The sequence below is a fragment of the Pseudoalteromonas sp. H105 genome (assembly GCF_001469215.1).
GTDB lineage: Bacteria > Pseudomonadota > Gammaproteobacteria > Enterobacterales > Alteromonadaceae > Pseudoalteromonas.
The window spans coordinates 1-115,343 of the sequence record NZ_LOFH01000011.1; the positions used below are offsets into that span (position 1 = coordinate 1).

The window sequence follows — 115,343 nt, forward strand, 5'->3', positions numbered from 1 at the left end:
CTCATTTAATTTTGCTTTACATAAAACCGCAGTTGAAGTGTTGGAAAAGGAAAATTTTAAATTAACTATTTCAGATTTATATAAACAAAACTTCAACCCTGTTGCAGGGAGAAATGATACGACTCACTTTCCAGCCCACGATTTATTCCAATTAGCAAAAGCGCAAAGGTTAGCACTTTTGCATAATTCTTTTGAAAAGAGCATTAGCCAAGAGCAACAAAAATTAGCGTCATCTGATCTATTAATTTTTCAGTTTCCTCTATGGTGGTGGTCTTTTCCCAGTATATTGAAAGGGTGGATTGACCGTGTTTTATCCTCAGGTTTTGCTTATGGCAAAGATGCCACTCTTGCGCCTAAAAAGATTATGTATTCAATTACTACGGGGGGGGACTAGCTCTGAAGAATAGTTGGCGTACTATCAGCGTAAAATTGATGGATTATATCAAGATATATTTGGATTTATTGGGTGGCAGGTATTACCTGCTTTTATCGCCCATGGCGTACAACAAAAAACAGACGATGAACGGCAATTGCTACTCCAAAGTTACAAAGCGCATCTAGTTAAAAACGTTATTGCTTAAAGGGTAGTACTATCAATTATCTAGCAGAAAATAAGTGAGTGTTATAAACAGCAGGGGGTCGTTTTTCAACCTTTAATTTAGAGAGGTATTTAGTTTTGCATTGGGTATATTCGTTACCGTATTTATCGCTGTATAGTTAAGATCGTTCTGTGTATTTTATTCGTTTGATTAGAGGCATTGGGTGAACACTTTCGCTCTAAATACTTCACTGTATGGATAATGAATGGAAGGCTTTTTGGCGCTGCTTCAGCAATATGGCACTTTTGTGTATGTGTTACTTTTTGCCTATTGTGCTCTAAAAAGTGGCTGGTTACCTTTATTTGCAGGGTATGCTGCACATACCGGTGCACTTGACGTTAGTTTTGTTGCCTTATCCTCTTTTTTAGGGGGGTATTTAGGTGACGAATTACGTTTTGCTGCTGCTAAAAGGTATGGTGTTCGTTGGCTTGAAAAGCCAACAAAGATGGGCTTGTTATTTAAGAGAGCAAGTGAGCTTGCTAACCGCCATGGCACTACGTACATGTTTTTATATCGTTACCCTAAAGGGCTGAGAACAATCGGTGCGCTGCCTGTTGGTTTAACGGGTATTTCTTGGCGGCGTTTTAGCGCACTAAATATGTGCTCTGCTGCGTTGTGGACCCTTATTTTAGTGGGAGCCGGTTATACGTTTGGTGCTACATTTGATGCCTTTGGTGTTGAAAACTTAACGGCAATTAGTCTTTTATTTTTATGTGTTTTTTTAGTGTCGTTATATCGGGTCTGGAATCAAAGTATGGCCGTTCACAACCATAATAAAAGCTGAACAGAGTGGTTTTATAAAAATGAGGTGTTTTTCAAATTACAATGATCAACGTACTCTTTTCATCTTTCTTTTCTATCACTTATCATCAAACTGATTGGTAACTATAGTTGAAGTGGGCTTTTCCAGTTCAGGGAGCTTCTGTTTTTTGATTTTATATTTAAACTTCCCCAAGTAATTTAGTTGCTTAAGTATTTAGTATTAACCTAGTCGTTAACGTTAATTGCTTTAATTGTCCCTAAATGTGAAATTATACTTGTCGTTAAAACGGGTTTAATGCTTAATTTTAGTTGTAAAGTATTGCTTTTTTATATTGGGTAGTTCTTAGGTGTGGTTTTTAGTTGTTTTTTATTAAAAAAATTGCAACAGTTTTTGTGTGGTCTAGTCTTATATTGACCTAGTAATTTAACAACAGTGAACAGCATTAATACTTATCTTTATATACCAAGTATTTGCATTATTGGCGAAGGAAGTGTGGTGTTAGTGACTTTGCTTGGAAGGTAAAAAATGAAAACTAACCTCAAATCTATTTTTGCGATGGCAGTGATTGCAGCTTGTTTTACAGCTAGCGCATATTCAAACACGGTATACACGAGTGATGCAACAGTCACTGCTTGGGACCCTATATATCCAGCTTATGCTGACGGTAATTGGCCAACGAGTGTATGTAAAGTCCAACCAGACGTAAACTTAGACTCAAATTGGCAGAACCCTCATCAGGCATCTTCATTTGGGCCGTATGCACACCCATGGCAGGGGTCTGTAGGCAATTTTGCTAGTTGGATTAATGCCTGGGGAAGTTTATCTTCTCAGGGACCTGGAGGGCATAGTTGGACAAAGTATGCATTAGATGTAAGCGGCGAAGGTGATTTTGTATTGAAGCTGCTAGCAGATAATTGCTCGTGGGTTTATATAGACGGAAATTTAGTTGGTTATCAGTCGGCGTATTGGAACGCTAACAATATAACTTATCCAGTGAGTTTAAATGGCGACCATACACTTGAGTTTTTAATATACGATGGTGGTGGTTTGGCTGGCGGAATGTTTCGGTTAGAAACAAATACGGGCGTTACTTTTTCTGATTCAGATGCTGATGGGTTAACAGATCCTGAAGAAGTACTGAATCAAACAGACCCGTTTAACCCAGACAGTGATGGTGATGGTATTAATGATGGTGATGAAGTTGCGGCCGGATCAGATCCGAATGATGAAAATGATACGCCAGTGGTTGATGATGATGGCGATGGCATTATAAATGGCGATGATGTATGTCCAGATACGCAAGCGGGGGCTGTAATCGACCAATATGGGTGTTCAGGCCAGCAAAATGTAGCAACTGCATGTCGTTGTGAAGGGCCAGCTCAAGATACGCTGTGGAAAAATCATGGTCAGTACGTAAGCTGTGTTGCGCATGCTAAAAATGCGCAAATTAATATCGGTCTCTTAACTGAAGATGAAGGGTCTGCTTTAATGTCGACTGCAGGGCAAAGTAGTTGCGGTAAGAAAGAAAAAAGTAAAGGTAAGAAATAACACCTTTGCTTACATGATGAATAAATAAAGGAGCCATCGGCTCCTTTATTTTTGGGCCTGACATTGAAATTTCACCCTGTATTGTTGTTTATTCATTATAAGCTCAAAGCAACGAAACAAATGGTTAAAAACATGCCTGCAGATTAACCAACAGTTATATGTTATTAAATTACTTTGGTGGTGTTCTTTCTCGTTACTTATTCCATAAAATCAAAGCAACCATAATTTATAAAGCGGTCATTGGAACTCTTTTATTTAAGTATCAGTGAGAGTTCTTTATAAAGCGAGAGGTCTTTGGTCAGTAAGTGCTTAGTATCAATCGCAGCCATTGCTGACTTAGCGAGTTTGAGTTGTTTTTTTTGAGTAGAAATTTGGGCAATACGTAAATTAGTTAAACTTTGGTAAGACGCTTCATTTATCTTTTTAGCTTGTAGGATGACATCTTGGAATAAAGGCAAAGCTTCATCCAAACGGCCCATAAAATGCAATGCGCGTGCAATGTTATAGTGCGCCATCACTAGGTAGTGAATGTCGTCATCCTTTTTTGCATTTTCTAATGCCATTTGTAAATAAGAGAGTGTCTCGTCCAGCTTATTTTGTTTATGGGTCAAGTAGCCCAGTATTGTGTAAATTTGTTTTTTTATATGGCTATTAGGATGACTTTTAAATTTTTCTTCTAATGCGAGCAATAACGATGTGCCTTTTTTATAATCACCCGTATAAAGTTGAAAGGTCGCGTAATCAATAATACTTTGGGCATCCCATTGCGCCATATCTGAAAAAGCCTTATCGACAATACTAATATAATCACTGAGATCGGCTTTTTTGTCTTGGCTGGCCAGCTTAACTTTGTACATGTAGCCATGAATTTCAACGCGTTTAGGCAAGGAAGGCATAGTGAGTATTGCATCCACCTCAGTATGCAAACGCTTGTATTCCTGTGCTTTAAACAGCAAGTCCATTAATGTGAGTTTTTGATGAAACCAAAGGTGTGTTGCTGTAGGGGTATGCGCTAAATTAGTCGAAAGTTCAAAGATGCACTGTGCTAAATTTTTCTTACAGATATCGGCTTTAAGTTCGCTAGATGATGCGAATACAAGGCTGGAGCTCACTGTAAGAAAAAATATTGCCGCTCTTGTAATCATCTTTAATGTAATTTATTTCCATTTATTACCTTTTATTAAGATAAACTATTTTAGTAAAAAATATAAGTCATTATATTGTGTAAGCATAGATAGCCTAACTATGTTGCGTATTCAACACATGAATTAGCGTTAATAGATCGGCTGTTAAAAAGCAAAGACGGCAGTATTATTCTTATCGTTGCGTTATAAGTTACTGTATTGATTTAATGTTTTAAATTATGTGTAATGAAGTCTGTAAATTTAATGATGGCATGGCAGTAAACAGATCTATGAATATTTGGCTAATTATAGCGGGTGTATTAAGCGCGATTGCTGCATTTTTACATTTGGGTTGTATTTACTTTGGTGCTCAATGGTATCGCTTTTTTGGTGCTGGTGAGCACATGGCTATGCTTGCAGAGCAGGGTAGCATTGAGCCGGTACTAATCACTGCAGCAATAGCGTCAGTGCTTTTTACGTGGTCGTTGTATGCATTTTCTGCTGCGGGGCTGATAGTTAAGTTGCCACTTATTCGAACCGCACTTTTACTTATTACGCTTATTTATTTGGTAAGAGGCGCTGCCGGGTTTATGTTAATCCAACACCCTATGGGGCGTTCGCCAGACTTTTGGGTCTGGAGCTCGTTAATTTGTTTGAGCTTTGGTGTTGTTCATCTTATTGGCTTAAAAAAGCAATGGAAAAACCTTTAACCGCTTACTTTTACCTCTTCGTTTTAAGCCCGACCTTTTTATATGCTTACAGGCTGAGAGCTGATCATTAATTTATTAATAACCGCCGTGATAGCTTTATAGCGCTTTGGTAACTCTCTGTTTTTCTTTTTTACGGAATAAAGTGTTTCTATCACTGGTGTTACTGGCTCAAAAACAGTGAGTCGGTGTTGCTGTGCAAAGTTTTCAAGGGCACTTTTAGGTAATACCGTAAAGCCCACCCCCTTTGCGACAGGGTGAAGAATCTGACTAAGTTGATTAATGTAGCTCACAACGGGGATATCAGCGGGATTGAGCTCTGTTAGGCTGGACTCTCGGCACTGTTCAAAGTACATAGAAAGGTAGTGCTTAGCATCGGGGTGATCAACTAACCCCTGATTTTTAAGTGTGTCAGCTATTGTGTGAGTGGGTGTAACATTTTTAGGTAGCACTAAACACAGCGCTTCATCGCCGAGCTTATTTATATCAAATATGCGCTTATCAGGCATGTCGGTAACAATGCCCAAGTCAATGTTTCCTGATTGAATATCACTTAAAATTTGATGATTAGGCGCTGCTGTTAGTTTGATAACAAGAGACGGATAACTAATTTGTAAATCTAACAAAGCAGGGTACAGCAAAAGCGCCATTGAGCCTGAGCACGCGATGCTGCAGTCACCGACATGTGGGTTATCAAATGCTAATGCTTCAAGGAGTTTTTGCTCGTTCTGTGCAAGAGAAATTGCATAACGATAAACAAGGCGACCTTGCTCGGTTAACTCGAAGCTTTTTTTGCCTCTTTTAATTAGCGTAAAACCGCATGCTTGCTCAAGTTTACTTACATGTTGGCTCACACCTGGTTGAGTCATAAATAGTTTATCGGCTGTTTTAGTAAAGTGCCCTGTGTTAATTAGGGTTACAAATGTATTTAGCCAAATAGGATTCAGCATGCTTCACCATAACTTTAAATTATCAAGTTGATTATATTTGATAATTTAATTTAATCAACGCTTTCCTCTACACTCGCCTTGTTGGTTTAATTGTTAAACACATTTCTTTTGGAGCACACGATGAAAATGAATCATGTTGGCCTAATGGTCGGTGATATGGACAAAGCGGTTGAGTTTTATACTAAAGTGCTTGGTTTACGCGTAATAATGAATAACACCAAGGTGCAAGAAGAGCGTGAAACGGCTATTGGCAGGATGTGTATTGCTGTTTTTGGCGAAGGTTTTAAAGGGTTTAATATTGCACACTTGGTAACAACCGATGGTATCGGTGTTGAATTGTTTGAAATGAAAGTGCGCGATGAACGTCATCACGTTGATTTTTCACGGTTGGGAATTTTTCATTTTTGTTTACAAACTGACGATTTTGACGGAGTGATGAAAAAGACGGAGGAGTATGGTGGCAAAGTTAGAATGGATGTCATGCGATACCACCCTGAAGATGAAAATAGACCTGCCCAAATGGTGTATTTAGAAGACCCATTTGGTAATCTATTTGAGCTTTACTCACATACTTATGAAGAAACGTACTCTTCTGACTACGAATAAATAAACATAAAAAGAGTGACCAGTAAATCGCTCGTTTTACGTGCAGGGTTATTGCCTACTACCTTTTGGGTACGCTGTGGCAAGGTTCGTTGGGGTGTGCTATGTTAAACTATTCACACTATGTCGGCTTTTTATTTAGCTGTTGCTTCAAGGGGGATGAGTTTTGGAAGTATTGATTTTAGTTACTTTAGTCAGTGTTTGGGCATTACTCATGCTGCGCTCAGTGATGGCTGAATATGCTTATTATCAATCAGTAAAAACTCGTGAACCGCAGATATGGCAACAGCTAGGTGCCCCTCGGTTCCTTAAAGTCCCGATGGTGTTCGTGTCAAGCAAAGGTACTCAATTGCTGCAACAGGTAACTGATGCAACAGTGCGTGAAAATGCATTAAAGCACCACCGTGCTGGCAAACAATTTTTGTTTTACATCGTTGCTGTATTGGTACTAGGTATTGTTTATTTAAAACTAGCTTAATAGACTAGCGATACGTTTATAATTAAATAAGTATGTGTCTGTGAAGCCTTTTATTATTATTACCTTTCTATTCTGTGCGTTTACTGTTGATGCCGATACCACATTTAAAATACCCCGCAGTCATATTGTTGACATTAAAGACCCTTATTCTGGCCGCATTTATCCTCTTTTTATAAAATTACCGCGGTCTTATGTTGCCAATAATAATAAAGCTTATCCTGTTATTTATTTAACGGATGCGATGTACAGTTTTCAGGTTGTGTCTGGTGCCACCCGCTTTGCAATGAATAGTGAAAAAATGGATGAAGCCATTATTGTGGGTATTTCATATTCAAAGGGATCTCGGGGCCCGTCAAGCCGGGTGCGAGATTTTACCCATCAGGTCGCTACCAATTGGAAACTAGAAACGGGTAAAGCGGCAGCACATGCTCAGTTCATTAAAAAATCTGTTTTTGGTTACCTCAATACACACTACAGAGTGAATGGCTCGCGTACTTATGTGGGGAATTCACTTGGTGGCTTATTTGGGGCGTATATTCTTTTTACTGATCCAACCATGTTTGATAATTATGTGCTGGGCAGTCCTTCAACGTGGTACAAAAATAACGATATATTGAATGTTAAAATTACGCCAAGCTTGCACCCTCATAAGGTGTATATCGGTGTGGGAGAGTATGAAACGCCTGAATTTGACTCGCCAGATCATGATATGGTTTTAGGTGCCAAACAGTTACAGTTGAAGTTATCTGATCCGCTATTGCCACATACACAAGTGAGGCTCAATGTCATTTCAGGTGCAAACCATGAAACAGCGTTTCCAACAACCGCCACCCAAGGCCTCTATTGGTTATTTAAAAAACAATAAGACAAAGTTTGAGCAGCGTTTGAAACATTATTTGATTACGCGCAATTCAAAGTGTTTTATTTCAATTTACTTAGGGGCTTATGTACGTTTAATACTATATTTATATTAGTAGTACTTATGGTGAATAAGTAACGTGTTGACGTATTTTATCCACTTAATTGGTGCTAAATGCATCGCTTTGCGCGACGTTAAAAATCATGCCTTCTGGATGGAGTTTATCTTGAGAACAACAATAAACATTTTTCTTAGTTTAGTCTTTCTACTTATTGTGAGTTTTTCCTACAGAGTATGCGCTGAAACAATTGAACTTAATAGCGATACGGTGCTGGTGATTCATGATAAAAATTTGTGGAAAAGGCTACCGGATACGTTTGATCCACAAAACATCAAGGCGATGAGCCTGTGGTATGATAAGCAGCAAACAGTGGATTCCATTATTGGCCAATCAGGGCGTTTTGTTACCAAGTTAACGGTCTCTGCTAATAGCGCTGATCGTTGGTTTTTAGTGCCTAACACTAACTTTATTGATCACGGGCTCGCGTATTATTTTAACGCCAATGGTTTAAAGGAGGCTGCACAAGAGTTCTCCCAATTAGCGGATAATAAAACGCCTCAATTACTGCATTTTCAAGCATTTAATCTTACGATGGATAAAGGTGACAAGGGCGAACTTTGGGTTGTTATTTCAGCGCAAAAATACCCGTCATCAGTGTCTATTAAGTTATTAAATAGTGAAGCGTTTTACCGTTTTCAAAGTATCAATAATATGCTGTCGGTTGCGGCTATTTTTGCCATGTTATTGTTAGCCTTATTAACATTGTTTATTTATTTGGGTACTCGTAATCGTATTGCTATAACGTGTGCTGGGTACCTTGGATTTCATGGGATCGGGTGGGCGGCGGCATCAGGGTTGATTGATGATGTATTTAACCTCTCTATCAATACTGTTTATTTAGGGATGTATATTTTTCCATTGGCTATTGCCTTTGCTGCCCAATTTGTGTCGGATCTATTTGAATGTAAGCACAATCATCGTAAAACGTTTAAGTTCTTATATTGGTTGAGTGTTGCTAGTGCCGTGGCTGCGGGTGTGATTGCATTGACTTCTTTCTCTTTTGCATTTGCTGTTTCACATATGCTTGCAGTGTTATGGATTGCTGTGACGATTGTGATTGGCATTCATATGCTCAAACTAAAAGACTTTAGAGCAAAGTATTTCTTATTTGGTAATCTGCTTTATGGGTTGTCACTGATTTATTACATGCTATCTCACAGTGATACTTTTGGTGAGCTGGACTATGCTGAGTCGTTGGTTGTGTCTGCATTGGCCATTGATTGCATTTGTATTATGCTTTCCCTCACCGAGTGGTTTAAGATAAAACAGTCAGAATATAACCGTAATTTTTATTTATCGCGCTTAGATCCACTGACAAAGTTAGGTAATCGCTATGCATTGAATGAGGGGATCTCAAAGCTAGGATCCCACTATGTGGTGGTATACCTAGACATCGATGGCCTTAAAAAAACCAATGATAATCTAGGTCATGGTGAAGGCGATAAACTGATTACCTTCGCGGCTGAATATTTACTTGAAACTTTTTCTAGCCAAGGTAGTGTTTTTAGAACGGGTGGCGATGAATTTGTTATTCTATTGCCTCAGCTTAATTTAAACCAATTAAGCAATACGTTAAAGAGTACGCAAGCATTACTGGTTTTGTTACCCACAAAAATTCAAGAGAAGTGGGCGCAAGCGGGTATTAGCTTTGGTATCTGTGATAGTACTGAGCAAAACACGCCTTCGCAGTGTTTATCACAAGCAGATAAACGCATGTATCTACAAAAAGAACAACGTCGTGCTAAACATTCAGCATGAAAACAATAATAAAGGAACATACCATGTTTAAACAATTTCTATTGGTACTCGCACTTTTCGTGACACCTTTAGCCATGGCCGATAAAGGCCCATTTGTGGGCGAAATTTCTACGGCACGCTTACTGGCTGATTATGAAAAGTTTAATAATGAATACACGGCGTATACTCCTTCAAAGGATGAACTAACGAAAATAAGCACGCTGAATGATAAAGATATTGTTGTTCTGCTTGGCACCTGGTGCCACGATAGCGAACGTGAAGTACCTCGGTTGCTTAAACTCATTGCGCAGTCGAAGGTTGCACTTAAAAGTTTAACTTTGGTTGCAGTGGGGTACGATAAGCGTGACCCACAAGGTATTGCACAGCAATACAACTTAAGATATACCCCAACGATAATTGTGCTAGAGAACGGGAAAGAGATTACACGCATGATTGAAAAACCAAAGGTCTCATTAGCGAGCGACCTGGGTCAATTTAACTCATTGTAGTATGGTACACCCATTTCAAGTTAGGTTGGGTATGATTTTAAATAAGCATAAAGAGCGGTATCGTTAGTATGTTCGGTCAAGTAATAGAATTAATTGATGAAGCAAATAGCCACGATCCTAATAAAGAGCAGTATAAAAACGTGATGTGGCCAAAAGAGCGATTATATTCAGAGCGCATGACAAACATGCTAGATCGCTTTATGCCAAGCGCCGATGAGTTGATGTATATTGCTGTTCGTGGGCAGCACATTGAGCGATGGCAATCACCGCGCAGTGATTTTGCGCCAGGTAAACACGGTTACTATCAATGGCGCACCGCACTGTATGGTTTTCATGCAGGTCGCGTTGTTGAACTGATGCAACAAGTTGGGTTCGAGGACCACGCATGCCAGCGAGTTTATAACGCAGTGGCCAAAAAGCAGATAAAAGCCAACCCTGACAGCCAATTGGTCGAAGATATCGCAAGCCTCGTGTTTGTTGAACATTACATGCTGGCCTTCGCACAAACAAAGCCAGATTATGATGAACAAAAGTGGATAGGTATTTTACAACGTACGTGGCAAAAAATGTCATCAACAGCCCATGATTTTGTGTTAGCCGGTAATATTACATTGCCAACGCCTTTAGTGCCTTTGATTGAAAAGGCACTGTCAGATAACTAAATTAACCACTGTTCAGGCTAAACTATCAGTGTAAATAGGGGAATCTTCAAGGGTTGCAAAGCTGGCAATACGTTGGGTCCCCCTCGGTGTGTTTACTGGGCTCAGATAAGCTAAATTGACAGTGCTCACAGTGGCTTATATACGTTTTAATTTGTTTGGTTGGTAGTGTACATTGAGCACATAAAAGCCCTGGCAGCGCCTTTTTAATTACAAAGTTTGCTGTGCCACACTCAGGGCATTTAGCGTTAAGCCGCCTTATTAAATCTTTTGTAGCGTTGACAATCATTGCTTGTCGTTGCGGGCTATACATGGCTCTTAGATCGGGTGTGATCTGCCCTGTGAGAGGCTTATGATGATTCAATCGCGCTTGTAATTGAGTCAAATTAAGCCCTTTTTCCAACGCATTAGGCAAGGATAATATCCAGTGCTGATTTTTAAATTGCGAACACGTTTGTGCCACTGTTTCAGAGGTTGTGTGCTCATCAATAGTTAAACCGTGAGGAGCAAATGCGCCTGATGCTTGGGCATAAATAGCCGTGTTTGTACTTCGTTGATATAGGCATAATATTTCTGTGTTGTGAGTTATTAAGCCAAAATACGGGCCACTGGTAAAACTTCCTTCACTGCCAAGGCCAAATTCCGCATCACTGTTTTGGCATGCTTGTTTGGCTTTTATATATGCGGCTTGTTCTGGTGTGCATGTACGGGCGATTTCACCACTAAACGTACCTAGAGAGTCTGTATCAAAGGCATCAGTCTCGTCCACCTCATAACCCAAAGGGGCTAAAAGAGGGGCAATCAAGTGCCCTTTTTGGTGCTTTGTTGCAATAATGATTTGCGGCATGTTTACTCGGCTCCAGCTATTTGGCTACGCCATGTACTTTTGTACAAACGTTCAATTTCATTGTTATCTCCTCAGCGAAATAAAGTTAACCAATTATTATCTACGAGGTCTTTAATCATGTTGTGTTTTTGATAAATGGCAAAGATTGCATCACGCGGTGCAGCAATATAGACACTAAGTCGAAAGGGCTCATGCATCCATTGGGTGCCATTGTGAAGAGATTGCATGGCTAAGCCCATACGTAAGTCGCCATCATTGCCTCAAATATAGCTATATTACTGCCAATCGCATTATGTAACACTTTGTTCCCATTACCGTACTTAAAGTTATCAGTCACTGATACATTATATTGGGTGTTAATCCAATTTGTAACGATCATGGGAGGGGTCATGATCAATTCTAATAAACTAAACTCGTGTCATTTTGTCTTTGGTTGTCATGTAAAAAACTGCGGCCAGTCGTGCGCACGTTTTTGGTAAGCCAGATTGATTTGACTTGGTGATGCATGCGCTAAATCTGGGTCTATGTATTGCAAACACTCTTGTTGGGTGTTCGTAGCCATTGCGACATAGTCGGGTTGAGTGATGAATCATAAAGGGGGGGGGTCATCCGTTGTTATATTGTGTAAGGCAGCTACAAACTGGCAATCACTTGGCAATAGCAGCCTCGGCTTTGTAGTTGAATGCGTACTTTGGTTCGTTAAGTAATGACGCGAGTATACGCACATTTACTTCCACTATCTGTCCGCCACATGCACAGCAATCAAGTCCCGCAGCATGTAAGTTATTGGCACTTTGGCTACCGTGTCCTTCGAGTAGTATATTTTCTGCGTACTCAGTAAGCCCCATTGCATTAAGCACGGTCAGTTTTGTCATCAATACTCAGTTGGGTATTGCCTTTACTGAGTTGCCACTGAATGTTATGCGTGTGGTGATGCGGTGCCGTGATTGCTAAAAACGAGTTTTTTAATAGCTTAAGTGTATAGAGCCACCCTGTGGATTCGATCATTAAAATGCAGACGGGGCGGTTATTGACCAGTTTTGTCATGCTGCTCAATACTTATATTTATGGCCAGTGTTTGGGCTGCTTCCTGCAGATGTTTATCGGTTATACTGCGCTGTTAATATTTTTTTGAATTGTGCAGCAGCCGTATTCATGATTTTGACTCCATTATCGTCACTATTTTAGTGTTAGCTTGTTGCATTAATTGGCAGGCGAATAGGCCATAGTTTTAACGTGAATCGGGTAAACCATTCATCAAGGTATAATCCAGCAAATAAGAGGGTTGAGAGGGCTTTTGCCTCAGGATGTTGACTTTGCTTTTGTAGTGCGTAGATCAGTCCAACAAGCGTAACAAAAAGCAAGATGGTCTAATTATCAGCTAGGCTGACAGCGCCACTGTGATCACTGAGATACCAAGCTAACCCAACAAGCATTGAGTACACGCTAAATCCCACTAACCAATGTGCGGCAGTTGGTGTGTGATTTGGGGTATTGCGGCGGTTTATATTTTCGTTTACCGCAGTATCAGCGCATAACCGATGCTTATGAACTGTTTTATTCGATCACCGCCCAGTGGAAATTTGTTCCCGAGAGCTTAATGCGTCTATTAGCTAAAAGTGGCTAATTAACGAAGCGATTCATCCATACTGTGTCATTGCTTGATGTGACAGAAATAAACAGCCATTTACTCTTGTGTTAGTGGCTGTTCTTTTTTGTGCACTTTTGCCAAAGTTTGCTTATCTACTTTGATTGAAAATACCGGTTCTACATTTTGTAAGCTCGTTGCTATTTGTGCTTTTAGTTGTAATTCCTGTGTGGTGCTTAACGCTTTCATAGTTTGTGCGGTTTGTTGCTTTATCTGTTTGTCTAATGCGATATCAGTAGGGCTAAGTAGTAATAAAGTCAGTAATAATGTGTTCATTGTCATCTCCTTGTTTAGCTATAAATTAACTAACGTTGATGACAAAACGGTGTTTCTAATATGTCTACTTGGTTAAGCTTTCATGGTATTTCGATGAAGGGGTGGCGGTTCAGGCTTGGTATAGGCAAATTAACGTTCCTTCTATTGCTCTAACATACGCATAATGTTGCGTTTCTCTTAAGCTTGGCGGACAAAGTGGCTCAGCCCCAGCAAGGACTGCTCTATCGTAACTTTCATTCAGGTTTGTGCAGCTAAATTTAAGTTCAAAGCCTAGCGCAGGTTGCTTTGGGTGCGCGCGAATGTACCCCTGTTTAAAATGCGCTTGTGCATAGGGGTGTGTCGCAAACGCTATTTTTATATTGCCTGTAGAAAGTTCACCATATTCAGCATTTTCACTTAAAGAAAAAGTAACAAAACCAAATGCTTGGTAATAGAAATCTAAGGTTTCTTCAACGTCATCAACATAGATAACTTGGCTCATTAACTCCATATACTGCTCACTGGTATTCATTTATCTTCTAAATAAAGCACAGTTTTAGCGCATTTGCGAAAAATAAAATACTAAACTATTAATTTTATTCATAAAAAAACCTTGCGGGTTTACCCTGCAAGGTTTTTAAATTGCGCACGAAAGCGCTATTATTTGTTACGGTTTTCTTTACTAAACGCGCGGATCTTACGTTTTTGCGAAAGCGTCACTTTGTTTGTACGCCCAGCAAATGGGTTGTCGCCTTCTCTAAATTCAATTTTGATTGGCGTGCCCATAATTTTTAATGCTTTACGGTAGTAATTCATCAAATAGCGTTTGTAGCTATCAGGCAAATCGTGGACTTGGTTGCCGTGGATGACAATACGTGGTGGGTTGTAACCACCGGCATGGGCATACTTAAGTTTAACACGACGGCCACGTACAAGTGGTGGCTGGTGGTCTGCTTGTGCCATGTCCATAATACGACGCAACATAGCAGTACTAATACGCTTAGTCGCTGACTCGTACGCTTCATCAATAGATTCAAATAAATGACCAACACCCGTGCCATGTAACGCAGAAATAAAGTGGATACGTGCAAAGTCAATAAAACCTAAACGACGATCAAGCTCTGATTTGATGCGATCTTTGACGTAGTTATCTAAGCCATCCCACTTGTTTACAGCAATTACTAATGAACGGCCAGAATTCAGTGCAAAACCAAGTAAGCTTAAGTCTTGATCTGAAATACCTTCGCGTGCATCAACAACAACCAATACGACGTTTGAATCTTCGATTGCTTGCAGTGTTTTTATTACTGAAAACTTTTCAACGACATCGCTTACTTTTTTACGTTTACGAACACCGGCGGTATCAATTAACACGTACTCTTTATCATTACGCGTCATGGGAATGTAAATCGAGTCACGAGTCGTACCCGGCATATCATAAACGATAACACGTTCTTCACCGAGTATGCGGTTGGTTAGTGTTGATTTACCAACGTTAGGGCGACCAATTATCGCAAGCTTTACAGGCTTATCAGCAAACGCTTGTTGTTCTGCTTCACCGTCTTCTTCTGAATATAAATCAACGAGTTCGTCATCATTGTCTTCACCGTCGTCATTCTCAGCACTGAGCTGAGCGATTACTGGCTGTAATGTGTGCTCAAGCAGCAAGGTAATACCACGGCCATGAGCTGCAGCAATATGGTGCACTTCACCGAGTGATAATTGGTAGAATTCAGCACAATTTGAATCTGCATCAATACCGTCAGTTTTATTGGCAACAACAAAGCTTTTCTTTTCTTGCTTACGTAAGTGATTTGCAATGGCTTGATCGGCAACCGTCATACCAACGCGGGCATCAACTAAGAATAATACGATATCGGCTTCTTCGATCGCGAGTAACGACTGATCGGCCATTTCGGTTTCAATGCCTTCTTCAGAACCATCAATACCGCCCGTGTCTACCACGATAAATTCATAGCCATCATAGTTAGCTTGGCCATATTTTCTATCTCGTGTTAGGCCTGGAAAATCGGCTACGAGTGCATCACGAGTACGTGTTAAACGGTTAAATAATGTGGATTTGCCCACATTGGGTCGCCCAACTAGAGCGATCACGGGAAGCATAAACTACCTCTTTAAAAAACAACAAAAGGCTTCGCAGTGCGAAGCCTTATAAAAATACATGTAGATTAGTATGTTAGTTAGGTATGGTTACCGCACTAACTTCACCATCTCGGGTGTATAAAATCAGTTTATCGTCTACAACAATGGGCTCAATAAAAAAGCCTGAGCTGTCAAAGTCTTCACGCGATACAAGCTCGCCTGATTCTTTATTTAGCCAGTGTAAGTTACCTTCTTGGTCACCTAACGCTAAATAATTTCCTGCTACCGCAGGCCCTGTTAAATACCAACCACGAAGGGCTGGCTGACTCCAGCGTTCAATGCCAGAGGTTTTATCTAATGCGTATACAACGCCATCACTATCAACAACATAGATAGTTAATGCATCCATCGCTATTTCACGATAGCTACTGTATTCACGTTTCCACACTATATTACCAGAACGAATATCAACGGCTGCTAAGTTACCATTATAGGCGATAGCATAGGCGTATGGGCCGCTAATGAGTGGACGAGTGTCAACGTCAACAAGGCGTTCAAACTCAGATGAACCTTTTGGTGTTGCTATTTCAGCACTCCATGCAGAATAGCCACTTTCAGAAATAAGCACGCTTAATTTGCCAGTTTCAAGGCCAACAAGCACGCCCCCATTCGCTACAGTCGGTGAACTTTGGCCGCGAAGTGTCAGTGGGGGTACTTCTTGCTCGTGACTCCAACGCTCTTCACCGGTATCAGGGTGAAGCGCAAGTAGTTTGCCCGAACCTAAATTAACAAAAATTAAACCATCACCGGCAGCAGGAGCAGCAAGTATTTCACCAGGTACGTTTTTACGCCATACGACTTCACCGGTTTCTCGATCAAGCGCAATTAAATAACCATGCTCTGAACCTACAAATAATTTGCCGTATGCTTGTAGTATACCACCAGACAATTTAGCACTGATATCACTTTCCCACGGCCAAAACGTTGAATTATCACGAACGTCCGTATTCCAGATCGTGTCGCCAGTTTCCACTGAGAGTGCTTCAATATCACCGTCACGACTGGCAACAAAAACCTGATCTTTGTAGATTGCTGGTGTTAAGCGTGAAAAATAATGTCCTACGCCATCACCAATGCTTTCTTGCCACACAACGTTCGTTTCAAATTGATTAACGATTTCAGGCAATACAAGTTCTTCTTCCTCATCACTTGATGAGCAACCGACCAGGGTCGCCATACATAAAGCAATACTTGCCGCTGTTAACTTTTTCATTGTAACCCCTTATGCCGCTGGGCTAGATACTGCTAAGTCATCGAGCTTGATTTGCAATAATGGGTTGTTTTCAAGGCCACCTGCATCGGCTGCTGTTTGATAAGCAACGCGTGCTTGCTCAGCATTACCTTGTGCTAAATGGATGTCACCTTTAATTTCAGCAACAGCCGCTTTGTATGCCTCATTTTGTGCTTTGTCTAATGTGGCTAATGCTTCATCGTACTGCTTTTGTGCCACTTGTACTCGCGCTAAACGTGTTGTTGCCGTTGCTTTTAAGTCAGCATTGTCAACATTTGCAATAATCCAGCTTAACTTTTCGCTTGCTACGTCAAGTTGGCCTTGTTCTACCGCTTCTTTTGCAGCAACAAACGAGGCAAGCACACTGTAATTAGAGTCTTTATTTTCAGCAATAAATGTATCGGCAGCGCCCAGTACTTCACCATTTTCTACTAGTTTTGTGTAAGCATCAGATGCGCTTTCTGCAGTCGTAATTTGGTTTTGGTTATACGCTTTCCAGCCATATAAGCCACCTAGACCAATAACAATACCGAGCGCAAGTGATACGCCATTTTCGCGGAAAAATCGTTTAATTGCTTCTGCTTGTTGTTCTTCTGTTGAATAAATATCCATTATTACCTCTAGTGTTTTAGCTTTGTACTAGCTCAGCTAAAAGCGTTTTAACTTGTTCTAATTCTAAGGTGACTTGTTCTTTACGTTCACGTAAATATTTAACCGTCACTACGCCTTGTTCTAATTCATCTTCACCGATAATCAGTGCTACAACCGCATCACTTTTATCTGCGCGTTTAAGCTGTTTTTTAAAGTTACCACCGCCAGCGTGAACCATGACTCTTAGTCCTGGAACATCAGCACGCAATTGTGCAGCAATAAGTGGGGCTTGAATACTTGCTTTGTCACCCATTGCAGCCAAATATACATCAGCGTTGCGGCGAATGTCACCTACACACTCTAATGCTTGTAACAGTAATACCAGACGCTCAAGACCCATGGCAAAGCCAACAGCGGGTGATGCTTTACCACCTAGTTGCTCTACTAAGCCGTCATAACGACCGCCAGCACATACTGTGCCTTGCGCGCCTAGGCTGTCGGTAACCCATTCAAATACTGTGCGGTTGTAATAATCTAAACCACGCACCAGTCGTTCATTTACCGTGTATATGACGCCAGCGGCGTCTAAACGTTCACATAAATTTTCAAAATGTTCTTTTGATTCAGCATCTAAATGTTCAGACAGTTTTGGGGCATTAATTAAAATAGCTTGAACATCTGGGTTTTTGCTGTCTAACACACGCAATGGGTTAGAATGCATACGGCGCTTAGAATCTTCATCTAGTACGTCAACATGCTGTTCTAAATAGCTAATTAGTGCATCACGATACTGTGCACGAGCTTCATTTGAACCCAGTGAGTTAAGTTCTAAGCGAACATGTTCACTGATACCAAACTGTTTCCATAACTGTGCAGTGAGTAAGATGACTTCCGCATCGATGTCGGCTGTTGCAATACCGAAGGTTTCTAGACCAAATTGGTGAAATTGACGATAACGGCCTTTTTGAGGGCGTTCGTGTCGGAACATTGGGCCCATATACCATAAGCGCTGCTCTTGGTTATACAGTAAACCGTTTTGGTTACCTGCACGCACACATACAGCAGTGCCTTCTGGGCGAAGGGTAAGGCTGTCGCCATTGTTATCAGCGAAGGTATACATTTCTTTTTCTACGATATCGGTTACTTCACCAATAGAGCGTTTGAAAAGATCGGTTGACTCAACAATTGGAAAACGAATTTCTTGATAACCGAACGATGCGACTGTCTCGCGTAAGGTGCTTTCTACTTTCTGCCAAACTTGCGTGTCGCCCGGCAGACAATCATTCATTCCACGTATTGCCTGAATTTGTTTTGCCACTGATAAATCCTAAAAACTGTATTTGCGCACAGGGGTGCGACAACAAAAATGCTAAAAATTGACCCGCTATTATATACCCAAACCACCCCAAGATGCGAGCATCGTTGGAATTAAAAGCACTTTAGTCAAGGCGGTGATTGCAAACAATAGTGATTCTATTGCTAAAATTTAACCGCCTCGCTGTAAAGGTAAACGGCAAACAAGCGAATTTGCCGCTATATACGGTATTTATTCGACTATTTTAATGTCGATTGGTGTCTCTTTCTCTTTTTGCGCGATAAAATCACGCACGTAGCCTTCAAGCTGATCAACAATATTATTATTATCAATACGGGCTTTTTGGCGTTCGCCATTGATATATAAACCAGAGCGGCGGTTAGCACCGGCTAAGCCAATGTCGCTGATCAAAGCTTCGCCTGGTCCGTTAACAACACAGCCAATAACTGACACCGAGACTGGCTCAATGATATCTTCAAGGCGCTCTTCAAGTTGATTCATGGTGCTTACTACATCAAACTCTTGACGTGAACAGCTCGGGCAGGCGATAAAGTTGATACCACGAGAGCGAATGCGCAATGACTTTAAAATATCAAAACCGACTTTAATTTCTTGTACTGGATCTGCTGCGAGTGATACGCGTAATGTGTCACCAATGCCTTCGGCCAGTAACATGCCAAGACCTACCGCAGATTTTACTGAACCTGAACGCATACCGCCCGCTTCAGTAATCCCTAAGTGCAGTGGTTGGTCGATTTCTTTAGCCAGCAAACGGTATGCGCCTACGGCTAAAAATACATCGGATGCTTTAACGGAAATCTTAAATTGGTCAAAGTCTAAACGGCGCAGTATATCCACATGGCGCATAGCCGATTCAAGGAGTGCTTCAGGTGTTGGCTCACCATATTTTTCTTGTAAATCTCGCTCTAGAGAGCCGCCATTTACCCCAATACGAATAGGAATGTTGTGTTCGCGTGCGGAATCAACCACCGCTCGAATACGGTCTTCACTGCCGATATTACCGGGGTTAATACGCAAGCAATCAGCGCCATATTGCGCGACTTTTAATGCGATGCGGTAATCAAAGTGAATGTCGGTTACAAGTGGAATAGTCACTTGTTCTTTAATGCTTTTAAATGCTTCTGCCGCGGCCATTGTTGGTACGGATACACGAACAATATCGGCCCCTGCATCTTGTATAGCTTGAATTTGTGCAACCGTGGCATCAATATCCATGGTGTCCGTGTTGGTCATTGACTGCACGGCAATAGGTGCACCATCACCAATGGGGACATGACCGACATTGATACGAGTTGATTTTCTGCGTTTGATTGGAGATTCTGAAAACATAGCGACTACTCTGCTAAGGGTAAATTAAATTTGGCTAAACGATTTTTAGGAAAATTCGAAATATCGATGGCTTCACCATTGAGTGTGATTTCAACTACTTGGTGTTTCCCTAATACCACTGAAAAAGGAGGTGTGCCTGTTACGGTCATTTCATACCCTGCTTTTTTTACGCCAAAAGCGACTTTTTCGCCTTCACCGTCGTGTATTTCGACCCAGCTATCTTCATTAAACAACATTACGACCGTACTTAAGCCATTTTGTTCTTGTTGCACTGGCTCAGAGACAGGCTCTTCACGCATTTGTATTGGCTGTTCAGGGGTGTTTGTTTCAGGCTGAACGAGTTCGATTTGCTGGTCGTCAGTGTTAACGGGTTGCGACTGTGTTTGCGTTATGTCTTGTGTGCTTAAATCAATAACCGGTTTGGTTACGGTTTGTTGGTTTAATGGTGTTGAGTTTTGCCACCACCACAATGCAGAGGAGCCAATTGCAATCGCTAATATAATGTAACTAACCAGCATTAATCGACTGTCATGCGCTTCTTTTTCGGTGCGCTTGGAGAAGCTTTGCATTTTAGATTTTTTTACTGTTTCCTGATTCTCAGGAAACAGTGCCATGACAGTGTCATTATCTAAATTAAACTCGCGGCAGTAACACTTAGCATACCCTTTAACAAAGGTTGCTGGGCCTAATAAATGATGTTCATCATTTTCTAAATGCTGTAATTGCAACACCGATAGCTTTAAGGTTTTTGCCAGTTGTTCAAGGCTTACACCTGCCACTTCACGCCCTGTTTTTAATGTTTGGCCGAGGCTAGGCTGAGTTGATTCTGTATTTTCATCATTCATAATGCGTATGATTCGGGATCCACTAGTAAGAGTCTATGCCCAGGTTTGAGAGCAATATCTGGGCTTAATTTATTCCATCGCATTAACTGATCAATTAACAAGCGACGCTCTGTGGCAATACTATACAACGTATCACCTGCGTTTATTTTATAATAAATATTGGGGTCATTAAGGTAAATTTTAGTTCCATTGACCAGTCGATCAGATTCTCTTAACCCATTCCATTGGAGTAATTTTTGTAGTCTAACATTGTATCGTACTGAAATGCTAAATAGGTTTTCACCAGCCTGTAAAACATGAAATGGAATAGAAGGAGGCGATAACCGTGAGTTTAACAAAGGTGCTTCATCGACAGGCGCACTATTATTAAATTGCACTGTAGCTTGGCGACTATTTCGCGATGCAAATACTGCTGCATTTTTTACTGGTTGATAAAACTCAACTTGTTCACCTGCTGATTGATTACCATTTTGACTCGGCTGTGTTGCATTGACATTCGTTTTTGTACTTAGCATTTGTTCAGTTTTTGGTGCACCAAATGACACAATTTTAACCCCATCTTTTGGCTTCTCAGCTGTGCGCGTGGGTTGAAGTGTGGTTGGCTTAGTTGGTGATGCACTTGCAACACTTAATGTCTCAACTTTTGAAGTGAAAAAACCCTCTTTTGCGGGTACAGCCACTTGATTTTCATTGCGTGAATCAACCACCGACAACGCAGACAAAACAGCTTGGGCATTGTTATTTGCTTTTGTTGTAACGGGCTTGTTTGTCTGCAGAACCACATCGGTGGTTGTCGCTGCAGTTGTTAATGCGCCCAATACAGCGAGGGTATCAACGGGGGGGCTCTCGATATTAATATTAGCCGGCACGAACGTTGTTTTTACTACGGTGGCGTCGTTTGTTTGTGACGCTTTACTGGTTATATTTGCTTGTATGTTAGCATTTGAGGCCGTCATTTCTGCCGCAGGGCGTTCAAGGGCGCTATTTTGTGCTGTTTGTACAGGCTCAGTAATTTGCTTTTCTTTTGTTGATTTGAACCTAGGCGCTTTTTTCTTTTTTACAATACGTACTTGTGGGTTTGCGCTAACCATTCCAGATGAGGTTTCAGACTTAAATTCATCAAGTTTTGCTTGGCGATACTTAAATCGCAGAATTTCAAATTCACTTTGTTTAAAACGTTGCTCGCGAATTAGCACCGCTTCACTTGATACTGGGTAGGTTTGTAATATGGTTGCAGCAGTGGCTTCAGCTTTTTCAATATGACCCATGCGTTGCTCAATTAAATAGTTTAAAAGTAATGAACGTGGCGAAACTTGGCCTGATTTTTCATACCGAGTCAGTAATTCTTACGCCTTATGTAAATCACTTTTTGCATAGTACAATGCAGACAAGCTGATAATTGAAGATGCACGCATAGAGCTGTGCTTGATCGCCGAGCGAAAGTACTTTTCAGCTTGTTCAAAGTCATTGAATTCAATTGCACATAACGCCAAATTTTCATAACTTTCTGCAACGCGGATGTAACTTGGGATTTCAATGGCTTTAATAAATTGTTCTGTGGCACGATCGTATTCATTAATACCACATAAAAATACCCCATAGTTATTACGGGTATTTGGATCATTGGGGTTAATTTTTAGCGCTTTTTGATAGGCATTATCCGCGAGGGTGTCTTCACCGACTTGTTGATAATAATAAGCAAAGGAATAATGGACTTCAGGTAAGTCTGGTGCAAATGACGCTGCACGTTCTAGATTATACTTGGCCTGAGAGCTGTTGCCGGTATTGAGGTATTCTAATGCAAGTGCAATACGAGTGCGCGCTGCGCCAGTATTATTGATAGTGTTTTCGACAACGGGTTTATCATTGCCTTCATAACTGTTTTCAGTAACACACCCGCCGAGGGCAAGCAGACTAACAGTTAAAGCAAGTAAAGATCGCATTACCTTATCTCTTATTATTATCCATATCAGCCTATCTTACCGAAAAGCACTTGTGTTGCATCAACTTTTTCAAATTTTAATGCTTAAACACAAGTACTTTAGAGGTTAGTTCGCTTAAGCTTGCTGGATATTTACCGAAATTGCATTTTCATCACGCATTTTTTTCTTTGCCATACGTTTAGTACGGTCAACCACATCACCCGCTAATTGACCGCAAGCTGCATCGATATCGTCCCCTCGAGTACGGCGTACAATACACGTAATACCGCCAGCTTGTAACACCTTAGAAAAACGGTCTATTCGACTGTTGCTTGAACGGGTGTATTCATTACCTGGGAAAGGGTTGAATGGGATCAAGTTAACCTTAGATGGCGTGCCTTTAAGCGTTTTAACCAGCGCGTGTGCTTGATCGGTGCTGTCGTTCACACCATTGAGCATAACGTATTCAATAGTGACATCTTTGTTGGCTTTAGAGCCATCAATGTAACGACGACAGGCAGCTAAAAACTCTTCAATTGGGTACTTTTTATTGATAGGCACTAACACATCTCGTAATGCGTTATCTGGCGCATGCAATGAAATTGCTAAAGCAACGTCGATTTTTTCTTTTAATAAATCAAGTGCAGGTACTACGCCTGACGTGCTTAACGTTACGCGGCGTTTAGATAAACCAAAACCCCAATCGTCCATCATCAGTTCCATTGCAGGAACTACATTTTTAACGTTAAGTAGTGGCTCACCCATGCCCATCATTACCACGTTAGTCACTGGGCGTTTTTCACTGTTGCCATCAAGGCCGATGTCTTTGGCTACGCGCCATACTTGGCCAATGATTTCTGACACTTTTAGGTTACGGTTAAAGCCTTGTTGTGCTGTTGAGCAAAAAGTACATTCAAGAGCGCAGCCAACTTGTGATGATACACATAAGGTTGCTCGCTCTTTTTCTGGGATCCACACGGCTTCAACTTCTTGGCCGCCATCAAGCACTAGCGCATATTTAATAGTGCCGTCACTTGCTTGTTGGCGTACTGAAATTTCTGGCGCGACAATTTCACATTCGTTTTTTAGTTTTTCTTTTAGTTTTTTATTAACGTTGCTCATGTCGTCGAAGTTATCGACACCAAAATGATAAATCCATTTCATCACCTGATCGCCACGAAATGGCTTTTCACCGAATGACACAAACAACTCGCGCATTGCATCTCGGTTTAAATCTAATAAGTTAATCTTTTTTTGCTCGGTCATGAAACAACCTCAATCAGTGACGGTGGTGATAAAATTTACGGGGATGAATTGTACACAATTCGACCAGTTTAGTCATTAGGTAAACATTGTTAATTGCTTAGCTAATCACTAAAAAAAGGGCCCGAAAGCCCTTTTTATTTTGCTTAACGCGTTCAAATTAACGAGTACGTGGGCAAAGCTCTTCGTCAGCGAAGAAGTACGCGATTTCGCGAGCAGCAGATTCAACAGCGTCAGAACCGTGAACAGCGTTTTCGTCGATGCTATCAGCGTAGTCTGCACGTAAAGTACCAGCTAGTGCTTCAGCAGGGTTAGTAGCACCCATGATTTCGCGGTTTTTAAGAACAGCGTTTTCGCCTTCAAGAACGGTAACCATTACTGGGCCAGATGTCATGAAAGAAACTAAAGCACCAAAGAAAGGACGCTCGCTGTGCTCAGCATAGAAACCTTCAGCTTTCTCTTGTGAAAGGTGAACCATTTTAGCTGCAACGATTTTAAGGCCAGCAGTTTCGAAACGGTTGTAGATAGCGCCAATGTGGTTTTTAGCTACTGCATCAGGTTTTACGATTGAGAAAGTACGCTCTAAAGCCATCTTTATGCTCCAATAATTTTTAAGTAAAAGTGTGAATATTAACGGGCGCGAATTATACGCGTTTTATAGCAAAATGCCTAGCGTTATTAAATACTCGAAAAATGACAATTAGACCATCGAAAAAAAACAAGGGAAAGATTTTAGTTTTCTGGTTTGATTCTGATGGCGCTTTGTTAATTGTTGTTACCATTTGTGCTGACTTGTTAATTTAAAGCTTGGTTGTTGCTGGGGATGGAAGTGTGTTGTATACATAATAGCTCCATAGGAATTTTTTCCTATTAAACAAGGATTCAATTAAAATGAAAAAGTTATTAGTAATTGCACTGTTAGCCGGTTTAATTGCAGCGTGCGGTTCAGACAACGAGGCTACATTAGAATGCCCGCCTACACCGATAGCGATTGATATAAACGAAATTGAAGTAGCAGTTAACAATGGTGAATATCAAGCAAATACTTTGATTTCTTACGACAAGATTAACGTATCATTTGAGGCCACAGGGACCAATGTTTATAGTTCCGGTGACGAATTTGATGAAAATAAAACTTATGCTGAAAACTGCATAACTTTGCCTGTAGTAATCCCAGCAAATAATAAATTAACCCAGCTTAATATTTATTCGTCTGCTGACTTTAATACTGACTTAGCTGCAGGGAGCAGTTTAAACAATGTGTTTAGCGTCATTGAATTTAATATTGAGAACCGCCAAGAAGCTGTAACAATTGCAAAAGTGCGAGAATTATTGCCGATTATGATGCAAAGGTACTTTAATTTTACGCTAAATACTGCGCCCGAATTTGAAAGCAGCCATGTGTTTTATATTGAAATTAGCCTAGACAACGGAAAGCAGTTTTTAATAGAGACCCCCGAGATTTTGCTTTCTAACTAATTTATATGCCCAAACCACCTCAAGATGCGAGTTTCAGTTGGAATTAAAAGTGATTTAGGCAAGGCATTGATTGCAAGTAATAGTGGTTCTATTGTTAAAATCAATAACGCAGTATAAATCGCTTTTAAACCAACCGTTTGGACGTTTCAAAGGCACTGACTCTCATCGTTATTATTTCTTAAAAGGGACTACCATTCTCGCAAAGTAACATCTTGATATTAAGTCCCTGTGAAACGCTGAATTCTGCATATTGAGGTGATTTAGATATACACCTCACGGTATGGTTAACATCTGAGCTGCAAAGGCTCACTTGCTATTGCAGCTCAGATAATTAAAAAAAGAATAAGACGGGTTTGATTGATTCTGATCAACACAAAGCTACCTTAAAGGCCATAGACTCTGGCGCTTCATTAAATCTTACTTTTCATGCAACTGGCTTGACCCCAGTTCGATGTATGGAGCGCGAATGTCGTCTACTATCCCCTCAAATACGTTTGTACCAGAGTTACTTTCTCCTGCTGGTAGTTTAAAAAATATGCGCTATGCGTTTGCCTATGGTGCTGATGCTGTTTATGCAGGCCAACCACGTTATAGCCTAAGAGTACGTAATAATGAGTTTGATCTTGATACCCTTAAAGTTGGGATTGATGAAGCCCATGCATTAAATAAAAAGTTTTATGTGGTATCCAATATTGCACCGCATAACGCTAAAGTTAAGTCGTATTTACGAGATATAGAGCCGGTAATTGCGATGGGGCCAGATGCCTTGATCATGTCTGATCCAGGATTAATAATGTTGGTACGTGAAAAGTGGCCTGATATGCCCATTCATTTATCAGTGCAAGCCAATGCAGTCAATTACGCTAGCGTAAAATTTTGGGCTAAGCATGGTATTGAGCGGGTTATATTATCGCGCGAGTTATCACTTGAAGAAATAAGCGAAATTCGCACACTGTGCCCTGAAACCGAGCTTGAGGTATTTGTGCATGGCGCGTTATGCATGGCGTATTCTGGACGTTGCCTGCTTTCTGGTTACATTAATAAACGCGATCCGAACCAAGGTACATGTACTAATGCCTGTCGTTGGGAATACGACGTTAAACCTGGCACTGAAAACGAAACCGGTGAAATGGTGCACAAAATAGACCCCAAAGCAGTAATACCAACACTGGGTGAAGGCGCACCAAGCAATGATGTTTTTATGCTTGAAGAACAAGGCCGCCCAGGTGAATACATGCCCGCGTTTGAAGATGAGCACGGCACTTACATCATGAATTCAAAAGATTTACGTGCAGTGCAATATGTTGAGCAATTAACAAAAATGGGCGTACACAGCCTTAAAATAGAAGGCCGTACTAAGTCATTTTATTACGTAGCCCGTACTGCACAGGTTTATCGTAAAGCAATTGACGATGCCGTTGCAGGTAAGCCGTTTGATGCTGATCTATTTAAAACACTTGAAAGCCTCGCACACCGTGGTTACACGGAAGGTTTTTTAAAGCGCCACGCCCATCAAGATTATCAAAACTACGAATACGGTCATTCAGTTTCTGATAAACAACAGTTTGTTGGAGAAGTGCTCGGCCGAGATGAAGATGGGTTAGTGCAGATTGACGTAAAAAATAAGTTTTGCGTTGGCCATTCATTAGAGCTGATGACACCGCTTGGTAATTTTAACTTCACGCTACAAGCGATGAAAAACAAAAAAGGCGAGGAAATTACTGATGCAAAAGGGTCTGGCCACGTTGTAAAAATACCACTGCCAGAAAGTATTGATTTAGAACACGCCATCTTAATGCGTAATCTTGATGAAAACCAAGATACCCGCAATCCGTTTAAAAAAGCCGTGGTTAGTGTTTAGGTTATAGCATTGCGGTTAAAATTAAAACCTCGGCGCTAGTAAAGTAAACGTCGAGGTTTTATAGATAGCTTAATACTATTAGCGACCAGTTAAATGCTTATTTATGGCGTACGTATTATCAAGTTGTTGCTCTATTAAGTTAATCGTTTGCTTATTCACGTTTAGCGCTTTAGCAGTGTCTTTAAAGTTGAAAATAATCTCTGATATCTCAGATATGATCACCTGTACCTGCTTCCAATTTGCATAACCGGCGGCAGAGGCCAGCTTTTGAATCGCTTTTAGTGGCGGGTTTTTTCCAAATCCAGCAAACGAAGTCGCATGCTCGTTAAAGGGATGGGGGCTAAAAGTGACATCATAAAAAGGTGCTAAATCCCACTCACCAGAATCTTCTTGTAAAAAAGCCCAGTTTTTACTGTGGTCGTCTTGGTTACAGCTAAATAAATTAAAAATCGCTCGACGAAATTGTAATTGCCCTGCGGCCGGCGATTTACATAAAACACGGCTCGCTTTAATTAAGTCCTCATAATCTAATGAAGGTGTGCGAAAATCAGCATCTAGCAAGCCACATGCACTATGCATATGTTTGCAGCCTATTTTATCACCGATTAATTTAAACCTATCGAATCGTTTTAAGGCAAGCCATTGTTTTGCACCGGTCCCTTCTGGGGCGGGGACCAGTAATCTCTGAGGAGGGTTTAATCCCGCTTGTTCAGCTAAATCCAAATACACAGCTTCACATAAGCCTTCCTCATGCCCTAAAGCGAGGTTTTTGGATGTGAATTTGATTAACCAAGCATCATCACCTGTTTTAGGTTTTGTTCTACATTCTTGTATATTATTGTCAGGAAAATAAATTTGGGCTTTAGGGCGTGCACCGCCGGAGCTACCAGCAGCCACTAACGCAGAAAGTACTTCTTCTGTTTGTCCGTCAAATATTGCTTGGGCTTGTTGGCCTAATGTAGCAAGACCAGCTTCATCGTCATTTGTGCCATCATAATGAGTTTCAGGTGTAAACGATAATGCTCCCATAGCCGAATAGCCGACAAAAGATAAGCGGTCCATTGCGGTAACAAAATTCGGCATTATATTATTTTGCCTGAATACACGGTCCTGTAGTAGTAACCCCCACCCATCAGGTAAACAATCAGAAAAGACCCCATGCAATCCATTATGTGGGCTTTTAGGTGCTAATTGAACATCTCTATTGAAGGCGAGTGAGAATGGCGAAAGGTTACCGTATGTCTCTAAATAACTTTGGTCGAACTGAAAGTAAACACCTTGCCTATTTTGTGCAAGTACACCCACCATTAACTCTGTTGAGTCTGACAGTGTACGTTTTACTTCTAGCTTTTCTATGGGGTTAAAGGCCATTGTTTAATACCTGTTCAATAGACGTTGGCGCATTCTTGCCTTGAGTTGGCGCTTTTGTTAATTCATATAAACGAGTCAAATCGTCGAGTGTTTGCCACAAAAGTAATAGCTGCCTGAATGAAATAAGTCCTGTAACTTCAAACTTTTTTATTGTGGATGCAGGTACTGTGCTTTTTTTAGCTAACGCTTCGCGTGACATTTTTGCTTTTTTGCGACGTTCTTTTAGGTGCTCAGCAAAAGCCAGCTGCACATCACCTTCGCTTAACAATAAATAATTGATAATAAACTCACTCGAATTAATTTGGACATTACTGTAGCTAAAAAGTAATATTTTTTATGTTAATGGACATTATAGTGTCTATTGTTTGATTGTAAAGATAATGGTGGCGCGAATTACCTATCACAATTTTTTGTTTGAGATCAATAAAGCAACAGAGAATAAAGTGCATAATTCGCGGCTGTAATTTTATGCTAGCAATATGCAATGAGGTTAAATAGTGGCTTTACTCATAAACAGTAAATGCATTAACTGTGACATGTGCGATCCCGAGTGTCCTAATGAAGCGATTTACATGGGCGCTAAAATTTATCAAATAGACCCAGATAAATGCACCGAATGCGTTGGCCACTACGATAAACCAACGTGTGTAAGTGTATGCCCCATCGATTGCATAAAACCCGACCCAGATCATCGTGAGAGTATCGATGAACTGGCTGAAAAATATGTCAGGTTAACGGGCTAACTGTTAGCGCAGGGTGCAGAAGTTAATCAGCATTGTGCGCTTTTCAACATGGATTTATTACCAACAACTCACTCTTCGTAATCACGCTTTTTAGACATGCCGCCAATGCCTGCATTCAAGGTGTTGGTTGGGTCTAAATTACGGTAATTATCAGCCAGAGCGGGTTTTGCATGGTAATGATGCCCCACGTTGTGTTCCGCTGGATATTCAGCGCCGCGTTGCTCTAATAGCTCAAGCAGGGCGGTTTTAACTGCTGCGCTGTCTTCTCCTTTTTTTACTAAATAATCTTGATGGAATACGTGGCATAAAAAGTGGCCGTAATAGAGCTTACTTATCAGTTTGTTGGTAATATGTGATGGTAGCTTTTCAAACCAATTGGTGTCGTTACGTTTTAAGGCAATATCCAGCGCGAGTATATCTTCTACTTGGTGGTGATTTATTTTGGCGTATTGCACAGCAGCGCCTGCGGCTGCAAAACGTAATAAGTAGGCCGATTTGGTCTCTTTTTCTGTGCATTCAAACAAAGCGACATTATGCACTTTTTGCACCTTTTCAATTAACGCCAATGTAGGTTGATGGGCGTCGCCTTTAACCGTCAAAATCAACTGATGCTGGTACTGTTCGTTCCACTCTTTTAGTCTGCTTGGCGTTTGGCTTGGGAATAGCTTGCTAAGGCGGTAAACGAGCTTATCGACGCTATTTCTGGGTAACAAAGGCAGTTTTTGGCAAACAGTATCTAACTGGCGCTTTATATTAAAAAACTTGGGCAGCCATTGAGTGCCGAGATTTTTTATTAGCAATACGGTGTCGCGGCCATAGTCATCAGCAAGTTCAAACATATCACGATGTAAATACTCAGCATAAACTGGCAGGCTGGTGGCTTTCTCCAATAATATTTTGCGTACAGCTTGCAATGCGCTGCTTGAGTTAGTGCCCAAATAAAACGTATGTTCAAGCTCATTTTTAGCAAAGGTGTCCACACGCACTGCAAATACCGCGAGTTTACCCGCACACCCACTGGCTTGATGTAAGCGCCTAGGATCTGCGTTAAAGCGAGCAGGTGTATCTTGATCTGTTTTTCTAACCCAGTCGGCGTAGTCGCGGTCGGATGCGTGTTTTGAGGTGGTTTTGATATCAGACTGAGTATAATTTTTATTTTGTAAGTTAGTGAGTATTTGCTCGGGCTTGGTGCCAAGCTCAATATCAAGGTTGTTAACTAAGCTGACTGTTCCATCGGCGTTTATTTGTGCATACAAGGCCAGTTCTGTGTAGGCTGGACCTCGCTCTACTAGTGCGCCACCAGAGTTATTGCAGACGCCGCCAACAATTGATGCGCCAATGCATGATGAACCGATGACTGAATGTGGTACGCGTCCAAACGGCGCTAATGCTTTTTCTAATGAGAATAAGCTAGCGCCAGGCAAGGCTATAATCTGCTGTTGCCGAGGGAGTACGTGAATGTCGGTTATGCGGTTGGTGTTAATGATAACAGTACTGCGGTCGCAGTTTTCAGTGGGTGTGGAGCCACCTGTTAATCCTGTGTTTGCTGCTTGCATAATCACGATTACACCCGCATTCACACAGGCTTGTAGTGTATTCCATTGTTGCAATAATGTCGCAGGCTTTACAACCGCAAGTGCCGGGCCATGGCCTTCTCTAAAGCCTTTACGGTAAGGGGCTGTTGCGCGTTCAGAGGTTAGTACATACCGTGCGCCCACGATTTCTTTTAACGAGGCAATAAGTGATAAGTGTGACATGTATGTTCTCTGATCAGTTTATAGCGGGTTTTATAGGAGAGTCTTTAAAGCGTGTTTTGCGTAGTGTTGCTCGAAGTTGTTCCTGCTGTAAAACCTGTTTTGCATCGATATCGTTAAGAGCCGCTGTCTCCTCACGCGTTATATCGCCATCAGCCACCAGCGATAAATAACGTGAGCAACAAACCCGCAAGAACGACGTAAAGTTGCCAATATCATGGTCAGCATCAAGTGATTCAAGGTATAACTTAGTGATCATTTGATTAACGCTCATTTGGTCACGAAACGCCACTTCAGCTAAAATATCCCAAAAGAACTCTTCGAGACGAATAGAGGTGACTACGCAATCAATGCGTAAAGATTTGGTACGACATGTCCATAATCGACTGTCAGCATTGATGAAAAGTTGGCACATATAATTAATCCTTTGATGCTGTGATGTTGGCTGCAATAACAGTATTGCTTATAACAATGCCACAAATTGCTTTAACATGGCAGGGTGGGCAGGCCATGCAGGCGCAGTGACTAATTGGCCGTCGGTTATTGCGCCGTCCATAGGTAGTTCAACATATTCTGCACCGGCCATTTTTACTTCAGGTTGGCATGCAGGGTAAGCAGATACTTTTTTCCCTTCAATAACACCAGCAGCTGTTAATAATTGCGGGCCATGGCAAATAGAGGCGATTGGTTTGTCTGCCTTGGCAAAATATTGGATGATTTCAATCACAGCAGGGTTTAAACGTAAATATTCAGGGGCACGGCCACCAGGTAAATACAAAGCATCGTAATCAGCGGCATTTACATTGGCGAACGTCGCGTTGAGTGCAAAGTTGTGACCACGTTTTTTGTATACCCAAACCACCGCAAGATGCGAGTTTCAGTTGGAATTAAAAGTGATTTAGACAAGGCATTGATTGCAAATAATAGTGGTTCTATTGTTAAAATCAATAACGCAGAACAAATCGCTTTTAAACCAACCCCTTGGGCGTTTCACAGGAACTTACTCTCATCGTTGTTAATTCTTAAAAGGGACTACCATTCTTGCAAAGTAACGCCTTGATATTAAGCCCCTGTGAAACGCTGAATTCTGCATCTTGAGGTGGCTTGGGTATATAGGTTTGATCGCCCTCAAAGTCATGGATTGAGGTTGCTATAGTATCACCGGCTTTTTTATCAGGGCATACAGCATCAACATCATGTCCCATTGCTAATAACGCTTGAAAAGGCACCATGTTTTCATAGTCTTCTACAAAGTCACCCGTGATCATAAGTACTTTAGCCATTTTATGCTCCGTTTTTGTGTGTAAATAAGCGTAGGGAAAGTATCCGACGTATTGTCGATTTCTAGTAAAACATACACAAATCGGGAACGGGTAATATGTCAATACTACACGTTTCATTAATACCGTGTTGAAATGACCACAGTGTGGGGGAGGCGATAATGGTTACAGTATGTCTTGTTGCCAACGTTGGGTTAAAAAGTCAATAAATGCTCGAACCAAATTTTGTTGGTAGTTACGTGATAAATAAACTGCCCATAAATGGTTACCAGGGGTAGAGTAGGTTGGAATTACTTTAACCAGTTGTTTTGTCTTTAAATATTCTTGTGCTAAATCACAAGGTAAATTAGCAATTCCCATCCCTCTGATTGCTGCCTTGCGTAATACCGTCATATCATTGGCGTTAATATTACCCTTTACGGTGACTTTTTCATCTGAATTGTCACCTAGAAAGTGCCATGTTGAATTGCCACTATGCAATAAGCAGTTATGCTGTAATAAATCTTGTGGAGTGGTTATTTTATTTGTACTTGCTAAATAGTCTGGGGATGCGCAAACAACTGTATTTATAAACATTAATTTGCGAGCTATGAGCTGCTCATCAGGCTGATGAGTGTAACGCAGGGCGATGTCTACTCGCTCATCCACTAATTGCGATAAGCTATCAGAGAGCACCAGTTGAAATGTCGTATTCGGGTGCATAGCGACAAACGCTTCAATTGCTTCAAATAATAAGTTTTGCCCAAGACCAATAGGCGCTGCGATTCTAATTGTTCCCACTAGCTCGTTATTGTGGCTATGGGCTCTACTTTGCAAATCCGATACGGTGCTGAGTAATTGTTTACAGTAGGTAAGCGCCTCTTCGCCTTGATTGGTTAAACTGACTTTACGTGTGGTGCGATGAAATAACCGCAAACTAAGCCACTGCTCAATATCTTGTACATGGCGGGTAACTTGTAAACGGCTAAGGTTTAGGTTGTCAGCTGCTTTTGTAAAGCTGCTACATCGTGCAACTTCAACAAAGCTTTGAATTGCAGTTATTTTATCCATTAGTAACTTAATGTGAATCAATTTGTATCTATAAGGTTTATTTATCATCAATTAGTATGCAAGTAAACTTGTTTTCAACAGCTGAGAACACTCCTCAGGTGATAAATACTTTTTTAAGGATACAGATATGAATATTACTATTTTAGGGGCTACAGGTTGGATTGGTGGTCACATTATGTCGCAAGCGAAAGAAAACGGCCACAATGTAACAGCGGTAGTGCGTGATGCAGGAAAAGTAACAGATGGTACGGCAGTGAAAGAGTTTGACTTACATTCGCAAAGTGACATTGCAGAGGTATTAGTTGGTGCAGATGTGGTGATTGCTTCAGTTGGTGGGCGTGCTGCTGGTAACCATGAGATAGTTTCCCGTACTGCTGAGCGTTTATTAGCGGCACTTTCTGGAACGAACACGCGACTATTGTGGGTTGGTGGTGCGGGCAGCTTAGAAGTGTCACCAGGCGTTACTTTAGTATCATCCCCCGATTTTCCTGCTGAATATAAAGATGAAGCATTAGCGCAGGGTGAGGCATTAAAGGTTTTCAGATCAACAAGCACAGCAACACCATGGACGTTTGTAAGCCCTGCAGCCGTTATTTACCCGGGCAAAAGTGAAGGTGCATATCGTATAGGTGGTGATGCATTTTTTACCAATGAGCAAGGTGAAAGTAAAATTTCGGTCACCGATTATGCCATTGCGATGCTAGATGAAGCGCAAAATACCGCGCATGTTAATCAACGTATTAGTGTGGCTTATTAAGGATTTTTCCATGGGCACTTAAATGTTATTATTAATCAATATTTGATCATTGAATGATATTTATGAGCCTACTTCTCTCACTTGCTTTAGCAAGTTTACCTGCCTTACCTGAGCCTGTTGCAAACAATGCTGTGGCAAAAGTGACAGTAAATGAGCAGCCTTACTTTTTAAGCTTTATGGGCTTAGGTGCAAAAAAAGATCACCACAGCGTGCATAATAAAGTATGGGCATTAAAGCTGGGTGAGCAACAATGGCAGAATAAACGCCCTGTTCCCAGTAGTTTAAAACCGACAGGGCGATTAGCTAGCACAGCCATCGGTATGGGGGAATACGCGTATATATTTGGTGGCTATACAGTAAGTAGTGACCATACAGAAATCTCAAGTCCTGATGTATATCGGTATGATGTTAAAAACGACAGTTACACTCAACTTGCCTCTATGCCGGTGCCTGTTGATGATAGTGTTGCGCTTAAATATAAACAGCGTTACATATACCTCCTTAGTGGTTGGCATAATGATGGAAATGTAAACCTTGTGCAGGTTTACGATACGCAAACAGATACGTGGCGACAAGCCTCGCCATTTTTAGGGGTGCCGGTGTTTGGCCAAGCGGCTGCAATCAGTGAGAATACAATTGTGATTTGTGATGGCGTAAAAACACAAGCTAATCCAGACAAACGACGCTCATTTGCAGCAGTTGCTCAGTGTTTAAAAGGCACGATAGATCACACTAATCCGCTTAAAATTGACTGGCGAACACTGCCTCACCCCACAGGTACCGCCCATTACCGTATGGCGGCAACGCACTTTAATGGGTTTATTTATATGTTGGGTGGTTCACCCAACCCGTATAATTACAATGGGATGGGATATAACGGTAAGCCTGCGCCTGCAAGTGCGCATGTATGGCGTTTTGATATCAAGGGTAATCGTTGGGAGATACTCTCTCCAATGGACACTGCGAGTATGGATCATCGCGGCCTATTAGAACACCAAGGTGTGTTATACATCGTGGGGGGTATGAACAACACTCAACAGGTTATCAATTCTGTGTCAGCATATACCGTAAGGGATTCACAATGAATACACTGTATATTACAGGGGCAGGGGTGAGTGCAGCCAGTGGCATCCCGACCTTTCGTGGTGAAGATGGCTTTTGGACTATTGGTAGTAAAAATTATACGCCAATGGAAATGGCAACAAGAGCAATGTATCAAAGTAACCCACGTGAGTTTCTAGCGTGGTATTACCATCGTTTTGCGACTTATCGTAACCATGGCCCTAATGAGGTGCATCATTGGCTGAGTGATAAAAACTTAATTACCCAAAATATTGATGGTTTGGACGGAAAAGCTGGGAATAAAGATTACATTGCTATTCATGGGCGGCTTGATCAAATGACGTTGTTTCATCATCAGGGTGATGAGGTAATACAACAAACGACCCCTTGGGATAACGTAGATGAAAGCCGTTTGCATGATTCATTGCTTGAGTTGTTTAAAATTGAAAACCACCAGCCTGTGATCAACCAATCATTAAAACCCTATGTGTTATTATTTGATGAGTTCTACACGGAGCTTTATCGCATCAGTGAGGCGCAACAACGTATGCTTGATGCTGATAAAATCGTATTTATGGGGACGTCGTTTAGTGTCAACATAACCCAAATGGCATTGGACATTGCACGTAGTAATGATATACCGATAGACATCGTCGATCCTGAGCCTACTCATGTTATGCATCCAAATGTGAGTTACAAGTCAATGACTGCATTGGCATACATACAAAATAACGGATAGTACAGGGGTTTAACTGAACACGCCAAAGCACTCACTTTTATCAATATTGGAGTGCTCGAGCGCTACGTTAATGAAAAAGTAAGCATCTGAGAAGCCTGTAAGGGCCTACTTAAATAAAATCCCTGTGCGATGTCGCACTCAAGCGTGTTGAGTAAATCAAGCTGCTCTTTGGTTTCAACGCCTTCTGCCACGACCTTAATCTCTAGGCTATGTGACATGGCAATCGCGGCTTTTACTAAATTAAAATCAGCCTTATCGTCGGTGATAGCACTAATGAAGCTGCGATCAATTTTTAATACATCAAACGAGTATTGGCGCAAATAACTTAAAGATGAATACCCTGTGCCAAAGTCATCCATTGACAATTTTATACCTAGTTCATCAATTTTTGTTAGTGCGTCACGTATAGAGTCTTGGCCATTCATTAATACTCCCTCGGTGATTTCTAATTCTAAATGCTCGTTTTTAACCTCGTATTTATGCAATGCATGCATGATTGTATTGACCAGTTCAGGATCCCTAAATTGGCACGGTGATAAATTAACTGCCATGGTGTAGTTTTGTTTATTCATGGCCTGCCACTCGTTTAAAAACTTTAGAGCTTGTTCAATAACAAACATACCCATAGGTATGATCAAACCTGTTTGCTCAGCAATCGGTATAAATTCTTCAGGGGTGATCGTACCCAGCTTTTCGTTATGCCAACGCAGTAATGCTTCAGCACCAATAATTTTGTTTGTTTTTACATTTATTTGGGGCTGGTAATAGACTTCAAGCTCATTTTTTTTAAGTGCGCTGCGCATGTGCACTTCTATTTCAAAACGGCGCTGCATAGTGGCATTCATTTGCGCTGTAAAAAATGAGAATGTATTTCGACCTTGCGCTTTTGCTTGATACATCGCTGTATCAGAATTGCGCAATAACATGGAGGCTGTTGTTCCATCTTTTGGTGAAATAGCAATGCCGATACTGAGTGTGAGTATTAATTCTCTACCCTCTATTTTAAATGGCTTTCTAAATGCGTTTAATAGTCGCTCAGCAATAGCCAAAGCATCATTATCGTTTTTTAAATTAGGGATCAAGACAATAAACTCATCACCACCTAATCGGCCTACCGTGTCGTTTTGTTTTAGGGTTTGTTGTAATCTGTGTGCCGTTTCTATTAATATTTTATCACCCACTTCATGCCCTAAAGAGTCATTTACTTTTTTGAAGTCGTCTAAATCTAAAAACAAAACAGCTGCTTTTTCATGTTTTTTTTGAATAGCCCCCAGTAACTGTGACAACCGGTCAAGGGATAAAAAACGATTAGGCAATGCGGTTAAGTGGTCAAAGTGCGCTTGACGACGAATGAGCTCTGCTGAGCGGTGTGGCTGGGTAATATCACGAATGATCATCATTATTTGGTTTGTTTTGGGCAGCAAGCGTACCCTCGCTTCGTAATAATAAATCCCATCAGGCATGCTTAAATCATATTCAAAACTGACCATGTCTCCAAGTGTGATTGCTTTTTCGATATGCAGGTCAAACATTTGTGCTACTTTTTCAGGTAGTACCTCAGCCATTTTCTTGCCAATAAACTGCGCAGGTGACACGTACAGGTCATTTTTATCACTTGCGTGGTAGTCGGTAATTGTACCGTCGTGCTCTAAAACAAAAAATAAGTCAGGGATGGCTTCAAATAGTGTTTGTAACATGGTGGCATTAAATGTCGCTTCGGCTTGTGCTTTATGCACTTCAGACAAATCAATATCAATGCAATACATTTGTTTGGTGTTGTATTCATTTGTTAGCATGACATGGCTTGAAAATACCGCAACATCACTGCCATCTTTATGAGTTAAGGTGAGTTCTGCAGCAGGAATTTCAATCCCTAGATTAACCCAGTCACTGTGTGCTTTTATAACCGGTTCTTGCATAGGCGCTGGAATAATCAAATCTTCGAGCTTTTTGTCCATCGCTTCTTGGCAAGTAAACCCATACAGTATTTCGCTGCCTTTGTTCCAATATATAACACGGCGTTGCTCATCATAGCCTTGCACCGAGATAGAATCGATAGCATCAAAAAGTTGATGTAACGTGTCGTTAGTCACATACTGAACAGGTGGCAAATTTTGGGTATTATGCAGAGCCATTAAGTGATGTCCTATCATTAAACTTAGCTACTTTATAGCATAGACAAAAAAAAGTGATTTATCATAGTCAGTTGTTTATACAAAGAAGGATTATGGAGCTCTCAGCTGACTGAATAGGTTAAAAATAAACGCAATAAGCTAGAGGGGGAAGTCAGTAGACTCTATATATAACCTACCGACTTTTTATGTTTTAAATATGAGCGCTACAAGCATGCTTCAGCAACTGCAAAGTATTGAGTACTTTTATTGTAGGTCGCATTGTTTTGGTCATCCTATTTTAGTTAAGCTAATCGTGTTTAGTTTAATCAAAACCAGCCTCGTCTTTCATTCATGTAACTCGTCATTATCGATACAGTTGGAATGGGTACACTGAGCCTAGCTTTAATATTTGCGTTAGTTCATCGAGTGCTTGCCTGCTTTCCAGTAATAAATTTGGATCAGCGAAGTCGTCACTACTGAGTCTATCGCGGTAGTTGTCGTTGGCCCATGCACACAGCTGGTGGTATTTATCATCCGTTAAGATGACCGCAGGGTTAACTGCTGCGAGTTCTTGTTGATTAAGTGCTACACGTAAACGCAAGCATGCTGGTCCGCCTCCGTTTTGCATGCTTTGTTTTAAATCAAAAAAGTGCACTTGATTAATCGGGTTCTCAGCTAAAATCATTTCATTAATAAAGGCATTGACGGCGCTATTATTTTGGCATTCTTGGGGGGCAACCAGAAGCATACTGCCGTTATTTAAACTCACCAGTTGGCTGTTAAACAGATAACTTGAAACGGCATCTTGGATACTCACTTTCGCGGTAGGCACCTCAATAATATGCAGGGTTTTTTCGCCTAAATAAGCACGTTTTATTTGCTCAATAGCGTGCGGCTGATTGATAAACGCTTGTTCATGGCACAGCAGCACATTCGCATTGCCAACGGCAATAACATCATTGTGGAATACACCTTGATCAATGACATCAGGGTTTTGCTGTAACAAAATTTGGCTTGTTGGCTTTAGCTCATGTAAGCGGCAAATCGCTTGCGAGGCCTCAAGGGTTTGACGTGCTGGAAACTTAACGGGCTTTGGTAACGCGCTATTAAAGGCGCTGGCGCCATAGACAAACATTTCAAGCCCTGTGCTGCCATGATCATCCGCTAAACGAGTGTGGTTCGCCGCGCCTTCATCACCAAAAAAACCTTGCTCAGGAAGATGAGTATGATGACTAAAGTGGGTGTCATTGTTGAACATGGCTTTTAATAAGCGAGTCGTTGTTACGGGCTCTAAAGAACGGTGAAATTTATTATTTAAATTTGCGGCAGTAAAATGTACTTTCCCATTGAGAGTATCAGCGGAGGGAGAAACGGTTGCAGCATTTGCTGTCCACATGGCTGACGCTGAATAGCATGCACGTAACAAAATTGGGTCAGCCTTAAAGGCTTTGGCTATCACCTCTGTGTCACTGCCGCTAAAACCGAGGTGGCGTAAAACATCCACATCGGGCCTTGCATGAGGTGCGAACACACCTTGGGTTAAGCCTAAGTCATGCATGGCTTTCATTTTAGCGAGGCCTTGCAGTACCGCCTCTTTAGGATTGGAATAACTGGCCGCATTATTCAGTGATGCGACATTACCGTATGATAACCCTGCGTAATTGTGAGTCGGGCCTACAAGGCCATCGAAATTTACTTCTACTGCTTTAATCATAATGAGACAACATATTTAGGTTTTTATAACTATAGTGAAAGTTATACGTTTTTGATCAATTTAAATTAGCTAATTCGAGCTCTACCGTTTGCAATGTTTGCTGTAAACGCTTTTGAGTGGCTATTAAATACGCTTTTTGTTTCGTATTTTTAGCTTGATGTTGTCGCAGTGCTTTATAAATGACCCGCTTAGGTAAATCGTATTGCTCAGCCGCTTCTGTAATCGTTAGTTGATAACCACTCAGTTTTTGCAGCACTTCATCCAGATGAGGGGCGTTATTTAACATATCGACGCTCCTTTTCGGCCGTGGTATGCGTGTCGTTTGCCTCATGGACATGCCAAACGCTTATGTCTAAGCGCCATAATAGATACAGAGTGTGGTAAAAGTTAGTCATAGCTCGTGCTCCCTGTAGACGAGGTGTGTAATTTCGCATGTTATGTAGCTAGGTTATGTCATTGCCTAGCCAGCCACCTTTTAAAAGGCTTATCCAAACTAATGAAAGATCCATGCCATCCGCCAAAATATTATTATTGCTTTTAAATCAATTGCTTATTTTTTAATAATAAACCTTAAAACTACAAAAGCACTAAAACAGTGAAATGTTTTAAGTGGATGCACTTTGCTGGCGCAACAAAGGGGGGTTAAAAAATGCACTGTTGAATTAAGTGTCAAATTGGCAAACAAGCTCGGTTAGGGTATTGTTTTATAATTAATTATATAAGTATGGAGAGTGTGTTTTTATGGCCTTTGGTGCCCGCTCGTTTACCAACATGTGTTGGGTGAAACTGTTTATTGCATTATTTCCCTCATCGCTCTTTGCGGCAGATGTGTATGAGCAATTTCCCGACAAGATTAAAAGTTCTCAAAAATATGTATTTTATTCTCATGGCCTGATTGTTGAAGGCACGAATCCTACGCCTGTGAATGCGCGTTGGGGAACATATGAGTTTCCGAGGATAAAAAAAGCTTTGGCTGACGCGGATTATAATTTGATTGCCTACCACAGGGCTAAAAATACCAAGCCTAAAGCGTTTGCCCAAAAGCTAGCAAGCGATGTTCGTTTGCTCATTGCACATGGCGTTCCTGCGAGTAATATCTCACTAATTGGGTTTTCTCGTGGTGGCGCAATTACAATCGAGACATCCCATTTGTTAGCGAATGAAAACGTTAACTTCATCATTTTGGCGGCGTGCGGTCGCTATTTACATAATCGGCCCAGCTTAACCATGCACGGTCATATTTTATCAATTTACGAAACATCGGACGAGGTGGGCTCATGCCAGTTTTTAGCTGATCGGAGTCAGCATATTAGGCGCTTTAATGAAATTGCGATAAGCACCGCAAAGGAGCACGGGGCTTTTTATACCCCTTTACCGCAGTGGATTGATCCTGTTAAAAAGTGGCTAAAAGAAGCAAATTAAGGAGCTGTTTTGCACATTAGAAAGTTAAATTCATTGCGGGGACTCGCTGCAATGATCGTTTTTATTACCCACTTTAGTGATATTACTCAGTGGTTTGATGGGGCATTAGGCGGTGGCTCTGGTGCATACGGTGTGATGCTCTTTTTTATGTTAAGTGGCTTTTTAATGTCGCACCTTTACTTACAAAAAACATTTAATAAAGACACCATAAAACACTACTTTTTGGCTCGCGTCGCAAGGGTCGTACCGTTGTATTTAGTGGTGGTCTTTGGCTCGTATATATTCACTTTGTTGGATCACCCCCTTTTGTATACTATTCCTGACGTTAATGTGCTGATGGGGCATGTTTTATTTTTGTACGGTGAGAGTGTGTTGTGGTCTATTGCACCGGAGATGCAGTTTTATTTTATTTTTATTATTTTTTGGGCGTGTGCAAAAAACCGTGTTGGGTATATTTATGTGGGTATTATAGCGGTAATGATTTTGTTATTTTTGACTAATTTCCCAAGGTTAAGCGGTGAGATTAATGGGATCCCGTACAATGTTTTTAACACAATTAGAAGCTTGCCTTTCTTTTTTGTCGGTGTGATTTTTGGCCTTCATTATTCAACATTAACAATACCCCGTTATTTGAAAAGCCATGGTTTTTTATTAACACTTTGCTTAATTCCGTTACTGTACCCTGCTTTTACACCCGTCTCGAGTGATGCCAAATATCGAATGTGGCTCAGTTATGAAGTACTTTTGGTGATGGCGAGTGTGTTTTTTGCCGTTGTATTTTTAGTGCCTGAAACAAATCGGCTCGTAGCAAATAGGCTCGGTGATTTACTGGGTAAAATTTCTTACTCATTGTATTTATTGCATATGCCAATCATTCTATTGGTCAATAAATTGAGTGTATCGGTGGAGCTCAAGTTATTCATTTCTTTGGTTGCAAGTATTATGGTCGCCTTTGTGTCGTACACCTATTTTGAAAAACCAGTGGCAAATCTAATTAGAAAAGGGAAAACTAAAAAAGCAATTGGTTAAGTATACACTCAATGCCTCAGCAGTTGAGGCATTGTTCATTGTTCTCAAAAGGGTTTATTTAAAAGCCTTCGAGTACAAGTTTTCCACGGGACTGATGAGACTCTAAAATAGTGTGCGCTTTAAAGAGGTTGTCTGCGTTAATTTTCCCTAAATGTTGGCCAAGCGTTGTTCTAATTACACCCTGATCAACGAGGCTTGCTAATTCAGTGAGTAACTGATGCTGCGCTATCATGTCATCGGTTTGATACATAGAGCGGGTGTACATAAATTCCCAATGTAGTGAAATACTCTTGCGCTTTAATTTTAAAATATCAAAGCGTGCAGGGTCATCAATTAAGGCGAGCTTACCTTGCGGCTTAATGACGTCAATAATTTCATCAAGATGCTGATCTGTATGCGTTAAGCTAATAACGTAGTCAAACTCATCTATATTTCGCTGAGTGCGCTGTTCATTTAAACTTTGCGAGTGATTAAGCACCTCGTCTACGCCTAAATTATTGAGCCAAGCAACACTTTCAGCGCGTGATGCTGTTGCCACAACGGTTAAGTTTGTAAGCTGTTTTGCCAACTGTACTAAAATAGAGCCGACGCCGCCTGCAGCACCAATGACTAAAAGGGATGCCGGTTTTGCAGACTGATTTTTTGGAACTTGAAGGCGGTCAAATAGCAGTTCCCACGCAGTAATACTTGTCAAAGGGAGTGCCGCGGCTTCTGGGTTACTCAAGGTGGTAGGGGCGCGTCCAACAATGCGCTCATCAACAAGTTGTAACTCGGCATTACTGCCTGGTCGTGTTAAATCACCGGCGTAGTAAACACGATCGCCCACGTTAAATAGGGCCACGTTATCGCCAACGGCTTTAATCGTGCCCACAGCATCCCAACCAATTACTTTATAGCCTTGTTCAGGAGATACATTCGCACGAATTTTTGTATCAACAGGGTTCACAGATATTGCTGAAACTTCAACCAATAGATCATGGCCATGTGCCTCAGGGATAGGCAGCTCAATCGCTTGAAAAGACTCAGCGGTGAGCGTTTTAGTGGCGTGTGTATAACCAAATGCTTTCATGTGTGCTCCGATAAGGTGGGGTTATGGCGTTACTATAACGCAGTTTTTACATTTAAAAAGCCCTGCTTAACAGAATGACATTCAAATATTATTGGCTAATTAAATCATTGTTTAATTTATCGAGTAAGGTGATTAGTTGCGTAGCTTCTTGCTCACTAATCGACGGGAACTTGCAGCGAATTTGCGCAGGAATATCGACTGCCCTTTGCTGTAATTCATGGCCTGCTTGTTGCAGCTTTATCAACCTTTTTCGCTTATCTTGGTCATCTTTTATAATTTCAACCAGCTGTTTGTCGGTCATCTTTTTTAAAATTTGCGTCATAGCACCACCATCAATCGCCGTTTTTTCAAGCAGTTCATGAATGCTAATCCCCTCTTTTTCCCACAGCGCCATCATGACAACATATTGCGGGTAAGTAAGATCAAGCGCGAGTAACGCCTCACGGTAAGTGCGAACAATCCCATTTGACGCCATGTATAAGCGATGACAGATTTGATTATCTAATTTTAATGGTGAAAATTTCATACTAACTCAATGCTTAAAGCCATACCTGCATTTTAATTTGTGTGCAAAGTATTTGCAATACTGGGTTTTTCGGTCTATTATTTTGCATGCAAAATAAATACATTAAATTTAAGAGGCATTCATGAAAGAATTACAAAGCGTAGCGTATACAGCAAAAGCAGTTGCAACCGGTGGACGTGAGGGTACGGCAAAATCAGATGACGGTCGTCTTGATGTTGCCTTATCAACACCAAAAGGTTTAGGGGGTGATGATGGTAAAGGCACGAACCCAGAACAACTATTTGCAGCAGGCTATGCTGCATGCTTTATTGGTGCATTAAGGCTTGTTGCAGGGCAAGCAAAAATAAAACTACCTACAGACACGCGTATTGATTCAGAAGTATCAATTGGTCCAATCGACGGTGGGTTTGGTATTGCCGTAAAACTTGCTGTGTTTGTTGGAGATATTGACAAAGAAACAGCCAATGCACTTGTTGCTAAAGCGCATGAGGTGTGCCCTTATTCTAATGCTACTCGCGGTAACATCGCCGTTGAACTTTCCGTTATTTAATTGACCAACGCATACCAACTTAGCAAAATGCTAGGTTGGTATGCGTTGATTTACACTATTTATTTCATTACTCTCATCGTTACAAAACAGCAATACACTTTGCACTTTAATCATGTTTTTTCAATAATATACTGTAACTTTTTATAATTAGACTAAACTCAAAAGAGGGGTTTATTTAAGGGTAGAGGAACAGGCGAATGCAGCAAATAGCATTATCTAAAAAATTACTATGGCTAACCGTAGGGAGTATTTTTACCACCGTTTTTGTATTATCGAGCATCTTGTGGTGGGAGTTATCAGTTAGTAATAAAGATTTATCTGCTGAGTCTAAAAAGCTCATTGTTGCTGAAGTAGAAGAAAAGCTGGTCGCCAATGCATCATCGTATGGCGAGCGGATTGCTGGGTTTATTAATGAATCATACCGCGTGCCTTTTTCATTCGCGGCAATACTAGGCGATGAGAAAGCAGCAAACACATTAAGTCGCGAGTCTGTGGTACAGCTAAATCAATCGCTTTTAGAAAAAAACACCAATATCTCCTCTATCTATTCTCAATTTGAAGCCAATGGTTTTGATGGTAATGATGATCAATACCTGACGGGGTTTAAGCACTCTGTTGCAGGCGCCGGAACGCTCGAAGTGTATTTTACGCGCAGCCGAGATGGCGTAATCGAGCAACAAGTCGTTGAAGATATAAACGAAAAGTATATATCCACGCTAAACGAGTTTGGCCAGCGAGAAGCAGAATGGTACTTGTGTGCAAAAGATTCGAAACGCCCGTGCATCATGGAGCCTTATTTATACGAAATTTCGCCAGGCAATTCTGAAATGATGACCTCACTTGTTGTGCCAGTAATGCGAAATGGCCGATTCATCGGAATTACAGGGGTTGATTTAACGTTGCCGGTTTTTCAAACCATGACTGAGCAGTTGTCAAAAGAGTTATATAACGGCAAAGCAAGAGTGACGTTACTGAGTTCATTAGATTTGATTGTTGGCAGTAGTCATTACAAAGATAAATTAGGCCGCCCTTTAAAAGAGGCGACCTCTTCGAGTTTAGCAAACAGCTATGATCGTCTGAAAAAAGACAGTGGCATTCATACAGTTAATGGTGACTACTTAGTTAATTATCCAATTTCAATAAGATTAGCAGAGAAACAGTGGAACTTATTAATCGAGGTGCCCGCTGAGCTAGCATTAATGGGTCCGCAAGCACTTGCAAACACAATGGATGAAAATGCCAATACACTCGGCGGTATTATATTAATCACCGGCATTATTATCGCCGCTGTTGCTTTTATCATTATGACCATTGTGATTAAAAGTGTTATTGCTCCCCTGCAACAGATTCAAACGCGGGTGGACAACTTAGCAAGCTCAGAGGGGGATTTAACGCAAACACTCAGTGTGGAATCGCATGCAGAGTTAATTGCGTTAGCCGATGGCTTTAACGCCTTCTTGGCTAAGCTGCGTCACTTGATAGCTCAACTCAAAGATGTGTCTGGTCAAACTAAGCTACAGGCACAAACCGCAGCGCATGTTGCTGTTGATACTAAGCAAAACGTACAAGCGCAGTTTCAAGAAATTGAAAGTGTAGTCACCGCGATGAATCAAATGAGTGCAACAGCACTCGAGGTGGCAAGGGCGTCAGAGCAATCTGCGCAGCAAGCTGATGAAATCAACTCATTAGTAAACAGCAGTGAGTCTAGTTTATCGTCTGCGGTCACCCAAGTGAAAACCATGTCTGATGAGATTAAGCAAGCCAATCAAGCCGTAGAGAAAGTCGCCGCACGCAGTAATGATATTACACAAATATTAGACGTTATACGTACAATTGCAGAGCAAACAAATTTGCTCGCTCTTAATGCTGCAATAGAGGCCGCTCGTGCTGGGGAGCAAGGAAGAGGGTTTGCTGTTGTGGCCGATGAGGTCAGGGCGCTTGCATCAAAAACCCGTGCTTCAACCGATGATATCAGCGGTTTAATAGACAGCCTGCAACTTGAAGTGGGTAATGCTTCAACAGTAATTGAAAAGGGCGTTGTTAGAGCGCAAACGGCTGTGGATGAAACCACCGTCGCATTTGATGCACTACACAGTGTAGTGACTAAAGTCGAAGAAATTACAGGTCAAATCACACAAATAGCCACTGCCGCTGAACAGCAAAGTTCTGTCACAGAAGAGATCAACCGTAATCTTACTTTGATCTCCGATGCGGCCTCTCAATTGGCAGAGTTATCAACGCAAGCAGGCGATGGTAGCCAAATGTTAAATCAATTAGTTGCCCAGCAAGATGACGAATTGAATAAGTTAAAAACCTGATAAACTATTTAAGCGCTGTTATACCAAGCGAGTGGATAGGTATAATAGCGCTATTGTGTTCTGAAAAGCAGCGATGAATAACGACTCAAGCACGTGTCATACCTTCCAAAACACCAATTAAAGCAACAGCAAATCCTCTTTTATATTTTATGTAGAATCGAAGTAACCGATTGAATCAAAATAGGAACTCGGCTATGGTTAATGCATCAATAAAAATAAATTTAAAACGAGTTAATCTACAGGCTCGTTATGTTACAGACCTAGGATAGGTGTAAATTAAAAGTTATGGATGAAATCCCAACATCAAAATGGATAAGAAGTCTTGAAGCTTTCCTTGAACTTTGTTTTAAACTTTTAGGTATTTATATTGTTTACTTTGCTATTAATTGGCTAGGTAAAGATCTTTTCGGTTCGGACTTTAGGCAAGATACTTTATTAAGTCTACTCCTGTTACCCGCTATCTATGTTTTACGTGACTTACTCATAATTTTTGAGCCCTTTTTTGCAGTTGTTAAAAAGTCTGAATCACAAGTTACGGTAAAGAGCGGTATAACTCCGAGAGTAATAGACACACTTAACATAGCTAGCGTGGACAACATCGAAATTGTTAAAACACCATTAGGTTATTGCTTTAATTACGCATCTATCAGGTTATATGGTCGCGGTGGTTCTGTTGATATGCCGTATGTCATAAATGCAGAAGAAGTTAGTAAAACAATTAACATTAGTGTTAACTAGCAACATAACAAGAGACTATGGCGTCAATAGGTAATTTTAGAGTGATTGGTTCAGACATCAGTTATTTTTAAAGGTATGGCAAACGATTGGGGTATATAAGGCCTTCTTTTCTTTTAAAAAAAGGCGGAATATGACCGTCAATAAGGGCATGAATAAATTGATCTTGCATGGTCAAACGAAAGTGAATGCATTTACTTCATTCTGCGGCAACTGTATTGCCTTGTTCATAACATAGAAAAGCTGCAAAACAGGCTGCATTAAAAAAGGGGAGCTTTTTTAAGCCGAAATATAGCGACTCAAGTACCTGTAATTCCCTCTAAAACAGCCATTAAAACAACCGCACATTCTCTTTTTAAATTTTATGTAAACTAGCGATAACTGATTGAACCAAAATAGGAACTCGGCTATGGTTGATTTATCAATAAAAATAAATTTAAAGCGAGTTAATCTAAAGGCTCGTTAGTTGCACGTGGAGTAAAGGTTAACAATGAAAGTATTCGTAAAAGACGAGCAAGCATACTCACAGTGGGCTACTAAATATAAAGGTACAGGTTTTATTCTTAACGTAGATGAACCACAAAGTGTTGATGATTACCCTAAGTTACACTTGGCTCGTTATCAATGTGTAACATCTCCAAAGAAAACTAACTATACAAATAATGGATATTTTAAGGTTTGTTCTGAAAATAGAGCTGAGCTTGAAGTTTGGTCTAAGAGTCAATACGGTAAAGAGCTTACCTTGTGTGGTGTTTGTTTTCGTAAAGAGCTAAAGGGCAACTAACAAAGCCGTTAAACAAAGAACACAAAACAGCAGGCTTGTGCTCCTTCGTCGCCAATTTTAGCCTGCTATTATGTGCCGTTTATGGCAAGCGTTGAGGCTGTAGAATTACTCTTTTAAAAGAAAGCCAGCCTGTTTTATGGGTTCCAAATGCATTACTTAATGCTTTAAAAGCGCTTAGAGTTAATGACAGGAGCTCGTTTTTTAATTGAATTTGGCTGTTGGAGTTATTCTTCAGTCTCGTTATGTTTTTATCGAATGGATGTTTATATGAATAAATGGATGATTAATAAAAGAACCTTCATGTTATGTTTTTTACCTGTTATTGGTTTTCTTATAACACTCCTTTTAAATTTTATTGCTGGCTCTGGTTATACAACCTCAGTAAATCAAGGAGCATTTTACGTATATTTTATGGGCTCTGTTATGTGGTCGGTACTAGCCTTTTTTGTAGGTATATATATGTATTCCAAATGTAGTTCTATGAATCACATAAAATTTATACTTGGTATTTCATCAGTCAGTTTTGGTGCTGCTATGCCTTGGGTAATCGGTATGTCATAGTAATCAAAAACATAACAGTGGTTGAGCTCAGATCTTGACTTCAGACATCAAGCTCTTTTTAAAGAAATAGCAAACGACTCGAGTATATAAAGCCTGCTTTCTTTTATATAAAAGGCGGAATATGACCGTCAATAAGGACACGAATAAACTGATCTTGCGCGGACAAACGATAGTGAATGCATTTACTTGATTTTGCGGCAACTGTACTGCCTTGTTCATAACATAGGAAAGCCGCAAAACAGGCTGCATGAAAAATGGAGGCCTTTTTAAGCCGAAATATAGCGACTCAAGCACCTGTCATACCTTCCAAAACACCAATTAAAGCAACAGCAAATCCTCTTTTTCTATTTTATGTAAACTAGCGATAACTAATTGAACCAAAATAGGAACTCGGCTATGGTGAATTCATCAATAACAATAAATTTAAAACGAGTGAATCTACAGGCTCGTTATAACGATAAGGAGTATCTGTGCAAACTCTAGCTAAAAAGAATATCCCTTTTATCTTTCTTGCAGTTATTTCTATTTTTTGGGCTTTTTACTACAAAAGCTCCAATGCTCTTAATGGATATGGCGTAGAAAAACCAGAATGGCTTTTACTAATCGATGGTTTAGTTGCCTTACCTATTTTATGCTTTTGGTTTGTTAAAGATAAGAAAGAAGCCGCTATCAAAGCTGTTGCCTACGGCTGTTTAATTATATTACTTGGTAGTTTTGTCATTCCTGAAAGTTCGAAGGTTGTATGGCCTTATCTTGAATCTTTGCGCTATCTTGCTATCGCTGCGTTTGTTGTTTTAGAAGTCATCACTGTTCTAACCGTATTTTTTGCTATTAAAGCTTCTCTTACCAAAGATGAAGATCCAGATGTGGCTATCTCAAAGCCAATTGAAAGAATTCTAGGTAAAGGTACTATAAGTTCATTACTCTCTTTTGAGGCGCGAGTTTGGACATACGCATTATTTTCCAAAAAGATAAGGCAGCAAAGTTTTACTGGTGATAAGCATTTTAGCTGTCATAAAAAAGATGGCGCTCAAAGCAATCAATTAGGCTTTATTCTTCTTATTTTATTTGAACTACCCGTTATGCATTTGTTGTTACATTTCTTATGGTCACCGTTTGCGGCCAATTTAATAACAGGTTTAACTCTTCTGAGTTTAGTCTTTTTTATTGCAGAGTATAAAGCCATTGCAATTAGGCCTATTTCAATTGTTACAGACAGCATTATAGTAAGGTACGGCATATGGAACCCATTAAAAATTGCTTTAAGTGAAATTAATCACATAAAACCTAATTCAAATTTTATAGCTCGGTCAGGTAATGTTAATAGGTTCAATTTGGCAGGTAACCCAAATATAGAGATCAAGCTCAATTCCGGTAAGTTAATATATTTAGGTGTGGATTCACCTGACGAGTTTATTTTAACTATAGAAAACTATCGAGAAAAATCGTTATAACAAACTGTTTAAAAAGGATAAAATACAGTTGGCTTTTGCTCGTTCGTCGCTTATTCTAGCCAACGATATTTTGCCCATTAACAGGGCGTTGAGGCTGTAGAATTACTCTTTTTAAAGAAAATTAGCCTGTTTTATGGGTTCCAAATGCATTACCTAATGCTTTAAAAATACTTAGAGTTAATTACAGGAGCTCGTTTTTTAATTGAATTTGGCTGTTGGAGTTATTTCACAGTCTCGTTTGTTTTAAGGAGGATGTTTTGCGTATCTGTTTAATATTCATGCTTTTTGTAAGTTTCTCACCTTTAGCTTCTGATTTTAACGTCGTTGAAATTGACGGCTATAAAATCGAATATGAGTTAGCAGGCAAAGGAGATAAAGTTATTCTATTGGAAGCTGGAGGTGGTGCTTCTCTTCGCGATTGGGATCCAGTTTTTCAAGCAATATCAGAGAAGTACAAGACAATACGCTATTCAAGAGTTGGAAATGGTAACTCTCAGAAGTCCGATCGTCATTTCACATCTATACTCTATGCAGAACATGTATCAAGCCTTCTATTAGCGCTCGATATAAAGCAGCCTATCACATTCGTAGCCCACTCGTATGGTGGTAGTATTGCTCGAGATTTTGCCGCAAAATATCCATCTAAACTTGACTCTATGCTATTAGTCGACCCTTCGTCAGAGCATGATGTGGATATTATGAGGCAGCTTGACTTAAATAAAGCCAATCTAGAAATAGAGCAAATTAAGTTAGATGATATGAAAAATGGCATGTCCAATGTTTATTTGGATTTCTGGAGCAAGCGACCACTCCCTGATTATCCTGAAATTCCAGATATTCCCGTTACAGTTATTACCTCAGTTCGCACTATGACTAACCCCCCCAACTTGTTTTTTTCTGACAATGGACGAAAAATGTGGGGAGAATTATGGCAAGATTGGGTGAGCGAGTTCCCTCAAGGAAGATCCGTGCTTACGAAAAATAGTGGCCATCATATTCAATTCGATGAACCAGAACTAGTAATTAAGGAACTGTTTTTATTAATGAATAACGTAACTGAAAACTAACAAACCAATGAAGTTAGACTAAAACAAGAGCGGTTTTTGCCGCATATTGAGATGTTGAGGTTGTAGAGTTACTCTTTTTAAAGAAAATCAGCTCGTTTTATGGCATTCCTAATACATTACCTAATGCCTTAAAAGTGCTAATGAACGATTACAGGAACTCATTTTTTAATTGAATTTGGCTGTTGGAGTTATTCTACAGTCTCGTTAGGAGCCTTTGGAAAATTGGAAACTCTTGAGCTAATTAAAAAAACAGATGAATATAGTATTTCATTCGAAGACTTTGCTTGTCTCAGCGAACAAGGAGATTTGATTGGCTTAGTAAATTCATTTTCACTTAACATTGCGAAGCTTTATATGGAAAATGAAATAGAGTTTGAGTTAGCTGATGGAGCTATGAACTATATTTTTGGTTTCATGACAGAAGATACTTTTATGAATTTCAGCGGTAATTATATTCCAAGTCCTGCCATTGATATTTATGATGCATTTGATGCAGGTGAATATCATCACTCGGGAGACTCAGATGATATATGCCCAGTAGAAAAGTATACAAAACCACTTTTAATTAAAGTGCTTGAAACTAACAGCTCCTAAGACAGCTGTTAAACTGTGAACATAAAATAGTTGGCTTTTCTCCTAAGTCGCTAATTATACGCAATATTTAGTGCCGTTTACGGCAAGCGTTGAGACTATAGAATTACTCTTTTCAAAGAAAATAAATCCGTTTTATGGGTTCCAAATGCATTACTTAATGCTTTAAAAGCGCTTAGAGTTAATAAAAGGAACTCGCTTTTTAATTGAATTTGGCTGTTGGAGTTATTCTACAGTCTCGTTATGTTAATGCTTTTAACACTAAGTGTTCACATAACTCCCATGTATTAGTATCTATCTTTACGAAGATTTAACAACCAAGAAGACTTATTTTTTTCAGCGTCGTAAAAGACTGCCATCGTGAAAAAAAACATTAGTAGCAGTAACGCATGAGCAGCTAAGCTAACCCCGAAATAAATTATACTTCCAAAATAAATGGCAAAAGAGAAACTCCACATACCAGCTAAAATTGTCATGATGTAAAACCGACTAACAGGGTCAGGGATATGTCTAAGTGGGTTTCTCTTTGAGTCAAAAATGTACTTATAGTATTCGTATAATCTTAATGTAAAAACTTTCATAATATACTCACTTTTTCAAAGATTACTCAATTTATAATACGGTTGAAGTTCGTTTTCAGATCTTAGCTTTTGCCGTCTTTAGATGCTGTGCCCGTAACATTCACATAACACATATGTGACTTAACTCTGTCAGTAGGTACTAGTATTTTTTTTGACCTTTTTTATAAAGTGACGGTCAATTCAAAATCCATAAACAAAAAGTGATTGGGGTCAGATCTTGCTTCAGGTATAAAAAGTTTTTTAAAGGTATGGCAAACGATTGGGGTATATAAGGCCTTCTTTCCTTTAAATAAAAGGCGGAATATGACCGTCAATAAGGACACGAATAAACTGACCTTGCGCCGGCAAACGAAAGTAAATGCATTTACTTCATTCTGCGGCAACTGTACTGCCTTGTTCATAACATAGAAAAGCTGCAAAACAGGCTACATTAAAAAAGGGGAGCCTTTTTAGCCGAAATATAGCGACTCACGCACCTGTAATTCCCTCTAAAACAGCCATTAAAACAACCGCACATACTCTTTTTTTATTTTATGTAAACTAGCGATAACCGATTGAACCAAAATAGGAACTCGGCTATGGTTTATGCATCAATAAAAATAAATTTAAAACGAGTTAATCTACAGGCTCGTTAGGTGCATAGTGAATTACGTTATAGTCTTTATCTCGCTACTTTTAGTTTCATGCTCAAATACTGTACATGAGACTTCTATAAAGTTAATAAACGGTTCAGATATATATAACTCATACTCAAGTACATTAACTCGTCATTATTGTGATGATGAAATTACGCAGAAAACGGTAAAGGTATACTTATCAAAGTCGCAACTTGATAAATTAGTGCAGGCTGCTTTGTTGTCCTATCAGCAGTCATTGATTGTAGATGACGAGTCAGGTGAAAATTTACAGAAAATGTGTGTGAGTAGCTACCCCTTTGAGCTTGAGTTGTATCAAAACGGTGAGGCACAATTGATTGGGCAACATTCTTGTTTTGGCATATCTGTTTTGGATGATGCTATTGATAAAATAATTTATAAGAACCGCGCAGTTAAAAAATTGAAAAGCTCAAGGTGTCGTTATTACTAAAATGCACTTAAAACATATGAGCCTTAATTCTGTCAGTAGGTACTAGTGTTTTTTTTGACCGTTTTTATACAGTGACGGTCAATTCAAAATCAATAAACAACCCCGTTTACTTTGTCTGTCGATGCGGCTGTTAGGCTAGTAGCTTAAGGCAAACATTTACATGCTGGGCTTGATTTTCTCAGTTTGAATAAGCGTATTATCTTGAATTAATAATTATTTATTGTGCCACTATTGCTCTCACAGTTGTTTGAGTGAGGCAAACATCTGATCAATTAACGTTGTTGCCAGTGCTTGAGTATTTGGGCGATTTAAATAGCTACGTAATCCGGTAAATTGTATTTGAAAATAACGGGCATATTCTAGTGCGCTCAGGTGTGTACCAAGCTCATTTTGGTGTTGTGCTTGTGTAAAGAGTGCCGTTAAAAAAGCCTCGAATTCATTGGCTAAGTCAACACTCAGTACCTTTAATGCAGGTTCATTTTGCGTAAATTCGTTATTTGCTTTTACTAACATACATAACCTACTCGGGGCGCAATCAGCGTCTTCAATAAGTACTCTTGTGACAAAGCTTGCTAAACCGTCTAGCACGGAATTGTGTTCATTTATTGATTGCGACAGTTGGCCTTCCATTAATTGTGCATAGTCTTTGAGTGCCTCGCAATACAACCCTTCTTTAGAGCCAAACGCAGCATAGATGCTGCCGGGGCGCATGTTCGTTGCATTTTGTAAGTCACGTGTAGAGGTTGCATTAAAGCCTTTTTGCCAAAACAATTGACCCGCAGTTCGCACCACTTCATTACGTTCGAACTTTAATTTGTTAGCCATATTGAAAACCTATTTTGAACACTTGCTCAATTTTAACTTGAGCGATCGCTCAAAATCAAATAGTATACCTATGAACTTTCATAAACACTTTATTATTTGGAGTATTAAAATGGCAGAATTTACATTACACACAGAGCAAACGGCACCTGAGGCGTCAAAACCACTTATTGCTAATTCGAAAGCTGCATTTGGCATGCTACCAAACTTGCATGCTGTGATGGCAGAGGCACCCACTTTGCTTGAAGGTTATCAAGTGCTGCATACGTTGTTTCAAAACACGTCATTCAACGCTGAGGAATTAACGGTTGTGTGGCAAACGATTAACGTTGAACATCATTGTCACTATTGCGTGCCAGCACACAGTGCAATTGCAGCCAGTATGAATGTTGACCCAGCAATTGTGGATGCGCTGGTTAATAACACACCATTGGCAGATAAAAAGTTAGACACATTGCGTGAAACAACATTAGCGATGACGCAAAATCGCGGTGTTATTAGTGATGAGCAAATAGACGCCTTTTTTGCTGTGGGTTACGCACAACAGCAATTGCTAGAGATTGTGGTGGGTTTATCACAAAAAGTGATGAGCAATTATACTAACCACCTTGCAAAAACGCCGATTGATACGCCTTTTAAAGCGTTTGTTAAATGATTTAACAGCGTACGCAGATTATGCTCTGCGTACGCTGCAATCGTTTACTTAAACTGCACTTTTTTATTACTGCGACCATAAACCCGTTGCTCAGGTTTAGTCCACTCGCCTTTTTTTAAGTATGAGGTGAGCACTGTGAACTTGTCGTCTTTGTATTCGCTGGTAGATTTAACTTTGGTGATACCCTCTTTTGAACCCGTGACTGTTTCATACGCAACAAACTTGGTGTCAGAGAGCACATTCATTGTGCCTTTAGTGTAAAATCCTGCGGTAGTGAAATAGTAAAATACTAAAGACTGCTCTTTACTGTCCCAAAAGATCATTGACTCGCCGCCGTACATGCCTTCATTAATTGAATGCGACGTACGAATTGCCATGCCGTTTAAGGCTCGTTCCCACTTACTTACATCTTGAATGGGGGGCTTACCTTTTTCTACTTCAAAGTCAGCTTGCCATGTACCTAGGTAGGGCGCAAAAACTTGCAGTTCTTTAGCTAAGTTTTGATATTCATTTGCACTTACAGCAGGCGCTATAAAAAATATTAGGGAGAGCAAAATTGTTTTTAAATATGACATAATTAACGCTAGTTATTATTAATTATTCTAGTATAGGTCACTGTGTGTTAATTAAAAAATTATTAATTTCTCTCTCGATGGTTTTTTTAGCCACGCTATTAGTTGGCAGCTTACTTGGTTACTGGCCCCATTTTATTATAGGTAGTTATGCGTTTATGAGCATGATTACGTTATTAGTTTATAAATGGGATAAGCGTTTAGCTACTAACCCGTCAACGCAAACAATGCGTGTTCCAGAGCGAAGCTTACACATTTTAGCCATACTGTGTGGCTGGCCCGGCGCACTCATTGCTCAACAGTGGTTTAGGCACAAATCAAAAAAACGGGCGTTTATATTTGTTTTATGGGTCACTATTTTTATAAATAGTGGCCTACTTGGTTACCTTTATACCCAAACTAGCTGAATTCTGTATCTTAAGGTGGCTTGGGTATATTACTGGCAATATCGTTAGATTGATGCAATATTATGCTTACGATTAACATGATAAGTTATTGAAATGACATTTTTTTACCGCTGCTATCATTTTATTTTAAAATGTATTATTACTTTTATTGGTATACCCAACCCACGTTTGTACACAGGTTACAGTGGTTTTGAGCAATGGTTAAAAACATGGGATCAAAACGCGCCATTACTGGTTGTCAGTGATGAGACATTATTCAATTTAGGGGTGCTTGAGCATACGTTAGCATTGATTGATAAGCATAAAGTACCATGGCATTTGTACATTGATGTTTTGCCAAACCCAACCATTGATAATGTTGAAAATGGGTTATCTTTGTATCACGCAAAGCAATGTGCGGGTCTTGTTGCAATAGGTGGTGGATCTGTATTGGATTGCGCCAAAATGATTGCGGTTCGCTCCGTTAAACCTAAAAAGTCTATCAAACAATTGAAAGGTTTGTTTAAAGTTTTGAAGAAACTGCCGCCACTTTGTGCGATCCCTACAACGGCAGGCACGGGCTCTGAAACTACAGTTGCAGCAGTGATCAATGATCCTAAAGCGCAAACTAAATATGCAATAACTGATTTTTGTTTAGTTCCCAGCGATGCAATTTTAATTGCCCCTTTGACTCAAAGCGTGCCTAATTTTATTACTGCCGCTACAGGGGTGGATGCGTTAACGCATGCCATTGAATCCTACATCGGTAAGATTGGCACAGATTTTAGTAATCAACAGGCATTGGCCGCGATTAAGTTGATCTTAAACAACCTCTCTACAGCCTATAATCAGGGTGATAATTTAGCGGCGCGAGAAAATATGTTACTGGCTTCTTTTTATGCAGGCCAAGCATTTACTCGCGCGTCAGTGGGTTATGTTCATGCAATTGCACATCAGTTTGGTGCGCGTTATGGCACGGCACACGGCTTAGCCAATAGTGTATTGCTTATGCCTGTACTTAGATTTTATGGTGAGAAAATTTTTCCTCAACTTGCAGACATCGCCGACTATTGTCAGTTAACGCAAGCAGGGCAAAGTACGCAAACTAAGGCTACAATATTACTCGATGCAATAGAGCAGTTGTTGTTAGCGCTAAATATTCCCAACACGCTTGCAGAAATACGCACCACGGATATTGCTGAAATTGCCGCCGCCGCGATGAAAGAAGCGCATCCAGACTACCCCGTACCGACCTTTATGAATCATGCGCAATGTGAGGTAATTATTGAACAACTCACTGAATGAAAAAAAACAGCCTTCTCTAAAGAAGGCTGTAACGGTTAGCGTTTTAACTGGGCGTGTGGTTGGTTTAACAGCACAATGATTGGGTTACACTGATAGATTTTCGCTTTAAGTAAATAACCGATGATTAAGCCAATAATAAAACCACCCAGGTGAGCACCATAATCAATACCGTCCGGTGCTGATAATATGCCAAATAGGTTGATACCTAACCAAATCACGAAGAACCACATTGCCGAGAGCTTTTTTTGATAAATAATGATCATAAACGTTAAGCTTGCGTGCCTAAACCACATTAAGTACATACCAAATAACCCTGCAATCGCACCACTCGCTCCGACGCTTGGTGTCGCTGAACCTGAATTAACAATAAAACTGGTAAATGATGCGCCTAATCCACATACCAAATACCACATTAAGAACCGTTTATGGCCTAATACGTCTTCAAGATTATCGCCAACGATATATAAAAAATACATATTACCGAGTAGGTGCAAAATTGAACCGTGTAAAAACACACAAGTGATCAATGTCCATATCTGATGGCCTTGCCCAACTTCACTTGGCTTCATAGCAAAGGTGTTGATGGTGGCAATCAACGTGTCAGTATTAAAGAAATATAATGCAAAAATAATAATATTGAGTGCGACGAGCCCCCGTGTGACCCAAGGTATGTGTTTGGGTTTTACGTTATATTCAACGGGCATTTGAGTTAAAAATTGGAATAGGTATGTTTTCCAACTAATTTTTTTATTCAGCAGATCGAGGTTTGCTTTAAGTTCAGGGCTGTTTTTAACGCTGTCTAGTTGTGTTTTTTCTATCCAACTGCCATCGCAATGACGACAAACGTCAATCTCGGTATGAAAGTCTTCAAGCAAATGAAAGCGCTCTAGGTTTTTATTGCAATCAGGGCAATCTAATTTTGATATGCCTAGAGATTTTCCAAAATGCGCTTCGTATTTTTCGCAGGTGGGTGTGTCACTGACTTCTGCAATCATACGATTCACCTCGTTCTTTTCAAACCAAAGGCCACCGCATTTTCGACAAATATCAATTTCTTCTCCTTGATAATGTGTTACCTCAAGGGCGACATTTTTGCAATGAGGACAAATTTTAGTGGCCATGATTTATCTCCCTTAATGATCCTATCATAATGTCATTTTGTTTTAGCTCTTGCTGAAGCGCCGCAGCGCTCATCTTGAGTTGTGGTAACGTCTGTTGTTGGATTATGTCGGTTAGCTTATTTAGTTCAATAGCGGCTTGGCGGGCTGACATTTGGCGTTTTAAGGCGGCATTAATAATAAATTCAGCGCGGCTGTAAAAGCGGCGGATTTGAGTTAAAAAAATACTGGGTGTTTCCAATGTTGTAGGCGAATATTGCATTGTTTGCCAAATGTATTTTTCTAGAGAAGGGCTGTGATATTGCATTTCAGACAGTGGCGGGCTTTTAGATAAGCGCTGCGCATACGCGGCCACATTGACGGCGTTATCATTTACTTCATCATACAACGAACTGCGTAGATAAAAGTTGTCTTCCATCTTACTAAAGGTGTCAAATTTGAGTGCTTGTTCTAGCCCACTTTGCGCAGCAAGATAAACACCAAAAATTGTAGAAAGTACTAAAAACAGTTGGTTCAACCAAAAGCCTGTGCTTTTAAGTTCTTTGTTATCAACTGTTTTTAAAGCATGCGCCAATTTGGGCTTATTTTCCGCCTCATCAGTGTGTTCCATAAATGTCCTTATTATAGCGTCCTTTTTGAGCGCGGTAGACTACGTTAATTTGTATAAATTAACAACAGTCTATGGCGTTAAATACCATTTAATTTTATCGAAACGCAACTGCATTCAGTTGCTTAGCGCAAATAAGTGCTTTTATATCAAATAGCGTTGCTATGCGGGAATGATGCTTTATGTGTCTTTTTCTAATAACACAGCACCACTTTGGTTTTCGCCGAGGTGATCGTCTTTATTATAAATAGGGCATTTGTCCATTGATAAACAGCCACAGCCGATACAGCCATCAACGCGTTCGCGTAACCGCTGCATAAACGCAATGCGTTCATCGAGTTGCGTTTGCCATTGTTTTGACAGTGCTGACCAATCCTTTTTGGTGGGAGTGCGCTCGTCGGGTAATGTGGACAGCGTTTGCTTGACTTCCTCCAGCGTTATTCCCATCGCTTGGGCGGCTTTAATAACAGCAATACGGCGAAGCACGTCAGGTTTATAACGCCGTTGATTACCGTTGTTACGCCAGCTGCGAATGAGCCCTTTAGTTTCGTAAAAGTGGAGGGTTGATACTTTGACACCACTGCGTTTGGCAACATAGCCCACGGTTAAATTGGCTTCAATTAATTTTTTTTGTAAAGCAGTCATTGTTTTCTTCTGTTAAAAAATTTATAAGTGCTTATTGACCTTAAGTTAACTTGAGGTTTTAAGCTTTGCTCCATCATAAAAAAAGGAGTGAACCCAATGCAAGAAAAATCAAACCACAATACAGCAATTATTTATTCAAGCGCACGTAAAGTGGGCAATACCAGCATGCAAGTTAACAATTACGTAGCCAAGCATGGTGGCCAAGGTTTTTGCCTTGATGACTTTGTTATTTCGCCTTATCGCTATGACAAAAACTACCCAGAAGATGATTTTTATAGGTTATTTGAGCAGCTACTTACCTTTGATCATTGGGTCATAGCGTCACCTATTTATTGGTATAACACTACGCCGCAAATGAAAGCGTTTATGGATAGAATTACTGATTACATGGACGACGAAGCGTTAAAGCCCAAACTGAGATCATTACGACAAAAACAGTTTTCACTCCTCTCTAATGCGGCATCACTTTCTGCTCCTGATGCATTTTTGGATATGTTTAAACATACATTTAATTATTTAGGGATGACGTTTAAGGCGCATTCCCATGTTCAGGCTAGTTAATTACTTTAAATAACGTTAGGGTAGGCTAAACCAAAATAAAATAAAAGGGTAACTTATGAAAACATCACTTTTAGGCTTTAGCCTTCTTTTAACTAGCTTTAGTAGTTTGGCGGCAGAGCCTGCGCCTGTTATTAAAGACTATGGTTATTTTTATAATGTACCTGAGCATATATCTGATTTAAGCCAAGCGCAGTTTAAAATTGCCTTTGATGTAGGTGATGGCGCTAAAAAAGGCGCGCAAAATAATCATATCAACTCACTTGCCCGTTTTATTAATATGCATGTAGCTCATGGCGTTAAGCCTGAAAACATTCAACTCGCGTTAGTGGTGCATGGTGGCGCAAGTGTTGATGTACTTAAAAACAGTTTTTATAAAGCCCGGTTTGAAAAAGATAACAAAACCCAATCTTTGATCAAACAACTGCTTGCTAATAATACCCAGGTGTATGTGTGCGGGCAGTCGGCAATGCATATGAAAGTTTCATCTGAACAACTCATTCCTGGAGTGAAAATGGCGCTTTCAGCGATGACAGCCCATGCCCAGTTACAGCAACAAGGCTATACGTTGAATCCGTTTTAATGAATATCCTGTGTTTTGGTGACTCTAATACCTTTGGTATTTCACCGGTTGATGGTAAACGTTTTTCTGAAAGTGAGCGTTGGCCTACTTTATTAAAGCAGCAGTTGAGCATAGACTTTGACGTTATTGAAGCGGGGCTGCCTAATCGCACCTTAGTGAATAATCCGCCATTTAGCGGCAATAAATCAGGCGTAAAATATTTAAAACCTTACCTTGAGGCACAGCCACTGGATGTCATTATCATTCAACTCGGTACCAATGATTTAAAAGCACGTTTTGCGCTGTCAGCTATCGAGATTGGCAAAGCGCTTGAGGAGTTAGTTTTAGCCATTAAAGCCTTTTATCAATGTAAAACATTACCAAAGATAATCATTGTAAGTCCGCCTAGGGTTCATGAGGTTGGTAGTTATAAAAGCATTTACGCAGGTGCAAGTAAAAAAGCTGAACAATTATCTATTGAATTCAAAGCCATCGCTGATCGCCAAGAATGTGTGTTTATCGATGGCTTTACACTTATTGATGCTTGTGAAAGTGAGGGGGTACATTGGCCTTATGAAGAACACAAACGGCTTGCAAAGCAGCTACTACCCTTATTTTAAAGCAGTGTACGCGAAAGCTCTTTATATGATTTGCCAATTTTAATTTTAGCCCCTGTTGTTAGTTCAACATATTCATGATTAACAGCAGTCACTTTGTTTTTATTAATTAAATACGATTTATGAATTTGTATAAATGTATCTGCTAGCTGTTCACTCAGTTGCTTAAGTGTCGCTGTGGCAAGCGTGGTATTCTGCGCTTGATGCAACTTTACATAATTACCGTAAGCTTCAAAATACTCAATTGTGTCTAACGCGAACTTGCGTTTTTCTCGGTCGACTTTAAGCGTTATATCTTTGGGCTTTTGCTCTAAAGGCTTGGCAGTGCGTTGACACACTTTGCTGAGGGCTTGCTTTAGTCTTTGCGCTGAAACGGGTTTGAGCAAGTAGTCTGTAACATTTAAATCAAAGCCAGCTAGGGCATATTCTTGATAGGCACTATTGATAATTACTTGCGGCGGATTAGCGAGCGCCTTTAATAGTTCGAGCCCTGTTAATTCTGGCATATTAATGTCAAGAAACACTAAATCAATACCTGGTTTGGCAAGCACACATAAGGCATCTTGAGCGCTATAGTATTGGCCTACCACATTTATATTAGTGTGTTCTGTTAAATGATGCAGCAGCACTTGGTGCGCCAATGGCTCGTCATCAACAATGATGGCTTTTATCATTTTTGCAGCTCCAAGGTCAGTGTTGTTTGCCATATTGCATCTTGCTTATGGGTTATTAGTGAATGTTTATTAGGGTATAAAAGTTGCAGTCGTTTTTGTAAATTAGCAAGCCCCATCCCTTGTTCTTTTTTGGCTACTCGAGCGGGTATTGGATTGGCGCAATATAGCGTTAAAGTATTGTTATTGATTGTTATTTCAATTGATACATGTGTTTTGTCGCTCGCGGGTTCAACCCCATGTTTTATGGCGTTTTCGACAATAATAATCAATAGCAGCGGTGTGATACTCAAGGCGTCAAAATTGTTTGGCCAAACAAGGTTAAACTCACATTTATTTGCGCTTCTTATATTTTGTAATTCAATAAAGCTTTTAAGGTAGTCTAGCTCTTTTTCTAGAGGCACTGATGATTTTTGCCCTTCATAAACTGTGTAGCGTAGTAGATCAGCTAAATGCAGCACCAACTGTGGAGCTTGTTCTGATTTTGTTAGCGTAAGCGCATATAAGTTATTTAATGTATTAAATAAAAAGTGAGGGTTCACTTGTTGTTGGAGTAATTTTAGTTCGGTTTGAGTTTGCTGTTTAGCGACCTCATTTAACTTGCTTTGTTGCTGTTGACGCTCAAATGCTAAAATAATCGGTGTGCTTATAACAAGAAAAAACAGCATAAACTGATAATTGTATTTGTTAAAGATCTCTTGGCTGCCACTTGGGGTTAGGTTTGGAATGTGAGCAGGTAAATTGTTTACAGGTAATGTAAGAACAGCAGCAATCAATAAAGGAGTCAGCACCGCGATTACAATGATACATGCAGCAACAAAGGTAAACACACCATGGGTAGCAAGCAAGTGACGAATAAGCAGGTAGCGGTTCAATAAGTATAAGCCATAAAGTATTGCAACATACACGCTAAGTTGCCAAAAATAAGTCATAAATTGGCTAAATTGGGAGATTATTTTACTCGGCTCAATTATCAATTCGAATGGCTGATTTAGGAAAGGGTTTTCATGTGTGTTGAGTACCCCAGCCATGATGAAAGACCAGCAAAAGAGGAGTATTAACACTACATTATCTAACGATATTAATGAGCTATACCAGTTACTGATGAATGACTTGTGGTTTGCTGTGGTGCACTGAGATAGCAGCCAAATGCTACTTGCTCCAGTGCATAAAACCCACCCTTGCAGTCCAAGGTGTTGCCAATGGGCAAATTGTGGAAACAGCACATTGAGCGCGTATATCAAGATAGGGTAAGCAATAAAACCTAACAACCAGCTTATTAAGGCTAGCCTTAATGGCTGTTTAAATGCCATTACATGGGCGATTAAAAAAGGCAGGCATGCGAAAATAAGTTGCGTATTTATTTGTAAATAATGCGCCGTTGAGCTGAGCCTTAACGATAGAAAGCGAATATGGGCTTCAAGCAAAATTGCAGCCAATAGAGGCAGTAATACAATAACATATTTTACCTTAATTCGTTGTGATAAAAAGGAAATAACCGCTTGCACATTTCACCTAACTATAATTTTAACTTCACACCACTTTACCTTTTAAACATCAATAACACATCTTTACACAGCTAAAAAACCTCAAATAATGATGAAAGTAAGGTTTTTAATGATGAGTAGCCAATTTTTCCTCTTATCCCTTATTTTTTGGCTTTGATCATTACTTGCTAGCTGTTTTGTTAGGTGTTGCTTAATGTGGCTATTCGTCAATTAAGGAGCGCAATAGATGCTGACACTTACAAATATAAATAAAAAATACGCAGATGGTACGCATGCATTAAATGATGTGAATATTCGCTTGCCTGCTGGCATGATTGGTTTACTTGGTCCAAATGGGGCGGGTAAATCAAGCTTAATGCGCACCCTTGCGTGTTTGCAAAGCGTTGATAATGGTCATGTAGATTTTGACGGTTTAGATGTGTTGCAACATCCCGAACAGATGCGCAAACAGCTGGGCTATTTACCGCAACAATTTGGCGTCTATCCAAATATGAGTTGTATTGCATTGCTAGAACATATTGCAATTTTAAAAGGACTCAATAAAAAAGACCGAAAGCAGCAAATAAGTGAGCTTTTGGCTCTGTTAAATTTATCTTCGTTTGCCAGCAAAAAGGTGAGCCACTTTTCGGGTGGGATGAAACAACGCTTTGGTATTGCACAAGCGTTGCTTGGCTCCCCTAAACTGATTATTTTAGATGAACCAACCGCAGGACTCGACCCTGCAGAGCGTGAAAGCCTCAACAATTTATTGGTGACCATTAGTCAACAGCGCCTAGTGCTGTTATCGACCCACATTGTAGAAGACATAGAAAATCAGTGTCACTTTGTTGCAATGATTAACCAAGGCCAGCTAATTCAAAGTGGTGAAGTGGCCGCTCTTATCAATCCATTGTATGGATGTGTATGGCTGCTAGACACCCTTCCAAGTGAACTACCGAAAGAGAGTTTGGTACTAAACAAAAGTTATCGATATGGCAAACCTTCATTTCGTGTTTATGCCAAAGTGCTCCCCGCTGAAAGTGCAGTACCCGCAGAACCGACACTGCAAGATAGCTATTTTTATGAATTGAAAGCACGAGGGGGTCACGCATGTTATTGATCAATGAGCTTCGCTTTATCATTCGTCAGCCATTGCTTTGGCTGTGCTTTTTAGCAGCTCCTTTATTTGCGTATACATTGTCAGCAGGGTTAGCTGTTGAAGGGAGTGATGCGATAAACCAATTAAAGCTGCACCTAGTTACACTACAAATGATGCAACTTGCTTTACTGACAGGTGCGCTTGCACCGACATTTTTTTTACGAGATCAAATTCACAATATGCACGAGCTTGTGGCTGCGACACCTGTTACGTTAAAGCAACGCGCTTTGCTACGTTTGAGTGCTTTGGTGCTGTGTGTATTTGCCATTGCATTTATTAGTATGCTGGTGATGGTTGTAACACAATTGTTCAGTAAAGAGTTTGACTGGCAAATTATTAATCTACTGGCTGCTAATAGCCTTTTTGTGTTGTTTCCTAATACGTGTCTGCTCAGTGTAATTGCATTTTGGTTTTGTCAAAAGTTCAGCAGTGCTTTGGTGAATTATGTGGTATTTGCAGCTTTGTGGATTGGCTACTTACTGCTTGCAAGTGTTACTGGTAATCCTATATTGGCAGGCAGTAGTATTATCAGTGAAACTAGCTATCAACTATTTATATGGTTAGACCCTTTCGCATACACCACCATTATAGCCAGCTTTATTGAACCCCAAGGGGTGGTCATAGCTGTTAATCGGGGGCTGATCTTATTACTCACAAGTCTTATCTGTTTTAGTGCTGTAGCAAGTAATGGGTCTAACTCGTTTAGTAAGCCAGCAAAAAATACAGTGAGCAAGCTACAATCCGTTACAGTAGCAAATGCCTCGTACCGACCTGTGGCTGCAAAAAATCATGGACTAGCGATATTAATCACGTTCTATAAAGTAGCGTTTTTCAATGTATTAAAGCATCCAATAACATTAATAATTTTATTAGCTTGGCCGGCCATGGTGTTTAATAATGTTGCTTCTTCTGCTGCCTATGCTGAGCCATTGAGTGTAATAAATGTAACCAGCATTGATGCTATTCGTCACTATGCTTTTGATATGCAAATACTGTTTGGGTGTTTGCTGATGGTACTTTGGAGCTGGCAAATTAGTTGTTATGCAAAGCGCTTTAATATGGCTGAGCTAATTGCTGCAACGCCTATCAAAACGGCCACTATCTTACATAGCCAATTCCTCGCATTGACTACCCTGGTTATTATTTTTTCAACGATGACCTTTGTGGGCGCTTCTTTAGCGCAGTGGTTTATCGATAGTCAATATAGCGCGTACGACCATGTATATGTTCTATGTTTAACGGCACTGCCCTTAATGCTGATTGGCTGGGTAACGGTGTGTGTATTTAATATTTGTCGTTCAACACTGGTTGCTGGAGCAATCATTTTTTTGATGCTGTTGCTAAAATTTACACCCGTTATGACTTATTTTGGACTCACCCACACATTTTGGAGCCTAGCTTGGACGCCATTACAGCCGCCGAGTGAATTTTGGGGTTACCGAGCAAGTATAAGTAGTTATTGGCCCTATATGCAGGTTTGGTTACCAGCCTGTATAAGCTTAATATTGCTAACGTGTGTGTTTAGTCACCGCGGTACGGGGCTTGATAGGCGCGAAGTTGTGCGAAAAGATGCCTGGCTAATTATGCCGGTATTGCTCTGCGTTGGCTTATTTTTGCAATTACACCTACGTTTAGTTGATGAAAAGCCCCTCACCAATTCACATAAACGTGAAGCCTTTAAAGCCAATTATGAAAAGAGCTTTACTGATTGGCAGCATAAGTTGCAGCCTCAAGTTAGCCATATTGATGCAAACATTGATTTTTACCCGCATCAGCAGTTTGCTAAGTTTGATCTGACTTACACCTTAAAAAATCTTCACCCAACAGCTATTAAGCAAATTTTAGTGGGCAGAGCAGGGTTTTATAAATGGGCGAATGTTAAGATTGACGGTGCGACCCAAATTGCGTTTTACCCTGACTTAAATCAAGCCGTTTATGAGTTTGATATGGCATTAAAACCGCATGAAACTCGACAATTAACCACAGAGTTTGAGATTCATCAAGCAACACTGTGGCCTGCTGGTGGGCATCAAATAATTACGCCTGAATTTAGTTATATTCGCGCTGTTCCTGCGTTGCCAACCATTGGATATCAAGTCAACTATGAGCTAACCGACACACATTTGCGCGCTCAATATGGTTTGCAACAAAAGGGTCGGCCTTTAGCTTCAACATTATTTAATGAGCAGCAAAAACGGCCTGAACACTACGAGCGCATAACGATGTCGAGCACAATATCAACGGCAGCGGGGTATCAAGTTGTGACACAGGGCAAGCAACTTACACATCAGCTTAAGCAGGGCCGTGAGATATTTGAGTTTAAAACACTAACTGAAATTAATAACTTACCAGCTTGGCTGTCAGTGCCTTTTAATGCTGAATCTAAAAAGCATGACGGTGTTACCTTACACGTATTTGCAAATAAAAAAGAGATGCCTGAGCGTTCAGATGCAATTGCCGTTAATTTTCAAGCAATGATCGACACACTTGATTGGTTTAAAAATAATATTGTTGCTTACAAACCAAAGCAATTGAGCATACTTGCGGCCCCATCATTTGGGGGCACTGGCTATGCCTTACCACAAATAATATTAATTGAAGATACCGTAGGTTTTAGGGCTAGGCCAGGCGATGATGCCGGTTTTGATCAGCGTTATCGCCGTGCAGTCCATGAAACCGCGCATCAATGGTTTGGCCACGATATTGGCAATAGTGTGCCTGCTGACAGTGCCTTTTTAATTGAATCGATGGCAAAATATATCGAGTTGGTGGTCATAGAAAAACACTACGGCAAAGCGGCTATGAACGCTTTAGTCGATTATGAAACACAGCGATACGAGCAAGCATCACGTATGGATATTACCGCTAAAATGGCATTGATTGATTCAAATAAAAGCTATGATCAATATTCAAGAGCCACTATCGCATTTGCAAAATTAAGGGATGAAATAGGTGATGACGCGATAATTAAGGCACTTAAGTTTGTATGGCAAAAGCATGCGCACCCAAATCGGCCAGCCACTGCAATGGACTTTATTTTTGCGTTAAAAGAGCAAGTTGAACCAAAGTTAAGTAGATTAATTGATGAATTGTTTTTGCAAAACTGAGAAAAGGGAGCGAGCAGCGAAGGCTAGTAGTTGATTTTCAAATATTGACAGGAAGGTGGATGTCATTTGATTGGATGTTAATTGTTTTGCATAGCTATACCCAAATAAGGCCTATGAGAATAGGCCTTATTTTCGGTTTGTGTATTTATTAACTGTTATTTAAAGTTAGTAAGATGCCACAATACTTGCGCCGGAGAATGCAGTGTATCCGCGTAAAATTATGTAGTACTTGCCGCCTTGTCCTGAGTTTAAGCTACACGTTTCGTTGTTTCCGTTTAGGTACGGACGGCAGTCGTAATTGTTTGTTGTTGGCTGAGACCCTTTTCGAACATACAAGTCTGCATCACCTGTTCCACCGGACATACTGACATTTAATACAGCATTTGCTGGCACATCAATGGTGTAAATTAGCTCTTGGCTTCGTGACCCAGCAAGTCCATTTATTGGCACGCCATTGGTTAGGCAGTTACTGCCACACGATGCATTACCATCAAACGTACCCGTTAAATTAGCGCCACTATATTGGCTGTAACCATTGATCATAACCCACCAGTCACCCGCTTGCGGGTTGGTGAATGAGCAGCTTTCAGTATTTCCATTTTTGTATGGTCGGCAGTTGTAACTATTTACTGATGGTTTTTGCCCAACTTGAACATACATATCAGCATCACCAGAGCCACCATTCATATCAAAAGTGAGTGCGGATGTGCCAGCGGGTACAACCAACTTATAAAATGTATTTGACCCTTGTGCACCTGATACGTTTACACTTTGCCCATTGGTTAGTTCATTTTCGATGGGTGGATCAATGACACCACCATCTAATGTGTAAAGTAACTCATTTGGTGAGCCTGATTTGGCATCAGAGACCGTGTTTTTTGTGCTACGCTGGCTGAGTTTTGTGTCAATCTGGGATGGACTCAAGCTCGGGGTTTCATCAAGAAATAGTGCGACGGCTCCTGCCACATGTGGCGCAGCCATAGAGGTGCCACTGATTGTATTGGTTGCCGTATTTGAATTGTACCATGCAGATTTTATGCTTGACCCTGGTGCGTATATATCTAAGCAATTACCGTAGTTAGAAAAACTAGAACGACTGTCATTACTTGTTGTGGAGCCAACGGTTATTGCGTTTGCGGCGCGAGCAGGGGAGTAGTTACACGCGTTTCTATTATCGTTACCTGCGGCCACAATAAAACTAACACCTGCTGCAACGGCATTATTCACTGCATCGTCTGTTGCCTGTGATGCCCCACCCCCTAAGCTCATGTTTGCTACCGACGGGCCGGACGCATTATTTTTTACCCAGTTAATCCCTGCAATCACCCCTGAATTTGAGCCAGAGCCGTTACAGCCTAATACTCGTACACCTACGATATTGACATTTTTAGCCACTCCGTAAGCGCTGCCCCCGATGGTACCCGCTACGTGAGTACCATGACCATTACAGTCAGTTGCATCTGCGTCATTGTCTATAAAATCATAGCCATGAGAAGCACGGTTACCAAATTCGTTGTGGCTTATACGCACACCGGTGTCAATTACATAGGCTGTTACGCCGGAGCCATCAAAATCATAATAATAATTTGAGTCTAACGGGAGGGATTGTTGATCGATACGGTCTAGACCCCATATTGCATTTGGCTGATTTGCGTTGGTTTGTGCTAAGGGGTTAACCGACATCAATTGATCTTGTTCAATGTATTCTATATTGGGATTAGTGAGCATTTGTTGTATTTTTTGTGCTGATGCATTAACAACGACACCGTTCAAAACGCCCCCAAACTCTTGAGCAATATCAACATTATAAAGGTTACTCAAACTGGCCGATTGTGTGTTGGCAAAGTCAGCAATTGCATCACTACTTTGAATATTCAGCACCGAGGGGGTTTTGAACACAACAATATATTTACCTTCAATGGCTCGGTTTGTGTCGACGCTCAGCAATTCAGCAGCATGAGTTTGGCCCGCAGATAAACCGATGAGTACAGCAAAACTTAGAGAACTTAATTTACGCATTACTTAATCCTTTTTGGATAGTTATTGTTTGAAACGCAATCCAAAAGATAGTTGGAGAGTACAATAAGTAAACATTAAATTAACATTTAATTAACTAAAATGTAAATGTTTGTAAACAAATTTTTCTGTTTTAGGGTTTTTTGTTGTTATATTAAGTACGTAGCAATTATTTATAGTTGACGGTATTCAGGCTTTTTTGCTTGTCGGTATTGACGTAATAAATTCGATGTATTTAATTTTTAGTGAGTCAAAGTATTCATAAGTGATGTCTACTAAAACGCATTTGTTTAGGCGTTGAATTAAAAAAGCCGCTCATTTTAGTCAAGCGGCTTTGGGTATTGATACAGGGGGGTTAAAACTCGTAGCTCACACTAAAGCGCGTGGTGCGCGGCATAATGTAACGCCCATTTGGGGCATCTGCATTTCGCGGATCGCCCTCAGTGATACCTTGCTCATCAGTGACGTTATCAATTGCCACTTGCAGCTTTATGCCTTCCATCGGTTCAAGGATAAAGCCCAGATCTACCTTTTCATAGCCATCGAGTGTGACGGTGTTTTCGTTATTACCGAAACGATCATCAACCGCTGATAGCGTGCCATATAAAGTGGCATACATACCCGACAATTCAAAGTCATAGCTGGGTGTTACACGCACTTGCCATTTAGGTTGACGCTGACTTTGGTTACCTTTGTTGTCCGGGCTTTTGGTTATTTCGGTTTCTTGAATCGTTGAGTTTAAGTTAACGGATAACCCAGATGCGTGATTATAGTTATAATCAAGTTCTACACCATAGGCTTCGTTGGTAAGAATCTCAGCGGGCACGCCAGGGCGACTTACAAATGTATCGCCTTTAACTTCGTTGGTAAATAGTGTCGCAAAAAAGTCAGTGCTTTGCGTAATAAGTTTGTAACCAAACTCAGCTTGAGTCACTTCTTTTATTAGTTTTTCACCACCTTGGTAAGCGCCGTAGTTGTCACGGAAGTCATCAAAATAAGGCATTTTATAACCACGGTTAATGCGCGCAAATACACCCATATCATTGTTAATGGAGTAGTTTAGACCTGTGGTCCATGATGTTTTACTTTCATCGTATTGTACGGTTTTATCAATGGCGCCATCTAATCCTTCGTCCACACTGTATTGCAGATCATGGTTTTCGTAGCGCAGGCCACCATCTAGGGTCAGGGCTGAAGTGAGTTTATATTGTGCTGTGGTGTAAAATGCATTTGTGCGGGCGTCCCCAGTAGCATTAATATCATAATTAAAGCCACACCCTTGAGTATCTGCATTACAGGCAATATCGTTGAGCATTTCGCCGCCAGCTTCAAGCACATGGTAAGCGGTGTTACCTAAGCTCCACCAATCTTTTGCCGATGTGCTTGCCGTGTAGTAACCAAGCGCGAGTGATAAATCATCAAACTGTTTTGAAAAAGCTAAATCATTGGTGAATGAGTCTATTTCTTTGAGCACAACCCAGCGTCCCAATTGTTGTACTGCTGTATTACTATTATAAATTTCACCTGTGGCAGCGCCACTGGCTGTTAGCCCATTATCCGCCACTTCGCCAAGCGTTGTTGCCGAGCCCGCGGGTACTAAACCAAATGTATTGGCATCGCCTTGTGTCATATTAAAGCGGTCTGAAAACGTCCAGCCATTCTCAAACTCAAGTTTTATACTGGCACCTGACACATGACCCTTCCAACCACGACCATTACCAAGGTCAATTTGGTGGGCGTCATTGTTGAGGCCGGTATAAATAGTTGCTTGACGATTTAACGTGCCTAACTGTGTATAGCCTGCATCAATGCCGTCTATATTTAACGGCGTGGGTAAGTACCATGCGCCGTGATCATCCGTTTGGCGGGTATAGAAATTCATTTCACCGTTATCTAGCATTTTGGTTATGTTAATTGTTAACTGATTGCCTTTTTCAGACGTGAAGCCAGCATCACGCATGCCTGGTGAACTTTTTACATAGCCACCCACCATAAAATAAAGGTCGTCCGTAATTTCACCACTTATCATGCTATCAACACGTTGTAGACCGTAATCTGATGTTGTGTATTTAAAAAGTCCTTGGGTGTCTTCGCTGCCGCGTTTTAAACGAAAATTGGTGGTTAACCCAGGCTGTCCATTAGACACGACTGGGTTTGGGCCCCCGCGAAGAGCTTCCATCGTCTCAATGGTTTCATCGACTCTGAATAGCGATGAGTTTTCTAAAAATGAGAGTGTTGGCGCGGGATAAACCGGCGAGCCTTCAAGGCTTAAGGTTAAAAATGGGGCATCACCGCCCCCCGGGAAACCTCTTACAAACACATTGGCACCGGATTCACCACCGGAGCTCTCTACCCACACACCGGGTACGGCTTTAAATAAATCTGCCGTACTCTTTGGCGATAACTTAATGATCTGCTCAGCATCAATATTTGTAACAGCATAGCTTGCCTCAATTTTTCGCACGCCCATGCCAGCAGGTGTACCTGAAACGATAATGCGCTCAACGTTTTTATCTGGATTGGCTGACTGTTCATTATTGGTGTTTTGCTGTGCGTAGGCGTGTTGATTACTGAGCGCTAAAATAACAGCGCATGCCAGTATGCTGGGGGTGTGTGTTGTTGTCATGTTGGTGTTCCTATTATTGTTCGTTATTTAATAAATATATAAATAACAAAGCATTAACTGAATTTTGTACGGTGTTAATACTGAGTTCTTTTAAACCTTAGAACTTTATGCAAACGTTTGCAATTACTTTTTTGTTGTTTTTGTATTATTTTTATACACAGTGATGTTTATTATAAAAATTAAAGCACAGGTCGCAGCCTAAATTTGATAATAATGGTATATTGCCAATTCACGACATAAGGAAGGTTACGTACTTAGCAATGAATAATAAACAACTCAAGTTAGCCGATCTCGCTAAGCTCGCAGGGGTATCTACCTCGACTGTCTCTCGTGCGCTGAATGATAACCCATTGATAAAGCAAGAAACGAGAGATAAATTAAAGCAGCTAGCAAAGCAGCATAATTTTAGTTTAAATACCGCAGCTAGTCGTTTACGTACGCAAAAAACCAATGTTGTTGCCGTTATTATTAACTTTGACAGTGGTACTGAGCAGTCTATTAATGACCCTTTTTTATTGAAAGTTGTGGGGGAGATAAACCTCGCTTTAAATAAACAAGGCCTCGAACTGTTGCTTTCCAATTCCTTTATGGCCGGTGATGATTGGGCAAATTACTTTATCAATAGCCGCCGCGCTGATGGCATTATTGTCGTAGGGCAGGGAAAAGATCCTACCAACATTGAAGCTGCTGCCGCCGCTGGTGTTCCATTAGTGGTATGGGGCGACCCTAAAACGCATTGTAACTACCCAGTTGTCGGCAGTGATAACTTTGTTGGCGGTCGCATTGCGACTGAGCATTTAATTGCGGGTGGGGCAAAAAACATTGTGTTTTTGGGTGACCCTGCACATGGCGAGATTGGCGAGCGCTACCGAGGGTATTTAGCTGCTATGAAAGCCGCTAACTATACGCCAGACGTGGTATCTATCGATATTACTAGTGGCGCTGCTTACACTGGAATTAATGCACTGTTATTAAAAAATGGTTTGTGTTTTGATGGTATCGTTGCGTGCAGTGACATGGTGGCGCTTGGTGCAATGAAGGCGTTGAAAGAACGATATATCAGTATCCCAAACGACGTTGCATTAGTGGGGTTTGATGATATTGCCATGGCTGATATTAGTCACCCATCCCTTTCTAGTATTAAACAAAATACGCAACTCGCTTCGGTTATTTTAGTCGAAAAATTACTGGCACAATTGCAAGGTCAGCCTTCAAATTCCCAAGTTATTGAAATAGAACTTATAAATCGACAGTCAACGAAGCCATAATTAACACAATAAGACGGTAAAATGAGTGATTAAGTGGGTATAAAATGCAAACGTTTGCATTTTGTTTTTTACTGCACTATGCTAAAAGAAATCAACATGAGGTAACACACATGAACCTTCTAAGAATAATTATAGGCTTGGCATGCAGCTACTTTGTGTTTGCAATATTGCTCAATAGCGTCGGTACCGTCATTTTACAAGCCATCAACAGTTTTGATATTACTAAAACACACGCTTCTGTTTTAGAAGGTTATAAAGACTTATCAATTGCTGTTTTTTCGTTTGTTGTTGCATCGTTTATTCCCAGAGTCGGGTATAAATTTGCAATGCTAGTCGCCTTGGGCGCGGTAACATTAATATGTTTAGTGGTGCCATCAATTGCACAGTTTTATGTGTTTAAGCTCCTGTTTGCTGTTATAGGGTGTAGCTTTGCGATCATGAAGATTTCGGTTTACTCAGTGATTGGGCAGGTGGCTAACAATGCAAATAAACACTCTGCGCTGCTCAATACCATTGAAGGTATTTTTATGGTCGGCGTGCTGTCTGGCTATTGGGTGTTTTCAAGTTTTATTGGCAGTGGCAATGACTCAGATACATCGTGGTTAAATGTGTATTATCTTTTAGCCGGGCTGGTGGGCATTGCATTTATCAGTGTTCTTTTTTCGCCTATTCAATCACCTCAAAAAGAAACACTGCCTAGTAGTCAATGGCGTGCTTTTTTAGACATGTTGGCACTTGCTTATAAACCGCTGGTGCTTATTTTTATTATTAGTGCATTTTTATATGTATTAATTGAGCAAGGCGTGGGTACTTGGTTGCCTACCTTTAACAACCAAGTACTTAAGTTGCCGGTGGATGTGAGTATACAACTGGCAAGTATATTTGCTGGTGCGCTGGCAATAGGTCGGCTGGTGGCAGGGCAGTTACTGCGTTTTATTGGCTGGTATAGCTTATTGATTGGTTGCTTAGTTGCGATGGCTGGGCTTGTTCTTTTAGTGTTACCACTTACTCATAATATTGATGGCAGCCAAGTGCAGAGCGTGTTTGATGTTCCTTTTGCAGCCTATATGTTGCCATTGATTGGGTTTTTTATGGCGCCGCTTTATCCACTCCTTAATTCAGTTATGCTCAGCGCATTAGCGGCACACCAACAAGCTGCTATGACGGGGTTAATTGTGGTGTTTTCAGCGCTTGGCGGAACAACGGGATCGATCCTTACTGGTTTCATCTTTGATAGGTTTAGTGGGCAGCACGCATTTTACTTAACACTTGTACCAATTTGTTTGCTGTTAGCGAGTGTGACTTTATTCAAAAAAATGACCCTAGATGTGAGCGCTAAGAAGGTAAAAGAATCGTGATGAATTTTCTACAGAGCCAATTGTTTTTAGATGTACAATTAGCTGCAATATTTGATGATAGCAAAACATTTTCAGATGCAATCGCAAAGCAAAGTTGGCAAGCTGCTTGCGAACACTATTTACAAGTTCGACCATTGGATAAACAACAGCTAACAGAGTTTGTTGCACAGCACTTTACGCTTGAATCAACCGATATTGCCCTAGAATCCTCACAAAGTCATAATGCGAAAACGTATATTGCTCAATTGTGGCCTAAATTACATCGTCCTGCTGATGAAGTGAAAAGCAGTTCTTTGCTCCCGCTTAAGCACAGCTATATTGTGCCAGGTGGCCGGTTTCAAGAAATTTATTATTGGGATAGTTATTTTACGTCTTTAGGCTTGCAAGACATTAATGATTTAGACAGCATTGAAGCAATGTTATTCAATTTCATTGATTTACAGGCCCGTAATGGCTGTATTCCCAATGGAAATAGACTGTATTACAGCTCTCGTTCGCAGCCCCCTGTAATGGCTTTAATGGTTGATTTACTTTGGCAGGCTAAATATTGTCAAAAAGCCGATTTTAAGTGGTTAGCCCGCTGTGTTGAAGCACTTGAAGAAGAGTATGCTTTTTGGATGATTGGCAGTGATTTGTTATCAAAGCAGACACCTGCTCTGAGGCGCATAGCACAGATGGAGTGCGGCGCACGTTTAAATCGTTATTGGGATGATGTTGCAAGGCCAAGGCCTGAATCATTACGTGAAGATTTAGAGGATGCAGCCGTTTTACCTGAGTCGCAAAGGGCGCGTTATTATCAACATATAAGAGCCGCATGCGAATCAGGCTGGGATTTTAGTAGTCGTTGGTTGGCTGACTCTCACTCTCTAATTAGTATATGCACCACAGACATCATTCCTGTTGATTTAAATTGTTTATTGTACAACCTTGAAAATTTACTAGGTCGTTACTGTAAAGTATTAAATTACAATGAAAAACAACATCAGTATGAACGACTCGCGGCCTTGCGCTTAGAGGCCATTAATCGGTATTTGTATGATGAGAAGGTGGGTTTTTATGTCGATTATAACTACGGCAAGGCCTGCCAATCACCTGTTTTATCATTAGCGAGTGTGGTGCCATTATTTGTTAAGTGTGCCAGTGATCAGCAAGCGCAACAGGTAAAAACAAAACTCATGACCGACTTTTTAAAAGCGGGAGGGTTAGTTACTACACTCAATGAGACCGCTCAACAGTGGGATAGCCCTAATGGTTGGGCGCCATTGCACTGGTTTGCTGTTAAGGGATTGCAGCATTATCACTTTGACGACGATGCGAAGATAATTATGACGCGTTGGCTCAATACCATTGAATCGGGATTTTCGAAGGACGGCTGTTTGCTTGAAAAATATGATGTGTGTAATGTAAATAACCGTGCCGGCGGGGGGGAGTACACTGTTCAGCAAGGATTTGGCTGGACTAACGGCGTGACATCGCGTTTTTACCAGTTGTTAAATAAGTAACTTTATCCACCTTACTGAGTAAAAGGGCAGTCAATACTTATTATGACAAGGCGCTGTTGTAAACCTTATGGATACGTAGGTTTCACAGCGCAGCAGTTCTTGTTCAGTCTTTTGATTTTATCGATGAAATTAGCGCCAAGACTTTTTCTTGACCAAATGTTTGTGCAAATTGCTCTGCTGTTTGGCCTGCTTTATTTGCATGCTGAGTATCGCAGTCAAGGCTCACTAGGGTTTTGGCAATATTAAATTCACCTCTAAAAATGGCTGCCATGAGTGCGGTATTACCGCGGTTGTCTTCAAGGCATGCATTAGCACCTAAATTTAATAATGAATCTACCGTGTTTTTGTGACCGTGATAAGTAGCAATCATTAATGCTGTATATCCTTTGTTGTTATAGCTATCAATTGGAATGCCCGCGGTTACAAATTGTTGAATTACCTGTTCATCGCCAGTACGGGCTGCTGCAAAATAGTAGGCAAGTAAATTGTCGTATTGTGATTGTGCGTCAGCGCGTGCAGGCTCAACGGCTTCTGAGTTAAAACTTAAAACAATGGCAAGAATAATAAATAGTTTACGCATAAGTTATCCTATAAGAGAGGAAGGCCAGGGTCTGCTGACCTTTGTAGATTGAAATTTGTTCAAACTCGGGGCGGTTTAATCGCGGCGCGAGGTTTGTAACCTAGTGGGCTAAGTAAAAACCGAGCAACAAAGAGTAAATCGCCCCGAGGCAGAACCCAAAGGGCAGCGCCTGTTTGGCATTGATGCTGCGTTATCGCTTATTTATGGGGAATAACCACACTACATAGGCGCTGCCTTGCCTAAATACCAAACAGACTGCTGCAAATTCAATCTTAAAAGGTCAACAGACCCTCAGTTTCCTCATAAAGTTGGAGAATAAGTAATTAAAGGGTTACAGCTTTGCGGCCAGTTGTTTAACCATTTTGATATCACCGTTTACGGCCTTGGTTAAACGTGTGCCATAGTCACTATCAGCTTTGTAAAAGTGGCTGAGCATTTTGTGCTTCACATCGCTGTTTTGTACTTTGCCTAAATCACCGGCTAGGTTATTGATGAGGTTAGTACGCTCTTGCTTGCTAAAGCCTCTGTATAGCACACCCGCTTGGGCAAAGTTTTGCTGCTTTTTAATCGCTGCTTGCTGTACATAGCCTTTAAGCTCGGTTTGGCTTCTTCGTGCAAGTGGGTTTTCACTGACATTTTCGTGACTTGGTTGATAGTTCACATTGCTAGTGGTGTTGCCATAATTCATTGCGCCGTCTTGGTTGTAATTTACAACATCCACTTTTGCACGGTTAATGGGCAGTTGCTGGTGGTTAGCACCTAGACGATACATTTGGGTATCAGAGTACGAAAATACACGCCCTTGCAATAAGCGGTCTTCAGACGGCTCAATACCCGGAATAATATTACCTGGCGCCATCGCTACTTGTTCAGTGGATTGGAAAAAGTTAGTCGGCATACGGTTTAGTGTCAGTGTACCGACTTTTGTTTCTTCAACGTTTAGCCACATTTTGGTTGCATCTAACGGGTTGTAATCAAAGTCATCAAGCTGTGATGGCTTAAGGGTTTTAATGTACAGATCCCATTTCGGGAAGTTACCTTTGCCTATCTCTTGATACAAATCGCGCGTTAAGTGTTGAAAATCTTGACTTTGCACCTTAGCGACTTGTTTGCTATCTAGATTATCGATTCCTTGCTGACTGACCCAATGAAACTTAACGTATTTAACGTCCCCTGATTGGTTTATCATTTTGTATGCGTGTACACCCCACCCATCCATTTTACGAAGGCTTGCTGGCGTGCCGTAATCGCTGTATACCCACGTTAGCATATGGGTTGAGCCTGGTTCATAGGAGAAAAAGTCAAAAAAGCGATTTGGATCTTGAATGTTATCCACCGGTGATGGCTTCAGAGAATGCACCATGTCTGGGAATTTAATGGCATCACGAATAAAGAATACGGGTAAGTTATTACCCACTAAATCCCAATTCCCTTCTTCGGTGTAAAACTTAGTCGCAAACCCGCGTGGGTCACGTAATGTCTCAGGGCTACCTTTAGAGTGAATAACGGAAGAGAAACGCACGAACACTTCAGTCTCTTTGCCTGCTTCACTAAACGGCGCTGCAATCGTTAAATCATCTAACTCTTTGCTAGCAATGAACACCCCATGAGCTCCAGTCCCGCGGGCATGTACAACACGTTCAGGAATACGCTCGCGGGCAAAGCGTTGCAGTTTTTGAATTAACTGTACATCTTCAAGTAACACACTACCGCGCTCACCGGCAGTGATTGAATTTTGGTTATCACCAACTGCCGCGCCATTGTCTTTGGTTAACGTAGTGCTAGCACTGGTTGGAAGCGCGATGGCTAATGCAAGTGCACTCAGTGTGAGCGCTGGTTTATATTTAATTTTGTTAAATTGAGTATTCATAGTCGACCTCATGTATTTTAGCGCTTGCGCCATGCAAGCTTTAAACTGAGCTCAGTGTATGGAATTGCAGTTGTTCGGTAAAATTGATTGTTTAGATTGTTGTGATTTGTATTATGGATTGATTGAAATGTTGTTATTGCTACTATCGATTTGATAAAGGTGAGCGGAGTTGTTGACCAATTGCCGTGGCTAATAGTAAAACAACACGCTCAGGCATGGGGTTAACGTAAGTGGCATCTCGCATTTTAATCCGTAACGACGGGCTTAAAGGCCTTACTAGGCCTTTTAAACCATAGCCTTAATCTAGGATTGCCTTTTTATTAGGCAGTGCTGGGAAAGCGCCTTTAACTAAACAGGCTTTTGAGCCACATTTTAGGCCAAAGTTAAGCGCCTCTTTCACATAATGACTGCTGTTTAACTTTTCAGTTAATTCAAGTTCTGTATGGGTATGGTTTAAGTGATATAACACGCCTGCAATAAAGGCATCGCCGGCACAGGTGGTATCAACAGGCTTAATGAAGGGCGCTGCTTGTTCGATAACGAATGTTTGGTGGTAGACTTTAGCAGGGTTAGCACCGTCAGTTAAAAAGACCAAGGTGACGCCTTCATCTAACAGTGACTGAATATACTCTAATGGCGAGGTGGTTGTTTGCTTTGCTAAAAACGTTAACTCATCAGCAGAGAGCTTAACAACATCGCAAAAGCGGTAACAAGCAAACACACGTTTTGCAATATCAGCAGTGTCTGACCACAAACTGTAGCGTAAATTGACATCAAAACTCACTAATATGTTGTGAGAGTGAGCAGCCTGTAATGCGCTTAATGTCGTCATGTTAATGTTGTCATGCGTCAACGTGTTAGAACAAAAATGAAATGTGCTTAACGCTAACCAGTTTATTTTTTCTATATGCGCTTTAGTCACCAACAAATCAGCAGTGTTATGACGATAAAAATTAAAACTACGTTCACCCACCTCGTCTAGGCTGACGATAACAAGGGCTGTCTGTGCCTTTTCGATGGTAAATAAGTACTCGGTATCGACTTGGTAATGTTCGAGTGAGTGTCGCAATTGACTTGCAAAATGATCATTACCCATACCACCGCAAAAATAAGCGTCACCACCTAGTTTTTGATACCCAACAGCCACGTTTGCAGGTGCTCCGCCTGGGATAGGTGCATAGGCACTGTTGTCATTATCAACTGGGAGCATATCGATAAGGAGTTCGCCAAAGCTCAATAATTTTTTCATGTCTTAAAACCTTAAAAAGCCCAGCAAAATAGCTGGGCACTCAACAAGGGAGAGTATTCGTTTAGTTAAATAAGTACTTTAACGTTAATGACGTTGTACGGCCGTTAATAGCACGGGCACGAATAATATTATTGTCTGGTACGCTACCTTCTTCTGCTTCAGTAATACCCACCGTGTCGAACAGGTTGTTTACGTTGAAAGCAAGATTAAGGTTTTCAGATAAATCGTAGCTTACAAAGCCATTTACCTGTGTGTAGCCGTCAAATTTAAGATCATTATTATCCTGAGCATAAGCGTCAGTGGTACCAATAAAGCTCATACCAGCAGAGCCTTTGTTAAAGTTGTAACGCGCCATCAATGAATAAATGAAGTCAGCTTGGCGACGCGGTGTGTTACCCACCACCTCAGGTGTTAGCGCATCTTTTGCAATTTCAGCATCAGTCCAAGTAAAGTTACCGCGAAAATCCCATGCGTCTACGAAGTAAGTTGATTCAAGTTCAATCCCTTTTGCTTCGTATTCACGGTCAAAGAATTTTTGTGACGTTGCTTCGAAGTTTTGCTCTTCCGTTTCAGCGTAAAATGCGGTCGCAAATACTGATAATGAGTCAAATCGTTTTTTCACACCAAATTCATATTGGTTTACTTCATCTACCGCGTCTTCATCGGCAACAGACCCATCCGCTTGGACTTTACCAAACAGTAAGCGGTCAGCATTGGCGCGACCACCTTGGCTAATACGTGCAAATGCAGCAAGGCTTGGATCAATTTGGTAATTAGCACCGACAGAGTAAGAGGTGTAGTTCCAATCGTAATTAACGATGCTTGGGTTGCTAATATCAATACCAACAACATTTTGTTCAGGGATTGAAATCGCGCCATCGCGATTCATGTCAACGGTTGATGTGACAGCGCCCGCATAGGTACCTCGCGCTTCACCACTGTCGTAACGGGCACTTGCATCAATGCTTACATCACCGAGCTTGGTTGAAAATGCAACATAGGGTGCACGGGTTTCATAATCTGTATCATAGTTACGTTGGCAGCAATTACCCCAGTAAGGCGTACCATATGCATATAATCCGCTATCAGAATAGCTATCACCATTTTGTGCAAATACATCAAGTAGTGCCGCATTATCGCCTTTTAATTCCATTAAATATGAGTTCCAAAGCCATGACATGCTAATGGTTTGACTTGATGCATAATAGCCAAGGGTTACGCTGGTATCGTCGCTCAGTTCTTTGGTTAGTTTGAAATCATTTACGATTGATCCAAAGTCATTCATGGTGACATCAAATGTATGAATACGCATAGCAAGTTCATCGGTAAAGGCTTGCCCTTGAGAACCCCCTGTCGCGTAATTTAACGTTGCGCCAGAGCCTGCAATGCTCGCCGCGATATCACTTGCGCTGCCAACTTCTGCGGGAATGAGGGAGGTAAAATTACCGCTGACTGATGATTTTCTGAAGCGGTTTTCAATACGCCAATCGTTATCTAAATCAAACACGGCTTCAAAACCAACAGCATCTACTTGTGGGTTCATACCGTTTCGCATATCGCCGCGGCTAATTTGGTTATTGCCATCTAAGCGAGTGGTAGATAAGAACTGTGCTGAATGTGGCGTGTCTGTTTGTGCATCGAACCCTTTAATAGAACTACCATCAGCGTACATTGGCATTGGTAAGTAGCCGATGCTTTGATCATCTAAATGCTTGTAGTAAAGACGTACATACCCTGAATCAAATTCTTTTGTTAGGTTTGCTTTGATTTGGCCGCCTTTGTTAGCCGTATAACCCGCTTCGCGAGGTCCTTCGCCTTGGCGAATAAAACCACCTACATGAAAGCGCACACTGTCGTTTAAGTAAGTACCGTATTCAAAATCAGTTCTTAACGAGTCATAATCAAGTCCGATAGTGGTCGCAACAGAGCCTGACTCTTCTTCACCGGTTTTTGAAATAATATTAATAATACCGCCTGGGGCATCACTGGCAGCGGTAGAGGCTGACCCGCCACGAATTGACTCAACCGTTTGTACTGTGCTGTCTAATCGCATAAAAATGTCGGCGTTACCAAATGCAACATCGCCAAACTGCATAATAGGAAGGCCATCTTCTTGGAGTTGCAAAAACTTTGCGCCCCCAGAGGCAACAGGTAAACCACGAACAGCAATATTTGCATTGCCTTCACCACCGGTCGATTCTGAACGAACACCCGGAATTATTCTAAAGGCTTCTGCTGTTGAGCGAGGAGTGGCAACTTGAATCTCATTCAGAGAAACACTGCTAACTGAAACACTGGATGCCATGATAGTGGTGCGTCTTGGTACACCGGTTACAACAATGGTTTCAAGGCCTTTTTTAGCTTCGGTCTGTTGTTGTGCTTCTTGCGCATATAATCCTTGGCTCACAGCTAAAGCAAGTGTACTTAGTAAATAAAGTGTTGTGTTGTGTGTTGTCATAATATGCCTCGTTGATTACTTACCCAATAGGGTTGTTATTTTTACTTAATCGATTAAGTAAAAATAACAAAGATTTTACATTAATCAACTTATTTTTGTATTAAAACGTTTGTTTTTTGCTCTTCCATTGTTTTTAAACGACTTTTTATAATGCTTTTTTGCACCAAATTAATCGAGAGCTGCGTCAATTTGTTGCAATGCCTGTGCTGAAGGGTCTTTAAAGTAGTTATATAACATGGCGACAAAGAGCAATATCGCAAAGCCTGTCGCGAGAATAAAGCCGTATTTCACATGCCCAAACATGTCGCTGATCATACCCATAAACAGAGGCGCTAAAGCCGCTGACAGGGCGGTAAAGAATAAAATAACGCCCGCAACTGCACCATGTTGTTGCACCGCAAAGCATGAAATACCCTTAGAGTTGAGTGTTGGGTATACCATTGACATGAACAAGCCTGAGAGAGGCAACAATAGGACCGCTGCATTGACGCCTCCTATTAATGTCCCGATATAACAAGCAGCTATCCCGAAGCTTAGCCAAACCATGACACTTTGCCAGCTGAAGCGGTTAAGTAACCACACAGCGATAAAACGGCCAGCGGCGCGCAGGATAAAAAAGATTGTCAGGGCATAGGTCGCCATGAGTGTCCATGATCCCGTGTAGTCTGCGAGCAAGGTCGGCATCCATACATAAATAGCCACTTCTGTTGCCACATACAGTGCTATAGCCAATGAAAAACCCAGTGCATAAGGGTTTTTCACCATCTTCATGGTGGTTGCAAGTGAGGTGGGTTTTGCCGTCGTTTTTACAACTGGCGGGTAGTCTGCACGCCAGGCAAGTACTGCTAAAATCAAGCACATAACACCAGCAATGATGTATAAATAAGTCCAACTTACTTGTTGGGTTAATAAAAAGCTCACTAAGGCAGGCCCTACAATGGCGCCGATACCAAAGAAGCCTTCTACCTTATTCATGGTTTTTGTGTGGTCGTTATTACTTTGTGAAATATCGCCAAGTAACGCCAATGCACCGGTTTTAAATAAACCGATTGCTAAACCTATTAAGCATAAAAGTAATACAAAAATAATGAAGCTACTGCTAACGGCAAACAAAAAGCAGCTGATAGAGAATATTAATAATCCCAGCATGATGGTTTGTTTGCGGCCAAAGCTATCCGCTAAAAAACCCAGGAAGAGACCACTTAGGGCAATTAAAGCCATAGGGGCATAATGGAACGCACTGGCTTGCGTCATCGTTAGGTTAAATTCTTTTATAAGCTCAGGGATGATCATGCCAACTGCATCTGAGGTCATAGCAAACATAAAGAACATCATATATGTGAGCCAGCGTATGTGTTGCAATGAAGTATTGCTAACGAGTGTGTGCGTTTTGTTCATCTTTATATCCTCGTTAGGTGATTAAGTATTTTTTATAATTAACTCAGTACATTAATTATAAAATGATAGTTTAACCATCCCGTTTTTGTATCAAAGTTGTAAAAACTTCTTGTAAAAATTGGTTTCCTAGTTAAAGATATATCTTAATCGATTAAGATTCAACTTGGTATTTACACATGATGAAGAATAAAGTTCAACTGATCACCTATGCAGATCGCATCACAGGGCAAGGCATCAATGCTTTATCCACTCTACTCAATGGCCCGCTTAAAAATGTGTTTGGTGGTGTACACCTGTTGCCTTTTTATAATCCAATAGATGGCAGTGATGCGGGGTTTGACCCGATTGATCATAGCGCTGTTGATGAGCGAATTGGCACATGGCAAGATATTCACACGTTGGGTGAACATTATGATTTGATGGCTGATTTAATTGTGAATCATGTGTCGGCACAGTCATTTCAATTTAAAGATGTGCTCATGAACGGTGAGAAGTCGGCTTATTGGGATTTATTTTTAACCAAAGAGGATGTATTTCCAGATGGTATGAGCGACGCTGAACAGGCGGCTATTTATCGCCCTCGACCAGGTAGTTGTTTTACACCGATCACATGTGGAAACGGTACAACTTACGATTTTTGGACGACGTTTACCGATAACCAAATTGACATCAATGTAAAATCTGCTGCGGGTGTTGAATACCTCGATAATGTGCTGACCAAGTTTTCACAGAATAATGTCAATATCATTCGGTTAGATGCAGCGGGTTATGCGATTAAAGAGGCGGGCACTAACTGTTTTATGCTGGATCAAACCTTTGATTATTTAGATAAACTATCTGCGCAAGCCAATGACTTAGGCATGGAAACCATCGCTGAAATCCATAGTCATTACCAAACACAGGTTGAAGTCGCTAAACGCGTTAATATGGTCTACGATTTCGCATTACCACCACTGATTTTGCATAGCTTATTTACTAATAATAGTGATGCATTGGTGCAATGGCTTAAAATGTCACCACGAAACTGCCTAACGGTGCTTGATACTCACGACGGTATTGGCATTATTGATGCCGGTCCGATGGGTGATAAAGCGGGTCTGTTAGATGCGGTGCAAATTGATAATTTAGTAGAGACAATACACGCTAATAGCCATAATCAAAGTCGTCAAGCAACGGGGGCTGCTGCCAGTAATGTAGATTTATATCAAGTCAACTGCACGTATTATAATGCCCTAGGCGCGAGTGATTTTGATTACTTAATTGCAAGAGCGATCCAGTTTTTTGCACCAGGTGTGCCTCAAGTTTATTATGGTGGATTATTCGCCTGTGAAAATGACATGGCGTTACTGGCAAAATCAAACGTGGGACGTGATATTAACCGCCCGTATTTAGATGCAGATTTCATCTCAGCGTCATTAGCAAAGCCCGTGGTTAAAGGGCTCCTTAAACTGATTGCTATTCGCAACACGCACGGTGCATTTGACGGCGAATTTAGTGTTGAAGGAAGCGCAAATAGTTGTAGCCTAAAATGGCTTAAAGATGACAATGCTATTGAACTCAAAATAAACTTTGAAGATCGTGAAGCGAGCATCATTGAACATAACTCATCAGCACAAGTGTTTACTTCGTTAAGTGATTTATTAGCGTAATGTGAGCACAGTCCTTGCGTGTAGTTATCCTCCATAAATAGGCGAAATGCAGCATCAATGCCAAACAGGTGCTGCTCTTTGGGTTCTGTCTAGGGGCTATTTACGTTTTGTTAGCTATATGGATGTAGATAAGGGCGTGAGCAGGGCGCGCAAGCTTTGATTTAGCCCACTAGGTTATAAGCCTCGCGCCGCGATTAAACCGCCCCTAGTTTGAACAAGTTTTAATCCGAAAAGGTCAACAGACCCTAGCCACTTTGACCTAATTGCAGCTCGTGGTTAATCAATGCTTTCTCTTCTTCCTTGGTGATAAACAAATTAGCGGCTAGTGCGCCTTTTTCTTCACTGTTTTGGTGAATAGTAGTGAGCTTTGGCACGAATCGTTGTGCTTCATCAATGCCATCAAACCCAACAATTCTGATATCGTCAGGTATTTTTAAGCCCATTTTTATTGCTTCGCGCATTGTTGCAAGGGCAATGAGATCACTCATACACAGCATGACTGATGGGCGAGGTAGACTGCACAGAGCTTCTTTAGCAGCAATGCTCGCATAGCGCTCAGTACTTTCAGGAATATTCCAAATGCGATCTTCCTCAATGGGGATACCTTGTTCTGCGAGGGCTTTTTGATAACCCCGTAATCGTTGGTGCGCGATTGATTGCCCAGCTTCAAATTCATGGTGTTCATATACACGGCATAGTACGTTTTCATCAAGCAAGCGCAGTCCTAAAATGGCAACGTGGTCACCTTTATGTTGCAGGGCATGTTTTGCGACTTCGTAGCTAGCTTGCTCATTATTTATATTCACAGAGGCATTGCGGCCTATATCAAAATCAACAGTCACAACATGTTTAGGCACCGTTTTTAGTTGTTCTACTAAGAGCTGATTTCGTGGTCGGCCATAGCAAATAAAGCCATCAACAAAATCAACAACACTGTTTAAATTGTCGTTATTGCCAGAAAACAACAAAAGGTTATTTCCGCTTTTTTCTAGCACAGACGCAACACCACGCATAAAGCTGCTCGCCACAGGATCTGACACCATATACTCAACGCTATCAGGTAACACCAAAGCAATAATATTAAATTTACCTCGGCGCAGAGATTGAGCCGCCTTGTTTGGACCAAAATATCCCAGCTCTTTACATGCCGCTAAAATCGATTCTCTGCGATTTTTTGATAATTGATCCGGGCGGTTAAACGCATTTGACACTGTGGCATTTGAAACGCCTAATTCTTTTGCAATACTTTTTAGTGTCCAATGGTTTTTTGTACTCATATAACCTTCTCAAGCGAGGATGTTGATTGAAAGAGTAAATTACCATATCTGGCTTTAAATCAAAGTGCTAATTGTATAAAAGAGTCATTGTGAGTCGCTTCTTTTAACGATTGCGCGTGCAAACAAGCTGCTGTCTCTAATAACCCATGGAGTAATAAACAGGATATGCCAAGCGGATCTTTTTTGTGTGGGCCTATTTTAGAGAGCTTGATATTCAGCTTTGCTAAATAGTGCTTAATCTCAATAAAAAACAAACCCAAAAGGATTGGTTTTAAGTTTTTTATTAAAACCAATATATTAATATTCGTTAATGTTATATAAAATATATTGTATACAATGATAATTAAATGTTACAAACTGTACCTCAACAACCCGTTCTAGATTGAGAACACACTAATAATCAAAGGTAGAGTATGAAAATTAATACACTGATTCTGGCGTTACCGATATTGGGCATGAGTTCAATGGCATTGGCTGACAAAGTGGGGGAACGAACATTTAAACCTCAGGCAGCCGTTGTTGAGCGTGTGCATCATCACGGTGTTGAACAAAACCATAACGAAAAAGCACCCATTGCAAAAGTGCAGAGCCAACCGCAGCTTTTGAGCGTGCGTATGATGACAATGCAAGCAGCCGCTGTGACGTGTGATTTGACTGCGTTAGCAAACGCGAGTTCATCAAGTCTTATTACTGAAATTAAAAGCCAAGGTACACAATGTATTAATGAGTTGTTTAGTGCCTCTGCATCAATACAGAGTCAGGTGTTCACGTCTGATAATATGTTTGCTGTTGCAAATCATGCAAAGTCACTATCACAGACTTATACTGGTGGCGGAAATGTTGAGTTAGAAGCGCTATTTTTGTACCTGCGTACCGGTTTTTACACTGAGTTTTATAACGACAATGTGAGTTTTGCAACCTGGGTTACTCCCGCTGTTGTGGGGGCGATAGATGCTTTTGTTGCCAATAGTCATTTTTACGACGATAACGACGGCCATGCTAAGACGTTAAACGAAGTAATCATCACAATGGATAGTTCAGAGCAACAGCATCGTTACCTCGAAGTTGTTAAACAATGGTTGAGCCGTTTTAATGAAAGCTACGCCGCTAAGTGGAATGTCCGCAGTGCAGTGAATGGTATTTTTACCCTGTTATACCGTGGTCAATGGAATGATGAATTTGTTACGGCAGTCGGTAAAGACACTGATTTAGTGACAAAGCTCAATGCGTTTACCCAAAAACAATGGATGATCGGATCAGACGCGCAGTACCTTATTGTTAATGCAGCTAGCGAGCTTGCTCGGTTAAAGCAATACGCAAACACACCGATTCAAAGTAATGTAGATGCTGGCTTAAATGCTATTTTTTCAACGTATACTAGTTTTGGTTATGGTGATGCTGTTTGGCTCGCGGCAGCTGACTCGGTAAGTTATTACGCAGATTGTAATGATTATGGTATTTGTGGGTTTGTGGATAACCTGATAGGTCAAGCGCTGTCACAAAGTTATAGCTGCAGTAGCACGATTAAAATTCGTTCGCAAAATATGACTGCTGCGCAGCATGCTGCCGCGTGTGATGCAATGGGCGCTGAAGAAGGGTTGTTTCATACAAAACTGGCCACCAATAACACTCCCGTTGCTGATGATAACAATAGCTTTTTACAAGTTAATATTTTTGATAGTAGCGACGATTACGGTAAATATGCAGGGGTTATTTTTGGTATTAACACCAATAATGGCGGCATGTATTTAGAAGGCGACCCATCTGTTGTTGGCAACCAAGCAAACTTTATTGCTTATGAAGCCAGTTATGCAAAAGCCGATCACTATGTGTGGAACTTAGAGCACGAGTATGTGCATTACCTAGACGGTCGTTTTGACTTATACGGCAACTTTAACTCCCCAACAGAGGACATTGTTTGGTGGTCTGAAGGGGTTGCAGAGTATGTGGCTAATTTAAATGATAATGATGCCGCAAAAGCAACCATCAGTGATGGCTCTCGTTTTACACTCGCGCAAATATTTGCCACTAATTATGATGGGTTTGATCAAGACCGTATTTATCGCTGGGGTTACCTCGCTGTGCGCTTTATGTTTGAACGCCATAATGACGAAGTGAATGCAATGCTGGCAAAAACCCGCGTGGGTGATTGGAGTGCATATAAAGCTAAAACAGTACAATGGGCCAATAGTTACGAGAATGAATTTGTGCAGTGGTGTGATGATTTAGTTGCAGGAACCACGACGAACCCTGCGCCGGTTGCGCAAATTAACGGGCCGTACTTAGGCACGCAAAATAGTGAGGTCAGTTTTACCAGTAATGGTAGTAATGACAGTAATGGCACGATTGAGCTTTACCAATGGGAATTTGGTGATGGCAGTGCGTCTAACCAAGTAAATCCTACCCATGTTTATACCAGTGCGGGTGAGTACAGTGTCAGCCTCACTGTCACGGATAATGAAGGGGCAAGCCAAACAGTTACAACTACGGCGACGATTGAAGAGGCGATTCCTGTTGGGGATGGTATTTTACAGAATAACCAAACTGTCAATATCAGTGGTGCACAAGATGAACTCAAGTACTTTACGTTTTCTGTGCCACAAGGTGCCAGTGATTTAGCTATTACGATTTCCGGTGGAACGGGTGATGCCGACTTATATGTCAGCTACGAAGCAACGCCGACGGAAGCAATTTATGATTGCCGTCCTTACATCGGTGGAAATGAAGAGCAGTGCGCTATTAACCCTGTGCAAGAGGGGACATACCACGTGATGCTGCGAGGTTACAACGCATTTGAAAATGTTCAATTAACAGCCTCATATATTCAAGCAACCTCAAATGTGCCTGATGTGTGTGCTTCGCAAGGTAGCCGCAGTAATGGCCGATTAAATGATGGCGAGGTAATTTGTTTGGGTAACAGCGATCCGATGTGGTTTAGCATCGCGGATGTGCAAAGCCAAAGTGGTGTGGCAATTACTACAGCCAATGGTTCAGGCGATATCAGCTTGAGCTATGCAGCAAGTGGTTGGCCAAATGGTCGTAATGAAATTGATCTTTCAAGTAATAGCGGTAACAGTGAGTGCATCTATATCACTAATCAAAGTGAGTATTGGGGTTACTTGAAGGTTTCAGGTACTAGCAATGGTGCAAGCTTAGTGGTTGATTTTAATAGCCAAGGCTGTCGTTAATAACACTTAATTATAAAAGTAAAACTCCTACGCAAAGCCCATGATAATGGGCTTTTTTATTATGCAGGGTTCAGCGTTTATATACCGCTAATGGATGAGAGGTGCTTAGCGATACATGTACATTATCGCCCGGTCTTACAATAAGCTCATGGCTAACGCGACTGGTGACAATGGTTTTACACGCCAGTTCGATGGCGCATAGTCGGCTGGTGCCTTCAAAACGAACCCACACTACAGTGCCATTACTGCCTACGTTACTTTGTACTAAAACCACATCATCAGGTCGTAATAAAACGTCTACATCACCTTCTTCTGTATCAATGGCATGTGCAGGTACATTGCCTATTGCAGTGGTTGCTTGATTATTGGCAAACTGCCCTGATATAAAGCTGGCTTCACCTAAAAAGCGTGCAACAAACCGTGTTTTAGGCAGACTAAAGCAACGTTCAGGCGTATCAATTTGCTGCACGTTACCCGCTTGTAAAATACCGACACGATCACCAATAGATAGTGCTTCTTCTTGATCGTGAGTCACCCAAATAGCCGGTACGCCCGCTTCTTTTAACGCATTACGAATATCCCAGCGCAACATATCTTTAAGGGCAGCATCAAGATTTGATAAAGGTTCATCTAATAGTACAAAGTCAGGCTGGTGGGCCAGTGTTCGTGCAAGTGCCACACGTTGTTTTTGACCACCAGAAAGCGTTGCCGGTTTTTTATCAACAAATGCCTCAAGGCCAAGCAATTTGATCCAGTGATCGGCAATGGCAGTATCTTTTAACCGAAAGCAAATGTTTTGCTTAACCGTTAAATGAGGGAACAAAGCAAAGTCTTGAAACACCATGCCCACACTGCGCTTTTCTGGCGGAACAGTGTGTTTAGGCGTTGCATGCCACGTGCCCATTTTAATGTTGCCTTCACTAATTGGAATAAGCCCAGCGAGCGCTTGTAATATTGTACTTTTACCACACCCTGTCGGACCAACAAGCATGAGGATTTCACTTTTTTCGAGCGACAAGTTAAGGTCGCTCACAACACGGTTACTGCCGTAATCTATAGACAACTGACTTACAGATAACATTATTATTTATATCCTCAATGATCGAGTTGCTGACGTTTTTCGCCAGACATCATGATAGCTAAACCACAGGCAGAAATCACCACAAGCAATAAGCCAGGAATAGCGGCGCGGCCAAAATAGCCCGCTTCATAGACTCGCCATAAATAAGTTGAGAGGGTTTCAAACCCTGTAGGACCAAGTAAAAGCGTGGCCTCTAATTCGCGCATTGATTCTAAAAACACCAGTGCCGCACCCGCTACAATTCCACGCATTGTTAGAGGTAATGTGATACGCGTAAAGGCTTCACGAGGGCTCGCGCCAAGCACTCTAGCTGAGTTTACTAAACTAGGGTCGAGGTGTTCAGTACTGGTTCTTACTGACCCTACAGCGAGAGGTAAAAAACGCAGCATGTAGGCAATAATTAATAGCCCCAACGTTTGGTATAAAAATGGCAATTGCAAGCCCCCATAGACCAGCGCGGTGCCCATCACGATACCTGGAATACCAAAGCCAAAATAAGTTACGCGTTCCATCACTCGGCCTGCTTTTCCAGTTAATGCGGCATGAGCAACGGGAATGGCGACGATAACCGCAACCACAGCAGCAATCGCAGAGGCGTACGCAGAGTGCCATGCAATACTAAAATCAAAACTGCTTAAGCCATCTCGTGCAAGCCAAAGGGCAAAAATTGTCAAAGGCAGGCCTATTGCGAGTAAAAGTACGGGTGCAAAAGTGGCAAACATCGCGGCTAATTGCCATTTTTTAGGAAATAAAATTAAGGGGCGACCATGTCGCTCACTGGCTGTTTTTATTTGCGATTCGATCAGTAGTAAAAAGCCGACAATGACCATTAACTGTAAAGACAACATGGCAGCACGGCTTAGCTCAAATGCATTGTATTCAACATAAATGACGCGCGTAAATGTATCAAGTCGCATCATCGCGGGGGTACCAAAATCAGAGAGTGTATATAAGGCAACAAGCAATGAACCGGCGGCAATACCGTTCACTACCCGCGGTAAAATGACCTTAAATACACTTTGCGTCATCGACATGCCTAACGTACGAGCCGCATTAACCATGCTCGCATCAAGGCTAAGTAAGGCTGAACGCGTCGTCATCATCACAAAAGGAAATGTGTATAACGTCATGACAATCGCTGCGCCGCTCAAACCATCCATTGCAGGCAATTCAATACCAAGAAGGTTATGTATTTCACCCCCTGTGCCAAATGCGGCATACAAGGTAAATGCGCCAATGTAACTTGGAATGGCTAACGGGGCAGCAAAAAAAACAAGCCAACACTTTTTAAAAGGCAGCACAACATAGGCACTTATAAAGGCCAGCGGTACGCCAATTAAAATAGAGCCAAGTACGGTTAATAGCATTAAAGATAAGGTATTACCAAGTATGGTTAAATGATGGCTATCAAAAAAAGAACTGGCATCAGAGGCCAGCGTAATTAAAATAAAAACAGGTGTCAGTGTGATAAGCGCTGCAAGCAGCGCCATCGGGTAGGAGGCTGGTAATCGCATTAAAGTACGCCGCTATTTCGCATCAAATCTATGGTTGGTCGTAAATCAGCTAGCTGAGTTAAATCAATTTTTGGTGGTGAAATAGCCGCTAAAGAAGGCAGTCCTTCTGGTTGCGCTACGCCGTTAACCAAAGGTATTTCATAGGCTTCTTGTGCTAAATAACGTTGCACTTGGGTGCTTAATAAGTAACGCATAAAGTTGGTTGCCAGTGGATCTTGGTTTAAAGCCAAAATACCTGAAGCATTGACTAAACAGCCCGCATCTTGCTCGGTAAAGGCTAAATCAAGTTTTGCATCAGGCTTCCCAGATTTTAATCGTAATGTGTAATAGTGATTGGCAAAACCAATATCCACTTCACCACGCTCAACAGCCATTACTACACCTAACTCACCCGCATAGGTTTTGGCGCGCTGTTTGGTTTTTTTAAGCCACTTAACGGTTTTATCATCACCTTCAAGTAAACGCATTGCAGTAACGAATGATTGGAATGAAGAATAAGCGGGTGCCCAGCCTATGCTTAAATCGCTGTCTGCAATATCCATAATACTTGTAGGAATTTGTTCTTTCGTAAGCCTTGCTGTATTAAAAGGCAGGGTACGCACTCTTCCCGTTACGGGTGCCCAATCTTTGTAGCGAAACTGCGGTTGTAATTGTTCCGCTAAATCGCTAGGCATAGGTTGTGCAAGTCCTGCATCAGAGACTAAACCAATAGCCCCCGAGTCAACAGCCCAAAACAAATCGGCACGTCTAATGCCCGCTTTTGCTTCGGCAACAATAGTATTCGCTAACGCAGCGGTTGGGCCGCGACGTATTGCGAGTTTAAGATCGGGGTTTCTCTTTTCGATTGCTTTGAGCACATCTTCATATAACCCGCCTTCACCACGGCCTAAATAAAGTGTTAGTGCTCCTTTAAGCTTGGGTAAATCCTCGACTGAAACCGGGTTTGCTACAGTGGCGGCAAATGCTTGAGAGAGTGACAACGGGAGTGCTCCCATTACCCCCATCGCAGCAAGGCCTTGTATAAAGGTTCTACGCTCCACTAAAAAACATCCTTACGTGTTTTTTCGGCTTTCTCTATCAATGCTTTTGCACGGTCAAGTTTGGTCTGCATATCCGTGATTACATCACGCACTTGGTCCACTGTTTTATTGTCTGAAATGGCTTTTGGTAATGTGACGTTAAAGTCTTTTTCAAGCACTTCTACTAGGTTTGCATCTTGCTCAATTAATGTGCCTTCAATCCCTTCAAAAAGGTGTAAGTAGGTATCGTGAACAATGCTAGTTGCTTCATCGCTTAAACGTTCTGCATATTTTGCCACAACGCGGTCAAGTTTATGTTTGATTTCGTCAACGGTGGCGCTTTGTGTCATGTTTTCTGTTGCGGTAGTTTTAACAGCATCTAGCACGCCTTTTTGTTGAAACTTTGCCGCTAATTTAACGGCACCAAGGCCTTGCCATAAGGCCGCATTTAAAGCTGTTTGTTGTTTGCGTACGTCGCTTGCAGGCTTGTTGTTATCAATCGCCATTTTGATGCCATACAGGCTCTGCCAAATTGATGCGTAAACAGGTACGTAATTGGTTTCAATTGCGCTGTGAAATTTAACTGATTCCCAGTATTCAATTAAATCATCACTGTTTACAGCTTTTGCACCTTTAGCCTCATAGTTGCTTACTAATGTGTCTACTTTAGCAACCATCCACTCTACTTCTTCTGAGTAATCTTTAATATTGGCTTGCAGGTGATTTACATGTTCACCGATTGGACCATTGGCGTAAGCAGGTTGTGTAACAAAGGTTGACACTAAAAGAAGGCTAACACCCAAGGTAGTTGCTGATTTAAATAATGCATTCATGAAAGAGATCCAAAACGTAATTGTAAATGATAGCCATTATCATATCCGTAAAAATAACCAAAATCAAATAAATCAAAAAAGGCATTTAGCGGTAATTTTGTTATTACTTTTGGGCATTTAAGCAGTGATACGCATCTAGGTGAGCTGGGGATTATCTATCTGGGTGAAAAATAATCTAAACAGACGTATTTTAAAAAGTGAACGCCCTTTACTATTTTCATAGTAAAGGGCGTTTTAATGGGGGTTATTTAGTGAAATTGACCGTTTCTATTAAACGAATTGCTTCACCATCGACATCTAAAAGCGCCGTTATAGTGATAAGTTGTGGTTGATTCGTTGGGGTAACTTCAAACTCATAGTTTTTTTGCTCATAAGGTGCAATGACCACCTCGTGTTGTTGTGTGTTGTTTGCACTGAGTTGATTAAACGCATTGGTATGCAACGTAATTTTCCCAGACGTTTTTCCTGAGTAAGGCCCTGTTAGCCCTGTTGTAAATAGCCAATGTCCGTTATCGTTCTTTTGGTGAGATACACTCAATTCAACCCCATTAAACGGTTTCACCGTATTCTGCAATGTTGCTTTTGCCACAAGCGATTGCCAGTATAGCGTTTGGTTGACGGTTACTGTGTGTGCGTTTTCATCATGTGGCAGCGCAATGGTGTGAACGCCGGGAGCCAGAGTTTGCTCTAACATAGCAATGTCAGTTACACGACCAGAGCGTGATTTAAGCTCAACGTTTGCAGAGAGTTTTACATCAAATTCGCTGGGGTTTTCCACGTTTAAAAAGGGTTTTGCATGGTGGTATTCAATCGTACTACGTACACCTGATAGCGTATTAAACCCATCGTGATTGAGTGTGTTTTGATAATCTTTGGCAACTTTGGTCAGTGTATTTTGCACTTCAGTATGTAAATCAGCCTTGGGTATTTTAGCCATCAATTGGCTTAATTCTTCATCACATTGAGTTAGTTGTGTACTGTGTTGTTGGCAGGTTTTAAAAACACGTTCGAGTAAGTCATCGCCTTTAAATAGCCACGGGTTTGTCAGTGACGCATTAGCAGTTAGTTGTGTGTTGTGTGCTTGATGCGTGTATAAATAGGGCGTCACTGTATGGTTATTGTTTTTGCTCAGCAGGCTTATTTTTTGTGCATCAAGCTTTTCTAACTGTGTGCTATTAAGTGGCAGGGTAAAATGCTGTTCAATTACATTATTGTTCAGCTCTGCGTTTAACGTCATGGCTATATGGGTATCAGTTAAAGAAAGGTTGAGCCCTAAAGTATGATTTTGTGCAAGTGCGGCTTTTATTGCAGGTGAAAGTGCAATACTTTGTGGCTTAAGACCTTTAACGTGGTTAGCACTGATCATTAAGCGCTGGGCATCTTTAACAATAAATTTAAGTAACTGGTCGTCACTTGCTTCTTCTTTACCAATAAACGAAGTACGAAATTGTTGGTTTTGTTCACTGCGCTGACCTTGTAAAGCAAAGCCTATTTCGCCTCTGTTTAATTGAGCCGGCTCAAAATTAAGCAGGACCGAAACATGCTGCTTATCATTTACTTTGATTAATTTGTTTTTAACCGGCGCAGGAAAGTCCATAACAGGGTGCGTGGCTTGCATTGCAGGGTTGATGTCTAATCGTGATAGTTCTTTTGCATCGGTATTTCGTAGCCAGTATGCGTTGCCATTTTGTTCCCACGGACCATTAACAATGTGGAAGCTAGGCTTGATTGATTGCACAAAATCAGCAAACCCTTGCTCGATTTTTTGCCAGTCTTTAAAGGTTTTTTTGAGTAAGGTATTTGCTGTTGAAAGTGTTGCTTCACTGTGTGGATTAGCTAAGCGAAGTTGTTCAACGAAATAGCCAAAGTATTGAGCACGCTCAGGTGAACTTAAAAGATAATGTATAATAAAAAAGTTAAGGCCGCGCTTTAAAGCTGGGTCGTCATTTATTTGTTCAATAGTAGGCTCGTTTGCACTGTAGTATTGTTTAAGGCCCGTTTCAATGTAGTTCATTGGGGCACGGTCAAACACCATAACAGTGAGTTGTTTTTGCTCAGGGTCGTAAACATGATGGGCAACAGAATCAGCTAACCCTTCAGTGATCCAATTAGGTGCCCATGTTGAGTGGCCGTTCAGTGCCATGTGAAATGCATGCATGGTTTCGTGAATGACAATATAGCGTTGGTGATGCTCACGGTGACTTGGAAAGTTATAACCCGCGCGATTATAAAACATGGTTTCGCCGCCTGCGTGTTTGTGTACGCCGCGTAAAAAACCATCATCAAGCATCGCTTCTCGCACTCTGGCACGTGAGCTGCCATATACCACAGCAATGCGTTGACGCTCAATGTTGGGTGGTGCCATTCCAAAAAGAGCCACATAATGCGGGTAGGCCATTTCTAATAGCTCAAGGTACAAAATCACTTTTTCTTTTGGTAAATCACTTTTCAATGCGAAGTGTTTACTGACCCACCAATCATACCCTCGGCTGTTACCAATTTTGCCCTCGCTGTATGTGTAGGGAATTGTTTTGCCTAAAAATTTAACATCCATTGATTTTAATGTGCTGGTGTAACCTTGCACACTGAGATCAACATTTAAGTTTGTCGTTGTTTTTTCAGCGTGTTGAGTGCTGTGCTGATTATTTACAGAGTGATTATTGGGAATTGGTTGGCAAGCAATAAGTGCTGTGGTCACGAGTGTGAGTAATAAATTTTTCATGTTCTGGTTGTTTTATTTGTATATTGTATGCAATATAAAATACTGCGTTTAATTTGAAAAGTAAACTATGAATAACAATCAACAATTACAATCATCAGCACAGCATTCACACATAGCGACAAACAAAACTGGGTGGCGTGGGTTTGGGCTAGCATTCTACATCGCTAATACGATGGAAATATTTGAACGTTTAGCATGGTATGGCTTTTTTGCTGTGTCGTCGGTATACATGACAACCCCGGTTGCACAAGGTGGGGTGGGCTTTAATGATGCCCAACGCGGTGCGATTCAGGGGATTATTCCGTTCTTTTTATATCTTTTGCCTGTTGTCACTGGTGCGCTTGCAGATAGATATGGTTATAAAAAGATGTTTTTTTGCTCATTCATTTTAATGGCGCCCAGTTATTATTTTTTAGGCCAAGTGACGGACTTTAATTCGTTTTTTATGATCTTAATGCTAGTGGCTTTTGGCGCTGCATGTTTCAAACCGGTGGTAGTGGGCACAATAAGTCAAAGCACCAATGACACTAATCGCGGACTGGGCTTTGGTATTTTTTATACCATGGTGAATTTAGGCGGATTTATTGGGCCGCTCGTCGCGGGGTATTTACGCGCCATTAGCTGGGATGCGGTATTTATTATGTCGTCAGCGTGGATTTTAATTAATTTTATACCGCTTATTTTTTATCGCGATTCAGAGAAAAACCCGCAAAATGACAAAGGGCTTGGGCATGTTTTACAACAAGCCCAACAGGTATTAGGAAATAGCCGTTTTGCACTTTTGCTTTTTATGAGTGTGATTATTTTAATGACCGCGGGTGTGAGTTGGTTAAGTTACCCGCAGGCTTTTTCGCTCATTGCGGTTTGGCTGGTTTTAAATGGCCTGTGGGATAAAGTGATGTGCAAACGTAAAACCGAAACATGGTACTTGCAACGTGTGCATGTGAGTAACCGTAACTTTGCACTTTATTTGGCTGTATTAACCGGGTTTTGGACTGTCTACAATCAATTATTTTATACCTTACCTTTGTTTATTCGTGATTATACTGATACACAAGATTTAGTGGCATTTTTGAGCTATTTTGGTCAGCCCGTCGTTGATTTTTTTGCGTACGTGGATAACCAAGCGCTGAGCCAAAAATTACTCTCATTAGCAGACAATTATGCGGCCACATTAAGTTCAAACGTTGATTTAGAGGCAATCCGATTAGAGCTGGTTCACTTAAAGGTCAATGTGCCTGTTTCTGAGATTGCGTTATTTATCAATCAGATTAACGCGGGTGGTTTTACTTTAACGCAAAGTAAAGAGCTCAGTGAACACTGGCTTGTTTATCGTCAAATAAATCCTGAGTACCTTATTAATTTAGATTTTGCTGCCATTGTATTATTACAGATAATTGTCAGCGTAAAATGTCAGCACTTTAAAGTGATCTCGGTATTAATAAGTGGCCTTATTGTGACCGCCGGGGCTTTTTTATTATTGCTGTTGATGAGTTCGGGTCTATTATTAACCCAATTAGGGGGAGCTGTTATGGTGACGGTGATTCTATTAATTGCCTTTGGTGAAATGCTCACTTCCCCTAAAAGCCAAGAATATGTTGCGAGTATAGCGCCTAAAGGCAGTGCGGCAATGTTTATGGGGTACTATTTTGTATCAATGGCGTTGGGGTTCTTATTCGCAGGGTTTTTGTCAGGGTGGAGCTATGGCTATTTGGTCAAAACATTACATAGCCCCGCACTAATGTGGCTACTCTTTGGCTTAATTGCGTTAGCAACGGGGTTAGGTTTTTATTTTTTAGCGCGTTATAAAAAGGACTAAAATAGTGAAGGTAAACTATGTGACGATACTTGTGCTGGCTATGCTATTGGTGAGTATAAAAACAATTGCAAACAGTGAGCCGAGCTATAAAGACCTCATCAATAGAACGGGCACTCCCTATTACATGCAAGATTTTGAGCAAGGTGGCCACCAACGTTTTAGTCCGCTGTTTGATTTAGGGGCCTGGCATGGCCATTTGTTACCTGATGAAGATCACGCGGGTGGATTTAGTGGCCCCGCTATTGTGACAGAAGAATACCTGAATTTTATTGCCCCTTACTTTGAAAAGCTGAGTGTTTATAAAGGTGATACGATAAATCGCGCGAATAAAATAGAGTTAACAATGCAGGTATACAGTCTGCCGGGGGCGCTTGTACAAGAGCTCAAAGGGGAAGGGGTAACGATTACTCTAACACTTCGTTTTGTGAGTAATCGCACGTCCTTGGTTAAAACTCACATAGATACCCAGCAACCTTTAACCTTGTATTTTGAAGGTGAATTAGTTAATCACCTCAGTGCTAAAAATGGCAAAGTGACTGACCCGCGTTCGCCTTTTAAAGTACACCCCACTTTTTTGCCTAAGTGGGAGGTGTCAGCCAACAGCCTCATCCTACGGTTTGGTAAAGTGCGTGATCTTGGGCAATTACTCACCTCAGGCAGTTCACAGTTACAGCTGCATAAAACACTGCCTGTAAAAACCACTCATGGCGATACAAGTTACGCAAGTCGCGCAACCATTACACAGAGTAAAACCTTTTTTACCACTTACTCATACCTGCTTAACGCGCAAGAAGTAGAGTCTGAGCAGCCTGTCATTGCAGACATTCTTAAACGTCCCGATTATTATTTAGCGCGTAGCAAGTTGCGCTGGCAGGGTTATATTCACCATGCGACAGAGGCTATTTCTCCTGAGCAAACACCGTACTTAAAGTTAGCTGTGAAAAGCGTAGAAACTTTAATGGCTAACTGGCGCAGTGCCGCCGGTGCGCTGAGTTATGACACGGTCAGTCCCGCTGTTACAGGACGTTGGTTTTCTGGTAATCAAACCTGGCCATGGGACAGTTATAAACAAGCATTCGCGTTGGCCACCTTTAACCCGCAATTGGCTAAACAGAATCTTAACGCTGTATTTGAATACCAAATACAAGATAAAGATTTACACAGACCCTGGGATGCTGGATTTGTGCCTGACTTAGTAGCTTATAACTTAAGCCCTGAGCGTGGTGGTGATGGCACCAATTGGAATGAGAGAAATACCAAACCCAGTTTGGCATCTTGGGCTGTGTGGCAAGTGTTCAAATACACCAATGATAAAGCGTGGTTAGCGAACATGTACCCGAAACTTGTTGCATACCGTAATTGGTGGTTAAAAAACCGCGATCATAATGACAATGGCGTGCCGGAATATGGCGCAACCCTTGATAAAGCGCATAACACACCTGGTGGTGAATTAATATTTGAAGTGAAAAAAGAGGCAAAGTGGCACACTCAATACGGTCTAAAACAGTATGAAGCTGCGCGAGCAAAAAGTGAATTAGTACAGATCAACGTGCCTGCACAAACCGCCGCTTCTTGGGAGTCAGGCCGAGATGATGCAGGGGTGTTTGGGTTTATTAGCCCTAAGCAACTTGTTGATTATATTAAGCAAGGCGGACAAGCCCGAGATTGGCAAGTGGATTTTGCCCAAAATACCAATACGAATGGCACCTTGTTAGGGTATTCATTATTACAAGAGTCGGTTGATCAAGCCTCTTACATGGCCGCAGATAACCGCTACTTAGGGAAAATAGCGAAACAGCTTAATTATCCGCATCAGGCCAGTTACTTTTTAAAGCAAGCCACGCAGCTCAGAGACTATATTAATACGTGCATGTATGATGATAAAACAGGGTTTTACTATGACATTAAAATAGAAAAAACGCCGCTGAGTAATGGCTGTGCTGGCAAGCCTCTGGTTAAGCGAGGTAAGGGACCTGAAGGCTGGTCACCGTTGTTCAACCAAGTTGCACGTGTTGAACAAGCGGATAAAGTGATACAGGTTATGCTGGACGAAAACGAGTTCAATACGCGTGTGCCATTGGGGAGCGCGGCATTGAGCAACCCAGCCTTTGGCGCTGATATCTATTGGCGTGGTCGAGTGTGGCTGGATCAACTTTACTTTGGCTTAATTGGAATGAGCCATTATGGATATTGCACTCAAGCGCAACAGTTAAGTGAAAAGTTATTGGCCAACGCAGATGGCATTCTATCAGCCGCTCCCATTCGCGAAAATTACAACCCACTTACAGGCGAACAGCAAGGCGCACCAAATTTTTCATGGAGTGCGGCACATTTGTTGTTAATTGCGCAGAAACAGGGGCAATGGTGTCAATAGCAAACGTTGCTTATTATGTTAATTTAGTGCATGTTTGCAACCAATCATATGATGAAAGTGCGGCTATTTAAGTGATGAATGTTCAACAGCTGATTCAAAATAAACACGTCATTTTATTTGATGGCCAATGTAAGTTATGTGATGCATGGTGTAATTTTATTATCAAACGCGACAAAAAAGCGCGTTTTAAACTGTGCAGTGTGCAGTCGCGAAAAGGCCACGCTGTGCTTAATTACTTTAATTACCCTACTGATAACGTGAAAAGTATGGTGTATGTTGATAATGAACAGTGTTTCATACAAAGTGATGCCGTCATTCGTGTGTTGAGTCAATTAGGCTGGCCCTGGCGCGCAGTGTTAATCCTGTCTTTAATACCCAAACGATTGCGCGATTGGGGGTATGACCGTGTGGCGTTTAATCGTTACCACTTATTTGGCAAATTTAACTACTGTCGTTTACCTCATCGTGAGGATCAACGACATTATTTATAATAAATGATAAAATCAGCGCAGTTTAGTTTAGTAGAGATACATTATGGCCAGCACCGCCCATGCACTTCATATTTTGGTTAAGCATAAAGAGCTTGCCGAAGACATTATCAAACAGCTTAAAAAAGGCGCTAAGTTTCAAGTCCTCGCAAAAAAACACTCTACGTGTCCTTCGGGTAAAAAAGGGGGGGATTTAGGTGAGTTTAAACGCGGTCAAATGGTACCTCAATTTGACAAAATAGCGTTTAATGGTGAAATTCTTGAACCGCATTTAGTTAAAACAAAATTTGGTTGGCATGTCATTAAAGTGCTTTATCGTACTTAAATGAGTAATACAAAAAACCGTTTCCTTGGGATTCGTATAGGTTTGGTAGGTGGAGTTTTTAATGTTCTAAACATTTTAAACTCTTCTTCAACATAAGTGCTTATAGAGTCAAACGAAGAAAAATTAACTTAAATTTTTTGTAGTTAATTAAATGTAGAAGAGTGAATAGACCTTAATATCACCACTATTTAAAAATCTAATTAGCACTTCATAATTATATAAGAGTATTGTTTACAATCGTTTATTGCGAATAGAAGGACATGGAAGTAATGTTAAGCATCAAACCCAAAGCTACCGATTTGATTTATCGTCTCACCTTGATTGTGCTTATTACTTTAGTTAGTGCATGCTCAATAGTAGAAAAGCCAAACCTGAAACAGTTGTCCTCAAATCGAGTTGAAGAATTTAAATCTAAGGATGAACTTATAGATTATGTTTCGAATGTTTCAGCGCTTATCAATTATCGCAATACCAAAGAGAGAGAACATTTTAAAGAATTGTATGTCGATGATATTGAGAGGATACAGGTAACAGGAAGTAGGGTCGACTCTACTTTCTCTAGTATTACAAACAATCAGGTTAATGGAATCGATGAAGGAGACATAGTTAAAGTATCTGGTGATTACTTACTGATCTTACGACAAGGGAAAATATACTCAGTTAGGCTTTCTGAATATGGCGCAGGTGAATTTAATCTACCATATGAAATTGATGTTATTCAACCAGGCTGGGGTAAGGACGTTTGGTATGACGAATTGTTAGTTGTTGAAGATATAGTATTGGTTCTTGGGTATAGCTATTCACTTGACGCATCGCAAATACTAAGATTCAAAATTAATGACAATGGCGTCATAAGCTACAAAGATGGGATCGCAATTAAGTCTAATGATTACTTTAGTAGTGACAACTACGCATCTCGATTATTCAAAGGAAAGTATCTTACTTATTTACCAGTCGAGCTGATTGCAAATCGTTCAGGTGAATTAAACGATCTTGGCGTTAATATTCCCAAATTTGCAAGGCTAAATTCTAGCAACGCAGATAATTTAATCTGGGAGGAAATTGTCAAACCTAGTGATATTTACAAGCCCAATCAAATCGTTACCGATCCAATATTACACACTATTATTACATGTAGTCCTTTATCTGAAAATTTTGAATGCACGGGGAAAGGAGTGATTAGCTCCAACAATTATGAATACTTTGTTTCTCAGTCCGCGTTTTATTTATGGACGTATGCATTACCTAAATCACTTGTAACCGATTTCAACTTCGATGAAAATTGGAATACTCACTATGAATCTACAGCTACTTCGCACATGAGCGGGGATTCTAAGCTGTTCAAATTAGAACATTTGAGTCAACAATTTAAGGTTGTTGACGTTGATGGAGTACCTGTTGATCAGTTTTCCTTTTATGAAAGTGAAGGAGTGCTAAATATTGTGTCTGTGAATAATCCATGGTCAGAAACTAAAGAAAAAGCTCAACTATTCCAAATACCAAAAGATGAATTTGACTCATCGAGCAAAGACCGAATAATGCCTTCTAGAATTTGGTATCTTTCACCAAATTATATAAATAATCGTTTTGTAGAAAGTTGGCTTGTTCTAGGTTATTACGCGGATATAAATGGAGGTTATAAGTCAAAAGCTTCAGTAAAACCCCAATTTACTTTGTATTTTAAGTCATTAAATACTGCTGAAGATTTAAATATTGAATTAGGACACAGTGTAGATCGAATAGAAACGGTTGGCAGGAAGTTATTTATTTCAGGCATAGATACAGACTTTAATTTTAATGTTTCAATCATAAATATCGAAAACAAGCCATTTTTGGAGGGGAGCGGGGTATTTGAGGACTTTTTAGAACACGATACTCGCAGTCATGCATTCAACTTCGCTCAATTTGATAACCACTTTGGTGTTGCCGGAATTACTGCATATAATAAAGTTAACAATACTGGTAATACACTACTAAATGATTTTTATTGGGAAGAAAACGTAGCAGCAAACATAATCTTCTTCGGATTAGCTGGGGGTTACGAAGTAATAAAAGCTGGAGAGGTTAAGAGTCATGCTAAACAAATATCATTGGCTGATAATTGCGAAGTATCTTGTGTCGATTGGTACGGTAACTCAAGGCCTTTTTTCATTAATGACAGGATATTTGTATTAACAGGTGATGAACTGATTGAATCACAACTAGTTGGAAATCAAGTTGAAGAAATAAAAAGAATTAATATTAAGACTAAGTCTTATTGACGGGGGATTCTATGTATCTTATTGCAGCCTCTGTTTTAAGGTCGTGAAGGCTTTTTATAATTTTCTAACTATATTTGTGATATTAACTCGCTAATGCCCGTTTTCTCGAACAATGAAATGGGTAATTACAATTTAGATACACAAGTTGGTTGTTGGGTTGAATCTACAAGAGAGCTATGTATTAGATAGATTTAGATTATCTAGTCAGAATAGCTGTCGATTTGAAATGCGAATTACGTAAATTAATTACAAGCCATTATTTCTGAGACGCTAAATGTCATTAATTTCACAAATTAATCAAGTTTTTAGTTAACACTTTGTATAAAGGTTATTACCACTTACCAAACCTAAAGTAAGGTTTTAGGTGTGTAATAGTGAACTTGGTTTTAAATCCATCCACCAAGTTCACTAGCCCGCCGCAACGGTATTTTTAAACGCGGCTGCGTTTATCCACCGATTGCGGTGGGTTGCACATCAATGCCGTAACCAAACATAACAGCCAGTACCAATACAATTGACGCTGCCGTCATTAGTTTTAGTAATAGCGGTAAACAAAAACGGAACCAGTGCCCGTAAGGGACACCCGCCATACCTAATATCCCCATTAATACCGCATTGGTAGGAATGATCATATTTGAAAAGCCATCACCAAATTGATAAGCCAGCACAGCAACTTGGCGTGGGACACCGACAAGATCGCCCAGCGGCGCCATGAGTGGCATAGTCACGTATGCTTGGCCAGAGCCTGAAGGAATAAAGGTGTTAAGCAAGGTTTGAATGACTAACATGCCAATGGCTGATATTTCAGCACTCACATACGATAACGGCAGTGACATGCCGTGTACTAAACTATGTAAAATTTGACCGTCTTCGAGGATTAACGCAATACCTCTTGCCACACCAATTAAAATGGCCGTAGTGACAAGATCTGACACACCTTCAATAAAGCGGTTAGCTGTTTCATCAGCAGATAAACGCCCAAGAATAGCAATTACGGCACCCCAAGCAATAAAGACACCACCTAATTCGTATAAGTACCATCCCTTGGTGGCAATGCCCCATACTGCGATACCTAAGGTAATAATGAAGCTACCTAATATCAGTTTATGGCGCATTGCAAGCGCAGGGTAATGGGGAGTGGCTTTGTCACTTAATGGGCACGGCACATCGAGCATCATTGATTTGCTTGGGTCAGCCGCAACACGTTGAGTGTATTGCCATACGTGATGAAAACCAATCAATACAAACGGTACAAAGATTGCCAAACGCAACCATAGACCTGAATATACAGGTACTTCAGCGATTTGTTGTGCAATGAGTACAGTAAAAGGGTTAAACGCCGATACCCCATAGCCAATACCATAACCGGCAACAATCATGCCTACCGCGGTCATTGCATCGAGTCTCATTGCTTTACATAACGCGACTAAAATTAACACAAAGGGAATGTATTCGCCTGCTGTACCAATACTGCTTGAGGCTAACGCAAAACAAAATACCACCATAAATATTAAGCGTTGTGGTTTTTCGCCATGGCGTTCAAGTAAACGGCCAATAAGTGCATCAACAGTGCCTGTTGCTCGTGCGATAGCCAGTACACCACCCACAATTAATACAAAGAAGATCACGTCCTGCGCGGCGGCAAAAGCACGTGGAATAGCTGTTAATAAATCCCAAGGGGTTAAATAATGGCGCTCTGCCACGGTTTGGTAGGTGCCAGCCATGACCATTTCACGGCCATTTTCAGTCAAGGTTGTATCAAAAAAGCCTTGCGGCACTAGCCACGTTGCAACCAATGCAATGACCATCATGCCTAACAGCAAAATCAAAGTATGTGGCACTTTGAAGGTATTACTCATACGTTCTCCCTAGTTTAATTAAGACAGCAAATAACGACATATGCTGATTTTTGCGAAGGAGAATACCACGACTTACTAAGTCAAAATTAAAAAAGGGACGGTTGTCTGTAAAGGAATGTAACAATAACAGAGGCTGCTTTTAAAAACGCTTTAGTAACGGGTTATCAACATTTAACTTTTTTGTTTGTGGGGGGGAGGTAATGTATTTTTATACCGTGCCTAAAGGGATCTAAATGTTGGGTTTTGACGTAATATATACCCATTAATTAAACATATTTTGAAGCGTTATAGTGTATGAGTAAGTCAAAATCGGTGCCAACATCGCGATTTGCAAGATTAAGTAAATTTGGGTTGCTGGCGTCAAAAGTCGCCGGAAATGTGTTGCTTGATGGTGCAAAATCAATGGCGAAGGGTGAAAAACTTAATCGGCAATCATTAATAATGTCTTCTAAAAATATAGAAAGCCTTACAGAGCAGCTTGCACAGTTACGGGGTGCGGCGATGAAGCTTGGTCAGTTATTATCAATGGATTCAGGCGAATTACTGCCTCCCGAGCTGAGCCAATTGCTAGCGAGGTTGCGTTCTGATGGCCATGCAATGCCTCATAAACAACTTGTCGGGGTACTTAAAACTCAATGGGGAGCACAGTGGCTAAATAAGCTATCACACATTGAGCTTAAGCCGTTTGCTGCGGCATCAATAGGGCAAGTACATAAAGCCAATTTAGAGAACGGCAAAGCGTTGGCGATTAAGGTGCAATACCCAGGCATTGCTAAAAGTATTGAAAGTGATGTTGATAATTTAGCCAGTTTGCTCAAGCTCAGTGGTTTACTGCCTAAGCATATAAATATAGACCCTTTGGTGGCCGACGCTAAGCAGCAACTTTTAGATGAGTCTGATTATGAGCGCGAGGCTGATTTTTTACAATTATATCAGCGCTATCTTGCGCCATTTACGCAATTTAAAGTGCCACAAACCTACCCTGAACTCAGCACCAAACATGTACTTGCCATGGAGTTTGTTGATGGCATTGACCTTGATGAATGCGTTGAGTTGGAGCAAGCACAACGAGACGAACTCGCCCGTGATTTAATACAGTTATTTTTCTACGAATTACTGCAATTTAATACCGTTCAAACAGATCCTAATTTTGCTAACTATTTATATCAGCCTGCTTCAAAAACGATTGTACTACTTGATTTTGGGGCAACTCGGCAGTTATCAAACGTAATTTGTGATGGCTATTTAAAGCTTTTTGCGGGCGCAATTGCAAATGATCAGGCAAAGATAGCACTCGCTGCAGAGCAGATAGGCTATTTTGATAGTCAAATAGACGAACATTACAAAAAAAATGTGCTTAATATATTTAAATTGGCGTGTGAGCCTCTTTTGATTGACGAGGCTTATGATTTTGCAGCAAGTCCACTTGCTAAACAGATACGCGATAAAGGCCTTGAAATGAGTACTCAGAAAGCGCAGTGGCATTCTCCACCGATAGATGCGTTATTCATTCACCGTAAATTAGCGGGTTTGTACCTTATTGCAGTAAAATTGAATGCCAAGGTCAACGTTTATCAACTGTATAAAGAGTTTTTAACGCAGTGCAAACAAGGGTAATGCATGGCCTTGGAAGTTAGATGTGTATTGACCGTTCATTAAAACGGTCAACAAAGGAATAAATTAGGTAACCTTAGTATAGGTAAACAATAACCTACTCTAGTTCAGAGTCGCAATTACCACCTTTTGCCATTCCGAGCCTAAGCACTTCTGATTTCCCCGTTTCCTTGTTAGCAAGCGCTAGGTCTGCACCGCCAACAAAAGCCCCCATTTTTATATATTGCTCTATGAAGTAAAGCTCACCATTTTTTGCATCTATTGTTAAGGTATTTGGTGAAAACTCTGACTCTGTAGAGACTTTCAGCTTTTCGTTTCCAGGTACTTCTTTATAAAAGAAAACACCTTTGGCTGTTTGACCTACGCACTCTTTATCAACCCACACATCTTTTTTTAATGCCGCGCCAACAAACGTGTCTTTTCGGTAAACGTAAATGCCAGCTTTGTCTTGTGCTGGTGCATTAAACTCTTTTGCTTTGTTTGCAACTTCTTTTGATTCCATTGGAACTGAAGAACATCCCGCTAATAGCGCTGTTGACATTATTGCTGCGAGTACTGCTGATTTCATTGCATTTCCTTATCATTTTTTATTTTAGAGCAACGTGCCCCATTTACTTAACTGCACTAATTAGACACAACTATTTATGTTAATTTCCCGAAATAGTTACGTTTTTTCGTGCAGTGTAGTGATACCAAATTATCGGGTGTTTTACTACTAAAAAACGCGTTATTACTTAAGATTATATATTGAGTTGAGGTATGTGAGCGGGCATGTACTTTTTAAAATAAGCACATGGGATGCGGTAGGTTTTAATAGTACACCACGTAACATGCATTACGTGATGTTAAAGCGTTATTGACTGTTTTGCTCTGCTATTTGCTTAAATGCTTGTACAAATGCATCGCTTGGTTGTCCGCCAGTTAGTGCATATTCATCATTTATAATGAATGTCGGTACAGAGGTAATGCCCATCTGTTGCAGCTTATTTTGTTCACTGCGCACTTCTTGAAAGTACTCACCACTGGCTAAAATTTCTTTTGCGCGAACCTTATCAAGGCCAACACTTTGGACCACACTTAATAAGCTTTCTTCATCGTTTAGATACAGCAAATCGGTAAAATGTGCTTTAAAGAACGCCAGTTTTAATGCGGTTTGCTTCCCCTCGGCAGCTGCCCAAGTCAGTAAACGATGCAGATCAAAACTGTTAATCATGATGCGTTTACCATCAAGGTTAAAAGTAAACCCTGCTTTTTCACCCATCTCTAAAATATGTTTTCGATTTGCATCGCTTTGCTCTTCAGTTAGGCCATATTTTTGCGTTAAATGTTCGTTTAAATCTTGCCCTTCAATGGGCATATCTGGATTAAGTTCAAAGGGTTTCCAACTTATTTCAGCGTCAAACTCGTCACTTAATTGGGCTAATGCGGTTTCAAGGTTTTTATAGCCAATAACGCACCAGGGGCACATTACGTCAGAGACGATGTCGATTTTTAGCTTTTTCATAGGGGAACCTGTTTTACACAATATAGTGAGTATATGAAGGCGTACATCATAAAGTTCAAGGAAACACAGCAGAGATCGTCAATTAAAGTGAATTAATGTAGTTATTGCACAGTTTCTTACATCTTTAGAACACTCTTGAACAGTTTTCATTTTAAAACCCAATACACTCATTATTAGACAAACAAAAACTATCCAAAGGGCAACATTATGAACAAAGCATTTGTCGTTTTACTATTATTAACAGGTTGTGCTGCAGGCCCAGGTGTTGACCGTGCTGAAGAAAACCAAATAGTAACTGAATTCTATGCAACAGTGGACTCTGTTAGGGCTGTCGAACTGTCTTCACAAATGAAAACGGGCATTATGATGGGAGCGGGGGTTGGTGTTATTGAAGAGCTAGACGGTAATCATGAAGATATGATTTCAGGTGCGATTGCCGGGGCACTTGTTGGCGGCTTATTTACTGCTTTAGTTGAAGGCAGTGATGAGGCATATGAATATCAACTATCGGCTCAAAGGCAAGGCGCTTTTTCGATTGTGCAAAAAGAGCAATTACCCAATGATACTCAATGCGTAAAAGTGCGTGTAGCTGATAAGGCAACACTGGAAAAAGCACCAAACGAATGGTGCGAAAATAATGAGTTACTGACACGATCAGCCATGTAGGCTGATCGTTTAACGCTTTACCCTAGACCAAACGGATCATCAATACTGTGGGCGGGCTTAGTAAACCATTTAGGTCCGTTGTCGGTCATGTAAAAATGATCCTCCAAGCGTACACCAAACTCACCTGGCACAACCAGCATGGGTTCATTACTAAAACACATGCCTGTCGCGAGTGGTGTTTTATCACCCCCCACCAAATAAGGCCACTCGTGAATATCTAACCCTATACCATGGCCTGTGCGGTGAGGGCATCCAGGTGTTTGATACTCTGGGCCTAACCCTTGAGCCGTTAAATAATCACGTGCGCCAGCATCAACAGACTCACATTTTTGCCCGATTTGAGCAGCATTAAAGGCGGCAATTTGTGCGGCTTTTTCATAATCCCAGAACTGGCGTTGGCGGTCGCTTGCTTCACCAAAAACATACGTACGCGTGATGTCAGACAGGTAATCATGTACCTTACAGCCAGTATCAATCAATACCATGTCGCCTTTTTTAAGGATTTGTGCATCCTTTACCCCATGCGGGAAAGAGGTGGCAACACCAAATAACACAATACAAAAATAATTACCCGGCGCGCCTACCTTTTGGTGAGCTTGCTTGATGAAAGCTTCCACTTCTGTGGTGCTAATACCTTCGTGTAACATGCTTGCGGTTGCTTGATGTACAGTGAGTGTCATGTCCATAGCACGTTGCATTAGTTTCAGCTCATTGGCTGATTTATGCATACGACAATGCGCAGTGACAGGTTGTGCATTAACCAGTTTTAAGCCATTTTGTGCTTTGTTGATGCCATCAAAAATAAAAAACTGGGCGCTTTCATCAATCCCAACTGTGCCATCTTGTGCAATGCCCATTTCAGTGATGACATCGACAAATAGTTGGTATGGGTTTTCATGCTCTTGCCAGCCACGAATAGGGCCATCAATCACTTTAAAGCCATTTAGAGAACCAATCTCAAAATAAGGTGCAATATATTGTACGTCACCTTTAGCGGGTAAAATTGCGCCTACCATACGTTCGCTGGCATACCAGCGCATGCCGGTAAAATAGGTTAAGTTTGTGCCTGCATTTAAATAAATAGCATCAATGCCATTTGCTTGCATGTAAGTTTGCGCTGTTTTAATACGTTGTTGATGTTCTTGCGCTTGAATGGGCTGTAAATCTTCAGTCATATTACGCAGACTAGCCAGTGCCTGCTCTTTAGATTGAGTACCAATACCTGTGGTCGTCATAATGCTCTCCTCGTTAATGGGCTATTGTGCGTGTGGGATGGGGGAACTGCAAGCCGCTTGCGTTGAAAACCGACTGATGCAATACGGTTTAATGTCTATTTTTGTGGGACGCTTTAAACACAGTGAAGTAATTAATTCGCCAGTGACTGCGCCTTGTGTTAACCCTAAATGTTGATGGCCAAATGCAAAGAAAATACCTGGATGAAAAGGGGCTTCACCAATCACTGGCAGTGAGTCAGGTAAAGAAGGGCGACAGCCCATCCACGTGTTTTGAGCATGCAAGGAAGTGGCTGATTTTTTTAGCATCGCTTTGGCGTGAGGCAATAATGCCAGTGCGCGTTTGTTGTTCATTTTACGTTGTGTGCCTGCAAACTCTACCGTTCCTGCTATACGTAAACCTTGGCTCATAGGGGTCATTATAAAGCTTCGCTCCGCAGATGCGACAGGGCGAGAAAGGCCATAATTACTTGCCAGCATGCAATGGTACCCACGTTCAGTATCCAGCGGGATTTTATAACCAAGGGGCTTAATGAGTGATTTACTCCATGCGCCGGCGGCAATAATCACTTTGTCAGCGGCAAATTGTTGTTGCTCACCTACCAGTGTATACCCGTGTTCAGCTTGTTCAATCGCGGTCACTTTTTGATGGCAAAACTGCCCACCTAGGGCAATAAATTGCTCCGCTAATGTTACGCAAAATAAATGCGGGTCAACACTGTGAGCAACATCATTAAATAATAAAGCGTGAGTGATTGTGGAGGCTAAGTTTGGCTCAAGTTGTTGAACGCGCTCTGCATTGAGTAGCTCAACATTCACACCATGTGCTTGATAACTCTCTAATAAACTATTTATCTGTTCAAGCGGGGTTTTTTCAAAGGTCAGTAAACTGCCTTTTTTAGTAATTAGATAGTCTAAATTATAGTTACTTAGTAACTGGTCATAGGCTGAGATCGCGTGTTGATTTAGTGCTTTTAATGCCAACGAGTTGGCTGTGTAGGTGTTGTTATTCATATTCTTTAGAAATAGCCAAAACCAAGGAAGTGCTTTAATGGCATAACGCCAATCAATACGCAGTGGACCCAGTGGGTTTAACAACATAGAAGGAAGCTTTTTGAGTACCGATGCATGCGCTAAAGGAAAGACTTGTTCTGTCGCAAAATGCCCTGCATTCCCCTTAGAGCATCCTTGAGCTAAACCGTTTTCATCATACAAAGTAACGGCAAAGCCCGCTCGTTGTAAGTTTAGCGCGCAACAAATACCAATCACACCCGCTCCAATGACCCCAATATGTTGTGTACTTTGATCTGCCAAAATAATTACCTCTTGATGCAATTCGCTATTTTGGCCGATAAATCATTGCCTATCTCAATATTGCATTCAGTTTTTTAAATTACGAAATATGGTTGTTTAACGTTGTTGGTTTGATTTTTTAGTATTTACTTTCAGTTGTTTAACCTTATTTTTACTGCGCCAAATAGGCCTATTTAAACCAATGACTAAAGCAATGTTAAAATAGGATATTGATTATTGTATACAATATACTTACTATATCAAGCCTAAACATCAATCAGGTAATTCAAATGACAGTAAATTGGCAAGGAGTCTTTTCAACAATACCGACTCAGTTCAATGCAGGCGACTCCATTAATTTTGCAGCAACAGCAAAGATGATCGATGAACTAAACAATGAAGGCGTTCACAATATTATTGAACTGGATACGTCAGACCAGAACACTTCATTCACCTCGCTTAACATGAAAGCGATGGCAAACCGTGTTGCCTTAACAGAATTTAAGTTGGACTAAGTTATGCTCAAAGGGACCTTTTTTTGTATTGACGGCCATACCTGTGGCAACCCAGTACGGCTGATAACCAGTGGTCACCCGTTACTAAACGGGGTGAGCATGAGTGAAAAACGCCAAGATTTTTTGCAAAATCATGATTGGATTCGCCAAGCGCTCATGTTTGAGCCTCGTGGTCACGATATGATGTCGGGCGGATTCTTATATCCACCCACAACAGAGGATGGCGATGCGGCTATTTTATTCGTTGAAACATCAGGGTGCTTACCCATGTGTGGTCACGGCACGATGGGTATCGTCACATTTGCGTTAGAGCATGGCTTGTTGCATGCAAACGTGCCAGGAACACTTAAACTTGATACACCGGCAGGACGCGTTGAAGTCAATTATGAAATGATCGACGGTAAAGTCCAGTGGGTAAAAATTTATAATGTGCCAGCGTACCTAGCACATCAATCAATTGCTATATCCATACCCGAACTAGGAGAGCTAGTTGTCGATATCGCCTATGGCGGCAACTTCTACATTATTGTTGAACCGCAGGGGAATTATAAAGGCATTGAACATTTAACTGCTGGGCAAATTTTAAAGTACAGCCCGTTGGTACGCGATGCCATAAACGCAAAAATGAAATGTGTTCACCCACTTGATTCTACCGTTCAAGGTGCAAGCCATGTTTTATGGACAGGCGCACCCAACAATGCCAATTCAGACGCCGCCAATGCTGTTTTTTATGGTGATAAAGCCATTGATCGTTCGCCATGTGGCACAGGGACAAGCGCGCGCATGGCACAGCTATTTGCCAAGGGGCAATTGGCTCAAGGGCAAAATTTCATACACGAAAGTTATATCGGTAGCCAGTTTATTGGTTGCATTGAACAGGTAACAGAAATCGCAGGCGTAACAGCCATTCTGCCTAGTATTCAAGGCTGGTCTAAGGTGACGGGCACAAGCGCGATCACTGTCGATGACGATGACCCATATGCATTTGGGTTTCAAGTAATTTAATCAGGAGCAAAACATGACATTAACAGGACAAAGTTTAGTAGCAGGGCAGTGGGTTGGTGATTCAGCGAATGGTGAATTTAACGCATTTTCCCCGGCGCGTAATGAGCCTCTATCAACGCGCTTTTTTAATCTTAGTGCCACTGAATTAGACGGGGCAATAGCGGCCGCGCAATCGGCATTTTATGAGTATCGTAAAACCAGTTTTGCGCAACGAGCTGATTTTTTGACGTGCATTGCAGATCACATACTCGCGCTTGGGGATGCGTTGCTTGATCAAACTCATCAAGAAACTAATCTGCCTATGATGCGTTTGCAAGGCGAGCGTATGCGAACAGTGAATCAACTAAAGGCGTTTGCAGCTGCTCTGCGTGACAACCCAGAATCACCACTAGGATTAAAAGTAGTGGATGAGGCTGATGCCACAAGAGCACCATTGCCAAAACCACACACCGAGCTTAATTATTTACCGCTTGGGCCAGTGGCTGTCTTTGGTGCATCTAATTTTCCGTATGCCTTTTCAACATTGGGTGGCGATACTGCAGCCGCGCTCGCTGCTGGATGCCCAGTCATTGTAAAAAATCATACGGCGCACCCAGGAACCGGTGAGTTAATGGCGCGTGCGGCGCTTGCAGCTATGAAAGAATGCGCAATGCCATTAGGTGTATTTGCGATGGTGCAAAGTAAATCATACGATACATCGCATCAGTTAGTTGCAGCTTCAGCTA

Annotated in this window: 102 protein-coding genes and 3 pseudogenes (1 of these 105 running past the window's edge); 51 read left to right on the forward strand and 54 right to left on the reverse strand. The window is 41.0% G+C overall.

Annotation, left to right across the window (positions count from 1 at the left end; all coding sequences use genetic code 11):
- The 4 genes from ATS75_RS16375 to ATS75_RS16385 form a co-directional block, all read left to right on the forward strand.
- The coding region (locus tag ATS75_RS16375) for an NAD(P)H-dependent oxidoreductase (protein WP_201020976.1) at positions 1-394 on the forward strand (394 nt) is incomplete at its 5' end.
- A gap of 13 nt (positions 395-407) precedes the next feature.
- The gene (locus ATS75_RS20460) at positions 408-581 is read left to right on the forward strand and encodes a hypothetical protein (RefSeq protein ID WP_161936908.1); all 174 of its coding nucleotides are present in this window, start codon (positions 408-410) and stop codon (positions 579-581) included.
- A gap of 223 nt (positions 582-804) precedes the next feature.
- Entirely contained in the window at positions 805-1,383 is a 579-nt protein-coding gene (locus tag ATS75_RS16380; protein WP_058561497.1) for a DedA family protein, read from the forward strand.
- Between the two features lie 504 nt (positions 1,384-1,887).
- On the forward strand, positions 1,888-2,910 hold the full coding sequence (locus ATS75_RS16385; RefSeq protein WP_058561498.1) for a hypothetical protein: 1,023 nt from the start codon (positions 1,888-1,890) through the stop codon (positions 2,908-2,910).
- A gap of 251 nt (positions 2,911-3,161) precedes the next feature.
- Here ATS75_RS16385 and ATS75_RS16390 read toward each other — a convergent pair whose 3' ends face one another.
- Positions 3,162-4,055 carry a tetratricopeptide repeat protein gene (locus ATS75_RS16390; RefSeq protein ID WP_058561499.1) on the reverse strand — a complete coding sequence of 298 codons (894 nt, stop codon included), beginning with the start codon at positions 4,053-4,055 and terminating at the stop codon, positions 3,162-3,164.
- Positions 4,056-4,324: 269 nt separating this feature from the next.
- Here ATS75_RS16390 and ATS75_RS16395 point away from each other — a divergent pair, with 269 nt between their 5' ends.
- A complete protein-coding gene (locus tag ATS75_RS16395; protein WP_058561616.1) occupies positions 4,325-4,744 on the forward strand; it encodes a hypothetical protein in 420 nt (139 codons plus the stop codon).
- Positions 4,745-4,782: 38 nt separating this feature from the next.
- On the opposite strand, the gene ATS75_RS16400 is transcribed toward ATS75_RS16395, so the two are convergent.
- The gene (locus ATS75_RS16400) at positions 4,783-5,691 is read right to left on the reverse strand and encodes a LysR family transcriptional regulator (protein ID WP_058561500.1); all 909 of its coding nucleotides are present in this window, start codon (positions 5,689-5,691) and stop codon (positions 4,783-4,785) included.
- 120 nt (positions 5,692-5,811) lie between these two features.
- Between ATS75_RS16400 and ATS75_RS16405 the strand changes: the two genes are divergently transcribed.
- From ATS75_RS16405 to ATS75_RS16430, 6 genes are all read left to right on the forward strand, one after another.
- Complete coding sequence (locus ATS75_RS16405; RefSeq protein WP_058561501.1) at positions 5,812-6,297, forward strand: VOC family protein; 486 nt, start codon at positions 5,812-5,814, stop codon at positions 6,295-6,297.
- A 163-nt stretch (positions 6,298-6,460) separates the two neighbouring features.
- Entirely contained in the window at positions 6,461-6,772 is a 312-nt protein-coding gene (locus ATS75_RS16410; protein WP_058561502.1) for a hypothetical protein, read from the forward strand.
- 40 nt (positions 6,773-6,812) lie between these two features.
- The gene (locus tag ATS75_RS16415; protein ID WP_058561503.1) at positions 6,813-7,637 is read left to right on the forward strand and encodes an alpha/beta hydrolase; all 825 of its coding nucleotides are present in this window, start codon (positions 6,813-6,815) and stop codon (positions 7,635-7,637) included.
- 220 nt (positions 7,638-7,857) lie between these two features.
- On the forward strand, positions 7,858-9,510 hold the full coding sequence (locus ATS75_RS16420; RefSeq protein ID WP_058561504.1) for a GGDEF domain-containing protein: 1,653 nt from the start codon (positions 7,858-7,860) through the stop codon (positions 9,508-9,510).
- Between the two features lie 23 nt (positions 9,511-9,533).
- Entirely contained in the window at positions 9,534-9,998 is a 465-nt protein-coding gene (locus ATS75_RS16425; protein ID WP_058561505.1) for a TlpA family protein disulfide reductase, read from the forward strand.
- A 68-nt stretch (positions 9,999-10,066) separates the two neighbouring features.
- On the forward strand, positions 10,067-10,660 hold the full coding sequence (locus tag ATS75_RS16430) for a DUF4202 domain-containing protein (RefSeq protein WP_058561506.1): 594 nt from the start codon (positions 10,067-10,069) through the stop codon (positions 10,658-10,660).
- Between the two features lie 46 nt (positions 10,661-10,706).
- Here the strand turns inward: ATS75_RS16430 and ATS75_RS16435 are convergent, their stop codons facing one another.
- The 15 genes and pseudogenes from ATS75_RS16435 to ndk all read right to left on the reverse strand — a co-directional run bounded on the left by ATS75_RS16435 (position 10,707) and on the right by ndk (position 24,679).
- Positions 10,707-11,504, reverse strand: a complete 798-nt coding sequence (locus ATS75_RS16435; protein ID WP_058561507.1) for a DUF6671 family protein — start codon at positions 11,502-11,504, stop codon at positions 10,707-10,709.
- A 71-nt stretch (positions 11,505-11,575) separates the two neighbouring features.
- Positions 11,576-11,895: pseudogene (locus ATS75_RS20795) on the reverse strand (putative inorganic carbon transporter subunit DabA).
- A 256-nt stretch (positions 11,896-12,151) separates the two neighbouring features.
- The gene (locus ATS75_RS16440; RefSeq protein WP_201020977.1) at positions 12,152-12,379 is read right to left on the reverse strand and encodes a putative inorganic carbon transporter subunit DabA; all 228 of its coding nucleotides are present in this window, start codon (positions 12,377-12,379) and stop codon (positions 12,152-12,154) included.
- On the reverse strand, positions 12,357-12,551 hold the full coding sequence (locus tag ATS75_RS16445; RefSeq protein ID WP_058561509.1) for a hypothetical protein: 195 nt from the start codon (positions 12,549-12,551) through the stop codon (positions 12,357-12,359). The genes ATS75_RS16440 and ATS75_RS16445 overlap by 23 nt, the downstream gene beginning before the upstream one ends.
- 640 nt (positions 12,552-13,191) lie before the next feature.
- Positions 13,192-13,428 carry a hypothetical protein gene (locus ATS75_RS16450; protein WP_058561510.1) on the reverse strand — a complete coding sequence of 79 codons (237 nt, stop codon included), beginning with the start codon at positions 13,426-13,428 and terminating at the stop codon, positions 13,192-13,194.
- A 109-nt stretch (positions 13,429-13,537) separates the two neighbouring features.
- Complete coding sequence (locus ATS75_RS16455; protein WP_058561617.1) at positions 13,538-13,918, reverse strand: VOC family protein; 381 nt, start codon at positions 13,916-13,918, stop codon at positions 13,538-13,540.
- A 149-nt stretch (positions 13,919-14,067) separates the two neighbouring features.
- Entirely contained in the window at positions 14,068-15,531 is a 1,464-nt protein-coding gene (gene der / locus ATS75_RS16460) for a ribosome biogenesis GTPase Der (RefSeq protein WP_058561511.1), read from the reverse strand.
- Positions 15,532-15,604: 73 nt separating this feature from the next.
- Entirely contained in the window at positions 15,605-16,783 is a 1,179-nt protein-coding gene (gene bamB, locus ATS75_RS16465; RefSeq protein ID WP_058561512.1) for an outer membrane protein assembly factor BamB, read from the reverse strand.
- A 9-nt stretch (positions 16,784-16,792) separates the two neighbouring features.
- On the reverse strand, positions 16,793-17,413 hold the full coding sequence (locus ATS75_RS16470; RefSeq protein ID WP_058561513.1) for a YfgM family protein: 621 nt from the start codon (positions 17,411-17,413) through the stop codon (positions 16,793-16,795).
- Positions 17,414-17,429: 16 nt separating this feature from the next.
- The gene (gene hisS, locus ATS75_RS16475) at positions 17,430-18,710 is read right to left on the reverse strand and encodes a histidine--tRNA ligase (protein WP_058561514.1); all 1,281 of its coding nucleotides are present in this window, start codon (positions 18,708-18,710) and stop codon (positions 17,430-17,432) included.
- A gap of 228 nt (positions 18,711-18,938) precedes the next feature.
- Positions 18,939-20,057, reverse strand: coding sequence for a flavodoxin-dependent (E)-4-hydroxy-3-methylbut-2-enyl-diphosphate synthase (gene ispG / locus ATS75_RS16480; protein WP_058561515.1), 1,119 nt, complete (start codon positions 20,055-20,057; stop codon positions 18,939-18,941).
- Positions 20,058-20,062: 5 nt separating this feature from the next.
- A complete protein-coding gene (locus ATS75_RS16485; protein ID WP_058561516.1) occupies positions 20,063-20,902 on the reverse strand; it encodes a RodZ domain-containing protein in 840 nt (279 codons plus the stop codon).
- Positions 20,899-22,845 (reverse strand): annotated as a pseudogene (gene pilW / locus ATS75_RS16490) (type IV pilus biogenesis/stability protein PilW). Before pilW ends, ATS75_RS16485 begins: the two are co-directional and overlap by 4 nt.
- A 114-nt stretch (positions 22,846-22,959) precedes the next feature.
- A complete protein-coding gene (locus ATS75_RS16495) occupies positions 22,960-24,090 on the reverse strand; it encodes a bifunctional tRNA (adenosine(37)-C2)-methyltransferase TrmG/ribosomal RNA large subunit methyltransferase RlmN (RefSeq protein ID WP_058561517.1) in 1,131 nt (376 codons plus the stop codon).
- Positions 24,091-24,247: 157 nt separating this feature from the next.
- A complete protein-coding gene (ndk, locus tag ATS75_RS16500; RefSeq protein WP_008111339.1) occupies positions 24,248-24,679 on the reverse strand; it encodes a nucleoside-diphosphate kinase in 432 nt (143 codons plus the stop codon).
- A gap of 299 nt (positions 24,680-24,978) precedes the next feature.
- On the opposite strand from ndk, the gene ATS75_RS16505 reads away from it, so the two are divergent.
- Together ATS75_RS16505 and yegQ are read left to right on the forward strand one after the other, a co-directional pair.
- A complete protein-coding gene (locus ATS75_RS16505; protein ID WP_058561518.1) occupies positions 24,979-25,566 on the forward strand; it encodes a hypothetical protein in 588 nt (195 codons plus the stop codon).
- A gap of 466 nt (positions 25,567-26,032) precedes the next feature.
- Entirely contained in the window at positions 26,033-27,427 is a 1,395-nt protein-coding gene (gene yegQ, locus ATS75_RS16510; RefSeq protein WP_058561519.1) for a tRNA 5-hydroxyuridine modification protein YegQ, read from the forward strand.
- 78 nt (positions 27,428-27,505) lie between these two features.
- Here yegQ and ATS75_RS16515 read toward each other — a convergent pair whose 3' ends face one another.
- Both ATS75_RS16515 and ATS75_RS16520 read right to left on the reverse strand, forming a co-directional pair.
- A complete protein-coding gene (locus ATS75_RS16515) occupies positions 27,506-28,798 on the reverse strand; it encodes a type II toxin-antitoxin system HipA family toxin (protein WP_058561520.1) in 1,293 nt (430 codons plus the stop codon).
- Positions 28,788-29,078, reverse strand: a complete 291-nt coding sequence (locus tag ATS75_RS16520) for a helix-turn-helix domain-containing protein (protein WP_058561521.1) — start codon at positions 29,076-29,078, stop codon at positions 28,788-28,790. Before ATS75_RS16520 ends, ATS75_RS16515 begins: the two co-directional genes overlap by 11 nt.
- A 217-nt stretch (positions 29,079-29,295) precedes the next feature.
- Between ATS75_RS16520 and ATS75_RS16525 the strand changes: the two genes are divergently transcribed.
- Positions 29,296-29,541 (forward strand): YfhL family 4Fe-4S dicluster ferredoxin, encoded by a 246-nt coding sequence (locus tag ATS75_RS16525; RefSeq protein ID WP_058561522.1) that lies wholly within the window; start codon positions 29,296-29,298, stop codon positions 29,539-29,541.
- Between the two features lie 68 nt (positions 29,542-29,609).
- Here the strand turns inward: ATS75_RS16525 and dld are convergent, their stop codons facing one another.
- The 5 genes and pseudogenes from dld to ATS75_RS16550 form a co-directional block, all read right to left on the reverse strand.
- Entirely contained in the window at positions 29,610-31,298 is a 1,689-nt protein-coding gene (dld, locus tag ATS75_RS16530; RefSeq protein WP_058561523.1) for a D-lactate dehydrogenase, read from the reverse strand.
- A gap of 13 nt (positions 31,299-31,311) precedes the next feature.
- Positions 31,312-31,710: a ribbon-helix-helix domain-containing protein gene (locus ATS75_RS16535; RefSeq protein WP_058561524.1), complete on the reverse strand. Its 399-nt coding sequence runs from the start codon at positions 31,708-31,710 to the stop codon at positions 31,312-31,314.
- A gap of 48 nt (positions 31,711-31,758) precedes the next feature.
- Positions 31,759-32,142 (reverse strand): annotated as a pseudogene (locus ATS75_RS16540) (DJ-1/PfpI/YhbO family deglycase/protease); the annotation flags it as partial.
- A 175-nt stretch (positions 32,143-32,317) separates the two neighbouring features.
- Positions 32,318-32,578 (reverse strand): hypothetical protein, encoded by a 261-nt coding sequence (locus ATS75_RS16545; RefSeq protein ID WP_414858294.1) that lies wholly within the window; start codon positions 32,576-32,578, stop codon positions 32,318-32,320.
- 162 nt (positions 32,579-32,740) lie between these two features.
- The gene (locus ATS75_RS16550; RefSeq protein WP_058561525.1) at positions 32,741-33,625 is read right to left on the reverse strand and encodes a LysR family transcriptional regulator; all 885 of its coding nucleotides are present in this window, start codon (positions 33,623-33,625) and stop codon (positions 32,741-32,743) included.
- Positions 33,626-33,752: 127 nt separating this feature from the next.
- Here ATS75_RS16550 and ATS75_RS16555 point away from each other — a divergent pair, with 127 nt between their 5' ends.
- The 3 genes from ATS75_RS16555 (at position 33,753) to ATS75_RS16565 (ending at position 36,183) form a co-directional block, all read left to right on the forward strand.
- The gene (locus ATS75_RS16555) at positions 33,753-34,382 is read left to right on the forward strand and encodes an NAD(P)-dependent oxidoreductase (RefSeq protein WP_058561526.1); all 630 of its coding nucleotides are present in this window, start codon (positions 33,753-33,755) and stop codon (positions 34,380-34,382) included.
- A 62-nt stretch (positions 34,383-34,444) separates the two neighbouring features.
- Complete coding sequence (locus ATS75_RS16560) at positions 34,445-35,467, forward strand: Kelch repeat-containing protein (RefSeq protein WP_058561527.1); 1,023 nt, start codon at positions 34,445-34,447, stop codon at positions 35,465-35,467.
- The gene (locus ATS75_RS16565) at positions 35,464-36,183 is read left to right on the forward strand and encodes an SIR2 family NAD-dependent protein deacylase (protein ID WP_058561528.1); all 720 of its coding nucleotides are present in this window, start codon (positions 35,464-35,466) and stop codon (positions 36,181-36,183) included. Before ATS75_RS16560 ends, ATS75_RS16565 begins: the two co-directional genes overlap by 4 nt.
- A 62-nt stretch (positions 36,184-36,245) precedes the next feature.
- Here the strand turns inward: ATS75_RS16565 and ATS75_RS16570 are convergent, their stop codons facing one another.
- The 3 genes from ATS75_RS16570 to ATS75_RS16580 all read right to left on the reverse strand — a co-directional run bounded on the left by ATS75_RS16570 (position 36,246) and on the right by ATS75_RS16580 (position 40,297).
- Entirely contained in the window at positions 36,246-38,318 is a 2,073-nt protein-coding gene (locus ATS75_RS16570; protein ID WP_058561529.1) for an EAL domain-containing protein, read from the reverse strand.
- Between the two features lie 343 nt (positions 38,319-38,661).
- Positions 38,662-40,008, reverse strand: a complete 1,347-nt coding sequence (gene astB / locus ATS75_RS16575) for an N-succinylarginine dihydrolase (RefSeq protein ID WP_058561618.1) — start codon at positions 40,006-40,008, stop codon at positions 38,662-38,664.
- A 58-nt stretch (positions 40,009-40,066) separates the two neighbouring features.
- Positions 40,067-40,297 (reverse strand): hypothetical protein, encoded by a 231-nt coding sequence (locus ATS75_RS16580; RefSeq protein WP_058561530.1) that lies wholly within the window; start codon positions 40,295-40,297, stop codon positions 40,067-40,069.
- Between the two features lie 455 nt (positions 40,298-40,752).
- Between ATS75_RS16580 and ATS75_RS16585 the strand changes: the two genes are divergently transcribed.
- Positions 40,753-41,433: an alpha/beta hydrolase gene (locus tag ATS75_RS16585; RefSeq protein ID WP_235591198.1), complete on the forward strand. Its 681-nt coding sequence runs from the start codon at positions 40,753-40,755 to the stop codon at positions 41,431-41,433.
- 9 nt (positions 41,434-41,442) lie between these two features.
- Positions 41,443-42,462: an acyltransferase family protein gene (locus ATS75_RS16590; protein ID WP_058561531.1), complete on the forward strand. Its 1,020-nt coding sequence runs from the start codon at positions 41,443-41,445 to the stop codon at positions 42,460-42,462.
- Between the two features lie 58 nt (positions 42,463-42,520).
- Here ATS75_RS16590 and ATS75_RS16595 read toward each other — a convergent pair whose 3' ends face one another.
- Both ATS75_RS16595 and ATS75_RS16600 read right to left on the reverse strand, forming a co-directional pair.
- Complete coding sequence (locus ATS75_RS16595; RefSeq protein ID WP_058561532.1) at positions 42,521-43,531, reverse strand: zinc-binding alcohol dehydrogenase family protein; 1,011 nt, start codon at positions 43,529-43,531, stop codon at positions 42,521-42,523.
- An 88-nt stretch (positions 43,532-43,619) separates the two neighbouring features.
- Entirely contained in the window at positions 43,620-44,057 is a 438-nt protein-coding gene (locus tag ATS75_RS16600) for a MarR family winged helix-turn-helix transcriptional regulator (RefSeq protein ID WP_058561533.1), read from the reverse strand.
- A 121-nt stretch (positions 44,058-44,178) separates the two neighbouring features.
- Here ATS75_RS16600 and ATS75_RS16605 point away from each other — a divergent pair, with 121 nt between their 5' ends.
- The 9 genes from ATS75_RS16605 to ATS75_RS16650 all read left to right on the forward strand — a co-directional run bounded on the left by ATS75_RS16605 (position 44,179) and on the right by ATS75_RS16650 (position 53,784).
- On the forward strand, positions 44,179-44,607 hold the full coding sequence (locus tag ATS75_RS16605) for an organic hydroperoxide resistance protein (RefSeq protein ID WP_058561534.1): 429 nt from the start codon (positions 44,179-44,181) through the stop codon (positions 44,605-44,607).
- A 197-nt stretch (positions 44,608-44,804) separates the two neighbouring features.
- Positions 44,805-46,925: a methyl-accepting chemotaxis protein gene (locus tag ATS75_RS16610; RefSeq protein ID WP_058561535.1), complete on the forward strand. Its 2,121-nt coding sequence runs from the start codon at positions 44,805-44,807 to the stop codon at positions 46,923-46,925.
- Positions 46,926-47,210: 285 nt separating this feature from the next.
- The gene (locus tag ATS75_RS16615) at positions 47,211-47,663 is read left to right on the forward strand and encodes a PH domain-containing protein (RefSeq protein ID WP_058561536.1); all 453 of its coding nucleotides are present in this window, start codon (positions 47,211-47,213) and stop codon (positions 47,661-47,663) included.
- A 487-nt stretch (positions 47,664-48,150) separates the two neighbouring features.
- Positions 48,151-48,444, forward strand: coding sequence for a hypothetical protein (locus ATS75_RS16620; RefSeq protein ID WP_058561537.1), 294 nt, complete (start codon positions 48,151-48,153; stop codon positions 48,442-48,444).
- A gap of 267 nt (positions 48,445-48,711) precedes the next feature.
- Positions 48,712-49,005 carry a hypothetical protein gene (locus ATS75_RS16625; protein WP_058561538.1) on the forward strand — a complete coding sequence of 98 codons (294 nt, stop codon included), beginning with the start codon at positions 48,712-48,714 and terminating at the stop codon, positions 49,003-49,005.
- A gap of 470 nt (positions 49,006-49,475) precedes the next feature.
- Entirely contained in the window at positions 49,476-50,459 is a 984-nt protein-coding gene (locus ATS75_RS16630) for a hypothetical protein (RefSeq protein WP_058561539.1), read from the forward strand.
- A 257-nt stretch (positions 50,460-50,716) separates the two neighbouring features.
- Positions 50,717-51,526, forward strand: a complete 810-nt coding sequence (locus tag ATS75_RS16635; protein ID WP_058561540.1) for an alpha/beta fold hydrolase — start codon at positions 50,717-50,719, stop codon at positions 51,524-51,526.
- A 222-nt stretch (positions 51,527-51,748) separates the two neighbouring features.
- Complete coding sequence (locus ATS75_RS16640) at positions 51,749-52,120, forward strand: hypothetical protein (protein WP_058561541.1); 372 nt, start codon at positions 51,749-51,751, stop codon at positions 52,118-52,120.
- Positions 52,121-53,340: 1,220 nt separating this feature from the next.
- Positions 53,341-53,784, forward strand: a complete 444-nt coding sequence (locus ATS75_RS16650) for a hypothetical protein (RefSeq protein ID WP_058561543.1) — start codon at positions 53,341-53,343, stop codon at positions 53,782-53,784.
- 237 nt (positions 53,785-54,021) lie between these two features.
- On the opposite strand, the gene ATS75_RS16655 is transcribed toward ATS75_RS16650, so the two are convergent.
- On the reverse strand, positions 54,022-54,609 hold the full coding sequence (locus ATS75_RS16655) for a TetR/AcrR family transcriptional regulator (protein ID WP_058561544.1): 588 nt from the start codon (positions 54,607-54,609) through the stop codon (positions 54,022-54,024).
- 109 nt (positions 54,610-54,718) lie between these two features.
- Here ATS75_RS16655 and ATS75_RS16660 point away from each other — a divergent pair, with 109 nt between their 5' ends.
- Positions 54,719-55,261 carry a carboxymuconolactone decarboxylase family protein gene (locus tag ATS75_RS16660; RefSeq protein ID WP_058561545.1) on the forward strand — a complete coding sequence of 181 codons (543 nt, stop codon included), beginning with the start codon at positions 54,719-54,721 and terminating at the stop codon, positions 55,259-55,261.
- Between the two features lie 44 nt (positions 55,262-55,305).
- On the opposite strand, the gene ATS75_RS16665 is transcribed toward ATS75_RS16660, so the two are convergent.
- Positions 55,306-55,836 carry a hypothetical protein gene (locus ATS75_RS16665; RefSeq protein WP_058561546.1) on the reverse strand — a complete coding sequence of 177 codons (531 nt, stop codon included), beginning with the start codon at positions 55,834-55,836 and terminating at the stop codon, positions 55,306-55,308.
- Between the two features lie 44 nt (positions 55,837-55,880).
- Between ATS75_RS16665 and ATS75_RS16670 the strand changes: the two genes are divergently transcribed.
- Both ATS75_RS16670 and ATS75_RS16675 read left to right on the forward strand, forming a co-directional pair.
- On the forward strand, positions 55,881-56,240 hold the full coding sequence (locus tag ATS75_RS16670) for a DUF1294 domain-containing protein (protein ID WP_235591199.1): 360 nt from the start codon (positions 55,881-55,883) through the stop codon (positions 56,238-56,240).
- Positions 56,241-56,333: 93 nt separating this feature from the next.
- Positions 56,334-57,524, forward strand: a complete 1,191-nt coding sequence (locus tag ATS75_RS16675; RefSeq protein ID WP_058561547.1) for an iron-containing alcohol dehydrogenase — start codon at positions 56,334-56,336, stop codon at positions 57,522-57,524.
- 35 nt (positions 57,525-57,559) lie between these two features.
- Here the strand turns inward: ATS75_RS16675 and ATS75_RS16680 are convergent, their stop codons facing one another.
- The 3 genes from ATS75_RS16680 to soxR all read right to left on the reverse strand — a co-directional run bounded on the left by ATS75_RS16680 (position 57,560) and on the right by soxR (position 59,894).
- Positions 57,560-58,645 (reverse strand): rhomboid family intramembrane serine protease, encoded by a 1,086-nt coding sequence (locus ATS75_RS16680; protein WP_058561548.1) that lies wholly within the window; start codon positions 58,643-58,645, stop codon positions 57,560-57,562.
- A complete protein-coding gene (locus ATS75_RS16685; RefSeq protein WP_058561549.1) occupies positions 58,635-59,252 on the reverse strand; it encodes a hypothetical protein in 618 nt (205 codons plus the stop codon). The genes ATS75_RS16680 and ATS75_RS16685 overlap by 11 nt, the downstream gene beginning before the upstream one ends.
- 177 nt (positions 59,253-59,429) lie before the next feature.
- Complete coding sequence (soxR, locus tag ATS75_RS16690; RefSeq protein ID WP_058561550.1) at positions 59,430-59,894, reverse strand: redox-sensitive transcriptional activator SoxR; 465 nt, start codon at positions 59,892-59,894, stop codon at positions 59,430-59,432.
- 96 nt (positions 59,895-59,990) lie between these two features.
- On the opposite strand from soxR, the gene ATS75_RS16695 reads away from it, so the two are divergent.
- Genes ATS75_RS16695 through ATS75_RS16705 form a run of 3 tightly spaced genes read left to right on the forward strand, consistent with a single transcriptional unit; the run spans position 59,991 to position 61,634 of the window.
- The gene (locus ATS75_RS16695) at positions 59,991-60,455 is read left to right on the forward strand and encodes a flavodoxin family protein (RefSeq protein ID WP_058561551.1); all 465 of its coding nucleotides are present in this window, start codon (positions 59,991-59,993) and stop codon (positions 60,453-60,455) included.
- A gap of 55 nt (positions 60,456-60,510) precedes the next feature.
- The gene (locus ATS75_RS16700) at positions 60,511-61,035 is read left to right on the forward strand and encodes a DsrE family protein (RefSeq protein ID WP_058561552.1); all 525 of its coding nucleotides are present in this window, start codon (positions 60,511-60,513) and stop codon (positions 61,033-61,035) included.
- On the forward strand, positions 61,035-61,634 hold the full coding sequence (locus tag ATS75_RS16705; protein ID WP_058561553.1) for an SGNH/GDSL hydrolase family protein: 600 nt from the start codon (positions 61,035-61,037) through the stop codon (positions 61,632-61,634). Before ATS75_RS16700 ends, ATS75_RS16705 begins: the two co-directional genes overlap by 1 nt.
- Here ATS75_RS16705 and ATS75_RS16710 read toward each other — a convergent pair.
- Positions 61,631-62,305, reverse strand: a complete 675-nt coding sequence (locus tag ATS75_RS16710; RefSeq protein WP_058561554.1) for a LytR/AlgR family response regulator transcription factor — start codon at positions 62,303-62,305, stop codon at positions 61,631-61,633. The genes ATS75_RS16705 and ATS75_RS16710 overlap by 4 nt on opposite strands.
- Positions 62,302-63,810, reverse strand: coding sequence for a sensor histidine kinase (locus ATS75_RS16715; RefSeq protein WP_058561555.1), 1,509 nt, complete (start codon positions 63,808-63,810; stop codon positions 62,302-62,304). The genes ATS75_RS16710 and ATS75_RS16715 overlap by 4 nt, the downstream gene beginning before the upstream one ends.
- Before the next feature lie 226 nt (positions 63,811-64,036).
- On the opposite strand from ATS75_RS16715, the gene ATS75_RS16720 reads away from it, so the two are divergent.
- Positions 64,037-64,909 carry an ABC transporter ATP-binding protein gene (locus tag ATS75_RS16720; protein ID WP_058561556.1) on the forward strand — a complete coding sequence of 291 codons (873 nt, stop codon included), beginning with the start codon at positions 64,037-64,039 and terminating at the stop codon, positions 64,907-64,909.
- On the forward strand, positions 64,900-68,055 hold the full coding sequence (locus ATS75_RS16725) for a M1 family aminopeptidase (RefSeq protein ID WP_152996239.1): 3,156 nt from the start codon (positions 64,900-64,902) through the stop codon (positions 68,053-68,055). The genes ATS75_RS16720 and ATS75_RS16725 overlap by 10 nt, the downstream gene beginning before the upstream one ends.
- Positions 68,056-68,220: 165 nt before the next feature.
- Here ATS75_RS16725 and ATS75_RS16730 read toward each other — a convergent pair whose 3' ends face one another.
- Both ATS75_RS16730 and ATS75_RS16735 read right to left on the reverse strand, forming a co-directional pair.
- Positions 68,221-70,074, reverse strand: a complete 1,854-nt coding sequence (locus ATS75_RS16730; protein ID WP_058561557.1) for a S8 family serine peptidase — start codon at positions 70,072-70,074, stop codon at positions 68,221-68,223.
- Positions 70,075-70,426: 352 nt separating this feature from the next.
- Complete coding sequence (locus ATS75_RS16735; RefSeq protein ID WP_058561558.1) at positions 70,427-72,697, reverse strand: TonB-dependent receptor; 2,271 nt, start codon at positions 72,695-72,697, stop codon at positions 70,427-70,429.
- 260 nt (positions 72,698-72,957) lie between these two features.
- Here ATS75_RS16735 and ATS75_RS16740 point away from each other — a divergent pair, with 260 nt between their 5' ends.
- The 3 genes from ATS75_RS16740 (at position 72,958) to ATS75_RS16750 (ending at position 76,825) form a co-directional block, all read left to right on the forward strand.
- The gene (locus ATS75_RS16740; RefSeq protein WP_058561559.1) at positions 72,958-73,965 is read left to right on the forward strand and encodes a LacI family DNA-binding transcriptional regulator; all 1,008 of its coding nucleotides are present in this window, start codon (positions 72,958-72,960) and stop codon (positions 73,963-73,965) included.
- 110 nt (positions 73,966-74,075) lie between these two features.
- Complete coding sequence (locus ATS75_RS16745; RefSeq protein WP_058561622.1) at positions 74,076-75,323, forward strand: MFS transporter; 1,248 nt, start codon at positions 74,076-74,078, stop codon at positions 75,321-75,323.
- Complete coding sequence (locus tag ATS75_RS16750) at positions 75,323-76,825, forward strand: trehalase family glycosidase (protein WP_058561560.1); 1,503 nt, start codon at positions 75,323-75,325, stop codon at positions 76,823-76,825. The genes ATS75_RS16745 and ATS75_RS16750 overlap by 1 nt, the downstream gene beginning before the upstream one ends.
- Positions 76,826-76,928: 103 nt before the next feature.
- Here ATS75_RS16750 and ATS75_RS16755 read toward each other — a convergent pair whose 3' ends face one another.
- The 5 genes from ATS75_RS16755 to ATS75_RS16775 all read right to left on the reverse strand — a co-directional run bounded on the left by ATS75_RS16755 (position 76,929) and on the right by ATS75_RS16775 (position 84,380).
- Positions 76,929-77,405, reverse strand: a complete 477-nt coding sequence (locus tag ATS75_RS16755; protein WP_058561561.1) for an ankyrin repeat domain-containing protein — start codon at positions 77,403-77,405, stop codon at positions 76,929-76,931.
- A gap of 331 nt (positions 77,406-77,736) precedes the next feature.
- Positions 77,737-79,275, reverse strand: a complete 1,539-nt coding sequence (locus ATS75_RS16760) for a catalase (protein ID WP_058561562.1) — start codon at positions 79,273-79,275, stop codon at positions 77,737-77,739.
- 298 nt (positions 79,276-79,573) lie between these two features.
- On the reverse strand, positions 79,574-80,524 hold the full coding sequence (locus ATS75_RS16765; RefSeq protein WP_058561563.1) for a carbohydrate kinase family protein: 951 nt from the start codon (positions 80,522-80,524) through the stop codon (positions 79,574-79,576).
- Positions 80,525-80,585: 61 nt separating this feature from the next.
- Positions 80,586-82,982, reverse strand: a complete 2,397-nt coding sequence (locus ATS75_RS16770) for a TonB-dependent siderophore receptor (RefSeq protein WP_058561564.1) — start codon at positions 82,980-82,982, stop codon at positions 80,586-80,588.
- A 168-nt stretch (positions 82,983-83,150) separates the two neighbouring features.
- A complete protein-coding gene (locus ATS75_RS16775) occupies positions 83,151-84,380 on the reverse strand; it encodes an MFS transporter (RefSeq protein WP_058561565.1) in 1,230 nt (409 codons plus the stop codon).
- Between the two features lie 176 nt (positions 84,381-84,556).
- Between ATS75_RS16775 and gtfA the strand changes: the two genes are divergently transcribed.
- On the forward strand, positions 84,557-86,029 hold the full coding sequence (gtfA, locus tag ATS75_RS16780) for a sucrose phosphorylase (protein ID WP_058561566.1): 1,473 nt from the start codon (positions 84,557-84,559) through the stop codon (positions 86,027-86,029).
- A 245-nt stretch (positions 86,030-86,274) separates the two neighbouring features.
- Here the strand turns inward: gtfA and ATS75_RS16785 are convergent, their stop codons facing one another.
- Positions 86,275-87,306 (reverse strand): LacI family DNA-binding transcriptional regulator, encoded by a 1,032-nt coding sequence (locus ATS75_RS16785; RefSeq protein WP_058561567.1) that lies wholly within the window; start codon positions 87,304-87,306, stop codon positions 86,275-86,277.
- A gap of 413 nt (positions 87,307-87,719) precedes the next feature.
- Here ATS75_RS16785 and ATS75_RS16795 point away from each other — a divergent pair, with 413 nt between their 5' ends.
- Complete coding sequence (locus ATS75_RS16795) at positions 87,720-90,494, forward strand: collagenase (protein ID WP_058561569.1); 2,775 nt, start codon at positions 87,720-87,722, stop codon at positions 90,492-90,494.
- 70 nt (positions 90,495-90,564) lie between these two features.
- Here ATS75_RS16795 and ATS75_RS16800 read toward each other — a convergent pair whose 3' ends face one another.
- The 5 genes from ATS75_RS16800 to ATS75_RS16820 form a co-directional block, all read right to left on the reverse strand.
- The gene (locus tag ATS75_RS16800) at positions 90,565-91,575 is read right to left on the reverse strand and encodes an ABC transporter ATP-binding protein (RefSeq protein ID WP_058561570.1); all 1,011 of its coding nucleotides are present in this window, start codon (positions 91,573-91,575) and stop codon (positions 90,565-90,567) included.
- Between the two features lie 14 nt (positions 91,576-91,589).
- Positions 91,590-93,089, reverse strand: a complete 1,500-nt coding sequence (locus tag ATS75_RS16805; protein WP_058561571.1) for an ABC transporter permease — start codon at positions 93,087-93,089, stop codon at positions 91,590-91,592.
- A complete protein-coding gene (locus tag ATS75_RS16810) occupies positions 93,089-94,129 on the reverse strand; it encodes an extracellular solute-binding protein (protein WP_058561572.1) in 1,041 nt (346 codons plus the stop codon). Before ATS75_RS16810 ends, ATS75_RS16805 begins: the two co-directional genes overlap by 1 nt.
- Entirely contained in the window at positions 94,129-94,941 is an 813-nt protein-coding gene (locus ATS75_RS16815; protein ID WP_058561573.1) for a hypothetical protein, read from the reverse strand. The genes ATS75_RS16810 and ATS75_RS16815 overlap by 1 nt, the downstream gene beginning before the upstream one ends.
- Positions 94,942-95,185: 244 nt before the next feature.
- Positions 95,186-97,663 (reverse strand): hypothetical protein, encoded by a 2,478-nt coding sequence (locus ATS75_RS16820; RefSeq protein ID WP_058561574.1) that lies wholly within the window; start codon positions 97,661-97,663, stop codon positions 95,186-95,188.
- A 67-nt stretch (positions 97,664-97,730) separates the two neighbouring features.
- On the opposite strand from ATS75_RS16820, the gene ATS75_RS16825 reads away from it, so the two are divergent.
- From ATS75_RS16825 to ATS75_RS16845, 5 genes are all read left to right on the forward strand, one after another.
- Positions 97,731-99,482 carry an MFS transporter gene (locus tag ATS75_RS16825; RefSeq protein ID WP_058561575.1) on the forward strand — a complete coding sequence of 584 codons (1,752 nt, stop codon included), beginning with the start codon at positions 97,731-97,733 and terminating at the stop codon, positions 99,480-99,482.
- Positions 99,483-99,501: 19 nt separating this feature from the next.
- Entirely contained in the window at positions 99,502-101,856 is a 2,355-nt protein-coding gene (ygjK, locus tag ATS75_RS16830) for an alpha-glucosidase (RefSeq protein ID WP_235591200.1), read from the forward strand.
- A gap of 74 nt (positions 101,857-101,930) precedes the next feature.
- Entirely contained in the window at positions 101,931-102,347 is a 417-nt protein-coding gene (locus ATS75_RS16835; RefSeq protein ID WP_058561576.1) for a thiol-disulfide oxidoreductase DCC family protein, read from the forward strand.
- 43 nt (positions 102,348-102,390) lie between these two features.
- A complete protein-coding gene (gene ppiC / locus ATS75_RS16840; protein WP_058561577.1) occupies positions 102,391-102,669 on the forward strand; it encodes a peptidylprolyl isomerase PpiC in 279 nt (92 codons plus the stop codon).
- Between the two features lie 260 nt (positions 102,670-102,929).
- The gene (locus ATS75_RS16845; protein WP_058561578.1) at positions 102,930-104,930 is read left to right on the forward strand and encodes a beta-propeller domain-containing protein; all 2,001 of its coding nucleotides are present in this window, start codon (positions 102,930-102,932) and stop codon (positions 104,928-104,930) included.
- Positions 104,931-105,376: 446 nt separating this feature from the next.
- Here the strand turns inward: ATS75_RS16845 and ATS75_RS16850 are convergent, their stop codons facing one another.
- Positions 105,377-106,789, reverse strand: coding sequence for a YfcC family protein (locus ATS75_RS16850; RefSeq protein WP_058561579.1), 1,413 nt, complete (start codon positions 106,787-106,789; stop codon positions 105,377-105,379).
- A 294-nt stretch (positions 106,790-107,083) separates the two neighbouring features.
- Between ATS75_RS16850 and ATS75_RS16855 the strand changes: the two genes are divergently transcribed.
- A complete protein-coding gene (locus ATS75_RS16855; RefSeq protein WP_058561580.1) occupies positions 107,084-108,406 on the forward strand; it encodes an ABC1 kinase family protein in 1,323 nt (440 codons plus the stop codon).
- A 94-nt stretch (positions 108,407-108,500) separates the two neighbouring features.
- Here the strand turns inward: ATS75_RS16855 and ATS75_RS16860 are convergent, their stop codons facing one another.
- Both ATS75_RS16860 and ATS75_RS16865 read right to left on the reverse strand, forming a co-directional pair.
- Positions 108,501-108,971, reverse strand: coding sequence for a DUF2846 domain-containing protein (locus tag ATS75_RS16860; RefSeq protein WP_058561581.1), 471 nt, complete (start codon positions 108,969-108,971; stop codon positions 108,501-108,503).
- A 285-nt stretch (positions 108,972-109,256) separates the two neighbouring features.
- On the reverse strand, positions 109,257-109,907 hold the full coding sequence (locus ATS75_RS16865) for a DsbA family oxidoreductase (protein WP_058561582.1): 651 nt from the start codon (positions 109,905-109,907) through the stop codon (positions 109,257-109,259).
- A 207-nt stretch (positions 109,908-110,114) separates the two neighbouring features.
- Here ATS75_RS16865 and ATS75_RS16870 point away from each other — a divergent pair, with 207 nt between their 5' ends.
- Entirely contained in the window at positions 110,115-110,573 is a 459-nt protein-coding gene (locus ATS75_RS16870) for a hypothetical protein (RefSeq protein ID WP_058561583.1), read from the forward strand.
- Positions 110,574-110,590: 17 nt separating this feature from the next.
- On the opposite strand, the gene ATS75_RS16875 is transcribed toward ATS75_RS16870, so the two are convergent.
- Together ATS75_RS16875 and ATS75_RS16880 are read right to left on the reverse strand one after the other, a co-directional pair.
- Positions 110,591-111,808 carry a M24 family metallopeptidase gene (locus ATS75_RS16875; protein ID WP_058561584.1) on the reverse strand — a complete coding sequence of 406 codons (1,218 nt, stop codon included), beginning with the start codon at positions 111,806-111,808 and terminating at the stop codon, positions 110,591-110,593.
- A gap of 21 nt (positions 111,809-111,829) precedes the next feature.
- Entirely contained in the window at positions 111,830-113,119 is a 1,290-nt protein-coding gene (locus ATS75_RS16880; protein WP_058561585.1) for an NAD(P)/FAD-dependent oxidoreductase, read from the reverse strand.
- A 269-nt stretch (positions 113,120-113,388) separates the two neighbouring features.
- Here ATS75_RS16880 and ATS75_RS16885 point away from each other — a divergent pair, with 269 nt between their 5' ends.
- The 3 genes in view from ATS75_RS16885 to ATS75_RS16895 are tightly spaced (at most 13 nt apart) and all read left to right on the forward strand, a layout consistent with a single transcriptional unit that may run on beyond the window.
- The gene (locus ATS75_RS16885; RefSeq protein ID WP_058561586.1) at positions 113,389-113,613 is read left to right on the forward strand and encodes a hypothetical protein; all 225 of its coding nucleotides are present in this window, start codon (positions 113,389-113,391) and stop codon (positions 113,611-113,613) included.
- 3 nt (positions 113,614-113,616) lie between these two features.
- Entirely contained in the window at positions 113,617-114,618 is a 1,002-nt protein-coding gene (locus ATS75_RS16890) for a 4-hydroxyproline epimerase (RefSeq protein ID WP_058561587.1), read from the forward strand.
- Positions 114,619-114,631: 13 nt separating this feature from the next.
- Positions 114,632-115,343 carry the start of an aldehyde dehydrogenase (NADP(+)) gene (locus ATS75_RS16895; RefSeq protein ID WP_058561588.1) on the forward strand. Its footprint extends 785 nt past the window's final position, so 712 of the gene's 1,497 nt are visible here — the first part of the coding sequence; the start codon lies at positions 114,632-114,634; its stop codon lies off the right edge, out of view.

Coding starts and splice junctions, on each gene's coding strand:
- dld (WP_058561523.1), bottom strand. CDS start 31,298: ATGTCACACTTATCACTTATTGCCTCGTTAAAAGAAATCGTGGGCGCA.
- ATS75_RS16515 (WP_058561520.1), bottom strand. CDS start 28,798: ATGGCCTTTAACCCCATAGAAAAGCTAGAAGTAAAACGTACACTGTCA.
- ATS75_RS16750 (WP_058561560.1), top strand. CDS start 75,323: ATGAATTTTCTACAGAGCCAATTGTTTTTAGATGTACAATTAGCTGCA.
- ATS75_RS16555 (WP_058561526.1), top strand. CDS start 33,753: ATGAATATTACTATTTTAGGGGCTACAGGTTGGATTGGTGGTCACATT.
- yegQ (WP_058561519.1), top strand. CDS start 26,033: ATGTCGTCTACTATCCCCTCAAATACGTTTGTACCAGAGTTACTTTCT.
- ATS75_RS16395 (WP_058561616.1), top strand. CDS start 4,325: ATGAATATTTGGCTAATTATAGCGGGTGTATTAAGCGCGATTGCTGCA.
- ATS75_RS16610 (WP_058561535.1), top strand. CDS start 44,805: ATGCAGCAAATAGCATTATCTAAAAAATTACTATGGCTAACCGTAGGG.
- ATS75_RS16430 (WP_058561506.1), top strand. CDS start 10,067: ATGTTCGGTCAAGTAATAGAATTAATTGATGAAGCAAATAGCCACGAT.
- ATS75_RS16820 (WP_058561574.1), bottom strand. CDS start 97,663: ATGAAAAATTTATTACTCACACTCGTGACCACAGCACTTATTGCTTGC.
- ATS75_RS16505 (WP_058561518.1), top strand. CDS start 24,979: ATGAAAAAGTTATTAGTAATTGCACTGTTAGCCGGTTTAATTGCAGCG.
- bamB (WP_058561512.1), bottom strand. CDS start 16,783: ATGAAAAAGTTAACAGCGGCAAGTATTGCTTTATGTATGGCGACCCTG.
- ATS75_RS16655 (WP_058561544.1), bottom strand. CDS start 54,609: ATGGCTAACAAATTAAAGTTCGAACGTAATGAAGTGGTGCGAACTGCG.
- ATS75_RS16565 (WP_058561528.1), top strand. CDS start 35,464: ATGAATACACTGTATATTACAGGGGCAGGGGTGAGTGCAGCCAGTGGC.
- ATS75_RS16625 (WP_058561538.1), top strand. CDS start 48,712: ATGAATAAATGGATGATTAATAAAAGAACCTTCATGTTATGTTTTTTA.
- ATS75_RS16405 (WP_058561501.1), top strand. CDS start 5,812: ATGAAAATGAATCATGTTGGCCTAATGGTCGGTGATATGGACAAAGCG.
- ATS75_RS16860 (WP_058561581.1), bottom strand. CDS start 108,971: ATGAAATCAGCAGTACTCGCAGCAATAATGTCAACAGCGCTATTAGCG.
- ATS75_RS16795 (WP_058561569.1), top strand. CDS start 87,720: ATGAAAATTAATACACTGATTCTGGCGTTACCGATATTGGGCATGAGT.
- ATS75_RS16890 (WP_058561587.1), top strand. CDS start 113,617: ATGCTCAAAGGGACCTTTTTTTGTATTGACGGCCATACCTGTGGCAAC.
- ATS75_RS16785 (WP_058561567.1), bottom strand. CDS start 87,306: ATGAGTACAAAAAACCATTGGACACTAAAAAGTATTGCAAAAGAATTA.
- ATS75_RS16835 (WP_058561576.1), top strand. CDS start 101,931: ATGAATGTTCAACAGCTGATTCAAAATAAACACGTCATTTTATTTGAT.
- ATS75_RS16760 (WP_058561562.1), bottom strand. CDS start 79,275: ATGAATACTCAATTTAACAAAATTAAATATAAACCAGCGCTCACACTG.
- ATS75_RS16675 (WP_058561547.1), top strand. CDS start 56,334: ATGACATTTTTTTACCGCTGCTATCATTTTATTTTAAAATGTATTATT.
- ATS75_RS16695 (WP_058561551.1), top strand. CDS start 59,991: ATGCAAGAAAAATCAAACCACAATACAGCAATTATTTATTCAAGCGCA.
- ATS75_RS16735 (WP_058561558.1), bottom strand. CDS start 72,697: ATGACAACAACACACACCCCCAGCATACTGGCATGCGCTGTTATTTTA.
- ATS75_RS16740 (WP_058561559.1), top strand. CDS start 72,958: ATGAATAATAAACAACTCAAGTTAGCCGATCTCGCTAAGCTCGCAGGG.
- ATS75_RS16400 (WP_058561500.1), bottom strand. CDS start 5,691: ATGCTGAATCCTATTTGGCTAAATACATTTGTAACCCTAATTAACACA.
- soxR (WP_058561550.1), bottom strand. CDS start 59,894: ATGACTGCTTTACAAAAAAAATTAATTGAAGCCAATTTAACCGTGGGC.
- ATS75_RS16535 (WP_058561524.1), bottom strand. CDS start 31,710: ATGTGCCAACTTTTCATCAATGCTGACAGTCGATTATGGACATGTCGT.
- ATS75_RS16705 (WP_058561553.1), top strand. CDS start 61,035: ATGAATATCCTGTGTTTTGGTGACTCTAATACCTTTGGTATTTCACCG.
- ATS75_RS16445 (WP_058561509.1), bottom strand. CDS start 12,551: ATGACAAAACTGGTCAATAACCGCCCCGTCTGCATTTTAATGATCGAA.
- ATS75_RS16845 (WP_058561578.1), top strand. CDS start 102,930: ATGGAAGTAATGTTAAGCATCAAACCCAAAGCTACCGATTTGATTTAT.
- ndk (WP_008111339.1), bottom strand. CDS start 24,679: ATGGCTTTAGAGCGTACTTTCTCAATCGTAAAACCTGATGCAGTAGCT.
- ATS75_RS16700 (WP_058561552.1), top strand. CDS start 60,511: ATGAAAACATCACTTTTAGGCTTTAGCCTTCTTTTAACTAGCTTTAGT.
- ATS75_RS16870 (WP_058561583.1), top strand. CDS start 110,115: ATGAACAAAGCATTTGTCGTTTTACTATTATTAACAGGTTGTGCTGCA.
- der (WP_058561511.1), bottom strand. CDS start 15,531: ATGCTTCCCGTGATCGCTCTAGTTGGGCGACCCAATGTGGGCAAATCC.
- gtfA (WP_058561566.1), top strand. CDS start 84,557: ATGATGAAGAATAAAGTTCAACTGATCACCTATGCAGATCGCATCACA.
- ATS75_RS16805 (WP_058561571.1), bottom strand. CDS start 93,089: ATGCGATTACCAGCCTCCTACCCGATGGCGCTGCTTGCAGCGCTTATC.
- ATS75_RS16710 (WP_058561554.1), bottom strand. CDS start 62,305: ATGATAAAAGCCATCATTGTTGATGACGAGCCATTGGCGCACCAAGTG.
- ATS75_RS16875 (WP_058561584.1), bottom strand. CDS start 111,808: ATGACGACCACAGGTATTGGTACTCAATCTAAAGAGCAGGCACTGGCT.
- ATS75_RS16495 (WP_058561517.1), bottom strand. CDS start 24,090: ATGACCGAGCAAAAAAAGATTAACTTATTAGATTTAAACCGAGATGCA.
- ATS75_RS16450 (WP_058561510.1), bottom strand. CDS start 13,428: ATGAACACATTATTACTGACTTTATTACTACTTAGCCCTACTGATATC.
- ATS75_RS16390 (WP_058561499.1), bottom strand. CDS start 4,055: ATGATTACAAGAGCGGCAATATTTTTTCTTACAGTGAGCTCCAGCCTT.
- ATS75_RS16865 (WP_058561582.1), bottom strand. CDS start 109,907: ATGAAAAAGCTAAAAATCGACATCGTCTCTGACGTAATGTGCCCCTGG.
- ATS75_RS16595 (WP_058561532.1), bottom strand. CDS start 43,531: ATGAAAGCATTTGGTTATACACACGCCACTAAAACGCTCACCGCTGAG.
- ATS75_RS16745 (WP_058561622.1), top strand. CDS start 74,076: ATGAACCTTCTAAGAATAATTATAGGCTTGGCATGCAGCTACTTTGTG.
- ATS75_RS16680 (WP_058561548.1), bottom strand. CDS start 58,645: ATGGCCACTAAAATTTGTCCTCATTGCAAAAATGTCGCCCTTGAGGTA.
- ATS75_RS16620 (WP_058561537.1), top strand. CDS start 48,151: ATGAAAGTATTCGTAAAAGACGAGCAAGCATACTCACAGTGGGCTACT.
- ATS75_RS16550 (WP_058561525.1), bottom strand. CDS start 33,625: ATGGATAAAATAACTGCAATTCAAAGCTTTGTTGAAGTTGCACGATGT.
- ATS75_RS16800 (WP_058561570.1), bottom strand. CDS start 91,575: ATGTTATCTGTAAGTCAGTTGTCTATAGATTACGGCAGTAACCGTGTT.
- ATS75_RS16825 (WP_058561575.1), top strand. CDS start 97,731: ATGAATAACAATCAACAATTACAATCATCAGCACAGCATTCACACATA.
- ATS75_RS16850 (WP_058561579.1), bottom strand. CDS start 106,789: ATGAGTAATACCTTCAAAGTGCCACATACTTTGATTTTGCTGTTAGGC.
- ATS75_RS16605 (WP_058561534.1), top strand. CDS start 44,179: ATGAAAGAATTACAAAGCGTAGCGTATACAGCAAAAGCAGTTGCAACC.
- ATS75_RS16665 (WP_058561546.1), bottom strand. CDS start 55,836: ATGTCATATTTAAAAACAATTTTGCTCTCCCTAATATTTTTTATAGCG.
- ATS75_RS16770 (WP_058561564.1), bottom strand. CDS start 82,982: ATGACAACACACAACACAACACTTTATTTACTAAGTACACTTGCTTTA.
- ATS75_RS16765 (WP_058561563.1), bottom strand. CDS start 80,524: ATGAAAAAATTATTGAGCTTTGGCGAACTCCTTATCGATATGCTCCCA.
- ATS75_RS16600 (WP_058561533.1), bottom strand. CDS start 44,057: ATGAAATTTTCACCATTAAAATTAGATAATCAAATCTGTCATCGCTTA.
- ATS75_RS16380 (WP_058561497.1), top strand. CDS start 805: ATGGAAGGCTTTTTGGCGCTGCTTCAGCAATATGGCACTTTTGTGTAT.
- ispG (WP_058561515.1), bottom strand. CDS start 20,057: ATGTTTTCAGAATCTCCAATCAAACGCAGAAAATCAACTCGTATCAAT.
- ATS75_RS16660 (WP_058561545.1), top strand. CDS start 54,719: ATGGCAGAATTTACATTACACACAGAGCAAACGGCACCTGAGGCGTCA.
- ATS75_RS16615 (WP_058561536.1), top strand. CDS start 47,211: ATGGATGAAATCCCAACATCAAAATGGATAAGAAGTCTTGAAGCTTTC.
- ATS75_RS16815 (WP_058561573.1), bottom strand. CDS start 94,941: ATGAATGCATTATTTAAATCAGCAACTACCTTGGGTGTTAGCCTTCTT.
- ATS75_RS16560 (WP_058561527.1), top strand. CDS start 34,445: ATGAGCCTACTTCTCTCACTTGCTTTAGCAAGTTTACCTGCCTTACCT.
- ATS75_RS16545 (WP_414858294.1), bottom strand. CDS start 32,578: ATGGCTAAAGTACTTATGATCACGGGTGACTTTGTAGAAGACTATGAA.
- ATS75_RS16725 (WP_152996239.1), top strand. CDS start 64,900: ATGTTATTGATCAATGAGCTTCGCTTTATCATTCGTCAGCCATTGCTT.
- ATS75_RS16685 (WP_058561549.1), bottom strand. CDS start 59,252: ATGGAACACACTGATGAGGCGGAAAATAAGCCCAAATTGGCGCATGCT.
- ATS75_RS16775 (WP_058561565.1), bottom strand. CDS start 84,380: ATGAACAAAACGCACACACTCGTTAGCAATACTTCATTGCAACACATA.
- ATS75_RS16755 (WP_058561561.1), bottom strand. CDS start 77,405: ATGCGTAAACTATTTATTATTCTTGCCATTGTTTTAAGTTTTAACTCA.
- ATS75_RS16720 (WP_058561556.1), top strand. CDS start 64,037: ATGCTGACACTTACAAATATAAATAAAAAATACGCAGATGGTACGCAT.
- ATS75_RS16435 (WP_058561507.1), bottom strand. CDS start 11,504: ATGCCGCAAATCATTATTGCAACAAAGCACCAAAAAGGGCACTTGATT.
- ATS75_RS16385 (WP_058561498.1), top strand. CDS start 1,888: ATGAAAACTAACCTCAAATCTATTTTTGCGATGGCAGTGATTGCAGCT.
- ppiC (WP_058561577.1), top strand. CDS start 102,391: ATGGCCAGCACCGCCCATGCACTTCATATTTTGGTTAAGCATAAAGAG.
- ATS75_RS16485 (WP_058561516.1), bottom strand. CDS start 20,902: ATGAATGATGAAAATACAGAATCAACTCAGCCTAGCCTCGGCCAAACA.
- ATS75_RS16580 (WP_058561530.1), bottom strand. CDS start 40,297: ATGTTAAATAACGCCCCTCATCTGGATGAAGTGCTGCAAAAACTGAGT.
- ATS75_RS16730 (WP_058561557.1), bottom strand. CDS start 70,074: ATGCGTAAATTAAGTTCTCTAAGTTTTGCTGTACTCATCGGTTTATCT.
- ATS75_RS16455 (WP_058561617.1), bottom strand. CDS start 13,918: ATGGAGTTAATGAGCCAAGTTATCTATGTTGATGACGTTGAAGAAACC.
- ATS75_RS16855 (WP_058561580.1), top strand. CDS start 107,084: ATGAGTAAGTCAAAATCGGTGCCAACATCGCGATTTGCAAGATTAAGT.
- ATS75_RS16425 (WP_058561505.1), top strand. CDS start 9,534: ATGTTTAAACAATTTCTATTGGTACTCGCACTTTTCGTGACACCTTTA.
- ATS75_RS16585 (WP_235591198.1), top strand. CDS start 40,753: ATGGCCTTTGGTGCCCGCTCGTTTACCAACATGTGTTGGGTGAAACTG.
- ATS75_RS16440 (WP_201020977.1), bottom strand. CDS start 12,379: ATGACAAAACTGACCGTGCTTAATGCAATGGGGCTTACTGAGTACGCA.
- ATS75_RS16885 (WP_058561586.1), top strand. CDS start 113,389: ATGACAGTAAATTGGCAAGGAGTCTTTTCAACAATACCGACTCAGTTC.
- ATS75_RS16470 (WP_058561513.1), bottom strand. CDS start 17,413: ATGGATATTTATTCAACAGAAGAACAACAAGCAGAAGCAATTAAACGA.
- ATS75_RS16570 (WP_058561529.1), bottom strand. CDS start 38,318: ATGGCTCTGCATAATACCCAAAATTTGCCACCTGTTCAGTATGTGACT.